Consider the following 113,423-nt stretch of genomic DNA (forward strand, 5'->3'; position numbering starts at 1 on the left):
CCGCCCGACACCGACCCCCCGCACCCGCTCCCCACAACCACCACGTACCCACCCAACGCCCACCGCACCGCCCCGCTACCCCCCGCACCGCCCCCACCGCCCCCGCGCTGTCAGACCAGCCGCATACCCTTGGGCGGGCGTGAGGGCACGAGCGGGCCGGGGACAAGCGGACCGGTGACGAACACACCCGTGACGAACACACCCGTGACGACACACCCGTGACGACACACCCGTGACGAACGGACCGGGGACAAGCCAGCCAACCGCAAGCGGGCCAAGTGCGCCAAGCGGGCCGCGCGGATCACCGCATCCCCGAGCCACCCCGCACGCACCCGCGCAGGCGACCACCCGAGGGCAACACCCGGCACGACACCCACCCGGCCACCGCCCGCCCCATCACGCCGGCAGCATCCACGAAGGCCCTGACGGCTCCCCACGGGTGATTCACGTAGCGGGTGGCGGGCAGAGCCGCCAGCACTCCGCCGAGCCCGTACCGGGCCTGGGCGACCGCCCAGCGGGCGTCCTGCCCGGCCATGTCCCGGGGGCGGAGTTGGGGCGGGGGCGCCGCCAGTACACGGACCGTACGCGGCTCAGATCCAGCCGGCGGCTCGAGGTGGACAGCGTGCCGGCCAGGCCGTGACTGCCGAACTCGGCGTTCACGGTCACGTGCCCGGGAAAGTCGCCCGGGTCCAGGCGAGCCACCGGCACGTGCCGCCGGTTCAACTCCGCGATCACCTCGTCGGCGCTGGCGTCGTCGAGGCGGGTGACGACCACCACCGCCGCACCGCCGCAGGGCGCGGGCGGCATCAGTCGGTGTCTCCTTCCTGGTCGCTGCCCTGGTCCGAGTTGCCGTCGAGGCTCGTCAGGGTGGACGTCTCCCTGGACGTCTCCGAGCGCCTGTGCCGGTCCGTCGCCGGAACCGGCGTACCGTCCGCGTCGATCCACCGGCCGGTCTGCGTGTCCGGATCCAGCACGACCGCGACCGCGGGCAGCACGGCGGCGGCCGGGTACGGGCGCATGCGGGTCAGGCCCCACGGGCGGATATCGGTCTCACCAGGCATCACGGGCTTCTCCTCAGCGGCGAAGGCGGCAAGAACAGGGCTGTACGTCTCCCTCATGGTTACGGGTGGTGACTGGTACCGTCCATCCCGCCGTCGCATACCATCCGGCGCGTACGCGCGTCTGACCTGGCGAACCACCCCTTCCCCGGGCCAGATTCGGGGGTATGACCGCACTCTCCACGCCGCACCCGGCACCCCCGCCCGTCACCGTACGTATGTTCAGCCAGCGCTTCAGCTCCACCCCGCTCGGGGCGCGGCTGGCGCGGCATCTCACGATCGTGCAGCTCCACTCCTGGGGTGTTCCGCAGACCGCCACCGTCTGGGACGCCGCCGCCATCGTCGCCGAGTTGGCGGCGAACGCCGTGACCCACGGCCGTGTGCCCGGGCGGGACTTCGAGCTGCGGCTCTCGCTCCTCGGGCAGGTCGTCCGGATCGAGGTCTCCGACGCCCTGGGGCAGCGGCGGCCGCCGGGGCCGGAGCAGGTGGGCGCGATGCCCGTACCGGAGGGGGAATCCGGGCGCGGGCTGCTGCTCGTCGAGGAACTGGCCGACCGGTGGGAGGTGCTGGACCGGGTGCCGGTCGGCAAGACGGTCCGCGCCGAACTCGACCTGCCCGGCTAGCGGCTGCGGCTTTTTCCGGACAGATCCTGCTTCTTCTCCTCCCTTCTGCTGGGAAGAAGGCGACAATGCACCAAGGCCGGGAGGGGGTGCCGCGGCATGGTTGCGGAGCGTGGTTTCCGCCGGGATCCGATCGGCTTCGTCGAAAGGGCTGCCCGAGCCCACGGGGCTCCCTTCCGATTACCCGGCGGGGCGTTGTGCGTCGCCGATCCCGAGACCGCGGTGCAGGTGCTCCGGGACAATGGCCGGCGGTACGAGGAGGTCACCGAGTTTCTGCGGCCCCGCGGTGGGCGGCTTGCCGACCCCGTGACGCAGGTGGCCGTGGGGCGGGCGGCGCGGCGGGTGCTGCGGGCCCGACTAGCCGGCCGCGAGAACCTGTTCGCGCAGGTCGTCGCCGGGTTGGGCGAGGATTCAAGGTGGCCGCACGCGGGTCACGTGATGGTGCACGATGCCCTCGCCGACGTGCTGCTGCACCCGGACAGCAGCCCGCGGCTGCGTCATCTCATGGCACGCTGCGTCCGCCGGCACGACGTTCTGATCCGCTCGTCCAACCCCCTGGCCCGGGTGCCGCAGCACCTGCTGCGCGCGCGGCTGAACCGTGCGGTGGCCGAAGAGGTACGGATACGCCGGCGGGCGGATAGCGCCACCGGTGCACTCCCCGCGGCGCCGAAGGACCTGCTGGAGGCGGTCCGTACGGCGACGCCCGCGGACACCGACGCGCTGGAGATCGCCGGCGCATACGTCCAGTTGTTCCGCACCAGCGTGGCCCCCGTCGCCCATGTCGTCGCGTGGGCGCTGCTGCTCGCCGCCCACGCCGGGGTCGACCTCGCCGCCGTACGCCCGGACCGGGCCGTGCGCGAAGCCCTCCGCCTCTGGCCCGTCGCCTGGCTGCTCACCCGTACCGTACGGCTGCCCCACGAGGTGGCGGGCGCCGCGGTGGCGCCCGGGGAGACCGTCGCGGTCTGCGTGTACCTCCTGCACCGGAACGAGGACGTCTGGCCGGAGGCGAGCCGCTTCCGGCCCGACCGCTGGGCCCATGCCACCGCCCGCGGGGCGTACCTGCCCTTCGGCGCCGGGCCGCGCGCGTGCACGGGCGGCTCGATCGCCCTCGACGTGGCGACCGCCCTGGTGGCCGCCCTCTCCCACGGATCCCGTCTCGTCGTGCACGGCGGCTCGGCCCGGCCCCGGGTGCAGGGGATCATCACCCCGCCCGACTTCCGGCTGGACCGCCGGGCGACCACCGCGTCCTCCGCTCAGGCGGTCGTTTCGAGCGACGACGGGAGGTGAGGAGCATGCGCAAGTTCATCCGGCGTCTTCAGGACGTGACGGCCAAGCAGGCATGGCGCATCTGGTGAGGTGAAAGACCTGGCCGCGCTCCGCAAAGGGGCGCGGCCGGCACAGTCAGGGGCATTTCATGGAGGACGTACGGGTCCGTCTCGCGGCTGCCGCCGACCGGGCCGTCCTGGAAAGACTGTGGCTGATGTGCTGTCACGACATGACGGAGTTCGGCGGCCAACTGCCCGACCCCGACGGGACATTCCAGAGCCGAACGATCCGGACGGCGTTGACCGGCCCCGGCTGGATCGCCTACCTCCTGACGCTGCGCGGGCGTCCGGCCGGACTTGCGCTCGTGGAAGTCCTGTCCGGCCCGACGCACGTGCTGAGCGCGTTCTTCGTGGTGCGCGGGGTACGGAGATCGGGCGTCGGGCTGCGTGCCGTGCGGCAGATCGTGGCCCGCCACCCGGGGCCGTGGGGCGTCGCCTTCCAGGACGGCAACCCCGCCGCGGGCTGCTTCTGGCGCCGTGTCGCCGCCGAGGTCGCCGGCGATGCCTGGGTCGAGGAACGCAGGCCCGTGGCGGATCGGCCGGAGGTGCCGCCCGACGTCTGGATCTCGTTCAACGCCCGTGCGTGACGCTACGGCTGGTGCCGCTTCGGGTCGGTGCGCACGTGGGTACGTACGCCCCGCAGGTCGAAGAGGATCAGCAGCTCGACCGTCCCGCCGTCGGCGCTGCCCAGCCAGTGCGGCACGGAGGCGTCGAACTCGGCGGCCCCGCCGGGCGGCAGCGTCAGGTCGCGCAGGCCGCGAGCGTGCGCAGACGGGGGGCCCACCGCATCGAGCACGTCCGCCGTCGATCCGCCGTCCACGGACGAGCTTGCCACAACCGCAAAAAGCCTCGCGGTCGGCGGGCCGCCCGCCGACACTGAGCGCACACCCGCAGCCCGCTGCCCGCTGCCCGCTGCCCGCTGAGAGGAGCGCCACCATGGCCACCGCATCCCGCCGCAGGGACACCCCGCCGCCCCGTACCGGAGCCACGGAGGCCGAGACGCTGCGCGGCTTCCTCGACTACCTGCGGACGTCGATCGCCGCGAAGGTCGAGTCCGCCCCGGAACCGCAGGTGCGGACGGCGGGAGTCCCGTCGGGTACGAACCTGCTGGGCCTGCTGCACCACCTCACGTACGTCGAGCGCGCGACCTTCCTGGGCGAACGGGTCACCGACTGGCCGTCGACGTTCGAGGCCCCGGCGGCGTCGACCGTGGCGGAGATCGTCGCGGACTACCGCGAGGCGGTGGCGGGCGCGAACCGGGTGCTCGACGACTGCACGGACCTGGGCGCGCAAGTACCGCGGCGGGGCGGGAAGGCGCCGAGCGTACGGTGGGCGCTGACGCACATGATCGAGGAAACGGGCCGCCACGCGGGCCACGCGGACATCCTCCGCGAACACATCGACGGCACCACAGGCCGCTGACCGGCGCACGGGGCGGGTAGGGGCGTGGGGCGCTCGTAGGTGCGCGCTCAGGCGGCTGTGACGTCGATGACGTTGATGATCAAGTGCCGGTTCGACACCACATATGTGATCACGCCGCCGGTGAAGAACGCCGACAACTGCTGTCGCGGTTGCTCTTGGCTCCGCACCCGAAGGGGTTGCCTGCCAGCTTCTCTTCGAGCGCCTGTAACGAGGACTTCTGCCGAGGAGGCAGGCATTCCTTGACCGCTCGCGCGCGCTCGGCGTAGCGGATCGTGTACGTGGCCATCAACGCCGGTCCCGGTCGGGCCGACACTCGTTCTCGGCGCTCCATGCCCGGCCGTCCTCGTCGTAGAAGACGAGGTCGGCGTCGTCACCGGCGTCGAGACGGCGCACCATGTCCTCGACCTCGTCGAGGTGGCCGGGCGTGGCGCAGGCGATCGCGGCCGGGTGCCACTTGTCGAGTACGGCCGCCAGGGCGTCCGCGCTGAAGTCGGCGGCCGCGGCCATCCACTCCTGCTGGAAGGACTCAAGCCACTCCGGCTTGCGTTCCAGGGCGTGGAGTATGGCCTCCGGGGTCCTCGGGCAGACGGTTTCGGTAGCGCTCATGTCCATCCCTCCAAGTCTGCCGTGGCGGCCTGTGCGACGACGGAAAATGTAGCGGAACCGGACCAGGCGCCTAGACGTACCGGACAGCGGCGACCCGTCCGGGGGAGGTCGTCACCGCAGGTGGTGGCGGACCCAGATGTTGGGTTCCACGTAGACCGCCCAGTTGTGGGCCGGTTCGCAGCGGACCGGAGTGAGGGCGCCCGGGACCGTTGTCCAGCCCTCCTTGTCGAAGGGGAGGCCCGTCCACTCCCGCCACTGCGGGAGCGGGGCGGCGATGACCATCGAGGCCGGGGCCACCGGGTCGGGGGCGGCCAGGGTGGCGCCTGCGCGGATGTGGACGCGGAGCCAGGGGTCGTGCGGGAGGCCGTCGTCGCGTACGCGGGTGGCGTACGCGGATATCGGGGTGTGCGGTTCGTGGTGCTTCGCGCTGGGGCGTACGGGAGCGACGACCTCCGCGAAGCCGCGGTCCGCGGCGGCGGTGCGCATCGCGCCGAGCATGACCGCCGACAGCCCGCCGCCCTGCCGGCCCGCGTCGACGGCCACCTCGATGGCGCTGACGGTGTCGGGCTCCACCCCGTCCCGCCGGTCCTGGAACGCCCAGACCAGCACCTCGTCCCAGCCCCGCCCCGGCAGCGCCCCGTCCCGGCCCGGGCCACGCAGCGCGAACGGTACGGCGAACGCGCGGGCGACCACCGCGCCGGACTCGTCGGTGGCGACGTGGACGTGCTCGGGGAAGACCTCGGCGATCCGCTCGTGGAGGGCGTTGGCGACGTGGTCGTGGGTCATGAACTCCGGCCAGGAATCCGCCATCTCCCAGAGCCGGGCGCGGAGTTCCGGGCGTTCGGCGAGGCTGGTGACGCGGATCGGCTCCATCCGGCGGAGTGTAGCGAGACCCGGGTGGGGTCCGCCGAGGTTAAACGGGGCGTGGCGGGTGGGGCCGAAGTCGGGGGGCAGGGAGCGGACGGGCGGCGTGGCGGTGCGATGAATCCCGCGTGCGGTCCACTGCGATGCGCACACGCATACGCAGGGTGATAGTTCGACACGGAGTGGCATCGCGTATGGGAGTATGGGTCCATGGGTATGGTGAGCCATATGAAGACCACCGTCGACATCTCCGACGCGCTGCTGACCGAGGCGCGCCGGACAGCCCGGCGTAATGGGACCACGCTCAAGGCCCTCATCGAGCAGGGCCTGCGCGCCGTCCTGGAGGAAGAGGCCGACCGCGCCGCCTTCACGCTGCGGGACGCCAGCGTGACCGGCGACGGGCTCCAGCGGGACGTGCGCGGGGCGAGCTGGGACGAGATCCGTGACCTCGCCTACGGGGACCGGGCGTGATCGCACTCGACACCAACGTGCTCGTCTACGCCCACCGCGCGGACAGCCCGTTCCACGACGCCGCCGCGGTGGCAGTGCGCGCGCTCGCCGAGGGGTCGGTCCCGTGGGCGCTGCCGTGGCCGTGTCTGCACGAGTTCTTCTCCGTCGCCACCCACCCGCGCATCTACCAGCCGCCGAGCACCACCGAGCAGGCGCTGACCCAGATCGACGCCTGGCTGGAGTCCCCCACCGCCGTCCTCCTCGCCGAGGGCACCGGGTACTGGCCCGTGCTCCGCGAGGCGCTGGAGCAGGGCAAGGTCGCCGGGCCGATGGTGCACGACGGGCGCGTCGCCGCGCTGTGCCGCGTGCACGGTGTACGGGAACTGTGGTCCGCCGACCGTGACTTCAGCCGGTTTCCCGGTATCCGGGTGCGCAATCCTCTCCAGGGGTGACGCCCGCCCCGCTCCCGTCCCTACGAATCCAGGATCGTCGTCAGCAGTTCGCCCACCCACGCCAGCAGTTCGCGGCCCTTCAGCGGCTGGGCGCCCATCTGCTTCGGCTTCGGGCGGTCCACCAGGATCTGGTTCAGCGCCGGCTTCACCACCGCGCCCGGGTACAGCCGCTTCAGCCGTAGTTCCTGCGACTCCCGCAGCGACACCGGGCTGAAGCGGATACGGGTGCCCTGCAAGGTGATGTCCGCGACGCCGCAGGAGCGGGCCAGCATGCGCAGGCCCGCGACCAGCAGCAGGTTCTCGACCGGCTCCGGGAGGGGGCCGTAGCGGTCGGTGAGTTCCTCGCGGACCGCGCGGATGTCGTCCTCCGACGTCACCGAGGCGATCGCGCGGTACGCCGCCAGGCGCAGCCGTTCGCCCGGGGCGTAGTCGTGCGGGACGTGGGCGTCGACCGGCAGTTCGATCTTCACCTCCGGCGGCGGCGCCTCCTCCGTGCCGCCCTCCAGCGTCGCGCGGTAGTCGGCGACGGCCTCGCCGACCATCCGGACGTACAGGTCGAAGCCGACGCCCGCGATGTGGCCCGACTGCTCGCCGCCCAGCAGGTTGCCCGCGCCGCGGATCTCCAGGTCCTTCATCGCGACGTACATGCCGGCGCCCATCTCCGTGTGCTGCGCGATGGTGGCGAGGCGTTCGTGCGCCGTCTCCGTCAGCGGCTTCTCCGGCGGGTACAGGAAGTACGCGTAGCCCCGCTCCCGGCCGCGGCCGACGCGGCCCCGCAACTGGTGGAGCTGCGAGAGGCCGAAGGTGTCGCCGCGTTCGACGATGAGGGTGTTGGCGTTGGAGATGTCGATGCCGTTCTCCACGATCGTCGTGGAGACCAGCACGTCGAACTTCTTCTCCCAGAAGTCGACCACCACCTGCTCCAGCGCCGACTCCGACATCTGCCCGTGCGCCGTGGCGACCCGCGCCTCCGGCACGGCCTGCCGCAGCCGGGCGGCGGCGCGGTCGATGGACTCCACCCGGTTGTGGATGTAGAAGACCTGGCCCTCACGGAGCAGTTCGCGGCGGATGGCGGCGCCGATCTGCTTCTCCTCGTACGGGCCGACGAAGGTCAGCACCGGGTGCCGCTCCTCCGGCGGGGTGGTGATCGTCGACATCTCGCGGATGCCGGTGACCGCCATCTCCAGCGTGCGCGGGATGGGGGTGGCGGACATCGTCAGCACGTCGACGTTGGCGCGCAGCTTCTTCAACTGCTCCTTGTGCTCCACGCCGAAGCGCTGCTCCTCGTCGACGATGACCAGGCCCAGGTCCTTGAACCGGGTGTCGGAGGAGAAGAGCCGGTGCGTGCCGATGACGATGTCCACCGAGCCCTCGCGCAGCCCGTCGAGCACGGCTCTGGCCTCGGTGTCCGTCTGGAACCGCGACAGCGCGCGCACCACCACGGGGAACTGCGCGTACCGCTCGGAGAACGTGCCCATGTGCTGCTGCACCAGGAGCGTCGTCGGTACGAGGACGGCGACCTGCTTGCCGTCCTGCACCGCCTTGAACGCCGCCCGCACCGCGATCTCCGTCTTGCCGTACCCCACGTCGCCGCAGACGAGGCGGTCCATGGGGATCGGCTTCTCCATGTCCTCCTTCACCTCGGTGATGGTGGACAACTGATCGGGCGTCTCCACGTACGGGAACGCGTCCTCCAGCTCGCGCTGCCACGGGGTGTCCCCCGCGAAGGCGTGGCCGGGGGCGGCCATGCGCGCCGAGTAGAGCTTGATGAGGTCGGCGGCGATCTCCTTGACGGCCTTCTTCGCCCGGGACTTGGTCTTGGCCCAGTCGGAGCCGCCCAGCCGGTGCAGCGTGGGGGCCTCGCCGCCGACGTACTTGGTGACCTGGTCGAGCTGGTCGGTGGGGATGTAGAGCCGGTCGCCGGGCTGGCCGCGCTTGGCGGGGGCGTACTCCACCAGCAGGTACTCGCGGGTGGCGCCCTGGACCGTACGCTGCACCATCTCCAGGTAGCGCCCCACGCCGTGCTGCTCGTGCACGATGTAGTCGCCTGCCTGGAGGGTCAGCGGGTCGATCTGCTTGCGGCGCCGCGCGGGCATCCGCGCGCCCTCGCGGCCGGCGGCCTTCTGCCCGGACAGGTCGGTCTCGGTGAGCACCGCGAGGCGCAGGCCGGGGGCGACGAAGCCGTGGTCCAGCTCGCCGCAGGAGACGTGCACGACGGACGGGGCGAGCGCGTCGGGGGCGAGGTCCGCGTCGAGGCGGGCGGCGATGCCCTCGCCGCCGAGGACCTCGGTGGTGCGCTGCGCGGGGCCGTGGCCCTCGGTGAGGTAGACCACGCGCCAGCCGTCGGCGAGCCAGCCCTTGGTGTCGGCGAGGGCGCGGGCGGTGTCGCCCCGGTAGACCTCGGGGGCGTGCAGGCCCAGCTCCAATGTGTCGTCCTCCAGCTCCGCGTCGGCGGAGAAGGGGCTGACCGACCACCACATCATGCCCAGCTCGCGCGCGTGCTCGCGGACGTCGGCGATGCCCCACAGCGAGGCGCGGCCCAGCAGCTCCAGGTCGATCGGCGCCTCGCCGCCCCCAGCGGAGGCGGCCCAGGACGCCTGGAGGAACTCCTGCGAGGTGGCGACCAGGTCCGCGGCGCGGGTCCGCACCCGCTCCGGGTCGCAGGACACCGCCATGCTGCCGGCGGGCAGCACGTCGAGCAGCAGCTCCATGTCGTCCACGAGGACCGGGGCCAGGGACTCCATGCCCTCCACCGCGATGCCCTCGGCGATCTTCCCCAGCATCTCGCCGAGCTGCGGGTGCCGTACGGCGAGGTCCGCGGCCCGGGCCCGGACGGAGCCCGTCAGCAGCAGCTCGCGGCAGGGCGGCGCCCACAGGCCGTGCTCGGCGACCTCCAGGGAGCGCTGGTCGGCGACCTTGAAGTAGCGGATCTCCTCGATGTCGTCGCCCCAGAACTCCACCCGCAGGGGATGCTCCTCGGTGGGCGGGAACACGTCGAGGATCCCGCCGCGCACCGCGAACTCGCCGCGCTTCTCGACCAGCTCCACCCGGCTGTACGCGGCCGCCCCCAGCGCCTGCACCGTCTCCTCCAGGTCGGCGGACCGGCCGCTGCGCAGCGCCACCGGCTTGAGGTCGCCGAGGCCCTTGACCTGCGGCTGGAGCACGGAGCGTACGGGCGCGACGACGACGGAGACAGGGCCCGCCGCCGCGTCGTCGGGGTCCGGGTGGGCGAGCCGGCGGAGCACGGCGAGGCGGCGGCCGACGGTGTCGGAGCGGGGCGAAAGCCGCTCGTGCGGCAGGGTCTCCCACGCCGGGTACTCCACCACGGCGTCCTCGCGGCCGGGCGGCATCAGCGAGCGCAGGGCGGCGGCCAGGTCCTCGGCCTCGCGGCCGGTGGCGGTGACGGCGAGCACCGGGCGGCGGGTACGCGCGGCGAGCGCCGCGAGGGCGAAGGGGCGGGCGGCGGGCGGGCCGACGAGGTCGACCTGCGGCCGCGCGCCGCCCTCCGCGGCGGTCACCGCCTCGGCGAGCGCGGGGTCGCGGACGACGGCGTCGAGCAGGCCGTACAGGCTCATGGGGCATCCGCTCCGGGGGCTGGGTGCTGGCTGTGTGGGCAGGCGGCTGGCGCCGCGGGCAACGCGAACAGCCCGAGGCGGCGGACGCCCCGGGGGTCTCCAGCGTACGACGCCCCACCGACACCCCGCGCCCCGAGCGGCCGGACCGCCCCTGCGGCGGCGGCCGGCCGGCGCCGCGCCACCCGGCGCCCCCGCGCCCGCCCCGGCCCCGAACCCCCGTACTCCCCGCACCGCTGCCCACCGCCCCGCGCCCTCAGCCCGAAGCCGCAGGTGCCGCCGCGGAACCCCGACCTCCGGCCCGTACCGCCCCGCGCACCCCTAAGGGCACGCCCCTGCCGGAAAGCAGGGGCGGGCTCCTCCGTCCGGCCGACAAGACCGCCCGCGCGGCTGTCTAGCCTGGTCAGGCGGGTCGACGGCGGAGACGGCGGGCCGGGCGGGGGGTCCTTCCCCAGGAGCGGGGTGGGGATATCCCCACACCCGATACGGCGCCAGGCACCAGGGATTTCCCGGCCGCCGCTCACGAGACTCGTACAGACGACGAAGCAGCACCGCGGCAGCGGTGCGAACAGGTTCCGCAGGGCGGTTCCGCAGACGAAGGAGACACGACTGTGACTACGGCTGTAGCGGCGCGCACGGCCGTCGCCGCACGAGCGCGACAGGTGACCAAGGCGTACGGCTCGGGGGAGACGCGGGTCCTCGCTCTCGACAATGTCGATGTGGACATCGCCCGGGGCCAGTTCACCGCCATCATGGGGCCCTCGGGGTCCGGCAAGTCGACCCTCATGCACTGCCTCGCCGGCCTCGACACGGTCACGGCGGGCCGCATCTGGATCGACGAGACCGAGATCACCGGGCTGAAGGACAAGAAGCTGACCCAACTGCGGCGCGACCGCGTGGGCTTCATCTTCCAGGCGTTCAACCTCCTGCCCACCCTCAACGCACTGGAGAACATCACGCTGCCCATGGACATCGCGGGCCGCAAGCCCGACCGCGAGTGGCTGGAGCGCGTGGTGGGCACCGTGGGCCTGGCCGACCGGCTCAAGCACCGCCCGAGCCAGCTCTCCGGCGGCCAGCAGCAGCGCGTGGCGGTGGCGCGGGCCCTCGCCTCCCGGCCGGAGATCATCTTCGGCGACGAGCCGACGGGCAACCTCGACTCCCGCGCCGGCGCCGAGGTCCTCGGCTTCCTGCGCCGCTCGGTGGACGAGCTGGGCCAGACCATCGTGATGGTCACCCACGACCCGGTCGCCGCCGGCTACGCCGACCGCGTCCTGTACCTCGCCGACGGCCGCATCGTCGACGAGATGTGGAACCCCACCTCCGAGCAGGTCCTCGACCGGATGCGCCTCTTCTCCGGGGGAAACCCCCGGACCCCCGCCTTCGACACGCAGCAGGGCTCGGTGGCCTGAGATGACCGTCTTCAAGACCTCCATGCGCAACTTCTTCTCCCATAAGGGACGCATGGCGCTCTCCGCCGTCGCCGTCGTGCTGTCGGTGGCGTTCGTGTGCGGCACGCTCGTCTTCTCCGACACCATGACCACCACCTTCGACCGGCTCTTCAAGGCGTCCGCCTCCGACGTCCGCGTCAGCCCCAAGGCCGCCGACAACGACGACGGCGAGTGGGGCCGCAAGCCGCAGCCGACGATGCCGGCCGCGGACCTGAAGCGGGTCGAGAAGGTCGACGGCGTCAAGGCCGCGGACGGCGAGGTGGCCAACGACGCCATCACCGTCGCGGACGCCGACAACGACAACCTCGGCTCCACCACCGGCGCCCCCACGATCGGCACCAACTGGGACCGGCTGGAGCTGGAGACCGCCGAGATCACCTCGGGCCACGAGCCGCGCGGGCCGAACGAGGTCGTCATCGACGCCGACGCGGCCGACAAGCACGGCGTGGAGATCGGCGACGAGATCCGTACGATCGCCGCCCCCGGCTCGTTCACCTCCGAGGTCGTCGGCATCGCCACCTTCAAGATCACCAACCCGGGCGCGACGATCGTCTACTTCGACACCGCGACCGCGCAGGAGAAGCTCCTCGGCAAGCCCGGCGTCTTCTCCTCGGTGAACCTCACCGCCGAGGCCGGCGTCTCGAACGAAGAGCTGCGGGCCGAGGTCCGCAAGGCCGTGGCCGACTCCGCCGAGCCCCTCAAGGTGCAGACGAAGGACGAGGTCGTCGAGGAGAACAAGAACGACCTCGGCAGCTTCATGGACGTCATGAAGTACGCCATGCTCGGCTTCGCCGGCATCGCCGTCCTCGTCGGCATCTTCCTCATCGTCAACACCTTCTCGATGCTCGTCGCCCAGCGCACCCGCGAGCTGGGGCTGCTGCGGGCCATCGGGTCCAGCCGCCGCCAGGTCAACCGCTCGGTGCTCGTCGAGGCGCTGCTCCTCGGCGTGATCGGCTCGGTCCTCGGCGTCGGCGCGGGCATCGGCATCGCCGTGGGGCTGATGAAGCTCATGGGCGCGGTCGGCATGGAGCTGAACACCGCGGACCTGACGATCAACGCCACCACGCCGGTCGTCGGCATCGTCCTCGGCGTCGTCGTCACCGTGCTCGCCGCGTGGCTGCCGGCCCGCCGGGCGGGCAAGGTCTCGCCGATGGCCGCGCTGCGCGAGGCCGGCACCCCGGGCGACCGCAAGGCGGGTGCCGTACGGACCGCGCTGGGCGTGCTGCTCACCGCGGGCGGCGGCGGGCTGCTCTTCCTCACCACCCGCGTCGAGGAGGCCGCCGACGGCGCCATGTACCTCGCGGGCGGCGTGCTGCTGTCCCTGCTGGGCTTCATCGTCTTCGCGCCGGTGCTGGCCGGTCTGCTGGTACGGGCCCTCGCGGCCGGCGTGCTGCGGATCTTCGGCCCGGTGGGCCGCATGGCCGAGCGGAACGCGCTGCGCAACCCGCGGCGCACCGGGGCGACCGCCTCGGCGCTGATGATCGGCCTGTCCCTGGTCGCCTGCCTGTCGGTGGTCGGGTCCTCCATGGTCGCCTCGGCGACGGAGGAGCTGGACAAGTCGGTGGGCGCGGACTTCATCATCCAGGCCGACATGGGCCAGCCGATCGTCCCGGAGGCGGCCAAGGTCCTCGACGGCGCCCCGCACATGGAGCACGTCACGCACTACAAGGCGCTCGACGCGGACCTGACACTGCCGGACGGCGAGACGGTCGAGGAGTACAGCCTGACGGCCGCCTCCGCGACGTACGCGCAGGACCTCAGGACCGAGACCGTGCGCGGCGACCTGGCCGACGCCTACAAGAAGGACAGCATGTCCCTCGGCGAGGACTTCGCCAAGGACCACGGGCTGAAGCTCGGCGACACCCTCACCGTCGACTTCGCCGACGGCGGCACCGCCGAGCTGACGCTGCGCGCCGTCACCTCCTCCGAGACCACGCTCGACTCGGGTGCGGCGTACCTGAACCTGACCACGGCGCGGGACTACATCAAGGCGGGCGACCTGCCGTTCGACGACATCATGTTCGGCAAGGCGAAGGAGGGCCAGGAGGAGGCCGCGTACGCCTCGCTGAAGGAGCTGATGGACCCGTACCCGCAGTACCAGGTGCGCGACCAGACCGACTTCAAGCAGACCCTCAAGGACCAGGTGGGCCAGATGCTCAACCTCGTCAACGGGCTGCTGGCGCTGGCGATCATCGTGGCGGTCCTCGGGGTCGTCAACACCCTGGCCCTGTCGGTGGTCGAGCGGACCCGGGAGATCGGGCTGGTGCGCGCGATCGGGCTGTCGCGCAGGCAACTGCGCCGGATGATCCGGCTGGAGTCGGTGGTGATCGCCCTCTTCGGCGCACTGCTCGGGCTCGGGCTCGGGCTGGCGTGGGGCACGGCGGCGCAGCAACTGCTGGCGCTGGAGGGCCTGAAGGTGCTCGACATCCCCTGGCCGACGATCGGGGTGGTGTTCGCGGGCTCGGCGGTCGTCGGGTTGTTCGCGGCGCTGGTCCCGGCGTTCCGGGCGGGCCGGATGAACGTGCTGAACGCCATCGCGACCGAGTAGCGGCGGTACGCGGTGGTGGGGCCCGGCGAGCCTTGGTGGGCGTTCGCCGGGCCCCGAGCCCGTTCCCGGTACGGGCGGTATCCGGGACGGGCCCTCTTCCGGAGCCGCCGCGGGCGGCTCTCGGACGGGCCGGCGGCCCCACGGGGGTGGGACGCCGGCCCTGCTTCTGTCGCCGGCCTCTGCTGCGGGCCTCTGCTGCGGGTCCGGCGGTTACGGGGTCGATCGGCGCGTCCTCGTAGTCGTCCTCCTCGTACGAGGCGCCCGCGACGCTGGCGCCGGGACCGGCGCCCTGGAGCCGCTTCGTCTCGTACGAGGCCCCCGCCTCGGCGAACTCGTCGGGCGCCTGGCCCTCCGCGCACCCCTCGACGTCCGCGCCGAAGACCGTGGCCCCCGGGTCGCCGCCGTCCGCGGTGGTGCCGATCAGGTCCGGCGGGTACGAGCCGCCCAGGTCGCTGCCGTCCGCGTTCTCGACGGTGAACTCGACGCAGAACGGGGTGATGTCCGCGTCGCCGTTCTCCCCGAGCGCGGCGCCGAAGGCCGCCTTGTCCACGTCCGACACCCCGGTGACGGTGATCCCGATGTGGCCGGTGGCGCCCGCCCTGTCGTAGGGGACGACGGCCTGCTCGCCGATCTTCAGCCTCGTGCCCGGCGGCGTCACCTCGACCTCCTTCGGCGCGGCGGCCGGGCTCTCCTCCTCGGCGGCCGCCGGGTCCGGCGCGGCCTCCTGGGACGACTCGGACTCCAGGTCCGCGGAGGAGGAGTCGGAGTCGTCGTCCGAGCAGCCCGTGAGGGCGAGCGCGGCGGCGCTGGCGAGCGCGAGCACGGTCATGCGGGTTCGGTTCACTGGGGGTTGCCTTTCGAAAATGCGCGGTGGCGCGCGCGGTCTCCCGTGCTGGTCGTGCATGAGAGGCATGCAAGAAAGGACACGAGCGGTCACCGCACGCGCAGATTCGTGTCCCGACCCACGGTGGCAGGTGGGCACGGGTAGGTCATTGACGCTCTGGTGCACGCCTACCTGGCCCACCAGTTGGAGTCGAAGACGGCAGCGGCGTTGGACCCGGAGCACCGGCAGCACGCCCTGCTGGTACGCGTGGTGGACTACATGCGCCACCGGCTCGCGGACCCGGAGCTGACCCCGCAGCAAGTGGCGGACGTCCACCACATCTCCGTCAGCTACCTGCACCGGATCTTCCGCGCGCACACCGGAGGGCGCGAGACGGTCGCCGGCTGGATCCGCCGTCAGCGCCTCGACCACGCCCGCCGCGACCTGGCCGACCCCGTCCTCGCGGCGGTACCGGTCCACCGGATCGCGGCCCGCTGGGGCTACACCCACGCGGCGGCGTTCACGCGCAACTTCCGGGCGGCGTACGGGGTGACGCCCCGGGAGTTCCGGCAAGGCGACCCGGCGGCCTCCGCCGACGGCGTCTCCTGACCCGGCGGGGGCGGCTCGTAGACTCGTGGCGTGGCATTCACGAGCGGTCCGCACTGCTTCCTCTGAGCGGAAGGCACTGAGGGCGACGCCGGCCGGCGTCGCCCTCCTCGGCGTGCCTGCCGCGTGACCCGCGCCCCTTCGCCGCCCGCCTCCGGGCAGTGCGTGACGCGCGCGCAGCAGGCACGGTCCCCGTCCGCCCCCGTCCCAGGAGCGCCCCGTGCCCGTACCGCTTCCCCCTGCCCTCGCCCTCTCGCTCGACGTGCTGCGCTGCCCCACGTGCCGCCGCACCCGCCGCCTGCACCCCGGAGGCGGCTCCCTGCGCTGCCCGGCCGGCCACACCTTCGACCTCGCCCGCCACGGCTACGTCAGCCTGCTCACCGGCGCCCGCGCCACCAGCGGCGACGACGCGGACATGGTGCGCGCCCGGAGCCGGTTCCTGGCCGCCGGCGCGTACGAACCGCTGCGGGCGGCCGCCGCCCGGCTGGCCGCCGCGGCGGTCTCCCGGCCAGGGGCCACGGTCGTGGACGCGGGCTGCGGTACGGGCCACTACCTCGCCGGCGTGCTCGACCGGCTGCCCGGCGCCCGCGGCATCGGCCTCGACACCTCCGTACGCGCGCTGCGCGCCGCCGCCCGCGCCCACGACCGGGCCGCCGCGGTGGCCGCCGACCTCTTCCGCCCCCTGCCGCTGGCCGACGGCGCGGCCGATGTCGTCCTGAACGTCTTCGCTCCGCGCAACCCGGCCGGGTTCCACCGCGTGCTGCGGCCGGGCGGCCGGCTGGTCGTGCTCCGCCCCACCGGGCGCCACCTGGCCGAACTGCGCGCCCGGCGGCCCGCGATGGTCACCGTCGACCCGGCGAAGGAGGAGCGGCTGCACCGCGCGCTCGACCCCTTCTTCGAGGCCGCCGCCACCGAGCGGATCGACTACCCCGCCCGCCTGACCGCGGCGGAGGCCCTGGACCTGGTCGCGATGACGCCGAGCGCGCGCCACCCGGCCCGTACGGAGGAATCTCCGCCGGGCCGGGTCACCGTCTCGGTGCTGGCCACCGCGTACCGGCGGCGGTGAACGGGGCCCGCGGCCGGTCAGGGGTGATCGAGGGCGCCGGGGCGGTAGCCGGCTCTGATGTGGACCCGTTCGCGGGCTGGCCGCAACAGCCGGATGCCCAGCTCCGTGAGCTGACGCTCGAAGGCGCGGCCGAATAGTGCTCATCGCCGATCAGCGTCTGCCCGCGCCCTGATGCACGATGCCGCCGAGACAGCAGGCCCTGCCCCCGACCGGCTCTCCTTCACCCGCAGCACCCGCCTCATGCGCCGCCAGGTCACCGCGCAGGCGGCGTATTCCCCCTGAGCACCTGGCCGCCGCGCTCCCCGACGGGCTCCGCGAGATCACCGTGCGCCTGCTACCCACCCGCCGCAGGCGCTCCAACCCACGCGTCGTCAAACGCAAGATGTCCAGCTTCCGCGTCAAACGCACGAGCATCACACCGGGCCGCAGCTCGCCCGACCCGGCCGACGCCGTGACCGTCGCACCGCACCGGCGCACCGCCCCGGTCAACCCGCCAACCGAGGCCCGACGAAGCTGGGATCCTTAGGTCACTGGTTTTTCCACTGGCCTCGCATTTTGGTCGCGGCCGGTTCGGAATCAAGCGGAGAACCCGGAAGACGAGGGCCCGAGCCGGCCGGCAAGCGCCGCAAGCGCCTCCGCGCCCACCAGATCTCCCGGCAGCAGCGGCACGTCGAGCAGCGGTACGTCCGGGAGCTGCCGCCGCAGCCGGACGAGGTGCTCGTCCTCCGTCCTCCGGCGCCGGGCGAGCAGCTCATCGGCGTCCGAGGGGGAACGGCGGTTGGCGACGAGTGCGGCCACGTCGATGCCGAGGCCGGTGAGCTTCTGGTACACCTCGATGGTCTCGGCGATCGGGAGCAGCTCGGCGGTCAGCACGACCACGAATCCGGTCTGCTCCGAGTCCGTCACCACTTCGCGCAGCCGGGAGAATCGGTTGCGTCGGCGTACGAGGATCCGGCGCAGCTCGGCATCGCGGTCGGTCTCCGCGCCGCCGCCGAGACCGCGCACTGCGGCACCGAACCGTTCGGACCGGTCACGGTTGGCGAGCAGGGTCTCCGTCCAGGAGGTGAGTTGCTCGGGCAGCGCAAGCAGCCGCAGCGTGTGGCCGGACGGGGCGGTGTCGAAGACGACCAGGTCGTACGCCTCCTCCCCGAGCTCCACCGCCTCGGCGATCCGCTCCAGTACCGCCGACTCGTGGGTGCCGGGCGCCTGCCGGGCCAGCTCCAGGTGCCGGCGGGCCGATGCATGGATCCGCTCGGGGAGCAGCCGCCGCATTGTCTCGGCGACCGCGGACAGGTGCTGCTCGACCGTGCGCTCCGGATCGATCTCCAGCCCGTCGACGTGGCCCGCTGTACCGGCCCTCACCCGGTGGGCGAGGTCCCCGCGGGAGGCGAGGCGTACGGGCTCGTCGCCCACGGGGCGTTCCCAGAGGTGGCCGAGGTTGTGAGCGGGGTCGGTGGAAACCAGCAGCACGCGGGCGCCCGCCCGGGCACGGCCGAGGGCGAGCGCCGCGGCGACGGACGTCTTGCCGACCCCGCCCTTGCCGCCGACGAAGACGACCCTGCGCGAGGAGAGGAGGTCTAGCAGCATCCGACGTGCCCCAATGGCGAGCGGTCCATGCCCATCCGGCGGTGCCAGGCGTGGAAGTCCTCGTAGAGTGCGGGCACCAGCTCGGCGGTGTAGTACGCAGCCGGGTCGGGCACGCCCAGTGCCTCCGCGAGGACGACCATCCGGAAGAGGTCGTCCTCCTCGCGCCGGGCACGGGCGAAGGTACGCCGGTAGGGGCCGGCGTAGAACTCCTCCAGCCCGGCCCGGAGCGAGGCCCAGCGGGATGTCACTTCTTCAGCTCGGCTTTCTCCCTGACATCGGCGTCAGGGGCCTCCGGCGGCTCCTGGGCCGCCCGCCGCATCGCAACGACCGCCTCGAAGGCGACCCACACGGCGGCGACGATGACGACGACGTCGATGACCAGCAGCAGCCAGTCCCGGGCATCGTAGAGGTCGCCGAGCTGTACGAGCGCTGCCCAGAACGACATCACGAACACGGCCGCGAGCGGCACCAGCGCAGGTGCCGGGTTGCGCCGCTTGCGGATCAGCATGACCGCGACGATGGAGAGGGTCAGTGAGGCCAGAAGCTGGTTGCTGGTGCCGAACAGCGGCCAGATACGGAGGCCGCCGGCGCCCTCGGCGCCCTGGCTGAAGGTCAGTCCCATACCGGCGCCGAGCGCGATGAGGGTGCCGACGCCGTTGGTGATCCTCACCTTGACGACCTCGCCGGCCTCCTGGACGACGAAGCGCAGCAGGCGTACGCCGGTGTCCATGGTGGTGGCGGCGAACAGGATCGCCATGGTGGCCAGGACAGTCGAGCTCAGCGAGGCCGGCAGGCCCAGGCCGCTGTTGACGATCTCGCTACCGCCCGCGACGAACGCCCCGACGCCGCCCTCGCCGAAGGCGCTGTAGACGGCCTCCCAGTCGGCCAGGGTGCGGAAGCCCGCGACGGCGGTGATGATCGCGCCGAGCGCGAGCATTCCCTCACCGACCGCGCCGAAGTAGCCGACGAAGCGGGCGTCGGTCTCCTTGTCGAGCTGTTTCGAGCTGGTGCCCGAGGAGACCATGCCGTGGAAGCCGGAGATCGCGCCGCACGCGATGGTGACGAAGAGCAGCGGCACGAGGTCCGGGGTGCCCGCGGGAACGGCGTCGTTGACGGCCGGGGCAACGATCGACGGGGCACTCAGCAGTACCGAGGCGAACAGGATGCCGAGCCCGACGAAGAGCTGGACACCGTTGATGTAGTCACGCGGCTGGAGAAGCACCCACACGGGCAACAGGGAGGCTATGCCGGCGTAGACGAAGAGGGCGACGATCCAGAAGGTCGCCGGGGACATGCCCAGGATCGGATCGGGCAGCTCCACCGGGACGGCGTCACCGAGGAGGATCAGGGCGTAGAGCGCCGCGACGCCGATCACGGTGACCAGGCCGAGGCTCATCCTGTAGCGGTAGACCGCTTGGCCGACCAGCAGCGCCACCGCGACCGCGCCCCAGGTGGGGATCACTGCCGACGGGGTGGATATCAGCAGGTTCTTGATGACCACCGCGAAGGCAGCGATCACCATGAGGAGCAGCAGGAAGATCACGACGAGGAAGAGGTTCGCGCCCCGGCGGCCGATGTAGCGGCCGGAGAGCGCGCCCATCGAGCGGCCCTTGTTGCGCGCCGAGGCCCACAGGGCACCCAGGTCGTGCATGCCCGCGAAGAAGACCGTGCCGAGCGTGACCCACAGGAACGCGGGCAGCCAGCCCCAGATCACGGCGACCGCCGGGCCGACGATCGGCGCTGCGCCCGCGACCGAGGTGAAGTGGTGACCCCACAGCACGAACTTGTTGGTCGGGACGTAGTCCACGCCGTCCCGCAGGTCGTGCGCGGGCGTCTGGAAGGACGCGTCAAGCTTGAAGATCCGGTTGCCCAGGAATTTCGAGTAAAGGACATATCCGCCCGCGAACATCGCAAGGCCGATCAACAGCAGCGGAAGTGCATTCATACGAGATGCCCTCTGGATTCTGGGAGATGGAGCCGCTGCCCCGCACGGAATGTGCACCTGGCAGTCAGACAACGGGGACGGTGGGGCATGGCCCTCCTCGCCCGAGGGAGGCCGGTGACCGGAACGCGAATTCGGGTACCTGCCCCCTTTTCCGCGCAATGTGGCGGTGCGCCCGGACGCGGTGTGCTGCGCCCGGGCGCCGGCCGTGCCGCGGCGGCGGAGTCCTCCTGCCACGGCAACACGCACCTGAAGCCGTCGGCCGACGTCTGGCTCGGCGCGAGTCCGCACTCGCTGTCTGCCACTGGCGCTCACCTCCCGCACGGATGCCGCGAGGCAGCCGGCCCCGCGGTCTGCTCAAGAGTTGCCGCGGGCCCCGATTCGGTTGACAGGAGATTTCCTGGAGTTTTCGGGCAGCGGTCCGTGACGCGTCATCGCCCAGCAGACGCGAGGCGAAAGGAGGTGTGCGGTGCCCGTAGTCGCGGACCAGACGCCGGTGCGGTACGTGGCTCTCGCAGACCTGCTCCGCCCTGCACCGATACGACTGCGGGACGAAACCGGCTTCTGCGGGTTGCGTGCGACGATCGACCGCCTTCGGGTGTCCCCGCCGTTCCGAGCCGCGTTCCCGAGCGGACGCCCGGCTCCCAGGGACTTCTCGGTTGTGGTCGCACTCCGCCTCGGCCATGCCAGGGCCCGTCAGGCGCCGCATACGATGCCCGCACCGCCACCCGCCGGCCGTCGACCGGTACATCAGCGACCGGCCGGCCGCCGTCCGCCTGCCCGCCGACCGGGCTCAGACGCAGCCGCAGTTCCAGTGAGGGGGATCGGTCCGGTCGGCGGGCTGCGCATTACCGGTGGACACCCCGTCATCGAAGATCACCCCGGGCCTTGAGGGTGCTTGGTTGAGCACCCACAGCCCGATCAGGGTGGCAAGGGTGAAGACCACGGCGATCAGTACCGCAAGGACGAGACGGCGCCGCCGTTCTCTGCGCTGCCAGTCGCCGTGCGCCACGCGATAGGCACCGGGCGTGGGCCGTACGCCCTCGGCGAAGGCTTCGAGTGCATCCCGGAGCTGCTCCTCGGTACCAGGGGAGGAGTTGCTCATCGCCGGGCCTCCAATGCCTGAGTGAGGGCGGCTATGCCGCGGGCGGTGTGTGTCTTGACCGAACCGGACGAGATGCCCATGGTCTGCGCTATCTCCCCCTCTTTGAGGCCGAGCCAGTGGCGCAGAACCAGCGCCTCGCGCTGCCGTGCGGGAAGCTGCTGCAACGCGGAGACCAGCGCCCGCTGGTCATCGTGGAGGAGCGCCGAGGTCTCCGCGGACGCCACCGAGCCGACCGGCACTTCGACGTGCCTGCGCGCTGCCTGCAGATGTCGGATCCGCATCCGGGTCAGATTGCAGACGACCGAGCGAAGGTACGCCTCAGCAGAATCAGTGGCGCGTATTTTACGCCATTTACGGTATATCTGGTAGTAAGCCTCGGCCACGATGCTCTCCGGGTCGTCGGCGCCGAGCAGCGCGGCCAGGCGGAGCATCGGCGTGTAATGCAGGTCGAACAATCGCGCGATAGCGGCCTCGCGGTCGAGGTCCGCGGAGGCGGTCAGGGGCTGAGCCCCGTCTGCGGGGTTCCGGTCCGTACGGTCCGCGGGGGCGCCCGCCCCGGCGTGCGTGGGAGGTACAGAGGGCCGCGACTGCGCTGGGACGGGGCGGGCGCCAGGTCTGGTCCGTTTCATGAGCTGCTCGCTCCCCCTTCGGGGCGATGCCTGATGATCAGGCGGGACGGTAGCGCTGTGGTGTCAGTACCACGGGGTGTGCCGATACGGTCCAGGGCCGCGGTGACGGTCACGGCGACCGCGAGGTTGAGAACGAGGGCAGCGAGGCCGGCGTAGACCTCCAGCTCGTGTCCGCCCACGTCGAACGGGACGACGGGGGAGAAGCCCTCGTGCACGACCAGGTACGTACCGGCGGACATCCCTGCGGCCCAGCCCGCCAGCAGGGCACGGTGGTGCAGCCAGCGGGTGAACAGCCCGATGGCGACGGCGGGGAGGATCTGCAGGATCCAGACCCCGCCCAGTAGCTGGAGATTGATCGCGTCCTGGTCGCGTAGCCCGAACACGAAGGCGACTGCGCCCACCTTGGCGGTCAGCGACACCACTCGGGCGATCCGCACCTGGCGCTTGGGCGTGGCGGTCGGATGGAAGTACTCGACGTAGACGTTACGGACGAAGGAGGTCGCCGCCGCGATCGACATCACCGCCGCCGGTACCAGCGCTCCCACGGTGATCGCTCCGAAGACCAGTCCGGCCAGGGCGGCGGGCATGAGGTCATCCACCAGCAGGCCGACAGCGCTCTCGGCGGCACCCCGTGGGGCGTCGACACCCGCGGCGAGCGCCGCGATGCCGAGCATCCCGAACAGGCCGAGCACCCCGGTCCAGGCGGGTAGCGCGATGGACACCCGGCGCAGGGTGTCCGGCCCGGAGGCGGCGAAGATCGCGGTGAGTACATGCGGGTACATCAGCAGTGCCAGCGCCGAGCCCAGCGCCAGAGTGGCGTACGCTGCGTGCTGATCGGCGGCGAGAGCCAAGGAGGCGTCGGCGGCCCCGCGTGCGGCCAGCTCCCGTGCCGCGGTCTCGAACACGGCACCCGGCCCGCCCAGCCGGGACAGCACCAGCGCCACGGCGGCGAAGACCGAACAGAAGATCGCCACACCTTTCATCGCTGAGATCACGGTCGGGGCCCGCAGCCCGTGGTGGTAGGTCGCCACGGCCAGCCCCGCGAACAGCGCGACCATCAGCAGATCCCCGGCCGCTCCGCGTGGATACAGCCCGCCGGCTGTCAGCACCGCACGAATGCCCAGAAGCTGGAGCGCCAGGTACGGCATGGTCGCCAGGATCCCGGTGAGGGCGACCACCAGGGCCAGCGGGGGCGAGCCGTAGCGCCCACGGACGAAGTCGGCCACGGTCACGTAGCCGTGGCGCCGGGCCACCGACCACAGCCGGGGGAGCAGCAGGAAGGCCAGCGGCCAGACGATCACCGTGTAGGGCAGTGCGAAGAACCCGTACGCACCCTGGCCGTACACCAGGCCCGGTACGGCGGCGAAGGTGTACGCGGTGAACACCGTGCCGCCCAGTAGCAGCCAGGTCCACACCGGACCCAGGCTGCGGTCGGCCAGGGCCCACCCCTCCAGCGAGGGCAGAGTGTCGTACCGCTGGAACCTCCGCGCGGCCAGGGCCAGGAGCGACGTGCCGCCGATGACCGACGCGAAGGCGATGAGCATGGCACCCTCGGTCATCGATCACCGTCCAGGCGGGTGTGCGTAGTCTTGTTGCTTTCGAGTTGCGCGACCATGCCTATCGGAGGACAGGAAGCCCGTGGAAAACTTCTGGAAGTCTCCCCTCAACCTCATGGTATGGACAAGCATCTTTTCTACAGGCTGACGGGCGACCGGCTCGCGGTCCCACCACCGGCGGACGCAGCGATCGACAGGAGGGCGCCGTGACACGGGACGGACACCGGCGCGCTCCCGGGAGCGGGAGGAACGTGCTCCGGCTGACCGTGGCCGGCGCGTGTCTGCTGGCACCGGCTGTCGCCCTGCTCTGGCTCCCCTGGTACACACGTGAAGGGCCGGAACTGATGGGGGTCCCGTTCTTCTACTGGTACCAGTTCGCCTGGGTGCCGGCCACCAGCGTTCTGCTGCTCGTCGCCTATCTGCTGCTGCGCCGCGGGGACCCCCGGCGCTCGCGGCCCCCCGTCGGCTGAGCCGTCGCCGTGAAACCGCCCTCCCGGACGCCTGCCGGTCGACCGAACCCGGCCTGCTGGCCGGACGGAGCGGGCAGACGCTGATCGGCGACAAGCACTACTTCGGCGCCGCCTTCGAGCGTCAGCTCACGGAGCTGCGCTTCCGGCTGTTGCGGCCGGCCCGCAAGGCGAACCCGGGCGGGCCGGAGCCTCGCTGTTCAAGCCGTTACGGCAGGTCATCGAATCGGTCAACGAGTCAAGGGCCGGCTCGACCTCGAACGTCATCGCGGCTGCACCCCCGGCGGCGTCATCGTCCGCGTCCTGCAGCGCATCCTCGCACTGACCGCAGCGAGCTGGCACAACGACCACACCGGTCAACCGATCGTGCGCGCGCTGACCGCCTACGACCACTGAACCCCTCGGAATCGGTCATCTAGTCGTCCCCGTGGGGCGAGGGGCCCGGGACCGTGCCGGTGGCCGGGTCGGAGTCCGGGGCGCGGCCCGTCATCGCCGTGAGGGTGGCGCGTACGTGTTCCATGTGCGCCGCCAGTTCCTCACGGCGGCCCTCCGCCTCGCGGAGCGCGCGCTGCGTGTCGCGTTCGATCTGCTCCGCCTGCGCCACCGCCTCCGCCACCAGCTCCGCACCCTGCGCCTCCGCCTCGTCGCGGCAGCGGGCCGCGTACGCCTCGGCCTCGGCGTGCGCCGCCTGCTGCTCGGCGAGGTGCGCCTCCGCGGCCCGGGTACGGGTGGCGAGGTCGGCGTCGATGGCCTGCCGCCGCTCGCGTACCTCCTCGTCCAGCCGCCGCGCCGCCGCCGTGCGTTCGAGGCTGGCCTCGTCGAGCATCGCCGCCGTGCGGTGCTTCATCTCCGCCAGCGCCGCCGCCGCCTCGCCCGCGGTGTCCTCGACCGCGGCGTGCGCGGAGGCCAGCAGGTCGGCCGCCTCCTGCTCGGCCCCGCCGAGCGCGCTGCGCAGCCGGGCCTCGGCCTCCTCGCGCAGGGCGTTGGCGGCGCGGCGGGTGTCGGCGGTGGTCTCCTCGACGTACCGGCGCGTCTCGGCCTCCGCGCGCTGCAGTTGCTCCGCCGCCGTGCCGCGCAGCTCCGCGGCCTGCTCCTGGGCGAGGTACAGGATCTCCTGGGCGCGGGGGCCCAGTTCCGCGTAGGTCTGCTCCTTGACCTGCGCCAGCTCGCCGGTGAGGCGTTCCAGCTCCTGGCTCAGCTCGCGCTCCAGGACGGTGAGGCGGGCGGCCCGCTCCCAGGCGGAGTCGCGCTCCTCGCCCACGCGGGTCACCGCGGCGTCCACTTGGTCGGGGTGGTAGCCGCGCCCACCGCGTACGGTGTCGAAGCCCCGAGCCGACGTCTTCACGGCGCCCATGTGATCGAGCTCCTCTCGTCCCCGGTCGACTGTCGGCGCTCATCCTTCAGGACTCTCGCTAATCGGTCATAACCTGACACCCACTCCTTTCAGGTGGTCATCGGTCGAAGAACATACGAAACGGCCCCACCGGCGGGGCCGGTGAGGCCGTTCCGTACTGCCCGCGCAGGGTTACAACAGGCCGTCCCAGAGCTGTTCGAGCACGACCGACCACCAGTGGTCGGGGCCCTGGAGGGCCGCCGGGTCGATCGCCACGAGCTGCGACTGGAAGTCGACCGTCCAGCGCCCCGCCTGGTCCGGCGTGAGCCCGAAGCGCATCCGCCACATGTGGCCGAGCATCGCCAGGCAGCGCACGAACTCCGGCAGCCCCGTGTTCACGAACTGCGGCGGCGCGCTGCCCCCGCCGGGCGCCGCCTCCAGCGGCACGGCGACGATGTGCGCGGTGCCGTACTGGACGCACATCTGGCGGCCGAAGTCGTTGCCCATCACGAGGTACGAACCGGCGTCGGACGCCGCCTGCACACCCCGCTCCGCCGCCAGCTCCGCCAGCGTCGGCACCGGCCGGCCCGGCTGCGCCTGGCCCCAGAAGAACGGGCCGAAGTCCATCGGCAGCCCGGCCCACACGAGCGTCTGCGCCACGATGTCCGGCACGCCCTGCCGGGCCACGGCCCGCTGGTCGTACCGGAACACGCCCTGCGGCCCGAACGCCTGGTACAGCTCGTGCCCCAGCCCCTCGGGCGGCAGCGGCGGCAGCACGGGGATCTGCCCGGGCGGCGGCAGCGGCACGCGCTGCGGCCGCGGCCGGGCCGGACCGTCGGCGACCTGGTGCAGCTCACCCTGGTGCTCGATGAGCTGCTGCATGCCCTGCTGCCGGGAGGCGTGGTCGCGGCCGTAGGAGGCGGTGTGGCTCAGCCGCACCTGCGGCCAGGTCTCGCGGATCATGCGGGAGCAGTAGCCGCCGGGCAGGTCGCAGGGCTCCAGCTCGGTGTGCAGCTCCAGGACCTGCTGCGGCGGTACGCCCATGCCGCGCAGCTCGTGCAGGATCTGCCACTCGGGGTGGGCGGTGCCGGGGGCGGAGCGGCGCATGACCTGCTGCTCGGAGCCGTCCTGGGCGCGGTAGCGCAGGACGGCGAGGTAGCCGGGGCCGACGGTGGGGACGCCGGGGGGCGGATAGCCGTAGCCCGCGGGCTGCGGGGCGCCGGGGGGCGGCATGCCGGGCGCGCCGGGTACGGGTCCTGCGGGGGCGGCTCCGGGGGCTCCCGGGGGGAAGGGGGCGGGACCGGCGGCGGGGGGCGCGCCGGGGGCGCCCGGAGCGCCGGGCGCGAAGGGGGCGCCGCCGGGGGGCGGAGCGGGCTGGCCGGGCGCGGGGGGCGGGGGTGTGCTGGGTGCCCCCGGGGCGCCAGGGGCTCCGGGCGCTCCAGGTGCTCCGGGTGCCGGTGGGGCGGCGGGCGCGCCCGGGACGCCCGGTGCGCCGGGGGGTGAGGGCGGGCCCGGGGGTGCGCCGCCCGCGGAGGCACCCGGGTCGACCTGCGACACGAGCTGGGTCGGGATGTACGCGTTGCCGGCGCCCGGGGCGCCCGGGGCGGACGGCGGGGGCGGCGCCGAGGAACCGGAGCCGCGGCCGGCGCCGGGCGTGCCGGGGGCGCCGGGCGGCGGCGGTACGCCCTGACCGCCGGGGGCCCGCTTGCCCTTGAGCGGCGGCGGGATGGGGGTGGCCTTGCTGGTGGCCTGCTCGGCGATGTCGGCGGCCCCGCCGCCGGGGCCGGCGGGCGGGGCGGAGGGGGTCTGGGGGGCGGGCGGGGTGCTGGGCGCGCCCGGGACGCCGGGGGCCCCGGGTGCGGAGGGGGCGCCCGGTGCGCTCGGGGCACCGGGGGCCGCGGGGGCGCCGGGCGGAGTGCCCGGGGCGCCGGGGGTGTTCGGGGCTCCCGGCGGGGCGGGGGTGCCCGTGGATCCAGAGGCTCCCACGGCGTTCGGGGCGCCCGGCGGTGCCGGGGCGGGGGCGCCCGGGGGCGGGGTGCCCGGCGCACCGGGGTAGTTGCCGGAGCCGGGGGCGGGTGGGGCGCCGGGGGCCGGAGGAGGCGTGGCGCCGGGGGCCGCGGTCCCGCCGGGCGGCGCCGGGGCGCCGGGGTAGCTGCCGGAGCCGGGGGCGGGCGGAGCGCCCGCGCCCGAATGCGGGCCCGGCGCGCCGGGGTAGCTGCCGCCACCGGGCGGGGGCGGGTACGGGCCGCTCGGCGGCGGGGTGTCGGGAAGCGAAGCGGAGAGGACCGTCTCCGGCAGCGGCACGGAGGCCGCGTCGTCGTCGCCGCGGGAGTTGGTGTCGTTCCACGGGGTCGGCGCCGCCGCCGCGGGCGCCGTCGGGTCCACCCGCGGGCCCACCGACCCGGAGGAGGCCCCCGACGCACCGGCGCCCCCGGCCGCGTACGGCGAAGCGGGACCGGAACCCCCGGCCCCGTACGGCGCACCCGAACTCCCCTGCGCCGCAGGCGCACCCGGGCCCGAAGCCGGCGCCGGGACGGGCGACGGGGAAGACGCGGATGACGCGGCGGCCGGGGGCACCGGAGAAGGCGCAGGAGCAGGCGCAGCCGCGTGCCGGCCGCCCGACCTGCCGGACCCGGCGGACCCGGACGACCCCGAAGACCCCGAGTCGCGCCGCGGAATGCCGATCTGGTCCGCCGCCTCCTGCAGCCACTCCGGCGGCGTCAGCAGGAACGACGTCGCCCCCAAATCCACGCGCTCCCCCGGCTGCGCGCCCCGCGGCGCCGCCGCCTCCTCGCCGCCGTACTCCTCCTCGAAGCGCCGGATCACCTCGCCGACCGGCAGCGCGGGCCACAGCGTCGTGTCGCCCGAGTCGCGCGCGATGACCATGCGCGCCCCCGAGCCCTCCGGCATCCCCTCGCCCGCCGGGATCTCGGCCCAGGCCACGAAGCCCAGATCGAACTCCCGCACCTTGACCTCGCGGCGCCGCTGCTGCGGCACCCCGCCGTTGATCCACGAGTCGGCGCGCTCCTGCGCCTGTGCGAAGGTGACCATTACCTCTTCACCCCTCCACCGGCACGGCGCGCGCGAAGCCGCCGTCCACCATCAGATTCGCCACGGTCTCCAACTCCGGCGGGCCGCCCACCAGCCGGTCGAGGAAGGCGTCGAAGTCCTCCCCGCAGAACAGCAGCAGCCGTTCCACCCGCTCCGCGACCGACCAGCCCGAGTCGCCCTGGTCGCGGGCGTCGTCGTACGGGCAGAACCACACGCTGCCGCGCCTGCGGCCCTTCGTCTTCAGCGCCAGCACCCCGCCCTGCAGGAACGCGATGCCCAGATAGTCCTTCGTCAGATGGTCGCGCAGGCACTTGTTCACGTAGACCACGTCGTTGACCGCCGCCTCGTCGCGCACGGTGAAGAACGGCTGGTCCACCAGCAGCCCCAGCTCCGGATCGAGCGCCGCGCCGACCGGCGCGCAGCCGCCCGCCGCCTTGAGGAAGTCGCGGTACGCGCCCGGCAGCCCGTAGCCGAGATCCTCCTCGACACCCATCACCTGGTCCTCGGTGACCGCCGCGCCGTCACGCGGAAGGGTGAAATGCACCGGCCGCGTCTCCTGCAGCGGGCGCGTGCCGCGCTTGTCCTGGTCGACGGCCGCCGTCGCCAGCCCGCCGTGGTGCCGCAGCAGCGCCTTCACATCGGCGGGCACCAGCTCCATCCGGCGGGTGCCCGCCACGTGGTGCCAGGTCCAGCCGTGCGGCGTCGCCACCGACGGCAGCGTCGACCACAGCTCGTGGCCCTGCGCGTGCAGCGCCGCGTTCGCCGACACGTAGTCCGTCAGCCGCAGCTCGTCGATGCCGAAGCCCTCGGGGGGCTCGGCGATCTCCGCCGCCGCGCGCGCGTACGGGGAGAAGTCCGGGTAACCGTCGGCGTCCACACGCACGCCGCGGGGGTGTCTGGCGGCCCGGACCGGGTCCGGGAAGTTCACGACCTGCCCGGCGTATGCCGCGTTCGGCGGTGCGACGGTCGTTCCTCGCCGACCTGACGTCATCGCGTGTGCCCCCTGCCGTTGGTCTCCGTCAAACACAGCCTATGGGGTGCCGCGGCCGGCGGTCTTGCCCTGGTCAGAGAGCGCCCCGGCAAGCGGCGTGATCTGCTCCGCAATGACGGACTTGCCCAGCACGGGACCGGGCCACGGGGTGTGCACACGCCGGTACGGAAGGCACCTCGGGTGTCGTGTCGCACGTATGTGGCAAGCTGGACGGCGCGAGACAGCGGAGTTTCACGGGGGAGGCTCTTACCGCTATGCACGCATGCTCAGACACAGCAGATCCGCTCACCGGCGGCGATCCATACGGCGGTATGGGACGCCCGTTCGGCCTGACGGACACTCCGTACGGATACATGGAAACGGACATGGGGACGGGGACGGGCCCGGCGGCCGACCCCCGCACAGACTGGCGCGACACGGCGCCCGGCGACGGTGTGCCACGCCTCACCAGCCGGCGGGACGGCGTCCTGCCGGCCGTCGGCGCCGCCCTCTCCGTCCGCGGCCAGACCCTCACCTGCACGGCGGGCCGCGCCGACCAGGGCCCCCTGCTCCACCCACTGGTGCAGGACTTCCTCGACACGCTCAGCAGCGGCCGCCGCGAGCGGTTCACCGGGCGCTGCCCCGAAGCCGTGCTGCTCTCGCGGCACCTGACGGCCGTCGAGGCGGGCCGCAGCAAGCGCGCCGCGCGCAAGCCGCTGTCGGCGGGAGAGGCGCGCCGGGCACTGAAGCAGGCGAAGATCACCGCCCGCCACATCCGCGAGGACGGCGACCCGCTGCACGGGCGGTACGCGCCGCCCTGCCGCTCCTGCACCGCCCTCCTCACCCACTTCGGCGTGCGCACCGTGGGCGATGCGCACGCCGAGGACTGAGCCGTGGTCCCCTCGGACCCGCGCGACCTGGCCGCGCACCACACGCGCTTCCCGGTCGAGGTCGACAGCGCGCTGCGCGCGGCCGGCTGGGAGCCGGGCCGGTGGGACATACGGCAGGCGGAGACCTGGGCCGACACGCTGCGGGCCCATGTGTCGTCCGGCGGCCACGTGCACGCGGTCTTCCCGGCGGCGGTCGAGGCGTGGGCGGAGTTCGGCGGCCTGCGGGTCGTCGGCGAGGGCCCCGGCCGCCAGTTGGGCCCGGCGGACCTGCACGTGGACCCGATGCACGGGCTGCACCTCACGCGCACCCTCGCGGACCTGGGCCGCGCCCTCCGGACGGAGCTGTGCCCGCTGGGCGCGGAGCTGGCCCCGGACGGGAGCACGGCACAGGCGGTGCTGGCGGTCGACGCCGAGGGCAGGGGGTACGCCCTGGATCACGCCGGGGACTGGTTCCTGGGCAGGTCCGTGGACGAGGCGCTGGTGACTCTGGTGACCGGCCTCGAACCGCAGCGCCTGACGCCGGAGCCGGACTGACGGGCGGTCCGTACGGGCGAGGCTTCCGCAGGTGAACGCCCCGGGTGCTACGTCCCGCTGGGCAGCACGGCCGAGACGCGGAAGCCGCCCGCGTCCGTCGCGGCCGACACGAAGCCGCCGCCCAGGCCCGTCACGCGCTCGCGCATGCCCACCAGGCCGTTGCCGCCGCTGGGCAGCCCGGCGCTCTGCGAGGCGGCGTCGGACGGGCCGTTGACCACGAGCACGGCCACCTCGGCGACGCGATGCGCGAGCAGCACCCGGGTCTTGGCACCGGGGGCGTGCTTGTGGACGTTGGTGAGCGCTTCCTGCACGACCCGGTAGACGGTCTGCTCCACCTCGGCGGCGTACGGGCCGGGGTCGCCCTCCTCGGCGAAGTCCACGGCCATCCCGGCGGCGCGGGACTCGCCGATGAGCGCTTCCAGATCGTCCAGGCGTGGCCCGGGACCACCGGCGTCGGCGTCTGCGGCGCCCCGCGGGCGCTGCCCGGCACGGGCAGCCGCCGCCCCGGCCGCGGCCGGGCCGCCGCGCGCAGGGCGGCCGGCATCGGTGGCCACGGCGGCGGGGGCACCGCCGGCCGCGGAGGAGGCGGCCTCCGGACCGCCCCCGGCAACCCCGGCCCCGTCGGCCCCGGCACCGGCACCGGCACCGGCCACCGCGACCCCGGCGCCGGCCGCCTCCGCGGCCGTACCGCCCGACGCGGCAGCGCCGGAGGCCGCACCACCCGGCGCCGCGGCGCCGACGACGGCCTCGCCACCGCCCGGCGCCCCGCTCCCCGGCGACGACACCGACCCCGCCGGCATCCGCAGCACGCCCAGCATCTCCCGCAGCTCCGTCAGCGCCTGCCGCCCCATGTCCCCGACCAGCGCCGCGTTCCGCGCCGCCTTCTCCGGATCGTTGAGCACCACCCGCTCCAGCGCCGCCGCGTGCACCACCATCAGGCTCACCCGGTGCGCCACCACGTCGTGCATGTCCCGCGCGATCCGCGTCCGCTCCTCGCGCCGCGCCCACACCGCACGCTCCTCCGCCCGCTCCGCGAGCAGCGACAACTCCCGCTCCAGACCGTCGGCCCGCTCCCGCAGGCTCTCCACGAGCCGCCGCCGCGCGCCGACGTACAGCCCGAACAGCAGCGGCGGCAGCGTCACGCCGACCGACATCAGCAGCGCGACGAGCGCGGCCAGCACGAAGGGCGAGTCGCGGTCATGCTCCTCGAAGGTCTGGTACATCTGCACGAACGTGACAATGATCACGGCGGAGACGGACATCCCGGCCAGGGCCGCGGTGATGCGCCGGGGGATGTCGGAGGCGGCGAGGGTGTAGAGGCCGACGACGGCCAGCAGGAAGCCCATCTCCGCGGGCGTGACGGCCATGCCCACCAGCACCGGGACGATCGGCCACCGCCGCCGCAGCACCAGCGTGCTGCCCGCGACGAGCCCCAGCACGATCCCGAACCCCAGGGGCAGCCCGGCGTCCCGCGCGAACGGCACCCCCTGCGCCACGCACTCCGCGGCCGACGCCGCCGCCAGCACCACGTCCAGCACCATCGACCGGCGCCGCGCCCACCACCAGACCGGCCTCCGCCCCCCGGAGACCTCGCTCACGGCTTCCCCCGACGCGGTCATACCAACCAGCGTAAGGGCCGAACACACGGTGCCGGGCTTCGGGTGCAACAGCACGCAACGGATTCGAACGCACACGAAACCACCAGGTAGGCCCCGAACTGGTGAATCGACCGAATATTCGCATCCGCAGCCCGGACCCCGGGCGAGGCTGGTTGCCATGACCGAGGAACGACACCGCCTCGACGGCGACGAGGCCACCAGCCCACATGATGACCCCATCGCCTTCGATCGGCTGCGAACACGGGCAACCGCGCTCCGGAGAGAAGGGCTGGATCCCTGGCACATCCGGGTTGTGCTCGGCGTCGATGACGATGACTATCTCGAGCGGCTGCTGGCGCCGGAGCCACCGCCAGACTGGGCGAAGCGGCCGAAAGCCAACGACACCGTCAGGCTGGAGGCACGCAGACTCCGGCGGCAAGGACTCACCTACGAGGAGATCCGCGCTGAGCTCGACGTCTCCAAGAGCTCGCTCTCGGACTGGCTGCGGGACCTGCCACGCCCTGCGCCCAGGTGGAACCCGGCCCTGGCCCGCAAGGGGCACGTGGCGCAAATGCGGCGTATGGCCGAGGCACGGGCCTCCCTCCATGTCAGGTTGAGCGATGAAAGGCACCAGCTCACACGCGAGGCGAAGGGGCAGATCACCACTGTGAGCGATGCCGAGCTGTTCTTCATCGGCGTCGCCTTGTACTGGGCGGAAGGCCAGAAGGACAAGGAGTACGCACGCCGAGAGTGCATCTCGTTCGTCAACAGCGACCCACAGATGATCCGGGTCTTCTTGCGCTGGCTCGACCTGCTCGGTGTCTCCGCAGACCGGCTGCGTTGCAGTGTGCACATCCAGGCGCAGGCGGACGTCGAGGAGGCCACCCGGTTCTGGTCGGAGCTGACGGGCGTCCCGCGTCATCGGTTCTGGAAACCCGGCCTGAGCAAGGCGCCCGTCGGGTCGCCCCGGCTGCTTCGGGCGGTACCGTACGCGGGCTGCCTGAGGATCTACGTCACGAACAGTGCTCGGCTGTACCGCCAAGTGGAAGGGTGGTGGCGTGGCATCGGCGCCTGGGCAGAGGCTCCCGGCAGCGAGGCGGCTCCGGTAGGGTCTGACTCGCAGTGATCCCCCGTGGTGTAACCCGGCAGCACACCAGATTTTGGATCTGGCAGGACAAGGTTCGAATCCTTGCGGGGGAGCCGTCCCCAGAGCCCCGGCAACCGCCGGGGCCCGTTTGCGTTACCCCCGCGTACCCCCTCGGTATCCTGCCCGTACCCCCGATTCCGCCTGCGTAAGGACCTCACGTGACCGCGAACCGCCCCGCAGCCGTCGTCGTACTCGCCGCGGGCGAAGGCACCCGAATGAAGTCCGCGACCCCCAAGGTCCTGCACCGCATCTGTGGTCGCTCGCTTGTCGGGCACGTCGTCGCCGCCGCCGGAGAGCTGGACCCCGAGCATCTGGTCGTCGTCGTCGGGCATGGCCGGGAGGCCGTCACCGCGCATCTCGGGGAGATCGCGCCGCAGGCGCGGGCCGTGGTGCAGCGGGAGCAGAACGGGACCGGGCACGCCGTGCGGATCGCGCTGGAGGAACTGGCCGGGAGCGGCGTGGCGCTGGACGGGACCGTCGTGGTCGTGTGCGGTGATACGCCCCTGCTCGCCGGCGAGACGCTGGACCGGCTCGCCTCGGCGCACGGCGCCGACGGGAACGCCGTGACGGTGCTGACCGCCGAGGTGCCGGACGCGACCGGGTACGGGCGGATCGTGCGGGAGGACGCGACCGGGGCCGTGACCGGGATCGTGGAGCACAAGGACGCCTCCGCCGCGCAGCGGGAGATCCGGGAGATCAACTCCGGGGTGTTCGCGTTCGACGCGAAGCTGCTGGCGTCCGCGCTGACGCAGGTGCGGCGGGACAACAGCCAGGGCGAGGAGTATCTGACCGACGTGCTGGGGATCCTGCGCTCCGCGGGGCACCGGGTGGGTGCGTCGCCGGCCGCCGACCACCGGGAGATCCTGGGCATCAACAACCGGGTGCAGTTGGCCGAGGCGTGCCGGCTGCTCAACGACAGCCTGCTGCGGGACGCGATGCTGGCCGGGGTGACGGTGGTGGATCCGGCGTCGACGTGGTTCGACGTGGCGGTGACGTATGAGCCGGACGCGGTGGTGCATCCGCAGACGCAGCTCCTGGGGGCGACGCACCTGGGTGCCGGTGCCGAGGTGGGGCCGGGGTCGACGCTGACGGACACGGTGGTCGGCGCGGGTGCGCGGGTGCTCAACACCGTGGCGGACGGGGCGGAGATCGGGCCGGGGGCGAACGTGGGTCCGTACACGTATCTGCGGGCGGGGACGCGGCTGGGTGCGGGGGCGAAGGCGGGGACGTACGTGGAGATGAAGAACGCGGACGTGGGCGCGGGGACGAAGGTGCCGCATCTGTCGTACGTGGGGGACGCGACGATCGGCGAGTACACGAACATCGGTGCCGCGAGCGTGTTCGTCAACTATGACGGGGTGGCGAAGCACCACACGACGATCGGGAGTCACTGCCGTACGGGCGCGGACAACATGCTTGTTGCGCCCGTCACAATCGGGGACGGGGCGTACACCGCCGCGGGGTCGGTGATCACGAAGGACGTGCCGCCGGGTTCGCTGGCCGTGGCGCGGGGTCAGCAGCGCAACATCGAGGGCTGGGTGGCCCGTAAGCGCCCCGGGAGCGCGGCGGCGCGGGCGGCCGAGGCGGCCCGCCGGGAGGGTGCGGCGGAGGACGAGGGCGCCGGTCAGGCGGGGTGACGGCGTGGGAAGCCGGGGCGTACTGGGCGTACGGTGAGTAGGACATCCGACCGGCCGCCCGCCCGGCCGCCTGCCCGACACCGAGGAGAACGTGCTGTGACCGGGATCAAGACGACCGGCCAGAAGAAGCTGATGCTTTTCACCGGCCGTGGCTACCCCGAGCTTGCCGAGGAGGTCGCGCACCAGCTCGGTGTGGGCCTCGTACCGACGAAGGCGTTCGACTTCGCCAACGGCGAGATCTACGTCCGTTTCCAGGAGTCGGCGCGGGGGGCCGACTGTTTCGTGATGCAGAGTCACACGACGCCCATCAACCAGTGGATCATGGAACAGATGATCATGGTGGACGCGCTGAAACGTGCCTCCGCGCGCAGCGTCACCGCGATCGTCCCGTTCTACGGCTACGCCCGCCAGGACAAGAAGCACCGCGGCCGGGAGCCGATCTCGGCGCGGCTCATCGCCGACCTGCTGAAGACGGCGGGTGCGGACCGGATCCTCACGGTGGACCTGCACACGGACCAGATCCAGGGCTTCTTCGACGGCCCGGTGGACCACCTGTTCGCGCTGCCGGTGCTGGCGGACTACGTGGCGTCGAAGACGGACCGCTCGAAGCTGACGGTGGTCTCGCCGGACGCGGGGCGCGTGCGGGTGGCGGACCGGTGGGGCGACCGGCTGGGGGCGCCGCTGGCGATCGTGCACAAGCGCCGGGACCCGGACGTGGCGAACCAGGTGACGGTGCACGAGGTCGTGGGGCACGTGGCCGGCCGGGTGTGCGTGCTGGTCGACGACATGGTGGACACGGGGGGCACGATCTGCGCGGCGGCGGACGCGCTCTTCGCGAACGGCGCGGAGGACGTGATCGTGGCGGCGACGCACGGCGTGTTGTCGGGTCCCGCGGGTGACCGGCTGAAGGGGTCGAAGGTGAGCGAGTTCATCTTCACGAACACGCTGCCGACGGCGAGCGAGTTGGACCTGGACAAGATCACGGTGCTGTCGATGGCGCCGGTGATCGCGCGCGCGGTGCGCGAGGTGTTCGAGGACGGCTCCGTGACCAGCCTCTTCGACGAGCACGCGTAGCCGTAGCGCGGAAGATCGACTTGGGGCGGCCGCTCGCCGCCGGGTAGACTCCCGGAGTTGCTCGGCGAGGGAGGCCGCCCCGGTCCGTCCGGTACCGGTTCGGTGCTCCGTTATCGACGCGCTCTTCGTAGCAGGCCGATCGCGGCCGGGTGACCGTCCCGACAGCCTCACCTACTGCGAGGAGTGCGACCATGGCCGAGTACAAGATCACCGCGGAGCCGCGGACCGAGACCGGCAAGGGCGCCGCCCGTCGGCTGCGCCGCGAGGACAAGGTTCCCGGCGTCGTCTACGGCCACGGCGCGGACCCGCGGCACGTGGCGCTGCCGAGCTACGACCTGCTGATGGCGCTGAAGACCTCGAACGTGCTCATCAGCCTCGACCTCGACGGCAAGTCCGAGCTGGTCATCCCGAAGGACGTGCAGCGCGACGTGCTGCGCACCGGGGTGCTCAAGCACGTGGACCTGCTGGTCGTGAAGCGCGGCGAGAAGGTCACCGTCGAGGTGCCGATCCAGGTCGAGGGCGACCTGGCTCCGGGCCAGAACCTGCTGGAGCACACGCTGCACGCGCTGCCGGTCGAGGCCGAGGCGACGAACATCCCGGAGTCCGTGACGGTGAGCGTCGAGGGCCTGGAGGCGGGTGCCACGGTGGCGGCGAAGGACGTCAAGCTGCCGGCCGGGGTGACGCTCGCCGTCGACGGCGAGGACCCGGTGCTGCACGTGGTCGCGCCGCAGGCGGAGGAGTCGGCGGCCGAGGGCGAGGGGGCCGAGGGCGAGGCCGCGGCCGACGAGGGCAAGTCGGAGGACTGAGCACCGCGGGGGGCGGGTCGTACGGGCCCGCCCCCGTCTCCGTAGGCGCAGGCACGCACACGTACCCCGGGAGGGCCGGCAGATGTCGGACGCAGCGCAGCCGTGGCTCGTCGTGGGCCTGGGCAATCCGGGCCCGGGGTACGCGGGCAACCGGCACAACGTCGGGTTCATGGTCGCCGACCTGCTGGCGGAGCGCGTCGGCGGCCGGTTCAAGGCGCACAAGGCGCGGGCGCAGGTCGTGGAGGCGCGCCTGGGTCTGCCGGGTCCCGCGGGCCGGCGGATCGTGCTGGCCAAGCCGATGACGTACATGAACCTGTCCGGCGGCCCGGTCTCGGCGCTCGCCGGCTTCTACAAGGTCCCGCTGGAGCGGATGGTCGTCGTCCACGACGAGCTGGACCTGGACTACGGCACGCTGCGGCTGAAGCTCGGCGGCGGCGACAACGGCCACAACGGGCTGAAGTCGCTGTCGAAGTCGCTGGGCCGGGAGTATCTGCGGGTGCGGTTCGGCGTGGGCCGGCCGCCGGGGCGGATGGAGGTGGCGGACTACGTGCTGAAGGACTTCTCCGCCGCCGAGCGCAAGGAGCTCGACTACTTCGTGGACCGTACGGCGGACGCCGTGGAGGCACTCGTCACCGAGGGCTTGGAGCGCGCCCAGAACACGTACAACGGCTGATCCCCCGACCTGTCACCAGACTGTGACAAAGGGCTTTCCCAGCACATCTCCTGAAACGGGATGAAGGGCGCACGACGCGCTTGACCGGCGCCCCGCCGGCGGCGGAAGCTGAGCCGCCCCCCAACTTCCCTCTGCACACCTTTCACTCACGAAGTTGGGTACCGCATGCGAACCATTGCTTCGGTCGGCGCGGTCGCCGCTGCCGCTGCCGCCTCCCTGCTGTTCGCCGCCGCGCCGGCGCCGGCGGCCAACGGCGACAACGGGACCGTGAAGATCCACGACGCCGCCACCGGCGAGGAGCTTCGCAAGAACGAGCCGAAGGTCTGCGAGTTCTATCTCGACGCCTTCGGCTTCGACGCCGGGCAGCAGGTCACGTGGGAGATCGTCGGCTGGAAGCCGACCGGGGACAACAAGACCGTCGCGGACGAGGGCGAGATCGTCCTCGACGGCGAGGGGCACGGCAGGACCGAGGACATGACCCTCCCCGACGGCCACTACAAGCTCTTCTGGAACTGGGAGGGTGAGAACGGGGCCGCGAAGCACAAGGTCTTCTGGACGGAGTGCGAGGACTCCGAGTCGCCGGACCCGGACACCCCGTCCGACACCCCGTCGGACGACTCCTCCCAGGCGGCGGAGGAGCCGGGCAGGCCCGGGAAGCCGGGCGAGGACGGCGAGCAGGGCGCGGACGCCACGCCCAGTGCGTCCAACGCGCCGGGCGCGCAGGGCGGGGGCGACGACGAGTCGGGCGGCCTGGCCGCCACCGGCGCGTCGGTGACGGGCATCTCGATCGCCTCGGCGATCCTCCTGGGCGCGGGCGGTTACCTGGTGCTCCGCCGCCGGGGCATGGGCCGCCAGCACTGAGCAGGTCCCGCCGGACGACCGCACGCGGCTCTCACCCCCGCGGGGTGGGGGCCGCGTGCGGTTGCGGGCGCCGCGCGCTCGGTGAGCACGTCGTCCGTCCGCCCGCGGGCCGGACCGGCCGCGGTCAGCCCGTGTTGCGGAGGCCCGCCGCCACGCCGTTCACCGTCAGCAGCAGCGCCCGGCCCAGCAGCGGGTCGGGGGCCTCGCCGCGTTCGGCCGCCTCGCGCTGCCGGCCGAGGAGCGTGACCTGGAGGTACGAGATCGGGTCGAGGTAGGCGTCGCGGATGCGGAACGTCTGCTGGAGCACCGGGTTGGCCTCCAGCAGCTCCGACTCGCCGGTGATGCGCAGCACCTCGCTGACCGTCAGCTCGTGCTCGGCCTCGATGACCGCGAAGATGTGCTTCAGCTCGTCGGGCACGAGGGTGTCGACGTAGTGCCGGGCGATCCGCAGGTCGGTCTTGGCGAGCGTCATCTCGACGTTGGCGAGGAAGTTGCGGAAGAAGTGCCAGTGCTCGTACGCCTCGTCCACCACCGCGTCGAGCCCCGCCTCCCGGGCGGCACGCAGCCCGGAGCCGACGCCGAACCAGCCGGGGACGATCTGCCGGGACTGCGTCCAGCCGAAGACCCACGGGATGGCGCGCAGCCCGTCGAGGCCCGCGCCGGTGTCGGGACGGCGGGAGGGCCGGGAGCCGAGGTGCAGCTCGGCGAGCTGGTCGACGGGCGTGGAGGCGAAGAAGTACGCGGGCAGGTCGGGGTCGTCGACGAGCCGCCGGTACGCGGCGTGCGCGGCGTCGGAGACGACGTCCATCGCGGCGTCCCAGCGGGTCAGCGCCTCGACGGACTGCCGCGGCGCGGTGTGCAGGGCGGACGCCTGGAGGGTGGCGGCGACGGTCAGCTCCAGGTTCTCCCGGGCCAGGGACGGCACGAGGTACTTGTCGGAGATGACCTCGCCCTGCTCGGTGACCTTGATCTCGCCTTCGAGGGTCCCCCACGGCTGGGCGAGGATCGCGTCGTGGGTGGGGCCGCCGCCGCGGCCGACGGTGCCGCCGCGGCCGTGGAAGAGCCGCAGCCGTACGCCGTGCCGGTGGGCGACGTCGCGCAGCCGGCGCTGGGCGCGGTGGATCTCCCACTGGGAGGTGGTGATGCCGCCGAACTTGGAGGAGTCGGAGTACCCGAGCATGACCTCCTGGACGTCCCCGCGCAGGGAGACCAGGCGCCGATAGGAGGGGTCGGAGAGCATCGCGTCGAGGAGGTCGTCGGCGATCTTCAGCTCGTCGGTGGTCTCCAGCAGCGGCACGATGCCGATCTTCGCCCAGCCGGCGTGCAGGTCCAGCAGCCCGGCCTCGCGGGCGAGGACGGCGGCGGCGAACACGTCGTCGGCGCCCTGGCACATGGAGATGATGTACGACTCGATGACCTCGGGCCCGAAGGCGTCGATGGCCTTCCTGACGGTCTCGAAGACGCCGAGGGTCTTGGTGCCGGCCTCGTCGAGCGGCGCGGGGGTGGGCGCCAGCGGGCGGCGGGAGCGCAGCTCCTTGGCGAGGAGGCCGCGGCGGTAGTCGCGCGGCATGTCCAGGTAGCGCCAGGACTCCTCGCCGAGCCGGTCGAAGAGCTGGCCGAGCGCGTGGTGGTGGGCGTCGGCGTGCTCGCGTACGTCCATGGTGGCGAGCTGGAGGCCGAAGGCGGCGATGGTGCGGATGGTGCGCTCCAGCCGGCCGTCGGCGACGAGCGAGCCGCGGTGCGCGCGCAGCGAGGTCTGGACGAGGGTGAGTTCGTCGATGAGCTGCGCGGTGCCGAGGTAGTCGCGGCCGGGCACGTGGGCGCTGCCCTCGGCGAGCCGGCGGCGGGTGTTGAGGAGCTTCTGCCGGATGCAGGTGGCCTTGAGCCGGTAGGGCTCCTCGGCGTTGAGCCGCTTGTAGCGGGGGCTGATCTCGGGGAGCACCTCCAGGTCGCGCTGGACCGATTCGAGGAGTTCCTCGGTGGCGCCGCCGTTGCGGATGGAGTTGGAGAGGGCGGATCGCAGCTCGTCCACGTGGCCGATGGCCTCGGTGATGCCGTGCTCGTGCTGGAGGAGGAGCACGTCCCAGGTGACCTGGGGGGTCACGTTGGGGTTGCCGTCGCGGTCGCCGCCGATCCAGGTGCCGAAGGTGAGCGGGCGGGTGCCGGGCGGCAGGACGGCGGACTGGTCGACGCCGACGCGCTCCAGTTCCGCGGCGAGGTCTTCGAGCACGTCGCCGACGGCGCCGCGGTTCAGCTCGTCCAGGTAGTAGATGGCGTTCCTGGCCTCGTCCGCGGGTTCGGGCCGGACGACGCGCAGCTCGTCGGTCTGCCAGATGAGGTCGATGTCCTCGGCGAGGCGGCGGTCGCAGCGGCGGCGGTCGGCGGTGGACGCGCCCTCGTCGGCCTCCAGGAGGCGGGCCACGTCGCGCAGCTTGGTGAGGACGGAGCGGCGCGCGGCCTCGGTGGGGTGGGCGGTGAAGACGGGGCGTACGCCGAGGCTGGCGATGGTCTCGCGCAGGTGCGCGGGGTCGGCGTCCTTCAGCATGTCGGCGGTACGGGCCAGGCTGCCGCCCTCCGCGGCGCGGCGGGCGCGGAACTCGCGGCCGCGGTGCACCTGCTCGGTGACGTTGGCGAGGTGGAAGTAGGTGGAGAAGGCGCGCACGAGCCGGGCGGCGGTCTCCAGGTCGACGGTGCGCAGCAGCTCCGCGGCGGCGTCGCCGTCGGTGCGCGTCAGGGCGCGTACGCGTTCGACGAGGTCCAGCAGTTCCGGCCCGTCCTGGCGGACGAGCGTCTCGCCGAGCAGGTCGCCGAGGCGCCGGATGTCGGCGCGCAGCTCGGCGTTGCCGGCGGCCGCGGCGTCCGGGTCCGGGCCTGCGGCTCCGGCGGGGCGGGGCGCGTGGGTGTCGGCACTGGTCACTGGTGCGGCTCCTTGGCGTGCGGCGCTGGTGTTTCCGCCCGTGCGCGGCGGCGCGCGGCGGGCCGGGGTGCGGACCGCGCTGTCCGACGCCCCCACAGTAGTCGTCCCTGCGCGCTGCCCGGGTGGGCGAAGCCCGCGGGGTTGCGGCATGGGAACCGGCGTCTGCGGGCACTCAAGAGGTGTTCCTTCCACACGGGCGCGTATGTACGCCCGTTGGGACCGTGCCTCTTTCAGCCCGGAACTGAGGCATGCCATACTTACGCCAACGTAGGTTACGGGACCGTAGCCTCGCTGGTCCATGTTCCCCCAGCCTCCGAGGATGCCCATGCCGTCCACGTCCGAAGTGATCGACGAGCAGCCCCGCTCGGCCACGGTCACCGCTGAGTCCGCGACGCTCGGCGGTGAGAACAAGAGATCGGTCGAGCAGATCACGCTGCTCGCCTTCATCGTGCTGCCCTTCGTCGCGCTGGTCGCGGCCATCCCGCTGGCCTGGGGCTGGGGGGTGAGCTGGCTCGACCTCGGACTGATGACGTTCATGTACTTCCTCGGCCTGCACGGGGTGACGGTCGGGTTCCACCGGTACTTCACGCACGGCTCGTTCAAGGCGAAGAAGCCGCTGCGGGTGGCGCTGGCGATCGCCGGTTCCATGGCGGTGGAGGGCCCGGTCGTGCGCTGGGTCGCGGACCACCGCAGGCACCACAAGTTCTCCGACGCCGAGGGCGACCCGCACTCCCCCTGGCGCTTCGGCGAGACGGTGCCGGCGCTGATGAAGGGCCTGTGGTGGGCCCACATCGGCTGGCTCTTCGACGAGGAGCAGACGCCGCAGAACAAGTACGCGCCCGACCTCATCAAGGACTCGGCGATCCGCCGGGTGTCGCGTCAGTTCGTGCTGTGGACGGCCGTCTCACTGCTGTTCCCGCCGCTGGTCGGCGGGCTGGTCACCTGGTCGTGGCAGGGCGCGCTCTCCGCGTTCTTCTGGGCCTCGCTGGTCCGGGTCGCGCTGCTGCACCACGTCACCTGGTCGATCAACTCGATCTGCCACGCGGTCGGCAAGCGCCCGTTCAAGTCCCGGGACCGCTCGGGCAACGTGTGGTGGCTGGCGATCCTGTCCGGCGGCGAGTCGTGGCACAACCTGCACCACGCGGACCCGACCTCCGCCCGGCACGGCGTGATGAAGGGCCAGATCGACTCCAGCGCGCGGATCATCCGCTGGTTCGAGAAGCTCGGCTGGGCGTACGACGTGCGCTGGCCGAGCGAGTCCCGTATCGACTCGAAGCGCAACAAGGACGGCGACGCCCGCAAGAGCGCGGGCAAGGGCGCGGCCGCCGCGTCGGCCCGGCGTGAGGAGGCCGCCGCCGACGCGGCATGATGGAGCCGTGGCTACCGGCGGTAAGAGCAGCACGGGCAACAGCGGCGACGGCGGCGAAGGGAAGCCGCCGCGCCGTACCCGGCGGCGGATGACGGGCAAGGAGCGCCGCGAGCAGCTCGTCGACGTGGGTCGCATGCTCTTCGCGGCGCGCGGCTTCGAGGCGACGTCGGTGGAGGAGATCGCCGCGAAGGCGGGCGTGTCCAAGCCGGTCGTGTACGAGCACTTCGGGGGCAAGGAGGGGCTCTACGCGGTCGTCGTCGACCGGGAGACGCGGCAGCTCCTCGACATGGTGGCGGGCGCGCTGACCGCGGGGCATCCGCGGGAGCTGCTGGAGCAGGCGGCGTTCGCGCTGCTGGACTACATCGACGAGTACACCGACGGCTTCCGCATCATGGTCCGGGACTCCCCGGTGGCGCAGTCGCACGGCTCGTTCGCCTCGCTGATCAGCGACATCGCCACCCAGGTGGAGGACATCCTGGGGCTGGAGTTCAAGTCCCGCGGCTTCGATCCGAAGCTGGCGCCGCTCTACGCGCAGGCGCTGGTGGGGATGGTGGCGCTCACCGGGCAGTGGTGGCTGGACGTGCGCAAGCCGAAGAAGGCTGAGGTCGCGGCGCATCTGGTGAACCTCGCCTGGCACGGCCTGGGCGACCTGGAGGCGAAGCCGCGGCTCATAGGTCACCGCCGCGCGTAGCACGCCGCGCGCGATGGGCCGGTGGTGCGCAGATGGCCCCCGGTGCGCAGGGCTGCGCGGCGCGATGGACCCCGGGTGCGCGGGGCCGGCGGTGCTTCCGTGCGATGGCGGCGCGGTCCGGTGCCGTTCCGGGCGCCCGGTACGCCGCCGGTCCCGTGGCCCCGGGGGCGAGCCCGCTCCGGTGCCGGCGGAGCCGTCACGCGGCCTGGAACTCCAGCCGGTTGCCGAACGGGTCGGCGGTGTGGAAGCGCCGTACGCCCGGGATCTCGTCGCCGGCCCAGGTCACGTCGTGGCCGCGGACGGCCAGCCGGCGGGCCAGCGCGTCGAGGTCGGTGACGACGAGCGCGGGGTGCGCCTTGCGGGCGGGGCGGAAGTCCTGCTCGACGCCGAGGTGGAGCGTCACGGGTCCCGACGTGAACCAGCAGCCGCCGCGGGCGGCGAGCGCCGCCGGCTTGGGCACCTCGGTCATGCCGAGGATGTCGCCGTAGAAGATGCGCAGGATTTCCTCGCTGCCGGCGGGGACGGCGAGCTGGACGTGGTCGAGTCCGGTGATCATGGCGTGACTCCCAGCGCGAAGATGCGGCGGAACGGGAACGGGGTGCCGTGCGGGCCCGGCGGATAGGCGGTGCGCAGCAGGGCCGCGTAGGCGGTGACGAAGGCGTCGGCGTCGTCGCCGAGGGCGTCGAGGACGGGCCGCAGCCCGGTGCCCTTCACCCAGTCCAGCACCGGGTCGGGGCCGTGCAGGAGGTGGGTGTACGTGGTCTCCCAGGCGTCGCCGGCGCAGCCGAGGTCGCAGAGCAGCTCCAGGTACGCGACGGGCTGGAGCACCGGCTGGTCGCGCAGCACCCCGCGCAGCCGCTCGCGCCAGCGCGGGTCGCGGGTGAGCTGCCGCATCAGCGCGTGGCTGGGGGCGTCGTAGTTGCCGGGGACCTGGAAGGCGAAGGTGCCGCCGGGGGCAAGCCCGGCGAGCCAGCGGGGGAAGTGCTCCCAGTGGTCCGGCACCCACTGCAGCACGGCGTTGCCGAGGATCAGGTCGTACGCGCCGGGCTCCGGCGTCCAGTCGGTGAGGTCGGCGTGGGCGAAGTCGATCCGGCCGCCGCCGGAGGTGGGGCCGGCGTGGGCGGCGGCGGTGCGGAGCATGGCGGCGGAGCTGTCGTACCCCGTGACGTGGGCGGCGGGCCAGCGGGCGGCCAGCAGCGCGGTGCCGTTGCCCGTGCCGCAGCCGATGTCGGCGATCCGCGGCGGGCGTCCCGGCAGCTCGCCGACGCGGGCGAGGAGGTCCGCGAGGGGGCGGGTGCGGGGCCCCTCGTGGCGCAGGTACTGCTGCGGGTCCCAGGAGGGTGAGGTCATGCCTCCAGCGTTCCGCCGATGTATCTCGATGTCAAGAGACTTCATGTCGACAGACCGACTACACTGATCGCATGCGGGACGAGGTGGACCGGCTGGTCGCGGCGTGGCGCAGGGAGCGCCCCGACCTCGACGTGGAGCCGCTGGAGGTGCTGAGCCGGGTGAGCCGGCTGGCCCGCCACCTGGACCGCGCGCGGCGGCTGGCGTTCGCGGAACACGGCCTGGAGGGCTGGGAGTTCGACGTGCTGACCGCGCTGCGCCGGGCCGGCGAGCCGTACCAGCTCTCCCCCGGGCAGCTCCTCACCCAGACCCTGGTCACCTCCGGGACGATGACGAACCGGATCGACCGGCTGGCGAAGAAGGACCTCGTCGAGCGGCTGCCGGACCCCAGCGACCGGCGCGGCGTGCTCGTACGGCTCACGGCGGAGGGTCGCGAACGCGCGGACGCGGCGCTGGCGGCGCTGCTGAAGCAGGAGCGGGCGATCCTCGCGGAGCTGGCGCCGGAGCGGCGCAGGGAGCTGGCGGACCTGCTGCGGCAACTGACGGCCCCGTTCGACAACGTGCCGTGAGGGCCCGGAGCACCCCTCCCGCCGTACGGACGCCCCCGCCTGCGGGTCCGGAAAGGCTAGGCCCTTTCTGGCAGATCCCGCCTGCGGCTGGGGGCACCGCCCACGTGCGCGCAGCGCGCTGTGGGGGAGCCTGGCACGCACGCCCGCTGCGTCGTCGGATCGACCGAAGAGGCCCACTACGCGGTCGGCCCTCCGCCTTGCGATCGCACGCACCAGACACCTGGGGGTACCGCCCACGCGCGCTTGCGCACTGTGGGGGAACCCGCCCATGGGCGGACGGCGCTATGTGCCAGAGAGGGCCTAGCCGCCCACTCTGGCCGGTTCGCCCAGGTCCACCGGGCCCACGCCCGCGCGGCGGGCCAGGGCCACCGCGGCCAGCGTCGAGTGCACGCCCAGCTTGCCGAGGACGTTCTGCATGTGCGTACGGACCGTGTGCGGTGACAGGTACAGCCTCTCCGCGACCGCCTTGCGGCCCAGGCCCGCGACCATGCAGCGCAGCACCTCGTGCTCCCGCGGGGTCAGCGACTCGACGAGCTGCTCGCTCTCCGTACGGTGCTCCCGGGCCGCCGTCAGCTCCCGCAGCACACCCGTGAGCAGCGCGGGCGGCAGATGCGTCTCGCCGCGCAGCACGCCCCTGATCACCGCCAGCAGCCGGGAGAGCGAGCTGTCCTTGGCGACCCAGCCGAACGCCCCCGCCTGGAGCGCCGCCGCCGCCCGCGCCGGGTCGTCGCGGGCCGCGAGGACCACCGTGCGCGTCTGCGGGTGCGCCGAGCGGACGCGTGCGGTGAGCGATATGCCGCCGGGACCGCCCGCCGCCGAGCCGTTCCCCGCGACCGCCTGCGCGGGCACCGGGGCGCCCGCGGGCGTCTCGCGGTCGAGGTCGGCGTCGACCAGGAACACGTCGAACCTGCGGCCCTCCGCCGCGGCCCGCTCCAGCGAGCGCAGGGCGGCCTGACCGCTGCCGGCCGGCAGCACGTCGACGTCGGGCTCCGCTGCCAGCGCGGCGGCCAGCGACTCGGCGAACACGCGGTGGGCATCGGCCACCAGGACCCGGATCCGAACCACGGACACCCCCATGTCGCGGACTACCAGAACTCGCGGAATGCGGAATACGGCGCTCGGAGCATGGAGCGCCCGCCTGAGCTGCGGCCGCCGCCGCGTCCCATAGCTACCCCACCCCGTGCGCCGTACCCACGGTCTCGCCCCCTGAACGGCACCGGCCCCCACCGGTGCTGCCCCACAGCGTAGGGCGCGGGCCCCACAAGGGAAGCCCAACGACCGACTTTCCGTGGCGAGTTCGCCACGCGGAGTAGAAACCGGCCGGATACGGCCCCGTTGCGGATGGATTCCGGAGTTCCGGCGGGCCCGGGAGCGGTAAGGCTGTACCTTGCCGGGGCAGTAGACCCCCGGGGGAGGGCGAGATGGCCGTTCGGCTGATCGTGGTCGACGAGCACCGCCTGCTCGCCGAGGCTCTCGCGTCCGCACTGAAGCTGCGCGGGCACCGGGTGCTGGCCGCGGCCGCGCCCGCGGCGGGCGCCGCGGAGCTGGTGGTGAGCAGAGGACCTGAGGTGTGCCTGCTGGGCACGGCGACCCCGGCCGCACCCGGGGCGTTCGACCCTGTGCTGCGCATCAAGCGGGAGCGCCCGCAGATAGCGGTGGTGGTGCTCGGCCCGGTGCCGAACCCGCGCGGCATAGCGGCGGCGTTCGCCGCGGGTGCCTCCGGGTACGTACGGCATGACGAGCGCATCGAGGGTGTGGAGCGTGCGCTGGTCAAGGCGCGTGCGGGGGAGGCGGCGGTGGCTCCTCAGCTCCTGCAGAGCGCGTTCACGGAGCTGCTGAATCCGGCGGCGGAGCCGGACGACGAGGGGGCCCGGCTGCTTCAGTTGCTGACCCCGCGCGAGGTCGAGGTGCTGGTGCGGGTGGCGGAGGGGGAGGACACGCGGCTGATCGCCCAGGGGATGCGCATAGCCGCGAGCACGGCCCGTACGCACGTGCAGCGCGTGCTGATGAAGCTCGGGGTGGGTTCACGGCTTGAAGCGGCGGCGCTGGCGGCCCGTACGGGGCTCCTCGACCGCGCCGCCGCCCGGCCCGCGGTGGACGGCGAGGCCGGGGCGTAGCGGCTTCTCGGCACCCGCAGGCGCGGCGGCTTTCGGACATTCGTGTACGGGCAGGGGCCGGGGCGTACGGATCGGCGGACGCACGGATCAGCGGGCGTCCGGACGGTCCTGGCCGCCGTCCCCGTCGATGGCCTCCGCCAGCTCCTCCCCCGACGGCGGCCGCACCGGGCGCAGGAGGTGCCAGACGAGGAAGAACAGCCCGAGCGCCAGCATCCCCAGCCCGGTCCACAGGTTGATGCGTACGTCCTCCGCCTTGGCGATCTCCGCGTCGGAGTCGAAGGCGCCGGTGATCGCGAGGATCAGCCCGTACGCGACGAAGAGACCGCCGATCAGCCGGCGTACGTCGAACAGCCTGCTGGCCGTCGCCGACTTGCGCTCCAGCTCCTCGATCTGCTGCGCCAGCTCCCCGGTGTCCGGGACGCGGTGGCCGCGGCCGTCCGGGTCGTCCGGGCGCTCGTGGGTGTCGCTCATGGTGCGCTCCTAGAAGGAGAAGGGGATGTAGCAGAGGGCGGCCAGGACGAGCGCGCCCCAGCCCAGCAGCGCCGGTTTGCGGTACCACGCGTCGTCGCCGGCCGCGGCGGGCTCGGACATGCCCGGGGAGCGGGTCCCGTAGACGAGGCCGGCGAGCTGCTCGGGGGACTTGGGCCGGGTGAACGGCGTGACGACGAGCATCGCGACCGCGCCGGCGACGAAGCCGACGATCGCGGAGACGAAGTTGGCGCCCTGGTCGCTGGGGATGCTGATGACGCCCTGCTTGTAGATCCAGAAGTAGTTGAGCACCGCGGCGACCGTGCCGACGAGCAGCCCCCAGAAGCCGGCCTTGGCGGAGGTGCGCTTCCAGAACATGCCGATGATGAAGACCACGAACATCGGCACGTTGAAGAAGGAGAACAGCGTCTGCAGGTAGGCCATGATGTTGCTGAACCTGGACGCGATGAACGCCGTGCCGACGCTCACCGCGACGCCGATCACGGTGATGATCCGCCCGAAGCGCAGGTAGTACGCGTCCGTCCGGCCGCGCTTGACGTACGGCTCCCAGATGTCGGTGGTGAACACCGTGTTGAACGACGAGACGTTGGCCGCCATGCCCGCCATGAACGCCGCCAGCAGCCCGGTGATGGCCAGGCCCAGCACGCCGTTGGGCAGCAGTTGCTCCATGAGGTACGGGATCGAGTCGTTGTACGTCAGGTCCGAGCCGGACGTGCCGATCCTGGGCACCAGGGCCGCGGCGGCGAGGCCGGGGATCATCACCAGGAAGACGATGAAGATCTTCGGGTACGCGCCGATGAGCGGCGTGCGCTGGGCGGCGGAGAGGTTCTTGGCGGCGAGCGCGCGCTGCACCTCGGCGAAGTTGGTCGTCCAGTAGCCGAAGCTGAGGAGGAAGCCGAGGCCGAGGACGATCGTCAGCCAGTTGGCGCCCAGCGGGTTGGCGTGGCCGATGGCGGTGCCGCCCCAGGCGGTGGTGAAGTCGCTGCCGCGGGAGGCGGTGAGGGTGTCCTTGAGGCCGTCCCAGCCGCCGACGCGCTTGAGCGCGAGGAGCGTCAGCGGCAGCAGCGCGGCGATGATGACGAAGAACTGCAGCACCTCGTTGTAGACCGCGGACGACAGCCCGCCGAGGGTGATGTACGCGAGCACGACGGCGGCGGAGACGACGATGGCGACCCACTCCGGCCAGCCGAGCAGCGCCTCGACGACGATGGACATGGCGTAGAGGTTGACGCCGGCGATGAGCACGGCGGCGACGGAGAAGAGCACCGAGCTGAGCAGGTGTGCGCTGCGGTCGTAGCGGTGCAGCAGGAACTCCGGCACGGAGCGGACCTTCGAGCCGTAGTAGAAGGGCATCATCACCAGGCCCAGGAAGACCATCGCCGGGATGGCGCCGATCCAGTAGAAGTGCGTGGTGTAGACGCCGTACTGGGCGCTGTTGGCGGCCATGCCGAGGATCTCGGTGGCGCCGAGGTTGGCGGAGATGAACGCCAGGCCGGTGATCCAGGCGGGCATGGAGCGGCCGGAGAGGAAGAAGTCGAGGCTGGTCCTGATGGATCGCCGGGCCAGGAAGCCGATGCCGAGGACGACGGCGAAGTACATGGCCATGATCACGTAGTCGAGGGCGTTGGTGTCGAGCCGCAGCTCTGTCGCTAGTGGGTGCATGCTTCAGGTCCGCTTCCCTGCGTGGTGCGTTCAGAAGGCGAAGCCAGACGGATGGCGTTGGATTCCGAAAGCTTCTGTTGGGACTGTTTGCTTATCTGTTGGATCTTGCACCCAGAATGTCTGATAAAGAATAAATTGGGGTAAGCGACGCTCCGGCGTTGACTCGCCTGTTGGCTTGTGGTTCATTGTGTTCGATTGTGTTGGGGACCGGACCATGACGAGCGGCGGGCAGGGCAGGCCAGGGCCGAGGAAGAGGCTCCAGTGAAGAAGACGCACACGCGGCTCGCGGACGGGCGCGAGCTGATCTACTTCGACGCGCGTGACGACGCCGTCCGGGACGCGGCCGACCGCCGCCCCCTGGAGCCGACGCGCACCGCGTCGGAGGCGCGCTTCGACCCCCTGCGCGGGGAGTGGGTGGTGATCGCCTCCCACCGTCAGGGCCGTACGTACCGGCCGCCCGCCGACGAGTGCCCGCTGTGCCCCTCCCGAAACGGGCGGCTGAGCGAGATCCCCGCCGACGACTACGAGGTCGCCGTCTTCGAGAACCGCTTCCCGTCGCTGACCGGCGGTCCCGGCCCCGAGACCGGCGAACCGCCGTTCGTGAGCGCCCCGGGCGCGGGGCGCTGCGAGGTCGTCTGCTTCACCTCCGACCACGACGCCTCGTTCGCCGGCCTCTCCCCCGGGCAGGCCGCGCTGGTGCTGGACGCCTGGACCGACCGCTCCGTGGAACTGGGCGAACTCCCCGGCGTCGAGCAGGTCTTCTGCTTCGAGAACCGCGGCGAGGAGATCGGCGTCACCCTCGGCCACCCGCACGGGCAGATCTACGCGTACCCGTATGTCACGCCGCGCACCGCGCAGATGATGCACTGCGCCGACCTGCACCGGGCGCGGACGGGCGAGAACCTCTTCGACACCGTCGTCGCCGCCGAGACGGCGGCGGGGGTGCGGGTGGTGCTGGAGGGGGCGCACTGGGTGGCGTTCGTGCCGTACGCGGCGCACTGGCCGTACGAGGTCCACCTCTACCCGCGCCGGCGGGTGCCCGACCTCCCGGCGCTGGGCGACGCGGCGCGCGCGGAGTTCCCGGAGGTCTACCTCGAACTCCTGCGCCGATTCGACCGGATCTTCGGCCCCGGCGAGCCCCCGACGCCGTACATCTCGGCGTGGCACCAGGCACCGGTGCGGGCGCCGGGGCGGGATGACTACGCTCTGCACCTTGAGCTGTTCACGATCCGGCGAAGCCCGGGCAAACTGAAGTACCTTGCAGGCTCGGAGTCCGCGATGGACGCCTTTGTCACCGATGTGCCGCCCGAGCAGGCGGCAGAGCGACTGCGAGAGGTAGCAAGCGCGTGATGTCTGCCGACAGCGACCGGACGTGCGGCGGCCGGGCCCGGGGCCCCGTCCCCCGCCCGAACGCCACGGCCGCGTCACCAGGCCCCGGCACCCCGTCCCGCTACGGGTCGCGGTGCGCGGTCTCCGCGCTCCCGTACCTTGCAGGCTCGGAGTCCGCGATGGACGCCTTTGTCACCGATGTGCCGCCCGAGCAGGCGGCAGAGCGACTGCGAGAGGTAGCTGGCAAGTGAGTCATGACGTGACCGGGGGCGCCGGGGGCGGCGGGCGGAAGTATCTGGTGACCGGTGGGGCGGGGTACGTGGGGAGCGTCGTCGCGGCGCACCTGCTCGCCGCCGGGCACGGGGTGACCGTGGTCGACGACCTGTCGACCGGGTTCCGCGACGGGGTGCCGGAGGGCGCCGAGTTCGTCGAGGACCGGATCCAGCACGCCGCGAAGTGGCTGGACTCCTCGTACGACGGCGTGCTGCACTTCGCCGCCTCCTCGCAGGTAGGCGAGTCCGTCGCGCACCCCGAGAAGTACTGGCGCAACAACGTCGGCGGCACCCTGGAGCTGCTCGCCGCCATGCGCGACGCGGGCGTGCGGCGGCTGGTGTTCTCCTCCACCGCCGCCACCTACGGCGAGCCGGAGTCCGTGCCGATCACCGAGGACGCCGTCACCGCGCCGACGAACCCGTACGGGGCCTCCAAGCTCGCCGTCGACCACATGATCGGCGCGGAGTGCCACGCCCACGGGCTGGCCGCCGCGTCGCTGCGCTATTTCAACGTCGCCGGCGCCTATCTGCCCGCGCAGGGCGGCGGCGGCCCGTACGGCGAGCGGCACGACCCCGAGTCGCACCTCATCCCGCTGGTCCTCCAAGTCGCCCTGGGGCGGCGTGAGTCGATCTCCGTCTTCGGTGACGACTACCCCACCCCCGACGGCACCTGCATCCGCGACTACATCCACGTCGCGGACCTCGCCGAGGCGCATCTGCTGGCGCTCGACGCGGTGCGCCCCGGGGAGCACCGCATCTGCAACCTCGGCAACGGCGCGGGGTTCTCCGTGCGCGAGGTCATCGAGACGGTCCGCCAGGTGACCGGGCACCCCGTGCCCGAGGTGGTCGCGCCGCGCCGGGCCGGGGACCCGGCGGTGCTGGTGGCGTCGGCGCAGGCGGCGAAGGAGCAGTTGGGCTGGCGGCCGTCGCGTACGGAGCTGGCGGGGATCGTGTCGGACGCCTGGGACTTCGCACGGCGGGGTGCGGGCGCGGGGGAAGGCGGAGGGGACGCATGACGGCCGGGGAGACGACGGCGGGGGGCCGCAACGCGACGGGCCGCGAGGCCGCGGAGACGGAGCCGGCCGCACCGGACGCGGCCGGACCGGACGCGGCGGAGGCGGGCGCAGTGGAGACGGGCGCAGTGGAGACGGGCGCGGCGGAGACGGCGGCCGCGGCGTTCGCGGAGCTGTACGGGGAGCGGCCCGCCGGGGTGTGGGCCGCGCCCGGGCGCGTCAACCTCATCGGTGAACACACCGACTACAACGACGGCTTCGTCATGCCGCTCGCCCTCCCCCACACCACCCTCGCCGCCGCCCGCCGCCGCGACGACGGCGTGCTGCGGCTCCACTCGGGCGACGGCGAATCCCGCCTCACCGAGCTGGCCGTCGACCGCATCGCCCCTCCCCCGCACCTCGCGGAACCCGGGCGGGCGGTGCCCCCTGCAGTCGGCGGCGACCGCGGCGGCTGGGCCGCCTACCCGGCGGGCGTGGTGTGGGCGCTGCGCCGCACCGTCGACGCCTTCGCGGACTTCGCCGGCGCCGACATCCACTACGAGAGCACGGTCCCCACGGGCGCCGGGCTCTCCTCGTCGGCGGCCCTGGAGGTCTCCACCGCGCTGGCGCTCAGCGACCTGTACGGCCTGGGCCTCGACCCCGTACAGCTGGCGAAGGTCTCCCAGCACGCCGAGAACGACTTCGTCGGCGTACCCAGCGGGATCATGGACCAGATGGCCTCCGCCTGCTGCACCGCGGGCCACCTGCTCCACCTTGACACGCGCGACCTCACGCAGCGCGCCGTGCCCTTCGACCTGGCCGCCGGGGGGCTCACGCTGCTCGTCGTCGACACGCAGGTCAAACACGCCCTGGGCGACGGCGAGTACGCCGAGCGGCGGGCCGGCTGCGAGGCGGCGGCGCGGGCGCTGGGCGTACCGGCGCTGCGCGACGTGCCGTACGCGGAGCTGGACGCCGCGCTGGCCCGGCTGACGGACCCGGCGGTGCGCCCGCTCGTCCGGCACGTGGTCACCGAGGACCGGCGCGTCGAGGAGTGCATCACGCTGCTCGACGCCGGCCGCACCCGCGACATCGGGCCCGTCCTGCTCGCCGGACACGCCTCGCTGCGCGACGACTTCCGCGTCTCCTGCCGCGAACTCGACGTGGTCGTCGAGTCGTCGGTCGCCGCGGGCGCGCTCGGCGCGCGCATGACCGGCGGCGGCTTCGGCGGCTCGGCGATCGTGCTGGCCGAGACGGACGCGGCGGACACGGTCGGCAAGGCCGTCGAATCGGCCTTCGCCGCGGCGGACTTCCGCCCGCCCCGGATCTTCACCGCCGTCCCGGGCGCGGGCGCCCGCCGGCTGGTCTGAGGCCGCTCAGGCGCCCCCGCCCGGGGGCGCCTGGCAGCCGGCAGTCACTGCTTCTTGCTGCCGAACGCGAGGGCGAAGTACTCCACGTCGTCGCGGTCGCTGATGATGTCCTGCGCCAGATAGAACCGGCCGTGCTCGAATATGTACGGCACGCTGTCGCTGTAGGTGAGCGTCGCCTCGGCCTCGGCCGTGTCGTTCGGCAGCTCCAGCCAGGTCTCCTCCTTGGCGGAGCGCGGGTCTATCGCGACGATCTCGCCGCCCGAGTCGTACGTCCCCTTCCGGTACGCGATGATCTTGCCGCTGTCCATCCGCAGCGGCACCATGGTCCGCTTCTCACCGGCGTCGTACTTCTTCGTCGGCTTGCCCGTGTCGAGGTCGAAGGCGACGATCTCGTTCGTGTCGCCGTAGTCGCTCTTGCCCTGATGCTCGCGCGACGGCAGATACATCGTGTCTCCGTCCACCGCCACCGTCGTACACGACTCGGCGCCGTCGGAGTAGTCGCAACCCGGCTTGTAGCGCGGGCCCGCCGTCTCCGTACCCAGCGAGATCTTCGAGCGCAGCTCGCCCTCGTCGAGGGCGAAGATGTCGGTCTCGGTGGTCTTGCCCGCCCCGATCGTGATCACCGGCGGCTCGACGCTGAGCACCTGGACGCTCTGCACCCCGTCCGGCACGTCGTACGACCAGTAGATGCCGCCGGTGGCCGGGTCGACCTTCTGGACCTTCATGTCCTCGTTGAGCGAGCCGCAGAAGACGAGGCCGAGCAGGTTGGTCCCGTCGCTGGCGTAGTCGTGGTCCTTGCACTCGGTGGTGGGCTTGGTCTGCCACACCGGGTCACCGCCGGCGAGGGGGAACGCCGCGGAGCCGGAGAGGCCGGAGGCGATGACCGTGCCGTCGGCGATGGTCACGTACTCGAACTTCAGGCTCTCGTCGGCGGTCGCCACGTGCTGCTTCCACAGCTCCTCGCCGCTGTTGACGTCGAAGACCACGACCTCGGAGCACGGCGCGTAGGTGTCGTCCGGGTCGGAGACCTTCCCGTCCTGCACCAGCATGGCGGCCTTGCCGTCGTCGGTGACCGCCCGCGAGGCGCCGCAGACCAGGCCGTCGGTCGGCAGCTCCCAGACTTCCTTGCCGGTCGTGGTGTCGTACCCCTTCACGGCGTTCAGCTCGCCCTTGGCGTAGATCTTCTCGGTCGCCCACTGGCCCTCGGCGGGCCAGGTCGCGCCCTCCTCCGCCTGCGGGTACGGGACGCCGAACAGCAACTCGCCGTCCGCGCTGGCGGGCTTGCTGTCGCTGACGGCCTTCTTGGCACCGCCGCCGCCCCCGCCCCCGCCGGCCTGCGTGCCGCCGTCGTCGCGGGTGAGGAAGAAGCCCGTACCACTCGCGACCACGAGGATCGCCACCACCGCGGCGATGACCGCCCAGACGGGGACGAGCTTCTGCGCGTCCTGCTTGGCGGGCATGCCCGGGACCTGCGCCTGCGGGTAACCGCCGGAGTGCTGCGGGGCTGGCTGCGCGAAGCTGTAGTGCTCCTGCGGGGGCGCGGCCGGGGCCTGCGGCGGCGGCGGTGGCTGGACCTGCGAGGGCTGGGGCTGCGCCGGCGGATAGCCGTACTGCGGCTGCTGCGCGGGCTGTTGCGGCTCCTGCGGCGCGCCGAAGCCGCCGCCGGGCGCGGGCGGCGGCGGGGCCTGCGGATATCCGTAACCGGGCTGCTGCGGGTCCTCGGCCGGCGGGGGCCCGAAGCCACCGGACGGCGGCTGGCCCGGCGGCGGTGGCGGCTGCGACATTTCCCTGTCCCCCCGGATGGCTGTGCGTACGAGCTGCGGTCGCGTGGCTCATTTCTACCACCCGCGGGTGACAGCCGCCGCCGGCCGCGTACGAAGGGCGCGACCGGCCGTGGGCCGCGGGTTCAGCCGGCCTCCGCCGCCTCCGCCAGTTCCAGCCAGCGCAGCTCCAGTTCCTCGCGTTCGGCGGTCAGCTCGCGCAGTTGCGCGTCCAGCTCCGCCACCCGCGCGAAGTCCGTCGCGTGCTCGGCGATCGCGGCGTGCAGGTCGCCCTCCTTGCCGCCGATCCGGTCCAGCTGCCGCTCGATGCGCTGGAGCTCCTTCTTCGCCGCCCGCGCGTCGGCCGCGGACAGCCCGGCCGCCGGCCGCGCCTGCGGCTGCGGCTGTGCTCCCGCGGCGGCCTGGGCCTGCGGCTGCCGGTCCTGCTGCGTCTCGCGGATACGGGCCCGGCGGCGCAGGTACTCCTCGATCCCGCCCGGCAGCATCCGCAGCGTGCCGTCGCCCAGCAGCGCGTGCACCGTGTCCGTCGTCCGCTCGATGAAGTACCGGTCGTGGCTGATGACCACGAGCGTCCCCGGCCAGCCGTCCAGCAGGTCTTCGAGCTGGGTGAGGGTCTCGATGTCCAGGTCGTTGGTCGGCTCGTCGAGGAAGAGCACGTTCGGCTCGTCCATCAGCAGCCGCAGCAACTGCAGCCGCCGCCGCTCGCCGCCGGACAGGTCGCCCACCGGCGTCCACTGCTTCTCCCGCCCGAAGCCGAACTGCTCGCACAACTGCGAGGCGGTCATCTCCCGCCCCCTGCCGAGGTCCACCCGCTGCCGTACCCGCTCGACCGACTCCAGCAGCCGCCAGTCCGGGTCCAGTTCGGTGACCTCCTGCGAGAGGTACGCGAGCCGCACGGTCCTCCCCGCGACGATCCGCCCGGCGGCCGGCTGCGTCTCGCCGCCGGAGCGGGCCGCGTCCGCGAGCGTACGCAGCAGGGACGTCTTGCCCGCACCGTTGACGCCGAGGAGCCCGACGCGGTCGCCGGGACCGAGCTGCCAGGTCAGCCCCGTGAGGAGCACCCTGCCTTCGGGGCCGCCCCCGGCCCGTACGGTGACGTCCTCCAGGTCGAAGACCGTCTTGCCGAGGCGGGAGTTGGCGAACTTCATCAGCTCCGCGGAGTCCCGGGGCGGCGGCACGTCGGCGATGAGCGCGTTGGCGGCCTCGATCCGGAAGCGGGGCTTGCTGGTACGGGCCGGGGCGCCGCGGCGCAGCCAGGCCAGCTCCTTGCGCACGAGGTTCTGCCGCTTGGCCTCCTCGGTGGCGGCGATCCGTTCGCGCTCGGCGCGGGCGAAGACGTAGTCGGAGTAGCCGCCGTCGTACTCGTGGACCGCGCCGCGCTGGACGTCCCACATGCGGGTGCAGACCTGGTCGAGGAACCAGCGGTCGTGGGTGACGACGACGAGCGCGGCGCGGCGGGTGCGCAGGTGCTCGGCGAGCCAGGCGATGCCCTCGACGTCGAGGTGGTTGGTCGGCTCGTCCAGCACGATGAGGCCGGGGGTGCCGATGAGCAGCTTGGCCAGCGCGATGCGGCGGCGTTCGCCGCCGGAGAGCGGGCCGATGACGGTGTCGAGGCCCTGCTCGAAGCCGGGCAGGTCGAGGCCGCCGAAGAGTCCGGTGAGCACGTCGCGGACGCGGGCGTCGCCGGCCCACTCGTGGTCGGCCATGTCGCCGACCACCTCGTGCCGGACGGTGGCGGCCGGGTCGAGGGTGTCGTCCTGGGTGAGGACGCCGAGGCTGAGGCCGCCGGTGTGGGTGACGCGGCCGGCGTCGGGCTCTTCGAGCTTGGCGAGGAGGCGGACGAGGGTGGTCTTGCCGTCGCCGTTGCGGCCGACGACGCCGATGCGGTCGCCTTCGGCGACGCCGAGGGAGATGCCGTCGAGGAGGGTGCGGGTGCCGTAGACCTTGTCGACGGCTTCCAGGTTGACCAGGTTGGCGGCGGCCATGGCGGTGCGGTGCTCCTCGGGGGGTCGGGACGGGTTCCTCGGCGGGCGGCTTCCCAGCGTAGTTCGCGCACCGCCGGAAGCCGCCCGCGGCCTTTCCCGCCGCCCCGCCCGTTGCCGGACCCGGGGGCGCCCTTCAGTCCACCACCACGGCGCCCGGGGCCGGGGCCTGGGCGACGCGGGCCTTGCGGCAGGTGCCCGACGCCTCCAGCGCCGCCGCGACCTCCACGGCCGCCGTTTCGTCCGCCGCCAGGAACGCGCACGTCGGGCCCGAGCCCGAGACGAGGGCCGCCAGGGCGCCCGCCGCGGTGCCGGCCTCCAGGGTCTCCGCCAGGGAGGGGCGCAGGGAGAGGGCGGCGGGCTGGAGGTCGTTGCCGCCCGCGATCGCGGTCAGCGCCGCGGCGAGGTCCGCCGGGTCGCCGGAACCCAGCGCGTCCAGCACCGCGGGGGACGGGTCCGGATCCGGTACGGAGCGGCCCGCGGCCAGGCGGTCGAACTCCCCGTAGACCTCCGGCGTCGACAGCCCGCCGTCGGCCACCGCGAAGACCCAGTACAGCGGGCCCTTCGCGGACAGCGTCGTCAGCCGCTCGCCCCGGCCGCGCCCCAGCGCCGCGCCGCCGACCAGGCTGAACGGCACGTCGCTGCCGAGTTCCGCGCAGATCCGCAGCAGCTCGTCGGTGCCGGTCCGGGTCCCCCACAGCGCGTCGCAGGCCAGCAGCGCGCCCGCGCCGTCCGCGCTGCCGCCGGCCATGCCGCCGGCGACGGGGATGTCCTTCGCGATGTGCAGGTGGACGTTCGGCTCCCGGCCGTGCCGGGCGGCGAGCAACTGCGCGGCGCGGGCCGCGAGGTTCGAGGTGTCGGTGGGCACGGCGGCGGCGTCGGGGCCCGTGACCGTGACGCGCAGGGCGTCGGCCTCGGTGGCGGTGACCTCGTCGTAGAGGCCCACGGCGAGGAAGACGTTCGCGAGGTCGTGGAAGCCGTCGGCGCGCGGCGGGCCGACGGCGAGCTGCACGTTGACCTTCGCGGGTACGCGGACGGTGACGCTCCGCGCGGCGGCGGCGGGGGCGGGACCGGGGGCGGGCGTGGTCGATCCGGATGTCACGGCGTGCTGCTCCTCGTGGTGGCGGTCCGGTGCTGCCGGGACTCCGCGATCCGCGCGAAGTCCTCGATGGTCAGCGACTCGCCGCGGGCCTGCGGCGAGACGCCCGCGGCGCGCAGCGCGGCCTCGGCGGCGGGGGCGGATCCTGCCCAGCCGGTGAGCGCCGCGCGCAGCGTCTTGCGGCGCTGGGCGAACGCGGCGTCGACGGCCGCGAAGACCTCGGTCCGCGTCGCGTGGGTCGCGGGCGGCTCGCGGCGGATCAGCGAGACGAGCCCGGAGTCGACGTTCGGCGCGGGCCAGAACACGGTGCGGCCGATAGCGCCGGCCCGCTTGACGTCCGCGTACCAGGCGGCCTTGAGCGACGGCACACCGTAGACCTTCGACCCGGGGGCGGCGGCGAGCCGGTCGGCGACCTCGGCCTGCACCATGACCAGCGTGCGCTCGATGCCGGGGAAGGTGGCCAGCATGTGCAGCAGCACGGGCACCGCGACGTTGTACGGGAGGTTCGCCACCAGCGCCGTCGGCGGCGGGCCGGGCAGCTCGGTAACGCGCAGCGCGTCGGCGTGCAGGAGCGCGAAGTGCTCCGCGCGGCGCGGCAGCCGGGCCCGTACGGTCGCGGTGAGGGCGGCGGCGAGCACGTCGTCGATCTCGACGGCCGTGACATGGGCCGCCGCCTGCAGCAGGGCGAGGGTGAGCGAGCCGAGGCCGGGGCCGATCTCGACCACCACGTCGTCCGGTCGCACGCCGGCCGCGCGCACGATGCGGCGGACGGTGTTGGGGTCGATGACGAAGTTCTGGCCGCGCTGCTTGGTGGGGCGTACGCCGAGGGCCGCCGCCAGCTCGCGGACGTCCGCGGGGCCGAGCAGCGGGTCCGGCTCGCCGGTGGTGGCGCTCACCGCTCCAGGTTATTCCCTGCGTCTTGGCGGGCTCCTGGCGAGGCGCCGGCGGCGGACTGCGGGCCGTCGGCCGGGGCGTAGCCGAACGCGCGCGCGGTGTTCGCCGCGATCGCCGCCGCCAGCTCGTCGGGGTCGTCGCCGCGCTCCGCGGCCATGGCACGCAGCGTGAGGGGGATCAGATACGGCGCGTTGGGGCGGCCCCGGTACGGCATCGGCGTCAGGAACGGCGCGTCCGTCTCGACGAGCAGCAGCTCCGCGGGCGCGACGGCGACCGCCTCGCGCAACTGCCCCGCGTTCTTGAAGGTCACGTTTCCGGCGAAGGACATGAAGTAACCGTTTTCCGCGCAGGTTTCGGCCATCGCCGTGTCCCCGGAATAGCAGTGGAATACCACCCGCTCCGGCGCCCCCTCTTCCCCGAGAATGCGCAGCACGTCGTCGTGCGCATCCCTGTCGTGAATGACGAGGGCTTTTTGCCGGCGTTTTGCCATCTCGATATGGCGGCGGAAGGAGTGCTGCTGTGCGGCGACACCTTCCGGGCCTGTCCTGTAATAGTCGAGGCCGGTCTCGCCGACGCCGACGACCTGCGGCAGCGCGGCGAGCGCGTCGATCTCGCCGAGGGCCGCCTCCAGTCCCGCGCCCAGCCGCGGGGCCTCGTTGGGGTGGAGGGCGACGGTCGCCCACACCGCCTCGTGCGCCGCGGCGGTCTCCGCGGACCAGCGGGACCGCTCCACGTCGCAGCCCACCTGGATGAGCGTGGTGACGCCGACCGCGGCGGCCGCGGCCACCGCCTCGGCGACCGTGCCGTCCTGCATGTCGAGATGCGTGTGCGAGTCCGCCGCGGGGTGGCCGAGCGGCTCGGACGGCGGCGCGGACTTCGCGTCCGCGCCGCCTGGGGTGTGCTGAGCCATGCCGGGGACTCTACTGGCCCGGTACGACAACGCCGTGCGGGGCGGTGACCGCCGGGGCCCGGCGGAGTACCCGCGGGGTCAGGTGCGGCGCGAGCGCTGCCGCACCGACTCGACGGACCGGACCTGGCCGGCGCGCATGATGCGGACGACGTGCTCGCCGCAGTTCAGGCACGTGGGCCGGGTCAGCGGCGAGGGCACCCGCTCTCCGTCGGTGTGGTACGTGACGAAGGGCCTGCCCTTCGAATCGACGTGGTGGTGTATCTCGTAGCTCTGCTCCCACCCGTGCCCGCACATCATGCAGGCGAAGGCATATGACTCGATCACTGGCTCGGGTTCGGACATTGGCTGCTCCTCTTGTCCATGTGAGGGACAAGTCGCCTGAACGCATCCCCTATTCCAGTGGACACCCATTCGGCGCGGCACGCAGCCGTCCATACCATCAATTGAAGCAGTTTTGATCCGGCTACTCTGAGTTGTTTGCCGAGTTTTTCGCGGCCACCACCGCATCGAACACGTCGCGTTTGGGTACCCCGGCGTCGCGGGCGACCGCCGCGATGGCGTCCTTGCGCCCCTCCCCCGCCTCCTCACGGACGGTGACCCGCCGGGCCAGCTCCGTGGCGCCGGGCCGCTCGCGGTCCACGGGCGCCCCCTCCACGACCACCGTGACCTCGCCGCGCACGCCCTCGGCCGCCCAGTCCGCCAGCTCCCCCAGCGGGCCGCGCCTGACCTCCTCGTACGTCTTGGTCAGCTCCCGGCACACGGCGGCCCTGCGGTCCTCGCCGAAGACGCCCGCCATGGCGGCGAGGCTGTCCCCGAGCCGGTGGGGGGCCTCGAAGTACACCAGGGTGCGCCGCTCGGCCGCCGCCTCCCGCAGCCGCGAGAGCCGCTCCCCCGGCTTGCGCGGCAGGAAGCCCTCGAAGCAGAACCGGTCCACCGGCAGCGCGGAGACCGCCAGCGCCGCGAGCACCGCGGAAGGGCCCGGCGCGGCGGTGACGGTGATGCCGCGCCGCACTGCGGCGTCGACGAGACGGTAGCCGGGGTCGGAGACGGAGGGCATGCCGGCGTCGGTGACGAGCAGGACGCGCGCGCCGCCGGCGAGCTCCTCGACGAGGTCGGGCGTACGGGCGCTCTCGTTGCCCTCGAAGTACGACACGACGCGGGCCGTCGGCTGCACCCCGAGCGCCTGCGTCAGGCGGCGCAGCCGCCGGGTGTCCTCCGCGGCGATGATGTCGGCGGCGGCCAGCTCGGTCGCCAGCCGCGGCGGGGCGTCCGCTGGGTCGCCGATGGGCGTGCCTGCCAGTACGAGGAGTCCACTCACGTCCCCATCCTGTCGGATGGCGCCGACAGGCCGCGACGACGGGTCCCGCCGCAGGTCCGCGGCGGCCGTAGGGGCGGCTCCCGGCCGGGTCGGATCAGTCCGGCCGTGCCCGGGACGCGCGCGCCTAGGATGGGCCCCCGTGAGCAGTGACACCGTGACGCAGCCCGCACAGAGCCGGTCCGCGCCCGCCCCCGGGTGGCAGCGGCGGCTCCGCGCGTTCGGGTACGTGCCGCGGCGCGAGTCCGGCGTCACGGAGCGGCTGGTGCCGCCGTACCGGCGGTCCGGGGCACGGCTGCTCCAGGTGATGGGCGTGCCCGCGGTGACGGCGATGCGGGTGGCGCGGCTGGGCGCGTGGGGCGGGCCGCTGCTCGTGGCGCTCTTCGCCGGCGTGCTGCGGTTCGTGAACCTGAGCAGCCCGCGCGCGGTGATATTCGACGAGACGTACTACGCCAAGGACGCCTGGTCGCTGCTCCAGCTCGGCTACGAGGGGAGCTGGCCCAAGGACGCCAACGACAAGCTCCTCGACGACCCCCAGGTCATCCCGCTCAGCGAGGATCCCGGCTACGTCGTCCACCCGCCCGTCGGGAAGTGGATGATCGCGCTCGGCGAGTGGGCGTTCGGCCTGGACCCCTTCGGCTGGCGCTTCGTCACCGCCCTGCTGGGCACGCTGTCGGTGCTCATGCTGTGCCGCATCGGCCGCCGGCTGTTCCGTTCCACGCTGCTCGGCTGCCTGGCGGGGCTGCTGATGGCGGTCGACGGCCTGCACTTCGTGATGAGCCGCACCGCGCTGCTCGACCTGGTGCTGATGTTCTGGGTGCTGGCCGCGTTCGGCTGCCTGCTCATCGACCGGGACCGCGCACGGGAACGGCTGGCCGCCGCGCTGCCCCGGGGGCGGCCGGACGACGCGGTGGCCTCCGGGCTGCGGCTGGGTGCGCGGCCGTGGCGGCTCGCCGCCGGGGTCTGCATGGGGCTCGCGCTGGGCACCAAGTGGAACGCGCTGTTCATCCTCGCCGCGTTCGGGCTGCTGACGGTGCTGTGGGACGCGGGCGCCCGCCGTACCGCCGGATCCCGCCGCCCGTACGCGCGCGCGCTGCGCCTCGACGTGGTGCCGGCGTTCGTCTCCACGGTGCCGGTGGCGGCGGCCGTGTACGTCGCCTCCTGGACCGGCTGGTTCGCCTCCGGCAACGGCTACTTCCGCGGCTGGGCCGAGGACCGCGACACGGCGTTCCCCTTCATCCCCGATGCCGTGCGCAGCCTGTGGCACTACCACGCGGTGGTCTACAGGTTCCACGTCAACCTCGACTCCGGCCACACCTACGACTCCAACCCGTGGAGCTGGCCCGTGGTCGGCCGGCCCGTGTCGTACTTCTGGGACGACCCGCGCCCGGGCTACGACGGCTGCCCCGCCGACGCGACGGAGAACTGCGCCCGCGAGGTCCTGGCCCTGGGCACCCCGCTGCTGTGGTGGCTGGGCGTCGCCGCCGTCGTCTACGCGCTCTACCGCTGGGGCCTGCGCCGCGACTGGCGCGCCGGCGCGATCCTCTGCGGGGTGGCGGCCGGCTGGGTGCCGTGGCTCTTCTACCAGGAGCGCACGATCTTCCTCTTCTACGCCGTCGTCTTCCTCCCGTACCTCTGTCTGGCGGTGACGATGATGCTCGGCGCGATGGCCCGCGCGGGCACCGCCGCCCTCGCGGGCACGGGCACGTCCGCGACCGGCCCCGGCCCGGCCCAGCCCACCGAATGGCGCAGAGCCGCGGGCGTGGTCGCGGCGGGGGTGCTCGTCCTCCTGGTGCTCTGGAACTTCATCTACTTCTGGCCGATCTACACCGGAGACACCCTCACGCGCGACGCCTGGGAGGCGCGCATGTGGCTGGGGAGTTGGGTCTGAGCGCGGGCGCGACGGGTGGGCGTCCCTGCGGCAGGTGGCTTAATGTGCTGACGCAGGGTCGAAATGGTCTCGGGGCGCGCAGAGGGAGCACGGCAGATGGCGGGCAGCCACCGGCGCAGACGCGTCGGATCAGGTGCGTCGGCGCGAGCGACGCGCACCCGGATCGCAGTAGTCGTCGGAGTCGGTGCCGCGGTTGTCGGTGCGGCCGGGTTCGGCGCGTACAGCCTCTTGGAGGACGACAAGGCCGAGAGCGGCGGCAACGCGCTGTCGGCGCCGGCCTCATCCGATCCGGTGAAGACCGGGCCGCCGGGTCCCCGGGAGACCGCCAGGGCGGCGGGTGAGTTCCTGGCCGCCTGGGCGGGCGGCGACACGGAGACCGCGGCCGGGATGACGGACGACAGGAAGGCGGCGCTTCGCGGACTCGACGCGTACCGCGAGGACGCGGGCGTCGAGAAGGTGAAGCTGACCCCCGGCAGGCCGCAGGGCACGGAGGTGCCGTTCAGCGTCGACGCCCGGGTGACCTTCGGGGACAACGTCAAGCCCTGGGCGTACAACTCGGCACTCGAGGTCGTACGGGACGAGAAGACCGGCGAGCCCGAGGTCGCTTGGGACCCGTCCCTCATACATCCCAAACTCACCGAAGGCGAGCGGCTGCGCACCGGTTCGACCGAGGCCCCGCCGATCAGGGCGCTGGACCGCACCGGCGCCAGGCTCGATCCCGAGGAGTACCCCTCGCTCGCGCCCGTCCTCGCGGATCTGCGCGAACGTTACGGCGCGAAGGCGGGCGGCAAGGCGGGCGTCAAGGTCTGGACCGAGCCGGCCGACGCGCCCAGGGGCGACAAGAAGAAGGACGAGAAGGACGACGACAAGGCGGGCACGCCCGAGACCCTTCTGGTGCTCTCCAAGGCCAAGCCCGGCACGCTGCAGACGACGCTCGACGCGGCCGTGCAGGAGACCGCGGAGGAGGCCGTCGCCAAGCAGGGCGGCGCGGCGCTGGTGGCGCTGCAGCCCAGCACCGGCCAGATCCTCGCGGTCGCCAACCAGGTCCCCGACGGCCACAACACGGCGCTCCAGGGCACGCTGCCGCCCGGCTCGACGATGAAGGTCGTCACGGCCTCGATGCTCATGGACAAGGGCCTGGCCGCGCCCGACAGGCCGCACCCCTGCCCGCGGTACAAGGCGTACGGGGGCTGGGAGTTCGAGAACGTCGGCGACAACTCGTTCACCATCCAGGGCGGCACGTTCACGCAGTCCTTCACCGCCTCCTGCAACACCGCGTTCATCTCCATGGCGGAGAAGCTGGAGAACGACGACCTGACGAAGCAGGCCAGGGACGTCTTCGGCATCGGGCTCAACTGGCAGACGGGCGTGACCACGTTCGACGGCTCCGTGCCGGTGCAGTCCGGCGTGGAGATGGCGCTGTCGCTGATCGGCCAGGGCGGCGTCCGGATGAACCCGCTGACGATGGCGTCGGTCTCCGCGACCGCGAAGTCCGGCGTCTTCAAGCAGCCGCACCTGGTGCCGCAGGGCTTCGACGGGCGGCAGTTCGCGACGGCGCCGAAGAGCATGAAGGCGTCGACGGCGCAGTCGCTGCGGGAACTGATGGAGGAGACGGCGAGGACCGGTACCGCGGCGGGGGCCATGAGCGGGCTGACCGGGCAGGTGGGCGCGAAGACCGGGTCCGCGGAGATGGGCGGCCAGGAGGAGACGGACGCCTGGTTCACCGCGTACCGCGGGGACCTGGCGGCGGCGGCCACGGTGCCGAACATCGGGCACGGCGGCGAGTTCGCGGGCCCGCTGGTGCGGGACGTGCTGGCGGCGCACGGCGGCTGAGACATGACTTCACCGGGACCCGGCGCGGGACGCCGGGTCCCGGCGTGCGGAATGTGCTCGCGTGGCCCGTACACCGGGCGTTAACGTCACCTCCATGACGACAGCCGACACCGCACACCCGCTCTTCGCCGCCGCCCTCGCCGACCTCGGCCTGAGCGTCCCGGTACGCCGCTTTCCGGACGCCACCCGCACCGCGGCGCAGGCGGCGGAGGCCATCGGCTGCGAGCTGAGCCAGATCGTCAAGTCCCTGATCTTCGCGGCGGACGGCGTGCCGGTGCTGGTCCTGATGGACGGCGCCTCGCGGGTGGACACCGAGCGCGTACGGGCCGAGCTGGGCGCCGCGGGCGTGCGCCGGGCGGACGCGGCGGTGGTGCGCGAGGCCACGGGGTACGCCATCGGCGGCGTGCCGCCCTTCGGGCACGTGACGCGGATGACGGTGCTCGCCGACCGCGGGCTCCTCGACCACGGCGAGGTCTGGGCCGCCGCGGGCGACCCGCACACCGTCTTCCCCATGGCTCCCAAGGACCTCGTCGCGCACGCGGGCGCGCGGGTCGCCGACGTGTCCGAGGTGCGCGAGCCGGGGGTGTGACCCCCCTCATAGCCGCGGCGGTCCTCGCGGCCGCCGTGATGCACGCCTCGTGGAACGCCATCGCCCACGGCTTCAAGGACCAGTTGGTCGTCTTCGCGCTGATCGGCGTGGGCGACGTGCTGATCGCGGGCACCGCGGTGATCTTCGTCCCGGTCCCGGACGCCGGCGCCTGGCCGTGGCTGCTGGCGTCGGTCGCGATCCACCTCGTGTACATGACGCTGCTCATGCAGTCGTTCCGGCTGGGGGACTTCGGGCAGGTCTACCCGATAGCGCGCGGCACGGCCCCGCTGGTCGTCGCGGCGGTGGCGCATCTGTTCCTGGGCGAGCGGCTGGGGCTGTGGCAGACGGCGGGCGTCGCGGTGGCGTGCGCGGGTCTGAGCGGCATCGCCCTGTGGGGGCTGCGCGGGAAGGACACCCGCCCGCACTGGCCGGCCCTGGCGGCGGCGTTCGCGACGGGCCTGTCCATCGCGGCGTACACGATCGTCGACGGCGTCGGCGTGCGGGCTTCCGGCAGCGCGATGGGCTACACGGCGTGGCTGGTCCTGCTGATGGGCCCGTGGATCCCGCTGGCGGCGCTGGTGCTGCGCGGCACCAGGATGGTGCGCGAGCTGGCGCCGGTGGCGGCGCGCGGGCTGCTGGGCGGGGCGATCTCCATCACGGCGTACGGGCTGGTTCTCTGGGCGCAGACGCGCGCCCCGCTGGCGCCGATAGCGGCGCTGCGGGAGTCGAGCATCGTGGTGGGAGCGGCGATCGGGGCGGTGTTCCTCAAGGAGCGGTTCGGCGGACCGCGGATCGTGGCGGCGTGCCTGATGGTGGCGGGGATCGCGCTGGTGCTGCTCCCGGCGTAGCCGGAGTGTCCCGGGGGTGTGACGAGTACGCAACAGGGGTTATCCACAGGGGTTTTTTCCGCGGGCGTTCGCCTCCAGGATGGAATCTCCGCAACACCGGCAACGGGGGATGATCATGGCAGTGCTCGAAGAAGGGACCAAACCGCAGTCCGGGCAGGCGTCGGACCGGCATGCGCCGCGGCGCCACCTGGGCGCGTACCTGACGGCGGCGGTGCTCCTCACGGCCCTGGGCCGCTTGATCATCGTCTGGATCTCCTACGACTTCGACTATGTGAACACCGGGTTCGGGGACTTCCTCAAGGCGCTGTACGACCCGCGCGTCATTCTGGAACCCGAGCTGTTCGGCCCGTATGTGTGGGCGTTCACGGTGGCGTTGATGGTGACGGGGCTGGTCGCGGCGCTGAACCGGCGGGCGGGGCGGGGGGCCGCGCTGCTGTGCGGGTTCGTGATGTTCGCGACCGCCACGCGCGAGTTGATCGGTCTGGCGTCGAGCGACCGGTTCCGCCAGTGGTACATCGGGGGCAATGACCTGGAGGTCGCGATCATCGCGAGCTGGTCGATGGTCCTGCTCTTCTCGGTGACCGTCGTCGTGCTGATGCTCCGGGCGGCCGACCGCCCGGCCGCGGGCCGGGCGGGGGTGTCTGCGCAGGGGTCCCAGCTCTATGTGATCGCCGGGGGCCTGATGGTCGTCCTCGGTCTGGCGCTCGTCGGCTGGATCGTGCGCATGCTGACCCGGGAAGGAGTCGACAAGGGCTCGTACTTCAAGGGGCTGGTGGACGCCGGCGAGAATCCCTACCCGGTGCTCGCCGGCTCCGGGGACTTCTGGGCTGCGGTGTTCCCGGTGGCGCTGCTGGTGCTGGGCGTGCTGGCGCTCATACGGCGGCCGGTGGTGCGGGGCGCATCGATCACTCTTCTCGGCGTGCTGCTCTACCTGTACGTGCGCCAGATGATCGGCATGACGATCACCGACTACCCGGACGACGTGGCGGACGGGAACCGGATCCCCTTCCCCGGCTGGGACGAGTACACCAAGGACACCGAAGGCTGGCTCAACCTCGCCACCTACGTCGGCGGCGCGCTGATAGCCGTCGTGGTGATCGCGATGATGCTGCGCGCGCCGGAGGCGGCGGCCGTGGCGGACGCGCCGCCGGCGGGAGGTGGTGACGAACCGCCGCAGCCGGTGGGTCAGCCCGCGCCGCAGGCGCCGCCGCAGCCGCGGGCCCGGTCGCCGTACGACGCGATGCCGCAGGCGCCGACGATAGCCGCGCCACCGCCCCCGGCGGCGCCGCCGCAGGCGCCACCGCCGCCTGCCGCTCCGCCGCCCGCGGGCTGACCGAACGGAGGGCCGACGGGACCGGGGCCGGCCGGGCGGGGGCGGGTCAGACCGGGCGTACGGTGTCGCCGAGGCGTACGGTGCCGGGGGTCAGGACGTCGGCGCCGATGCCGATGCACATCCCGCGGTCCGCGGTCAGCGTCTTCAGCACGCGGCGGTCCTCCGGCAGGTCGCGCTGCGCCATCGTGGTCATCACGCAGCGCTTCATGCGCTTGACGACCCGCAGCCGCACCTCGTCGCCCACGGCGATCTCCCGGCCCACCCAGTCCTCCTCGATCCAGGGTTCCCCGGTGTCCAGAAGGATGTTCTTGCGGAAGCGGCGGGCGTCGGCGGGTTCGGTGTCGCCGAGGATCCGGCCGAGCGCGTGCAGGGAGGCGGTGCCGATGAGCGTCACGCCGCAGTCGTCGTAGTGCGAGACGGCGTCCTCGCGGGCCAGCCGGACGTCCGCGCCGAGCAGTTCGGCGAGGTGGGCGTCGTCGCGCAGCACGGACCCTTCGGGGGTGACGACGTGCGGGCGGGCGGTGGCGGCGTCGTGGGCGGCGGCGTAGGAGGCGGAGAAGTGGAGCAGGCCCTCGGTGCGGCGGAAGCGGCGCGAGTTCTTGCCGCTGCCGAGCTTGCCGTCGCCGTAGGTGACGGCCCAGAGGCGGTCGCCGATCGTGCCGCGCTCGTCGATGACGAGTTCCGGCAGCCGTTCGCCGAGCATCGACTTGACCGGGAAGCGCCGGAGCATGGCGACGGTGGGGTCGGACGGTCCCGGGGAGGGCGGTGGAGCCGGTATGGCGGGCGGAAGTTCGGGCATGCTTCGGACCCTATGCCCGGCCGGGGTCGAAGCCGAAGGGTATTTCCAGGCGGTGCGCGGCCATCAGCTCTTCGTCGAGGAGGAGTTCCTTCGTCGCGCCGTCCGCGACGATCAGACCACCGCCGAGGACGACGGAGCGGGGGCACAGCTCCAGGGCGTAGGGGAGGTCGTGGGTGACCATGAGCACGGTGACATCGAGGGAGCGGACGATGTCGGCCAGTTCGCGGCGGGCGGCGGGGTCGAGATTGGAGGACGGCTCGTCCAGTACGAGCACCTCCGGCTCCATGGCCAGCACGGTCGCGACGGCGACCCGTCTGCGCTGGCCGAAGGAGAGGTGGTGCGGCGGCCGGTCCGCGTGGTCGGCCATGCCGACCTGCTCAAGCGCGCGCCGTACGCACGCCTCCAGCTCCGGGCCGCGCATGCCTCCGGCCGCCGGCCCGAAGGCGACGTCATCGCGGACGGTGGGCATGAACAACTGGTCGTCGGGATCCTGGAAGACGATGCCCACGCGGCGCCGGACCTCGGCGAAGTTGCGTTTCTCCACGGGCAGTCCCGCGACGCGGACGGTGCCGGCGCCGCCGCCGAGGATGCCGTTGAGGTGGAGGACGAGGGTGGTCTTTCCGGCGCCGTTCGGCCCGAGGACGGCGACACGCTCACCGCGTTCGACGGTGAGGTCCACGCCGAAGAGGGCCTGGTGGCCGTCGGGGTACGCGTAGGCGAGGCCGGTGACTTCCAGCGAAGGGGGCAGCAGTGTCATAGGAGAATCCATCCCAGCAGGCACACGGCGAGGGCGGCGAGGGGGAGCGCGGCGGCATACGACCACTGGCCCCGGGTGGCACGGACCTCGTCGACGACGGGCATGGTGCCGGCGTAGCCGCGGCTGACCATGGCGAGGTGGACGCGCTCGCCGCGCTCGTAGGAGCGGATGAACAGGGCCCCGGCGGTGCGGGCGAGCACGCCCCAGTGGCGTGGACCCCGGGCGGTGAAGCCACGGGCCTCGCGGGCGATGCGCATCCTGCGCATGTCGTCGGTGATCAGGTCGCCGTAGCGGACCATGAACGACGCGATCTGCACCAGCAGAGGCGGCATGCGCAGCCGTTGCAGCCCGAGGAGCAGTGCGCGCAGTTCGGTGGTGGCCGCGAGCAGCACGGAGGTGGCGACGCCGAGGGTCCCCTTGACGAGGACGTTCCAGGCGCCCCAGAGGCCGGACTCGCTGAGGGAGAGTCCGAGGACTTCCGTGTGCGGGCCTTCGGCGACGAAAGGGAGGAGGACGGCGAAGGCGACGAAGGGCACCTCGACGACGAGCCGCCTGAGCACGAAGCCCGCGGGCACGTGCGCGGCGGCGGCGACGCCGGTGAGCAGCAGGGCGTACGCGCCGAATGCCCAGACGGCTTCGCGGGGCGTGGCGACGGTGATCAGGACGAAGGAGAAGGCGGCGACGACCTTCACGTGCGCGGGCAGCCGGTGCACGGGTGAGTCCCCGTGCCGGTACAGCTTGTGCGCATGCCCCGCCCCCACCGGTCAGCCCTCCGGTCGAGTGAAGGGCCGGCCGGGCGCCCCGCCGTCGTCCGGGACGGTGCCCGGCTGCGGGTGGCCGGACAGACCGGCCTCCGGACGGGCGGAGGCGGTTGTTCCGGCGGCGGGGGATCCGGCGTCCGCACCGCCGGCGGGCACAGCCGCCGACGCCGTATCCGCGGGTCCCTCGCCCCCGCTCGCCTCCGCCCCTGCGGTTTCGCCGCGGGTGGTGCCGAAATCCGTGCCCCCGGCGGAGCCGCCCCTGCGACGGCGTACCACGACGAACACCCCGCTGCCGGCCGCCAGGGTCAGCGTGACGCCGATCACACCCGCCAGACCGCCGGAAAGCCGTGTGGGGGAGACGTCCTCGACGCCGTAGTCGGCGAGCGGGGAGTCGGACAGCGCGTGCTCCTTCTCCTCCTCGGCGATCCCCTTGTCGCCCGCCACCTTCTCCAGGCCGTCGGGGTCGGAGGAGGCGTAGAAGCTGACGATCCCGGCGAGGACGAGAGACGCGGCCAGGCCGGCGGCCCAGACCCGCCGGGGGCTGCGGTGTACCGGCTCCGCGGCACCGGGCTCCCGAACCGGGCCCGCGGACTCCGGGACGGTACCGGCGGGCTTCGGGGGCGGGGCCGCTGCCCCGTCACCCGGCCTCGCCACGTCGGCCGTGCGCAGCTCCAGCCGGCGCCGCGGCCCCTGCGCGCCGTGGATCAGGTCCGGACGGACCGCCGCCACCGAGGCGACCGTCGCCGTGGTGATGGCCGCCTCGCCGAGGCCGATGAGGAGGTGGACGCCGACCATCGCCGTGGCGACCTTCGCCAGCGATACGTCCGCGGTGCCACCCAGCGCGTACAGCCCTGTGAACGCCAGCGCGGAGGCCGGCACCGACAGCGCCGCCGCCACGAACGTCGCCACCCCGAGCCCGCTCCGCCCCCGCGGCAGCACTCCGAGCAGTGCCCGGAAGACGGCGTATGACACGGCCACCGTCACCACGCCCATCAACGTGATGTTCACGCCCAGTGCCGTCAGCCCGCCGTCCGCGAAGAGCAGCCCCTGCATCAGCAGGACCACGGATATGCACAGCACCGCCGTCCAGGGCCCCACGAGTACCGCCGCAAGAGCGCCGCCGAGCAGGTGTCCGCTCGTGCCCGCCGCGACGGGGAAGTTGAGCATCTGCACGGCGAAGACGAACGCCGCGACGAGCCCTGCCAGCGGCGCCGTCCGCTCGGCCAGTTCGGACCGCGCGCCGCGCAGGCTGACGGCCACCGCACCCGCGGCGACCGCGCCGGCGGCGACCGAGACGGGCGCGTCGATGAATCCGTCGGGCACGTGCATGGTGGCGTCCCTCCGTCGACCGATATCCGGCTCGCCCATATGTATCGGCAGAGCGGCACGCGGTCATACAAATCAATTGCAAAGAAATTGCAACAGCGTTCGACTGGCGAGAGACCCGCCCTCCGCCGGCAGCCCGACTTGCCGTGTCCCCGTACACACCGAAACATGGAGTTTGTGACAGCCGGTTCCGACAGCACCGCCGCGCCCGGCCCCGGCCTGCCCTACCTGCGCTTTCCCCACCTCCACGGCGACCTCCTCTGCTTCGCCGCCGAGGACGACCTGTGGCTCGCCCCGCTGCCCGCCCCCGGCGCCAAGCCCGAGCGGGGCTGGCGGCTGACCGTCGACCGCACCCGCGTCGGGCACCCGCGGTTCTCGCCGGACGGGCGGTCCATCGCGTTCACCAGTTGGCACAGCCTCGACGCCGAGATCCACGTCGTGTCCGCGGAGGGCGGCGTCGCCCGGCGGCTCACCTACTGGGGCAGCCCGGACACCCGGGTGTGCGGCTGGACGCCGCCGGGCAGCGGCGAGGACGGCGAGGCGCAGATCCTCGCGGTGTCCTCGCAGGGCCAGCCGCTGTCGTACCAGACCTGGTCCTATCTGGTGCCGACCGACGGCTCCCCCGGGCGCCGGCTGCCCTGGGGCCCGGTCGACGACATCGCCGTCGCGGAGCAGGCGGGACACCGCAAGACCCTGCTGCTCACCGGCCGCCCGCCGCACGAGCCCGCCGCCTGGAAGCGCTACCGCGGCGGCGCCACCGGCCGCATCTACCTGCACGGCCGGCGGCTGCTCGCCGACCTCGGCGGGCACGTGGAGTGCGTGATGTTCGTCGGCCCGCCGCCGGCCGCGCGGATCGCCTTCCTCTCCGACCACGAGGGCGTGGGCAATCTCTATTCCTGCCTCCCCGACGGCACCGACCTGCGCCGGCACAGCGACCACGCCGAGTTCTACGCCAGGAACGCCGCCACCGACGGCTACCGGGTGATCTACCAGTGCGCCGGCGAACTGTGGCTCGCCGAGGACTTCGGCCCCGCCGGCCAGCCGCGCCGCCTCGACGTGCGGCTGGGCAGCCCGCGGGCCGGGCGGCGGCCGTACCAGGTGGCCGCGCAGAACAACGTCCAGGGGCTGACCGTCGACACCACGGGCCGGGCCAGCGCCGTCGCGGTGCGCGGCGCGCTGTACTGGCTGACCCACCGCGACGGCCCGGCACGCACGATCACCGAGACCCCCGGCGTACGCATCAGGCTGCCGGAGATGCTGGGCGACACCAACCGCGTCGCGTACGTCACGGACGCCGCCGGCGAGGATGCCATCGAGATCGCCGACCTGCCCCGCACCGGCGCCGTGGGCGAGCCGCTGCGGCTGGCGGCGGGGAAGCTGGGCCGGGTGCTGGCGCTGGTGCCGTCGCCGGACGGGCGGCACATCGCGCTCGCCTCGCACGACGGCCGCCTGCTGCTCGTCCGGGTGCCGGAGCGGGTGCACGTGGACGAGCGGATGTCGGCGGAGGTGGCGGAGGAGTTCGCCGAGGCGGTACGGGCGGCGGAGGAGCTGTCCCCGGCGGAGGCCGCGGGCGACTGCCAGCTCACCGAGCTGATCCGGTCGGTCAACGGGCCCGTACGCGACCTGGCGTTCTCACCGGACTCCAAGTGGATCGCCTGGGCGCACCCGGGCATCGGCCGCTCGCTGCGGCAGATCAAGATCGCCCGGGTCGCGGACCGGACGATCGTGGACGTCACGGACGGCAGGTTCGAGGACGAGGAGCCGGTGTTCACGCGCGACGGGCGCTATCTGGCGTTCCTGTCCTGGCGCGGCTTCGACCCGGTGTACGACGTGCACACCGGCGACCTGTCGTTCCCGCTGGGCTCACGCCCGTACCTCGTACCGCTGCATCCCGCGACGCCCTCGCCGTTCGCGCTCTCCGCCGAGGGCCGGCCAGCGGCCGGCGGGATGGACCCGGTCGGCCCGCCGGCGGCGGAGGCGGGCGCGAACACCGCGGTGCTGGTGGAGCCGGAAGGGCTGGAGAGCCGGGTGACGCCGATCCCGGTGCCGGCGTCGAAGTACTCCTCCCTCGTGCCGGTCGCGGGCGGCGGGCTGGTCTGGCTGCGCTGGCCGATCTCCGGGGCGCTCGGCGAGACGTTCGCCAACCCGGCGGACACCTCGGGCCGGCCGACGCTGGAGCACTTCGACATCTCCACCGCCCGGCTCACCGAACTGACGTCGCTGGTGACGGAGATCGCCGTGAGCGGCGACGGCAGCCGGCTGGTCGTCAACGACGGCGGCTCGCTGCGCGCGATCCCGGCGAACGGCCTGGCGGACGCGGACACCACGGTCTACATCGATATGCGGCGCGTGCTGCACACCGCGGACCCGGTGGCCGAGTGGCACCAGGCGTACGACGAGGCCGGCCGGGTCATCCGGGCGTACTTCTGGGAGCCGCGCATGTGCGGCGTCGACTGGGACGCGGTGCTGGCGCAGTACCGGCCGCTGCTGGACCGGGTGGCCTCCCCCGACGAGTTCGCCGACCTGCTGCGCGAGGTGCTGGGCGAGCTGGGCACGTCGCACGCGTACGTCACGCCCGCACGCCGCAACGAGGGCCCGCCGCACTACCAGCGGCCCATCGGCTTCCTCGGCGTGAACTTCGTCCGCACCCGCGACGGCCGCGGCTGGGCGCTGGCCCGCATCCTGCCCGGCGACTCCTCGGACACCCGCGCCCGCTCCCCGCTGGCCGGCACCGGCATCCCGGACGGCTCGGTGCTCACGCACGTCGACGGCCGCGCGGTCGACCCGGTCACGGGCCCGTACCCGCTGCTGGAGGGGGCGGGGGGCACGTCGGTAGAGCTGACGTTCGCGATCGAGGGCGGCGGTGGGAGGCTGCGCCGGGTGGCGGTGGTGCCGCTGGTCGACGACCGGCCGCTGCGCTACCAGGACTGGGTGGCGGCGCGCCGCGCGGTGGTGCACGAGCTGAGCGGCGGGCGCTGCGGCTACCTGCACATCCCGGACATGATCGGCAGCGGCTGGGCGCAGTTCAACAGGGACGTGCGGATGGAGATGAACCGCGAGGCGCTGATCGTGGACGTACGGGGCAACGCGGGCGGGCACATCAGCGAGCTGGTGCTGGAGAAGCTGACCCGCACGATCATGGGCTGGGACCTCACGCGCAACGCGCAGCCGGTCTCCTACACCTCGACGGCACCCCGCGGGCCCATGGTGGCGCTGGCCGACGAGGCCACGTCGTCGGACGGCGACATGATCACGGCGGCGTTCAAGCTGCTCGGCCTCGGCCCGGTGGTGGGGCTGCGGACGTGGGGCGGCGTGGTCGGGATGACGGGCCGGCACCGGCTGGGCGAGGGCACGGTGATCACGGTGCCGATGAACGCGGCCTGGTTCGACGAGTACGGCTGGGGCGTGGAGAACGCGGGCGTACCGCCCGACGTGGTCGCCGAACGCACGCCGCTGGACTGGGCGGAGGGCCGGACCTCGGAGCTGAACGTCGCGGTGGCCACCGCGCTCGACCTGCTGCGCGAGCACCCGGCGGCGGTGCCGCCCGACTACACCGACGTGCCGGACCGCAGCCGGCCGCCGCTGCCGCCGCGCACGCGGCGGTCGTAGAACACCCGGGAGGCGTAACGGTACTTGGTCCCGGAATGCGGCATTCGGCCGTTCATGTCAGCCTGAGGGAGGCCCGACCCCCCTCTCACTAGGAGTGACCAGAATGGGCGCATTCGACAAGGCGAAGGACATGGCCAGCGAAGCGGCCGAGAAGGCCAAGCAGGCCGCGCAGAAGGCACAGCAGAGCCGCGAGCAGAAGCAGGAGTCCGGCCAGGACCCTTCGCAGCGCGCCAAGGAGGGCGCGGAGCAGGGCCGCGACCGCATGAAGGGCGACCGCGACGAGCGCGACGACAAGCGGGAGCAGCGCTGATACGGCGTCGTTGAGCCACGCCCGAGGGGCGCACCGCATGCCGGGGGCGCCCCTTCGCCGTTGTCCCGCGCCGGGCGCGTACGAGCGCGCGGGGTCCGCCTTCAGCGCGTACGGGCGTACGGCGTACGGGCGTTCACCCCCGCCACCGTACGCGCCGGGCCCCCGCCCCGCGCTACCGCTCCGGCGCCTCCCGCAGCGCCCGCGTGCGCTCGTCCGCCGCGCCGCCCGCGCCGACGAGTCCGCCGCGCGCCCCCCGCGTCGCCGCGAGCCGGGGCGCGAGCTTGCCCATCTCCCGCCGCCCCAGCGGCCCGGTGACGAGCGACGGCAGCGCGCCGCGCACCGACTGCATGCCGCGTAGCCACCACTGCCCGTAGACGTGCGGCGAGCGCCGCTCGATGCCCGCGACCAGACGCTCGACGGCGGGCGCCAGCGGATAGGTCTTGTTGGACGGCCACGGCAGCCGCGCGCGCATGTCGCGCAGCACCTCGTCCTCGTCCGCGCCGCGCACCATGTCGGTGTCGGTCCAGCTCAGATAGGCGACGCCGACGTCCACGCCCTGGTGCCCGACCTCGCCGCGCAGGCAGTGCGCGAACGCCTCCACGCCCGACTTCGACGCGCAGTACGCCGCCATCATCGGCGCGGGCGTCACGGCGGCGAGCGAGGCGATCTGGAGGTGGTAGCCGCGGGCGCGCACCAGCGCGGGCAGGAAGGCACGGGCGGTGGCGACGCTGCCCAGCAGGTTGACCTCGATGACGCGGTCGAAGGAGCGGGCGTCGGAGTCGAGGAACGGGCCGCCGGTGGCGACGCCCGCGTTGGCGACGACGACGTCGACACTGCCGAAGTGCTCCTCGACCTCGGCGGCGGCGCCGGCCATCGCGTCGTGATCGGTGACGTCCGCGTACCAGTGGGCGGCCTCGCCGGGGAGCGAGTCGGCGACCTTCTTCAGCTCGCCGGGCTCCAGCCCGACCAGCGCCAGCCGCGCCCCGCGCGCCGCGAGCCTGCGCGCGAGCAGCGCGCCGACGCCCCGGGCGGCGCCGGTGACCACGACAGTCCTGCCCTCGAGTCCGTGCCGCCGGCTCATGCGCCCGCCTCCTCCTTCTCGACGGCCGCCGCGGCGGCCGGACCGGCAGTCTTCCCGTCGGCCGCGTCGCCGGCCGTTCCGGAAACCGCGTCGCCGGCCGCCACAGCGCCCCCTTCAGCCTGCGCCTCCTCCGGCGCTCCCGCCAGGTGGTCGCGTACGAGCCCGCGCAGCACCTCCGCGACCGCGTACGGCGCCTCGACCGGCGTCATGTGCCCCAGGCCGGGCAGCTCGGTGAACCCCGCGCGCTCTGGCAGCAGCTCGTCGATCTTCCGCGCCAGCTTCACCGGCGTGAGCCGGTCGGCACCGCCGTGCACCACCGCGGCCGGCACCGGCATCCGCGCCACCTCCGCGTCCAGGTCGAGCTCCGCCAGCACCCGCCCCCATGCGCCGCGCGCCCTGCGCGGGGTGGCGAAGACGATCCGTACGCTCGCCTCGATCTGCGCCGGGGTCGCGCCGCGGCCCAGGATCGCCGGGGCTAGCACCTTCTTCGACAGCGGCGTCACCGGCCCCATCGGCAGCCGCGAGACCAGCAGCGCGCGCTGGATCGCGGAGCGCAGCGCGCGGGCCCGCAGCGGTATCACCCGCGACTCGGGCACCAGCCCCGAGCTGCCCGTGCTGCACAGCAGCACGGCGGCGGCCCGCTCCCGGAGGTACGGGCGGCCCGCGGCGGCCATCAGCGTCATGCCGCCCATCGAGTGGCCGCCGATCACGGCCTTCTCGCCGGGGACCAGCGCCGCGTCCAGCACGGCGCCGAGGTCGTCGGCGAGAGTGGCGGTGTGGTACGAGCCGTAGCCGCCGGCGGGGCTGCGGCCGTGGCCGCGCTGGTCGTACACGACGACGCGGTACTCGGGCGCGAGCTGCCGGACGACCGGCGCCCAGAAGGCGGTCGAGCAGCACCAGCCGTGCGCGAGGACGACGGCGAGCGCGTCCTCGGGGCCGTGCTCCTCGACGTACAGCCGGGTGCCGTCCGCGGAGACGGCGGTCAGCTCGCGCCGCGGTACGGGCGGGGCGTACGGACCGGTGGTGACGTGCATGAGCCGGGTCATCGGACGGCCTCCTCGCCATGCCGCGCCGCACCGGACTGCCGGGCGCCGGGCACCCCTCCCCCGGTGCGCAGCACCTCGTACTCCTCCGGATGCACCCTCCTCGTCACCCTCCGGAACTCGGTCGTCGTGCCCGGCCACACCGTCGTGTTGCGCCCGTTGGCGTCGAGGTACCAGCTGTCGCAGCCGCCGGTGTTCCATACGGTGCGCTTCATCCGTTCCTGCACCCGCGCGTTCCACTGCTTCACGGCGGACGGGCGCGCGTCGAGCGCGACGCGGCCGCCGGGCTTGCCGAGGCGGCCGAGTTGGCGGACGAAGTCGGCCATGTAGGTGAGCTGCGCCTCGATGATGAGGATCATCGAGCTGTTGCCGAGGCCGGTGTTGGGGCCGATGATCGTCAGCAGGTTCGGGAACCCGGCCGCGCTGGCGCCGCGCAGCGCCTCCATACCGCCGCTCCACGCCTCCGCGAGGGTGGTGCCGTCACGCCCCTTGATGCGGTCGGCGATGGGCATGTCGGTGACGTGGAAGCCGGTGCCGAAGATGATCGCGTCGGCCTCGGTCCCGGTGCCGTCGGCGGCCACGAGGGTCGAGCCGCGTACCTCCTTCAGACCGGAGGCCACGACGTCGACGTTGGGCTGGGCGAGCGCCGGATAGTAGTCGTTGGACAGCAGGATCCGCTTGCAGCCGATGCGGTAGCCGGGGGTGAGCTTGCGGCGCAGTTCGGGGTCCTTGATGGCCCGGCCCAGGTTCCGCTTGGCCAGCCCCTCCACGAATCCCAGCTCATGGGGGTGTTTGGTGAAAGCCCCCACCTGGAGCTCGCGGATGCCCCACAGGATGCCGCGGCGCAGCTTCGCGGTCGCGGGTACGCGCGCGTGCAGCCACCGCTCGGGGCCGCTGATGGCGCGGTCCACCCGCGGCAGCACCCACGGCGGGGTGCGCTGGAAGACGGTGAGCCGGGAGACCTCCGGCTGGATGGACGGCACGATCTGGATGGCGGAGGCGCCGGTGCCGACCACGGCGACGCGCTTGCCGCCCAGCGGCACGTCGTGGTCCCAGCGCGCGGAGTGGAAGACCTTGCCGGGGAACGTGTCGAGGCCGGGGATGTCCGGGACCTTCGGGTCGGAGAGCGGGCCGGTCGCGGAGACCACGACGTCGGCGGCGAGTTCGCCGCGCGCCGTGTCGATCTCCCAGCGCAGCTCGTCGTCGTCCCAGCGGATGGCGCGTACCTCGTGGTCGAAGCGGATGTGCTGCCGTATGCCGAAGACGTCGGCGACCTGCTCCAGGTAGTCGCGGATGTGCCGCTGCCCCGAGAAGGTGCGCGGCCACTCGGCGTTGGGCGCGAAGGAGAACGAGTAGAGGTGGGAGGGGACGTCGCAGGCGCAGCCCGGGTAGCTGTTGTCCCGCCAGGTGCCGCCGAGCGTGCTCGCGCGCTCCAGCACGACGAAGTCCGTGATCCCCTCCCGGCGCAGCCGTACGGCGGCGCCCAGGCCGCCGAAGCCGGAGCCGATCACCGCCACCCTGACGTGTTCACGCGTCATCGCCGTCGTCCTCCCAGCCGTGGAGTCGATTGCGCCAGCATTCACTGGCACGATGAGAGCGTAGGCCCAGTCCTTACCGATGGGTAGGGGGCCGGCGAGATCGACTTCCGCCCTGCGGCGGGGTGTCGGCGGCAGGTCCTACCCTGGTGGTCGGGGCGTACGGCACGGACCTGCGGGGACGGAAGAAGACCGGTCGAAGACCGGCGGAGGGGACGGACGGTGGGACGCGAATACCGGACGGAGGAGCTGGCCGAGCGCGCCGGCATCACCGTCCGCACCCTGCGCTTCTACCGCGAGCGCAAGCTCCTCCAGCCACCGCGCCGCGAGGGCCGTATCGCCTGGTACGGGGAGGGTCACCTGTCCCGGCTGCGGACGATCGCCGCGCTGCTGGACCGCGGGCACACCCTCGGCGGCATCGCCGAGTTGATCTCCGCCTTCGAGAGCGGCCGGGACGTGCGGGGCGCGGCCGAGCTGCTCGGCCTGGAGGAGACGCTGACCAGGCCGTGGTCGGAGGAGACCCCGGTGCGCATCACGCCGGAGGAGCTGGCCGACCGGTTCGCGGGCGAGGTGTCGCCGGAGAACCTGGCGACGTCCATCGACATGGGGTATGTCGCCGTGGAGGGCGAGGAGTTCATCCACGTCAGCAGGCGGCTGCTGGACGCCTCGTCGAAGCTGGTGGCCAGGGGCGTGCCGCTGGCCGCCGTGCTCGCCGCCGCCCGCGAGGTGCGCGCCCACGCCGACGACCTGGCCGAGCTGTTCACCGCGCTCATACGGGCGCACGTGCTGGCCGACGTGATGGAGACGCCGGCGGGCGAGCTGACGGGTGAGCAGGTGGAGCGGCTGACGGACGCGCTGGAGCAGTTGCGGCCGGTGTCGATGGATGTGCTGGAGGCGGAGGTGGCCATGGCGATGGACCGGCGGGTGCGCAAGGAGTTCGAGGAGTGGAAGCGCACGCGCGCCGGGTCCACCGCCGAGGAGCCGGAGGGCTGACCGGCCGGTCCGGCACCGGCGTTCGGGGGCCCCGGCACTCGGCCGCGGGCGGCACGTCGCCGGAGGCCAGGTCCGGAGCCGTGGCGCCGCCGCGGCGCGACCGGGCCCGGTCACGGGGCCCGGCGGGCGTTCACCGGGGTTCCGGCAGCCACCAACGGGCCTTGTAGATCCCGCTGTCGGGCAGCTTGAACGCGCCCTCCGGGTTGTGGGCCGACACCGTCGTCGTCCACCACGTCTTGCCGAGGCCCGGCTCCGGGACGGTCGTGGCGACCCGGCCGCTGCCCGGCACGTCGCTGACCGCCTTCACGCTGCGCCTGCTGATCTGCGCGGCGCCGGCGAAGTCCTGGCTGAACTCACGCCGGGCGATGTCGTACTGGTACACCCCGTAGTTGGTGGTCAGCCACAGCCGGCCGGGGCGGCTCGCGACGAGGCTGAGGTCGTGCCCGCCGGCCCGCACGCCGTCGGGGTGCGGCAGCGCGGCGCTGTCGACACGGGTGAGCGTGGGCGCGGCGGGGGTGCCGCCGACCCTGAGGGCGATCAGCTCGTCGTAGCCTATGGCCCACAGCAGGCCGTTCCTGGTGTCCCACTGCAGCCCGTGCGCGTCGTCGAAGCGGTATTCGAAGTACGTGGCGGTCGCCGGGCCCTGCGAGGCGGCGTAGAGGCGGATGGTGTCGCCCGTGCTGCCGGCGACGGCCACGTTGCCGTCGGGGAGCAGCTCGACGCTGTGCGGGTTGACCGAGTCCGTACCGCCGGCGAGGGCACCGGCCCAGTAGCGCCGTCCCGTGGGCACCTCGACGACGGCGGCGAAGCCGAACGAGGCGCTGGTGAGCAGGTACGTACGGCCCTTGTGACGGCGGGCCTTGGCCTCGTCGACGTACGTCCAGCTCGCCTGCGGGACCAGGTCCGCGTACCGCTCGTCGCCCTCCGGCGAGAACGCCCAGCGCACGGCGTCCGGCGAGTCCCACGGCAGCCGGGAGTCGAGGATGAGGACGCGGCGGGACTTCTGGTCGGTGACGGCGACGGGCGGGGTGGGCCTGCTGCCGGCCGCGTGCGCGGCGGCGGCGGGGAGCGTGGCCGCCGCGCCCGCGCCGAGCGCGGTGAGCAGGGCCGTACGACGTGTGGGTCTGCCGGTCATGGGCACTCCTGATCGGTTTGCTCTGATCAACATCATCCGCACAGTGCCACGCGAAACGACGGGAAGTAAGCCCTTGCGGTGGCCGGTTGGTGAATTCTGCGCATCTGTCCCACCCGGTGACCGTTGTCAGTGGCCGCCCGTACGATGGCGCACGTGACCAGAGAAACGGTGGCGGACCCCGCCGCAGAAGAGCCGGTGGAGAAGCGCCTGGAGTCCCACCGCATCGAGCTGACCGGGTACTGCTATCGCATGCTCGGCTCCGCCTTCGAGGCCGAGGACGCGGTCCAGGAGACGATGGTGCGCGCCTGGAAGGGCTTCGAGCGCTTCGAGGGCCGCGCGTCGATGCGCTCGTGGTTGTACCGCATCGCCACCAATGTCTGTTTCGACATGCACGGCAGTCCCCAGCGCCGCGCCCGCCCGATGGACCTGTCGTCCCCCGGCGCCGCCACCACGCCCCCGGAGGCCGCCCTCGGCGCGGCCCTTCCGGAGACCACGTGGCTGGAGCCGATGCCGGACACGAAGGTGCTCCCCGCGGGGGGCGACCCCGCCGAGGTCGCGGCCCAGCGCGACTCCGTGCGCCTCGCCTTCGTCGCCGCGCTCCAGCACCTGCCGCCCCGCCAGCGCGTGGTGCTGATCCTGCGGGACGTGTTCGCCTGGAAGGCGAGCGAGGTCGCGGAGCTGCTGGAGACCTCCGTGGCGTCGGTGAACAGCGCGCTGCAGCGCGCCCGCGCCACGCTGGCCGCCGAGGCCCCCGCCGACAGCGAGCCCGCCAAGCCGCTGGACGCGGACCAGCAGCGCTTCCTCGAGCGGTACGTGGACGCCTTCGAGCGGTACGACCTGGATGCGCTCACGGCGCTCATGCGCGAGGACGTCATCCTCTCCATGCCCCCGCTCCCGCTCTGGCTGCAGGGCCCGGAGGACATCCGCACCTGGTTCCTCGGCACCGGCTCGGTCTGCCGCGGCTCCCGCCTCATCCCCTGCTCGGCGAACGGCATGCCGGCCTTCGCGCAGTACCACCCGGATCCCGAGAGCGGCGGTCACCGCGGCTGGGCGATCCAGGTCCTGGAGATCGAGGACGGCAAGGTCACCCATTTGAACAGCTTCCTGGGCGTGGAGCGGCTCTTCCCGCTCTTCGGCCTGCCGCTGGTACTGAAGGACTGAGCGCGGCCGGACCTGCGAGGCCCGGCAGGGGGGTCTTCCCCACCGCCGGCCGGCCACCGCGCCCGGCTCCCGCCGCGGCCCGGTTCGCCACGGCCGGTGTGCTCCGGCGCGTCCCCCGCGGAAGCCGCGCGCCCCGGCCCGATGCGCCGCAGACCTGTGCAGTGCGGCACGTCCGCCACGGCCTGATCCGCCCCGGCTCATCCGTTGCGGCCCGTTCCGCCACGGCGCGCCGCGTCGGCCCCCGTCCGCTATGGCCCGTCCGGCGAGGACTCCGCGCGGGTCTGCAGCAGCGTGCGCTCCTGCGCGTTGCGTGTCAGCTCCGCCGCCCGCGCGAACTCCTCCCGCGCCTCCTCCACCCGCCCCAGCCGCCGCAGCAGGTCGCCGCGCACGCTCGGCAGCAGGTGGTAGTCCTTCAGCGCCGGCTCGTCCGCGAGCCCGTCGACGATCCGCAGCGCGTCCTCCGGCCCGTACGCCATGGACACCGCCACCGCCCGGTTCAGCTCCACCACCGGCGACGGCGCCACCCGCGCCAGCGCCTCGTACAGCCGGACGACCTGCCCCCAGTCCGTGGACTCCGCCCGCGGCGCCCGCGCGTGGCAGGCGGCGATCGCCGCCTGGAGCGCGTACGGGCCGGGTCCCGGCGCCCCCGCCGCGACCAGCGACTGCGCCCGCGCCAGCGCCGCGAACCCGCGCCGGATCAGCAGGTGGTCCCACCGCCCGCGGTTCTGCTCCAGCAGCAGCACCGGCTCGCCGTCGGGCCCGGTGCGCGCCGCCGCGCGCGACGCCTGGATCTCCAGCAGCGCCGCGAGACCGTGCACCTCGGGGTCTTTCGGCATCAGCCCCGCCAGCACGCGCGCCAGCCGCAGCGCGTCCTCGCAGAGCCCCGGGCGCATCCAGTCGTCGCCCGCGGTCGCCGAGTAGCCCTCGTTGAAGATCAGGTAGATGACCTCCAGCACCGACTCCAGCCGCTCCGCCCGCTCCGGCCCCTGCGGCTGCTCGAACGGCACCTCCGCCTTCGCCAGCGTCCGCTTCGCCCGTACGATGCGCTGCGCCACCGTCGGCTCCGTGACCAGGAACGCCCGCGCGATCTCCTCCGTCGTGAGCCCGCCCAGCAGCCGCAGCGTGAGCGCCACCCGCGCGGGCGTGGAGAGCACCGGGTGGCAGGCCGTGAAGACCAGCCGCAGCAGGTCGTCCCCGATGTCGTCGTCGAGGACCGCGGCGAGCTGCGCCTCGCCCTCCGGGCGGCGGCTCTCCAGGTCGTGGCCGATCTCCGCCAGCTTGCGCGCGTAGCGCTCCTTGCGGCGTACGAGGTCGATGGCCCGCCGCCTGGCCGTGGCCATGAGCCACGCGCCGGGGTTGTCGGGCACGCCCGACTCGGGCCACTGCTCCAGCGCCGCGACCAGCGCGTCCTGCGCCAGTTCCTCCGCGACGCCGATGTCGCGCACGATACGGGCCACGCCCGCGATGATCCGCGCGGACTCGATCCGCCAGACCGCCGCCACGGCGCGGTCGGCGGCCCCCCGCGCGGCGGCGGGCGGGCCTGGTGTGTCCTCCCGCCGGGCGCGGGCGTCCTGCGAAGCCGTCACAGCCCCACATCAGAACAGCCCGCCCCGGCCGAAGGCAACTCACAACGGCCCTGACCTGGGCCGTCATGTGCGGCTACGGCTCCATGATCTCCCGCAGCTCAACGGTGATGGTCCACTCCTCGCCGTGCGCCTTCAGGAACCGGTTGGCCCACTCCATCGCCTCTTCCTTCGACTTGACCTGGGCGATGAGATAGCCGCCGACGAGTTCCTTGGACTCGGTGAAAGGACCGTCGACCACGGAGATCTTCCCGTGGTCGGAGACGACCCGTACGGCCTCCTCGTTGGGCTTCAGCCCGGCGGTGTCGAGCAGCACGCCGGACTTGGTCATCTCCTCCAGCAGCTTGCCCATCTCGTCCATGACCTCCTGGCTGGGCATCCCGTCGGCGGGGCTGTTCTCCAGGTCGGGCTCGATCAGCATCATGTAGCGCATCGCGCGTCTCCTCGTTCTCGTCACGGGCGGCCCGGTGCCGTCCTTCTGCCCATGCGTCGAACGGCACCCTGCCGGATCGACACCCCGCCGGAAGTTTTTTCCACGCCCTCAGCGCGCCACGAACTCGACCCGGAACATCCGGGGCCAGTACTTGCCGGTGAGCAGGAACTCGTCGCCGCCGGGGACCGCGGCGATCCCGTTGAGCTCGCGCGCCCCGGCCCGCAGCTCGGCGGGCCCGAGCAGCCCCGCGGCGTCGATGTCGGCGGTGACGGCGCCGGTGTCCGGGTCGATACGGACCAGGGTGTCGGTCTGGTAGACGTTCGCGTAGACGCTGCCGTCAGGGGTGCACTCCAGCTCGTTGAGCTGGTCGACGGGGGCGCCGGCGCGGGTGACGTCCACGTGTCCCGTGGGCTCGAACGTCTCCGGGTCGCGGAACGTGAGCCGGGCGCTGCCGTCGCTCATGACGAGCCGGCCGCCGGTGCCGCCGTCCGTACGGTCCAGGCACAGGCCCCAGCCCTCGCCCTCGTAGCGCACGCGGCGCAGCTCCTTGAGGGTGTCGGCCTCGCGCTCGAAGGCGATGCCGTTCTGCCAGGTGAGCTGCCAGAGCCGGGGGCCGACGAGGGTCAGGCCCTCCCCGAAGAACGGGGCGGGCAGATCGCGGCGGACAGTGGGGGCGCCGCCGACGGGGCCGCGGCGTACGGAGGAGCTGCCCTCCAGTCCCGTGCTCTCGTAGAGGACGTCCCCGCGCAGCTCCAGGCCCTGCGTGAACGCCTCGGCGTCATGCGGCAGGCGCTCCAGCACCCGTACCCGCAGCTCCTGTACGTCCCCGTCCGTGGGTGCCGGGCTCCGGCCGTTCCCTCCCCCACCGGCTACGCCCTCACTGGCGGGGGTACCCCCATTGGCCGCCGCCTCGGGGTCCCCGGTCGAGCACGCGGCCAGCGCCACGGCGAGGAGGGCGGAGGCGGTCACGGCGAAGCGGCGCATGCGGCCACCATGGCACAGCCGCCGCACACCACGGGGGCGGGGCGGCTTCGCCATGTCGTCGGCGGAGCGGCGGCAGAGGGGGTCGCTGGAGGGGCGGGGGGTGCGGGAGCGAGGGCGGTGGGCGCTACGGGGGCGGGGCGCCCCGGGCACCGCCGTGCCGGTCGCCGTGGTCAGGCGGGGGCCCGGTGCGCCGGGCCCCCGCCTGGGCCCGGTGCGCCGGATAAGCGGGAGCAACCGGCGTGGTGCGGCGCCAGGGCGGCGCCGCCGGACGCGGCGGCACCCGCGAGGATGAGCGCCGCCACCGCGGGAGACGGGCCCGCGGAGGCGGCGTTCTCCGGCGCCGGGACCCGGGGTGCGGGGGTCTCGGGCGCCGGGGCGTGGGGGGGCGTGGCCTCGGAGGTACGGGGCTCGCCGCCCCGCGTCGCGGCGTGCGCGGCACCGGGGTGACCCGTACCGGCACGGCCGGGCCCGGCGTGCGCCGCGTCCGCTTGGCCACGGCCGGATTCAGGCACACCTGCCCTGGACACATCCGTCCCGGGCCGGTCGGACCCGCCCGCCTCCGGCCCGGCCTCGGCGGCCGGGGCGGTCTCGTAGAGCGCCGCCGCCGCTGCGGCGCCCGCGTGGTACGCGGGGGTGGGCGCGGGTACGGAGCCGGGAGCGGGCCCGGACCCGGCCGGCTCGGGCGGTGCGACCGGTTCGGGCGGCGCGGCGGGAGCCGGCACCCTGCCGGTGACCGGCGCCGCGGCCTCGTCCGCCGGCTCCGTGGCGGGCGCGCCGGCCGGCTCCGCCGGCGGCGTACGGTGCGCCTGGACCGTCAGCTCTATGAGCCCCGCCGCCGCGACCGCGCCGGCCCCGATGGCGAGCAGGGCGCCCAGCGCCCCGTACCGCACCGTCTCGCCCAGCGCCGTGACGCCGACCGCCGCCGCTACCACGGGATTGACCACCGTCAGCGTCGCCAGCGGCGCCGACAGCCCCGCGCCGCGGTACGCCGCCTGCGACAGCAGCAGCCCGGCCGGGGCGAGGATCCCGATCATGCCGATGGCCAGCGGGTCGGTGAAGTCCGCGGTGACGTCCTTGGTGAACACCGACGCCATGCCGAACGCCGCGCCCGAGGCCACCGCCAGCGTCACGCTGCGGGCCGCCACGTGCCGGATCCGCGCGCCCGCCAGCGTCAGCACGGCCAGCACCGCCACCGTCGCCGCGGCCAGCGCCAGCGCCGTCGTCCCGCCCAGCTCCCGCGACTCCACGGGGTCGACCAGCATCAGGAGCACCACGAGCCCCACGGTCGACAGCAGCGCGCCGCGCCAGGCGGCCCGCCCCGCGCGGCGGCTGAAGAAGATCGCCGCCATCGGCAGCGCGAAGACGATGGTCAGGGCGCCCAGCGGCTGCACCAGGCTCAGCGGCCCGTAGGCGAGCGCCACCACGTGCAGCAGCGCGCCCGAGGCGTTGAGCACGACGGAGGCCCACCAGCTCCCGCGGTGCAGCGGCGCGAACGCCCCGCCCGCACCGTCGGCGTCGGTGGTGGTGGCCGCGACACGCTCCTGGACGAGTGCGGCGCCGGCGTACGCCACCGCTGACACCAGCGAAAGCAGCACCGACAGCATGAGTGGGCTCATATAGCAACGATCGCGCGATCGATGACGAAAGTCGTCATCCTGGCGGATGCTCTGGGTCGTACTGCCGGAGCAGTACGACCGCCGTGGGAACCCCTCCCGGGTCGCATTCCACGCCCGCCAACGGTCCGGCCCGGCAATCGACTACCGGCCGGTAGGCAGGTGCCGGCGCGTGGCGGCGCGGAGCCGGCTCACGGCCAGGCGTAGAAGCCCTGCCCCGTCTTGCGCCCCAGCTCGCCCCGCGCGACCTTCGCCCGCAGCAGCTCAGGCGGCGCGAACCGCTCCCCCAGCGTCCCGCACAGGTGCTCGGCGATGGCCAGCCTGACGTCCAGCCCGACCAGGTCCGTCAGCCGCAGCGGGCCCATCGGGTGCTTGTAGCCCAGCTCCATCGCGGTGTCGATGTCCGCGGGGGCCGCCACGCCCTCCTCGGCCATGCGGATCGCCTCCAGGCCCAGGGCCACCCCGAGCCTGCTGCTGGCGAAGCCCGGCGAGTCCCTTACGACCACCGCCGTCTTGCCCAGCGTCCGCGTCCAGCCGCGCGCCGCCGCCAGCGCCGCGGCACCGGTCTCCGGCGCGGTGACCAGTTCCACCAGCTCCGAGGCGGGGACGGGGTTGAAGAAGTGCATGCCGAGGAACCGCGCGGGCCGGCCGAGGGCGGCGGCCAGCTCGGCGACGGACAGCGAGCTGGTGTTCGTCGCCAGCACGGCGTCCGGGCCCACCGCCCGCTCGGCGGCGGCGAGCACCCGCGCCTTCAGCCCCGCGTCCTCGGGCACCGCCTCCACCACCAGTTCGAGACCCGCTTCCGCCGGCAGCTCCGCGACGGAGCCCACGGCCCGTATCCGCGCGCACACCTCGTCCGGATCCACCCCCGCGGCCAGCCGGCCCCGCTCCGCGGCCCGCCGCAGCGAGCCGGCGACCCGCGCCACCGCGGCCGCCGCCGCGTCCGCGCCGCTCTCCACGATCACGACGCGCGATCCGGCGGTCGCGAACGACTGGGCGATCCCCGCGCCCATCCGGCCGCCGCCGACGACCGCCATGGCGCGGGGCGCCTGGGCGCCGGGCCCGTCGGGCGCTGTGCTGTGCTCTGTCATGTCGTACGTCCTGTCGTACCTCTTGACTGGGATCCGGCCGCTCCGCAAGCTAACCGAATGATCGGTCGGGCCACAAGGGGAGTCAGGTGGTGCAGCACATGACCTCGCCGCACGACGGCACGACGGTGTTCGCGGCCGACGCCGCGGCCCGCCGCCACGGCATCGAACTGCTGGAGGCCGCGCCGGGCGCCGCGGTGCTGCGGATGGCGGTCACGGCGGAGATGGCCAACGGCCACGGCATCGCCCACGGCGGCTATGTCTTCCTTCTCGCCGACACCGCGTTCGCCTGCGCGTGCAACAGCCGCGGGGTCGCCGTCGCGGCGGGCGCGGACATCACGTACGCGGCGCCCGCGCACGTCGGGGACGTGCTGGTGGCGCGGGCGGAGGAGCGGGTGCGCTTCGGCCGGAACGGGGTCTACGACGTGCGGGTGCTGCGCGGCGCCGAGGTGATCGCGGAGTTCCGCGGCCGGAGCCGTATCGTCCGCGACCCGTCGACGGGCGCGCGGGGCCCGTACGGAGCAGGCGGCAACGGGGTGAACGGCGAGCACGACGGGACAGGACCGGAGGGACGCGCGTGAGCGAGACGACGACCGGCACCCCCGCCCCGCTGCTCGACGACGGCGAGCGCATGACCCCCGGCGAGCTGGCGGCGTACCAACTCGACCGCCTCCGCGCCACGCTCCGCCACGCGTACGACAACGTCCCCCTCTACCGCCGCAAGTTCGACGCCGCAGGCGTCACCCCCGACGACTGCCGCACGCTCGCCGATCTCGCGCGCTTCCCCTTCACCACCAAGGACGACCTCCGCGAGGGCTACCCCTTCGGGATGTTCGCCGTCCCCGTCTCGGACGTCCGCCGGCTGCACGCCTCCAGCGGCACCACCGGCCTGCCCACCGTCGTCGGCTACACGGCGGCCGACCTCGACACCTGGTCGGGACTCGTCGCCCGCTCCATCCGCGCCGCGGGCGGCAGGCCCGGGCACCGGGTGCATGTCGCGTACGGCTACGGGCTCTTCACCGGCGGCCTCGGCGCCCACTACGGCGCGGAACGCCTCGGCTGCACCGTCATCCCCGCCTCCGGCGGGATGACCGCGCGGCAGGTGCAGCTCATCCGGGACTTCGCGCCCGAGGTCATCATGGTCACGCCCTCCTACATGCTGACGATCATCGACGAGTTCGAGCGCCAGGGCCTCGACCCGCGCGCCGGCTCGCTGCGCGTCGGCATCTTCGGTGCCGAGCCGTGGACGGAGGAGATGCGGCACGAGATCGAGGAGCGGGCCGGTCTCGACGCGGTGGACATCTACGGGCTCTCGGAAGTGATCGGGCCCGGCGTCGCGCAGGAGTGCGTGGAGACCAAGGACGGGCTGCACGTGTGGGAGGACCACTTCCTGCCGGAGATCGTGGACCCGGTGACGGACGAGGTGCGGGCGGCGGGCGAGGGCGGCGAGCTGGTGTTCACGTCGCTCACGAAGGAGGCCATGCCGGTCGTCCGCTACCGCACCCGCGACCTCAGCCGGCTGCTGCCGGGCACGGCGCGGCCGGCGTTCCGGCGGATGGAGAAGGTCACCGGACGCTGCGACGACATGATCATCCTGCGCGGCGTCAACGTCTTCCCGAGCCAGATCGAGGAGATCGTGCTCCGCACCCCCGGGGTGGCACCGCACTTCCAGTTGCGGCTGACCCGCCACGGCCGTCTCGACCGGATGACGATACGGGCCGAGGCCCGGCCGGGGGCGCCGGCGGAGCAGTGGACGGCGGCGGGCGAGGCGATCGCGCGGCGGGTGCGGGAGGGCGTGGGGGTCGGCGTGGAGGTGGAGGTCGTGGCGCCGGAGACGCTGGAGCGGTCGGTGGGCAAGATCCGCAGGGTGGTGGACGAACGGGAGGGCTAGGCGGTACGGGCAGGGCTCCCCGGCGCGGCCCGCGCCGCGGCTCCGGTGCGGCCTGTGCCGCGGCTCAGCGGGCCGCGACGCCCTCCGCCTGCTCGCCGTCCCGCGCCGCGCGCAGCGGCTTGGCGAAGCAGCGGCTGTCCGGCTCGCAGCGGTAGTAGCCGAACTTCTCCGTCGGCTCGTACCCCTCCGACCGGTACAGCGCTATGGCCTCCGGCTGCTTGCTGCCCGTCTCCAGCACCATCCGCGTCCGCCCCGCGGCCCGCGCGCTCTCCTCCAGCGCCGCGAGTATCCGCCGCGCAAGACCGCGCCCCCGGGCCTCGGGGACCACGTACATCCGCTTCAGCTCGGCGTCACCGGGCCGGTGCCCCTCGGGGGTCCCGTCCATGGCCCGCCAGCCGCCCGTGGCGAGGGGGGTGCCGTCGGCGTCGTACGCCAGCAGGTAGAGCCCGCGCGGGGGCGTGAAGTGCAGCGGGTCCATCACCGTGTGATCCCCTTCGCCGTACCGCTCGGCGTACTCGAGCTGGACCCGGTCGTTGAGCATGACCGCGTCGGGGTGGTCGTAGGGCACGGGGACGATCTCCATGACGGCAATGGTACGAAGCCGCCGCCGGGTGCTGAACCGGGCATCACGGTGCAGGTGACCGGACCCGGAGACCGCGAGGGGGGCCAGCGGCCATACTTTGGGACCGTGGAGGAGAACAAAGGTCTGAAGGTCACGCCCGTCAACGCCGCAGCGATGGACCCGGCCGCTCTGCCCGGCCTCGTACCGTCGCCGCCGGACGAGAAGGAGAAGGAGCAGGACGAAGCAGAAACGACCGACGAGAAGACGGAATCCGAGGACTCCGCGGCCGCCGCGGACACCGAGGACGCCGCGGACGACGACAGCGACGAGGACGAGGCGGACAAGGCCGGGTCCGCCGGCAAGGACGCCGAAGGCGACGCCGTCGACGCCGACGACGCCGACGAGGACAAGGCGACCGCGTCCGGGGACTCCGAGGCCGGCGCCTCCGACGACCCGGGCTCCGACGGCGACGGGCCCGTGTTCGAGGCCGCCGACCGCCGCGGCTCGGTGACCATCGACAGCACCGGTGTCCGCTTCCAGCTCGACGACACCGAGGCCGAGTTCACCTGGCCGGAGATCGGCGCGGTCGAGTACAAGACCTCCCGGTTCGGCCGCCGCCTCGTCCTCAGCGTCCACGACGACCGGGGCATCTGCCCCGCCGAGGTGGAGGCACCGGACAAGGCGACGCTGAAGACGTGGGCGGCCGACCTGGAGTCCGCTCTCGACGCCTACTTCGAGGAGACGTCGCCGTAGACGACCCCCCGTCCGTTGGTCGACACGTACACGCGGCCGAAGACCCGCGGGTCCCCGGTGATGGCGGCACCGGTCCGGCCCCACTGATGGGCGTCGTCGTTGATGCGCTCCCAGGTGGCGCCGGCGTCGGTGGAGCGGAAGATCCCGCGAACGCCGCCGATCCTGGCGCTCGTGTAGAGCGCCTGGTACGTCGCGCCCGGCGCGGCCTTGCCGAAGCCGATCGTGTCGGCCTCGTCGACGCCGGATACGCGGGCAAAGGTCGCGCCGGCGTCGGTGGAGCGCCACAGGCCGTGGCCGCTGGGAGCGCCGACGTAGAGCACGTCGTTGTCGTGCGGGTCGACGGCGAGGCGCTCGCCCATGCCGCGTCCCGGCATGTTGCCGCCGAGCTTGAAGGGCAGCGGGGACTTCTGCCAGGTGGCTCCGCGGTCGGCGGAGCGGTAGACGGCGCCGTTGCCGGGGTCCCAGTCGTTGGTGTAGGTGCCGGCGGCGGCGTAGACCCTGTCGGGCTCGACGGGATCGGAGGCGATGCTGGCGACGCCCGTGTGGCCCCAGTCGTCCCAGCCGACGGAGTCGAGGAGGGGGGTCCACGTCTTGTCGGACTCCCGCCAGCGGTAGGCGCCGCCGATATCGGTGCGGGCGTAGGCGAGGCCGGGCTCGGAACGGTTGAAGACGATGCCGGGGACGAAACCGCCGCCGTCGATACGGGCGTTACGCCAGTCGTAGGGCACGGCGGTGGTCTTCCCGCTGCTCCGGCCCGCTGCGGCGCTCTGAGCACTTTCGGCGAACGGCTCGGCCGTCGCGGGCCCGGAGACGAGCAGGCCGGCGGCGAGTAGGACCGGTCCGGCGAGTCGGAGTCTGCTGATCCTGCGCACGTTGGGGGGCCTCTCCACGGGGTGGCTGCGGCGCCGCGTGGGAGCGCTCCCAGAATGCGGCGCCGCGTGGGGAGGGGTCAAGGTGCGTACGGAATCGAACTCATTCGACACGTGCGCTACGCCCTCTGCCGGCCCCCGGCCCGTCGCAGGGCCGCCACGCCCCGCCCACGAGCGCCACCGCGCTGAAGCTCCCGTCCGCCACCCGCCGCACGGTCTCCTCCCACTCCCGGAGCACGCGCCGCCGCCCACCGGGGCTGGCGGTCCACGCATCGCGCGTCACGACCGGCCCGCCGTACGCGGGATCCCAGGTCAGCGTGGAGAAGGGGCCGATGCCGGGCACCTGGGTGGCCAGCATGTGCACGGTGCGCCGGTGGTACCACTTGCTGACGGTGGTGACGGACAGCCCGGAGTCCAGCGCCTCGTGCACGTACGGCAGCGAGAACGCGACGTTCTCCCAGGTGTTCGCCGACCTGTCCTCACACCGGATCACCTCCTCCGGCACCCCGCGGGCCACCAGCAGCCGGCGGAACTCCCGGGCCTCGACGACGCCGTCGTGCCGGTTCACTCCCCCGGTGAGGATGACCAGGGGCGCCAGCCCGCGGTGGTGGCGCTCGGCGACGATCTCCACGGGCGGGCCGGACTGGTGGGTGCCGAAGACGAGATGCGCGGTGGCCCGCCCGGCGGGCGGCGGTGCGGAGACGTCCACGTACGCGGTGATCTCGGCGATCTCCCGTGCGCTCAGCCGGCGTTCGGTCATGCATGCTCCTCGGAGAAGGCCCTCAGAGGGGGACGGCCACCGCGTTGAAGGTGGTGTCCGGTTCCTGGGGGGAGGTGAAGCGGGCGTTGACCAGATAGAGGCGGTTGCCGTGGCGGGCCGCCGTGATGGGGACGTCGAAGCGGGGGTCCGTGATCGTGTGGTGCAGCGTGGCGGTGCGCATCGCGCGGGCGAGGCGGAAGACCGCGACCTGATTGTCGCAGTTGCGGACCACGTACAGCGTGTGGCCGACGCGGGCCAGGCCGTCGCCGTTGAGGACGTCCGCCGCGCCGCGCAGCGCGATCTCCGTGGCGTGGCCGGTCCGCACGTCGACGTGGTACAGGCGGCCGGGGATGCTGCTGACGACGATGACACCGCGGCCGTCGGGGTGTCGACGATGCCGTTGGCGTTGTAGACGTGGGGGGTCTGGACCCAGTCGCCGGTGAGCGGGAGGGCGCGGACCTGGCCCCGGCGGCCGCGGGGGACGGCGTAGAGAACCGCCTCGTTGGAGTCGGTGAACCAGGCGTCCCTGCCGAGGAGGACGGTGTCGTTGATGAAGTGGCCGGCCGGGGGCGTCAGCCGGTGGGTCGCGACCAGGGCGCCGGTGCGGGAGTCGATGACGCTCGCCGTGCCGCCGGCGCCGTCCGCCACGTACAGCAGGTCGTCGCGGTCCAGCTTCAGGCCGATGGACGCCCTGCCGAGGGCGCCGGCGCGGAGGACCTTGAGCGCGCCGGTGCGCAGGTCGGCGCGGAGAACGCCGCCGTGGGCACGGGAGCCCATGTAGGCGTACGGACGGCTGCCGATGGTGATGCCCTCGGGGAGCCAGCCGTCGGGCAGCGGGAACTCGGTGGGCCAGTCGCCGTCGGTGGGCCTGGTGGTGCCATGAGGGCTGGTCGTACCGTTCGGCCTGGTGGTGCCCGACGGCCTCTTCGCGCCGTACGCCGCACCCGCGCCGGCGACCGTCGCGGCCGTGAACGTCGCGCCGGCGGCGCAGCCGAGGAGCAGGCAGCGGGAGAGTCCGGGGTGGTCCGGAGTTATGGTCGCGGGCCTTCCGCGGCGTGGGACGGCAGGGGTGTGCGCACCTCGGTAACTCTGCGACCTTCCGGCACAACGGATTGTGCACGTCCCGGAGTTCCCCCGCACACCCCGTCGCGCCTGCCTGAGAAGATGGCCCCATGCCGCCCCCCGGAGCACCGCCCCAGCGCAGCGCCATCGGCGTACGCGACGTGGCCGCGCTGGCGCGGGTGTCGCCCACGACGGTGTCCAACGTGCTGTCGGGCAACCGCCCCGTCAGCGCGGCCACCCGCGAGCGGGTGCACTGGGCGATCGACCAACTCGGCTACCGCCCCAACCTCTCCGCCCGCAACCTGCGGCTGCGCCGCGCCGGCCTGATCGCCGTCGCCGTACCGGAGATCGACATCCCGTACTTCGCCGAGCTGACCCGGCACGTCGTCCAGGCCGCCCGCGAGAGCGGCTACACCGTGCTCATTGACCAGACCGAGGGCCGCCTGGAAGCCGAGCGCTTCGTCCTGAGCGGCATGAACCCCGGCACGGTCGACGGCGTGCTCTTCAGCCCCCTCGGCATCGAGCGGCACGAGTTCGACAACCGGCGCGGCAGCACCCCGCTGGTGCTCCTGGGCGAGCGCATCACCGGGACCGGCGTCGACCACGTGGCGATCGACAACGTCGCCGCGGCAGCTGACGCCACCGCGTACCTCCTCGGCCGCAGCCGCCGCCGCGTCGCCGCGCTCGGCCACCAGGAGCCGCGCGGCGGCGGTACGGCGCCCCGCCGGACGGAGGGCTACCGCCGGGCGCTCCAGGCCGCGGGCGTGCCGTACGACCCGTCGCTCGTCGTCCATACGCCCTCGTACCACCGCCGCGACGGCGCCCTGGCCATGGCCGCAGCCCTGGACCGCGACACCCGCCCCGACGCGGTGTTCTGCTACACCGACCTCCTCGCGCTCGGCGCCATCCACACGCTGCACGAGCGCGGGCTGCGGGTGCCGGAGGACGTGGCGGTCATCGGGATCGACGACATCGACGACGGCCGGTACAGCAACCCGACGCTGACGACGATCGCGCCGGACAAGGCGGAGATCGCGCGGACGGCGCTGGGGCTGCTGCTGGACCGGATCGCGGACGGGGGGCGGGCGGCGCGGCAGGTGGTGGCGGCGCACAGGCTGGAGGTCAGGCGGAGCACGTGAACCGGGGGCGTACGCGCGGACGCGCACACCCCGGCACGGATCTACTCCCCCTCGAACGCCGCCGGCCGCAGCTGCGCCTCCCGTACGCGCCGCACGTCCAGCTTCTCCGACCGGTCGAACCGGTAGATGCCGTTCTGCTCCTGGAAGACGTCCGTCAACTGCGTGTAGCAGTAGCCGAACATGTCGGGGTCACCGAGCAGCACCCCCGTCAGCCCGGCGAACCGCTCGTGGAACGCCTCCTCGTCGCGCGGCCGCTGCCCGTACCCCCACGACACCAGCCGGTCCTCCCCCGCGGACGCGGCGTCCTCGGGGTTCCACCAGATGCCGCCGAACTCGCTGCAGAAGTAGGGCTGTCCGCCGTACGGCAGCGACCAGGTCTGCCCGGCCGCCTCGTCCTGCGGGTTGACGAAGGGGGTGCCCGCGCGCAGCCCGGCCATCAGCTCGCCGAACGCCTGGGGGTCCTGCTCGTAGCAGTGCGAATCGTAGACGTCGGTCTCCGGTACACGGTGGGCGTAACCGGAGGCGTCGAGCACGGGCCGGGAGGTGTCGGCGGCCTTGGTGGCGAGGAACATGGCGCGGGTGACGTCGTCGAGGACGCTCTGCCGGTCGGTGAGCACCTGCCGGGTCTCGTTGAGCGGGCACCAGCCGATGAGGGCGGGGTGGGAGTAGTCGCGTTCGACGGCCTCCAGCCACTGGGCGACGAAGCCGGCGGTGGGCTGCTGGTTGTCGGGCCCGACCGGGCCTCCGGTGCTGGCGCCCCAGTCGCCGAACTCGCCCCAGACCAGGTAGCCGAGGCGGTCGGCGTGGTGGAGGAAGCGCTCCTCGAAGACCTTCTGGTGCAGGCGGGCGCCGTTGAAGCCGGCGGCGAGGGAGAGTTCGATGTCGCGGACGAGGGCGGCGTCGTCGGGGGCGGTCATGAGGCCGTCGGGGTAGTAGCCCTGGTCGAGCACGAGCCGCTGGAAGACGGGCTTGCCGTTGATCAGGATCCGCTTGCCGTCGACGGTCACGGCGCGCAGCCCGGCGGTGCAGACGGCACGGTCGATCACGGTGCCGTCGGGACCGGTCAGTTCCAGTGCCAGCTCGTACAGATGCGGATCCTCGGGGGACCAGGGGCGGCGGCGTTCGTCGGGTACGGGCAGGACGAGACGCGGCGCGAGGTCGAAGTCCGCGGCGACGGCGGCCTCGGTGACGACGCCGTGCCCGTCGCGCAGCTCGGCGCGGACGCGGTGGCCGGTGCGGCTGCCGGCGAGGGGGACCTCGACGTGGAAGCAGCCGGCGGCCAGGTCGGGGGTGATGCGGGGGCGCCGGAAGTGCGTGTCCGCGACGGGCTCCAGCCAGACGGTCTGCCAGATGCCGGTGGTACGGGTATAGAAGCAGGCGTGGTTGTCGTACGCGGTCGACTGCTTCCCCCGCGCCTGCGGCCCCTGAGCCGCGTCCCGCGCCCGCACCACGACGACGGCTTCCTCCCCGGCCCGTACGGCACCGCCGAGATCGGCGCTGAACGGCGTGAACCCCCCGCTGTGCCGGGCGACTTCCCGCCCGTTGACCCACACGGTGGCGTCGTGGTCGACGGCCCCGAAGTGCAACAGCACCCGCCGACCGGCCCACGCCTCCGGTATCCGCACGGTGCGGCGGTACCAGACGGCGTGGTGGAAGTCGGTGTCCCCGATCCCGGACAGCTCCGACTCGGGACAGAACGGAACCACGATGCGCTCGGGCAGCTCGCTGTGGGCAAGCCCGCGCTCGAACCCGCTGTCACCGGGATCGCGGGCGAACTGCCAGATGCCGTTGAGGTTGAGCCAGTCCGCCCGGACGAAACCGGGCCGGGGGTACTCGGGCCGTGGAGTCCCCGCGAGGGCCGAGGGAGCGTGCGAATCGGGCATGGCGAAGGGTCTCCTGGGGGAGGACGTCAGATCGGACGGGATGCGGTCCCTGCCATCACAGCACCAAGATGCAACGTTGTAAACCACACCCGAACCGGGCAGCCACTCCGGGCTGCGTAACGTTAAAATCACGGGGAATCCACCGGTTCGGCGACAGCAGCCCTCGCGCCGAGGAGTACGCGCTGCCCGTGGAGGACTTGACCTTCACCGGCAGACCGCCGGCAGCGACTGCCCGAGTGCGGGACACCGGGTTCTTCCCGACGGCGAGGGCCTCCGGCCGCCCGGGTGGGGCGGAGCGGCCGCCGGTACATCGTCGAGAGACCATCGACGAGCAGTTCTCCCTCTTCGAGCGCAGCTCATCCCCATCCCGACGCCCCCGGCCTCCACCGTCAGGCATCCCCCTCTTGGTCGACAACCCTCATACCAGGGCTTCACCGTTCCGTCGGCCCAAAGGGGCTGCCCAAGCTGGGGCTTGGAAAAACGTCCAGGGTCAACCCTTCAACTGGAGCTCCGTTGCACACGTCGCCCCCCTGCCAACCCATCACCCTGTGACGACCAGCACCTTCACATGATCAGCAGGACTGAGTACCACCTCGGGGCCGCGACCTCAAGGCAGTTCACACACCGGCCGGAACGCATCCTGGACCAAAACGGAAACGGGCAATGCAGGAGGCGGCATGGCACCGAATCGCCAAACGCGTCCAAACCGGAACACACCAGACTCCTGACACAAGATCAAGTCCGCTGAGTTATTGCCCTCTTGAAACATGTCATCCGCTGTCGCATCATCAAGCTAGCCACTCGTAACCGCCTCGCCACCCCCCGTTACCCCACGATCCCGTGCGATCTCCGGCCCACGCCGTTACGAATCGGAGCTGACATGTCGGTACTGCATCTCGACGCCGCTCTAAGGCGGTTGAGTCAACCGGAAGGCGCCTCCCCCGATGAGTTGCGTGCCGACCTGGACGCCGTCGTGCACCATCTGAGATCCGCGCACGCCAACGGAATCCGAGCTGCGCAAGCGTCGTCGTTCGACATTCTCTCCGAGAATGTGAAAGTTCTCATTCTTCAGCAGTTCTTTCATCACTCGCAGGCCGGAAGTCACCAGACGGACTACGACCGGGAGATGGTCGTCCAGCTGCTGTCGGACTGGTTCAGCATCAAGATCGACGAGTCACCCTTCGCTGAGGAGAACGCAGCGAACAGCACGACCAGGATGCACCCAGGACGGAGCGGGGCGGAACCCGTCACGCTCACATTCGGCGACACCGAGATCTGTCTGATCATGAGCGATGAGGTGTGCAGTGCCGCGCATGAGCTGGTCAGGTCCGTTACCCACGATGCTGTGCTGACCACCGACGCGACCTCACCCCCTTGCGAACTGGCGGAGTTTGTCCCGCTGTGGCTGAAGGACCGCAGCCGTGAAGCGCGAGACCTCTATATCGACAACGCGGCCGGCTCGGGCCCCGACCACCCGATCGCGCGCTACTTCACATCCATAGAGACAGCGCTTGCCACTGCTGGGGTCCGCCTCTTGGAGGGCTCTACCGAGATGGCAATCATAGCGAACGGCGACGGGCTAAGATATCACCGCGACAGACTGGTCAATCAGTACGCGCGCCTGGAAAACGCACCGGAAACACGCGGCACGTACGAGGTGATTCAATACCTCACTCTGATCGACTGGGATATGCAGCCGGAGTGCATGTCCGGCACGGCCCTGGATCATCCCAACGGGGATCGATACTTGTTCGCGCTGTGGCCGGGGGAGGTCGTGGGACTGTTTTTCAGCGAGCCCGCACAGTTCCCTGGCCCCATGATGATGCCGTACCATTGCGCACTGCCCGTTTTCGACCGCAGCGCGGCACGCACGACGGGCACAGCCAAGGGAAAGCGATTCAGTGCCTTGGTGCGGGGTATCGCAAAAACCGACCAGGTGCGAGCGCTACGTGAGGGCGCACAGCGCATCGCGGTCAACGAGGTACGCGAGGAACATGAGGGTGTACGGCGATATGCCAATGGTGTGAGCGTCAGGACACCGGAGTCATTGCCCGAGACCGCCCTGGTTCCTGTGGCTGCGCCGGATCGCGTCTCGGAAGGGCTGTCCTTGGTCGAGTTGGACGCCGAGGCAAACCGCGAGCTGGCGTCCCGCGCATGCGTTGGCGATACCGGCGGAGTGCGGCTGTTCCGTCTGGAGAAGCATGGCGAGGGCTTTTCCGATCTCGCCACGGCCATGCGGGAGTTCGTGGGGCCTGATACTGAGATCTCGGTCATCAACCGTTCACACCGAGGCGGGCAGAGCGAAACCTGCTACCCCGTGGCGTTCGACGCGACCCAGCAGGGATTGCCCTGGATTCAGCTCTGCCGCGCGCAGCCGGGAACAGTATTCACAGTTCCCCCTGCCGCACGTGACGCGCTTCGGATGCCGCCCACCGACGACATCCTCCACCGGCCGGCGCTGCTCGACTCCTTCCACTCTCTCAGTTCGGCTCGGCCAAGATTGGCACTGGTGGTCGATGTCTTCGTGAAACCATGACGACACAAGGAGAATTCATGGACGAGGCAAGGTTCGCTGAGAAGACCACTTCCCACCTGCGCCAGCTCGCTGAAACAAGCGACGCGATCAAGACCATGTATTTCTTCGACCCAGAGACTGAGGACATACCGGCGGACACCAACCGTGACCTGCTCAACGAGAAGGTCAACACACCGATCTTTGGTACGGTGCGCAAGTTCGACGGGCGACTACTCGTGCTGCTCTCCTACACCTGCGCAGCCAACTGCCGCTACTGCGAACGACAGGACCGCGTGGGAGTGGGGCTCGACCGGGTCGGCCGGCTCGGGACTCCGCAGATCGACCGCATCGTGAAGTACATCGCGCAAGACCCCACCTTGTACGAGATTATCGCCAGCGGCGGCGATCCGCTGGTGAACCCTAAGGGTTTGGAGTACCTTTTCGAGTCGCTGCAAGCCGTTGAGCATGTGAAGGTGCTTCGCATCCATACTCGCTTCCCGTTGCAGACACCGCGACAGGTCAATATGGACCTGATGCGACGGCTGGCCGTGATGAAGCCAACGGTCTACCTGAGCCTCCACATCGACCACCCGGACGAACTGACCCCGGAGACGGTGGAGTTGATCAGGGAATTCCGAAGCGCCGGATTCATCCTGATCTCCCAGAGTGTGTTCCTCAAGGGTGTCAACGACAGCGCCGACACCCTCGCCGATATGTTTACACGCCTCTTCCAGCTGGGCGTGCGACCGTACTACATCTATCACTGCCAGCGCATCCTCACGACCGAGCGGTTCGAGATGGAATTGGCGGACGAGATCGCCATCATGTCAGAATTACGCGAACGGTTGAGTGGACTCGCCTTCCCACAGCACGTCCTGGATCTTCCCTCGGCACGCGGAAAGGTTCTCGTCCCCTCCAACCACTGGAGGTTCGACCCGACATTTACACGCGACTTCGACGGCACCGAGCTCAGCACGATCAGCTGGTCACCCCGAGAGCCGGAATGAGGTGGGCTTATGGTCGTGCTGCTTCACCACGTCCCCGACCCGGAGGTGCGTACCTGGGGAGATCTGACACCACAGGTACTGGCGAATTTCGAGACGGTCGACAGCATCGCAGCAATGGTGGATCATATCCGCCCATACATTCCCGGACTCACCGCGGTCAATGTGGCAGACGACGACTGGCGGTTACGCACATTCGGTCACCGGGTATTCAACTACACGTACGCATTCGGAATGCTGGCCGACAGCGCGCTGCCGACCGTGGCCCTCGAAGGTGCCGGTGCGGACTATTTCGGCGCCCGCCCTCAAGGGCTGTATTGCAGTGCTAACAAGCCATACTGCAGCGATCTCATGGCAGCGCTCGGCTTCCGCTGTCCGAAGCAACGCATAGTGGCCGGCCGGATGGACGCAGCACAGGCCGAGAAGGTGAGTCGGGAGTTTGCCGGCAGCGAGCAGCTCGTAGTGAAGCCAGCATGCGAGGACTCCAGCGTTGGGCTCAGCCTGATCAACAACGCTCCCACCGAGATCCGTACGGCGGTCAATGGTCTGCACGAGATGCTGCAGGGTGTGGTGCTGCTTCAGGATTACGTCGAAGGACAGGACGTTACCGTACCGGTCATCGGGCGGAGCCAAGCCCGCTGCCTGCCTGCCCTCACATTGTCGCACGAGACACCGCTCTCCGGACCATTTGTCTTTGACGCGCAGGCTAAGGCGACCAAGGAGAAAGTGCACTATGAACCGGTGGCCGACTGGCCCCGAGCTCTGCGTGAGCACCTGTACGCCATGGCGACCACTGCCTTCGGCGCCGTCGGTCTGCGTGACTATGCACGACTGGACTGCCGGGTCACCCCGGCCGGCGAGTGCCTGTTTCTGGAAGTGAACGCCAATCCTCAGCTCGGCCTCAGCAAAGCGTCTTTTGCGGTATCGGCGCAAGCAGCGGGAATGACTCTGGGCAAGGTGGTTCAGATGATCGTCGACGACGAACCGCTGCCGTTCGGCGACTCCCCGCTCCAGGTCGGGCTCTGATGCCGGCCCACGATGTGGAAAGCGGAAAGCACCAGTATGCATCGGCCTGTGACGCAGAGCGTGGACGGCGGACAGCGCATTGCCATGTGGTCAGGGCCCCGGTCCCTGTCGACGGCCATGCTGAGGTCCTGGGAGAACCGGCGAGACACCACGGTCAGCGACGAGCCCTTCTACGGCTACTATCTGAGGACTACCGGGGCTGACCGTCCCGGACGTGAGCATTCACTGGCCACCATGCCGACCGAATGGCGGACAGTCGTGCGGGATCTGGAAGGTCCGATCCCGAATGATCGCGCTATCTGGTTCCAGAAGCACCACGCATTGCATATTCTCCCAGATGTTTCCAGGGAGTGGATTCCGATGGCTGCAAACTTCTTCCTGATCCGGAATCCACGCCACGTGGTTGCCTCGTACGCACGCATCCGGCCGATCTTCACAGCCGGGGACCTCGGCTATGACGCCATGGTAGATATCTTCCGCTGGATCGGAGATCGCACAGACCAGGAGCCCCTCGTAGTCGACGCCTCCGATGTGCTGGCCGACCCGGAAGGCCAACTCAGGGCACTGTGCCGTGCGCTGGGCGTCGACTTCCAGATGTCGATGCTCTCCTGGCCGGCAGGACGGCGAACCACCGACCCGGAGCCCGGCGACCCCTGGTACGCACATGTCCAGCGCACAACGGGTTTTGGGCGCCCCACAGAAGCGCCTCGGGCACTCCCAGACCAGTACCTGGAGATCGTGAAGGCATGTGAACGCTCGTACCGCTTCCTACACGAAAGGCGCCTGCGGCTGACCTGAAGCGCGCGGGGCTGTCGTGATCGGCATCGATCGCCTGCGTTGCATCGACTGCGAATCAAGGAGGAATCCATGAACTCTCCATCACCGACTCGTGAATTCTTGGAGAGGGCCTGGCTTGCGGCCCTGGATATGCCTCCCACCGATTTTCTCCCGGAAGACGCCAAGTTTTATGATCAAGGCGGCACCTCGCTACGTGTCATCATGCTCCACACTCTCCTCGAAGAAGGTCTGGACGTATCCGTGGATATCGTCGAGCTCTTTGATTCTTTGGCTACTCTTCGATTCGGTGACTGGGCCAAGCAGGTAATGGAATCAACTTCCCAAGTCACGGGATCGAAATCCGGGGTCTCCTTGCCCACGCCGTCGGCGGGACGCGTCGGTGCGGGCGACGAGCTCGCTGTGGCGCTTCCATCGGGAAGTCACGTCGCTGGCGTCCCGGACAGGTCGGGTCTCGTCTCCATCGGCGACCGAATTGCGGTTCTGGCCCGTGAGTTCCCCGACCGCACCGCGCTCATCGAAGTGCGGCCCGACGGCACGGAGATTGTGCTCACCTGGTCCGAAGCACTTGACCGCATCAACGCTGCCGCCCGAGCGCTGGAGAAGCGCGGTGTGGGAGAGGAGAGCACGGTCATCGTCGGTCTGCCCAATGGCATCGACCACGTCGTGACGACCCTGGCCACATGGATGCTCGGGGCTCGCGTCATTCCGGTGAACCCAGCCCTACCCGAGCGTGAGTATACGGAGCTCATCGGCAAGGTACCCGGAGCATTCGCCGTTGGCACACGTCCTTCAGAAATCCAGGTCACCGAGTTGGACGGTGAGGACCGGTCCTACGTTCCGGCCCGAGGCGTACCTCGTTCAGCGGCACTCACAGGCGGCAGTACCGGCACTTCACGGATCGTATGCCGTCGGCACCCGTGGCTCTACGATCCGGAGCAGAGCACACCTGCTGGGTATGAGCTACCGGGATTCCGTTTCGGCCAGGTGCAGCTCGTCGCACTGCCTATGTACCATGGCGGGTTCCTTGAGCTGCACAACGGCCTTGCCATGGGACACACGGTCGTCATCATGGTGAGTTTCGCCCCCACTCTGCTCCTGCGGCTGGTCGAACGGCATCGGGTGAATTTCTTCCTGCTGGTGCCGACACAGATGCGCGCCGTCGCCGCTGTCCACGACGTTCCGCGCTACGACTTGAGCAGTGTGGAAGCCATGTACCACCAGTCGGCCAAGTGCCCCGAAGCGGTGAAACGACGCTGGCTGGAGATCCTGCCCCCTGAGCGGGTGTACGAGGATTATGGGTCTGTCGAGAATGTCGGCTACCTGCGGATCAGAGGTGACGAATGGCTTGAGCACCCTGGGAGCGTGGGACGACCAGGAAACGGCGTGGAGGTACGGGTAGTCGGTGACGACGGGCAAGACGTTCCGCCGGGCACCGTCGGGGCGATCTATCTGAAGTCGCCCGGTGCGGTCCAGCCCACCTACCTCGGAGGCGGCCCCGATCTGCCGGAGAACGACGGATTCCTGACCGTCGGCGACCTGGGCTACCTGGACGAGGAAGGGTATCTGCACCTCGTCGATAGGCGGTCCAACGTGATCAACGTCGGTGGCCTCAATATCCATCCGAGCGAGATCGAGGACGTTCTGCTGGAGCTGGACTCGGTCGCCGATGCAGCCGTAACGGGACGTCGGCACGCGATCCTCGGAGAGCGTGTGCACGCACTGGTGGTCCGTGGCTCCTCCGGGCTCACTGAGGAGCAGCTCATGGCGCACTGCCGGGCGCGCCTGGCGTTGTCGAAGGTTCCGCATGCCTACGAGTTCGTCGACCAGCTTCCGCGCGACAGTTCGGGCAAGCTCCGTCGGCATGAACTGTAGGCGGCGCCCGTGCCAGCAGTCGAGAAGACTTTCCCACTCAACACGGCGCAGTTGCGGAACTTGCGAAACTGGTTGCCGCGCGAGCGTGCGGAGAAGGTTATCCCCCTTGTCATTGTGCCGGCCGGCCCTCTGGACCCTCACCACGTTCAACAGGCTCTGGAGCAACTGGTACTGAGGCACGAAGCGTTGCGGTCTCGGATCCTTCTCGACGTGGAGGCAGACGGACGCTGGGTACAGCAGGTACTCGCGCACGAGGACGTCACGGGTTCGCTGGCCGTGTTCGTCCCGGTGACCACCGGAGCTGAGGTCCGTCAACACGCGCGGTCGGCGCCTCTACCTGTGGAGCCGACGCAGGAGGCCGTCCGTGCGATGATCTGCATCCGCGACGGTGTCGTGTGTCTGCTGAAGATCTCGCTTTCCCACGTATTCACAGATGCGATCGGCGCTCGCGCCGTCGAGAACGACCTCAGAGCGCTCCTCGCCACAGATGGTGTCGTGCTGCCTCCGGCGCCGCAGGCCAGCTCGTTCGCCCGTGGGCCGGCGGATCCGACGGTGCGGGCCAACACCGAGCGGTGGCAGGCTCTGCTCGCGAGGGCCCCACGCACCTGCACCTTCGCTCCCGCAAGCCGGGAGAGCCACGAGCGAGTGGAGCACGCCGTCCTGCCTCTGCCGGCGGCGAGCACCCGGGGGCTCGCCGCCTTCTGCGAAGGCTCGGGAAGGCCCGCGTCGCTGGTGTGGACGGCGATTGGCAGTGCGCTCGTGCAGATACTCACCGGTCAGTGCGACCAAGTGTTCCGCTCCACATATGGCAACCGTACGCGTCCGGACAGTCTCGCGGCTGTCGCTCAACTTGCGCAGGCGACGTACGTTCCGCTCCAGGGAAGTGCCTGCGACAGCTTCCGGAACCGTCTCGACATGATCGCCCGTGCGGTCCTCCCGACCTATCGCCTGGGCGAGTACGACGCGAACGCGCTGCTCGACTGGTTGAACGCCCCCGAGAATGCCCGCGGTACCGTCTTCCAGCCCGCGTTCGAGATGAACTACGTTCCGCCGATGCCTGGCGACGCCGCTGAGCGGGGCGATCCGGTGTCAGCCGAGACGTACCAGTCGTGGATGCGCATTGATCCGCTCGCGGGCAAGGCCGACCTGGCTCTGTCGATCACTCATGAACCGGACCCCGTTCTGCTGCTCAGCGCCCGTCGGCCGCTTGCCCTGCACCGGGGTGCAGAACAGCTCGCCCAGGACTGCCTGCAACTCCTGCGGGCACTGATCACCTCGCCCGACTCACGGATCGCCCTGTCCGGTGTCTCCCGGCTGCACACCCTGGCCGGACTCACGCCGCACCACAGCGGCGCCATGATCGATCTGGAGGCAATCGAGCGAATGGTGCTGTCTGTGCCCGGTGTCCGCTCCTGCCGACTCTCCATTCGCAGATGCGGTGAAGCATGTTCCGTGCATGCACACGTGCATGGCCGGAACTTCGGCGGACCGGAGAATCTGCTCAGCCTGCTCCGGAGCCGCCAACGCTGGCATTCCGGGTGCGTGGTACCCGACTCCATTGACCTGGCGCGCTGATATCCGTCAATCATCACCATCGCAGATATACGGCCGAAGCATCATCGCGGGCCTTTCGTCGTGGAAAGCGTATGCCTTGGGGATCAGCGTCCTCAGCCGAGCGCACCTGCCTGACGAGTTCGGAAGTCCCCCGGGTCCTCAGCAGCGCCAGCAGATCTTCCCAGCCGCCGAACCCGAAGAGGTCACGCCAACGCGCCATCCCGTCGGTCAATGCCGCGGCCGAGCGGAGTTCTCCCCGTGGCCGGCTGCCACAGAGCGTGTAGTCGGCGACAGCCGGATCGCCGGAGACCGTGTGGAATCCGCTGGGCGTATTGCGGAAACCGTCCACCAGGTCGCTGTAGGCGCGAACAGCCCGCTCCCGTTCCACAGAACCGACCGGCCACGCTTCGTACTCGGCACGGAGCCGGCTCACCTCGGGCCGGCTCAGCACCCTGTCCAAGCTCGACTCCAGCACCGCCTCGACGGCACCGTCCGCATTCTCGAACAGCAACGTCGCGTCCGAAATCACCAGGTAATCGACCCGGTTGGCATCCCAGCGCAGCGCGACCATGGTTGCCTCCGGCGCTCCTGGCGCGGTGGGCGCACAGCCATCAGCGTGTGCTGCCGCCGTCCTCGTGACGGCCTGCGCCAGGCAGTCGGCGAGGGATCCTTCGCGCTGGCTCTCAGCTGCCCGCGCCATTTCATCGGCAATCCTTGCCGCGAACCAGGCCACCCCGTGCCGGCAGACGGAAGGCCCTGCCGGTGTGACGCCGTCGACGACCACGGCGATGCCGTCATTCCCGGCCGACATGCATACCCGGGTGTGGTCTTCGTTGCGACGGCCGCTCTCCGCTGGTTCACTAAGAGTGTCGACAATCATTCCTGATTCCTGATTCCTGATTCCTGGGACATCTCCATCCTCACATTGGTGCACGCTCTTTGGACAGGGGGTCTCGAGGAAGCCGATTGATCGGGCGGGTCAACAACAGGACGGCACACACGACAACGCCCATGCAAGCCGATACCAGCAGCACGTGACGTGGTCCGAGCCATTCACCGGCGGGGCCTGCTGCCGCTCTGCCGGCCGGCGCCATCATCAAAGAGCCGGCCACATCGAACGCATGCACCCTGCTCAACACCTCCACAGGGACGTGAGTCTGCACTGTGGTGTGGAACATCACCAGCCAGAAAGCTCCGCCCGCACCCGCGCAGGCGTATCCCGCCGCCACCCAGCTCACGGGAAGCCCCAGCGCCACCGTCAGCGGGGCCAGCACCACGCCACCGTATGCAACCGCGCCTGTGCGCAGCGGAAACGTTGGCCTGAAGCGCGCCGCGGCCAACCCGCCCACCACGCTCCCGAGGCCGAAGACCGACATCACCATACCGAACGACGTCTTGCCATGGTCCTCGACGATCGTGCTGTACCCGAGTGTCTGATTGGGGCCGAGCACGGTCAGCGCTCCCAGCATGAACGTTGCCACCACCGCGGTCAGCCATGTCCTGCCCCTGAACTCCCGCCACCCCTCTCCGAGTTCTCGTCGCAGGGAATGCCGGCCGTCGCTGGTCGGAGCGGCGGACGGGCTCAGGCCCCGCATCAGCATCAGACACAGGCCACTGACGCCGTAGGTGAAAGCGTCCACGGCCAGCACGGCCGGCGGCGAGGCGACCGCGAGAAGTACGCCGGCAAGAGCCGGGCCGAGCACGGCCATCGTCGACTCCGCGGTCTCCTGGGCGGCGTTAGCCTTCTGCACCTGGCTGGTCAGCCTCGGCACGATGCCGGCCACGCCCGGCTGGAACGTGGCCGACCCGAGTCCCACCAGTGCGAGCAGTGCCAAGATCTGCCCCAGTCCCGGAGTTCCCAGGAACAGCAGAGCGGCGAGCGCGCCTTGCAGCACCAGCCGAGCTACGTCGGAACAGACCATCATGATCCGCGGACTGAACCTGTCGTTCAGAGCCCCGCCGACAACGACGAAGACGACGAAAGGCGCGATATGTGCGGCTAGCGCATAACCCACGCCGCTCATGCCGTACCCGGCGTCGAGCATCGCGACCGTTATCGCCATCGGTAGCATCACGTCCCCGAGCAGGGACGTCGCGCGAGCCACAAAGAAGAGGCTGAAGTTGCGGTTCCACAGCTGCGGCGGCGCGATCACCGGGGCTGCGCGCACCACCGTCGGGGCGACTTCTCCGCCGTCCGCCTCCATCACCACTCCCGTCCCGACAATGGCAAGATCAAGTTCTCCGTTCCGATCGACGCCCTGCGTGAAGACCGACAACCGGCGAGGCCGCAGGAGTGTGACCCCCCACCTGCGGTCCCTGCGGCATGCCCGCATCTCCAACGCGACCCCGTCCCACCACGACGCCGCGCGCTCCCCGGAGCCCGAAGAGCCGACATCCGGACTCACCACCGCCCAAACGACGAGATCCCGGCGAGACAGTGACTGTCTCGCCGGGATCTCGTGAACCGTTCCCGGGTGAACCCGTGAACGACCCTGAAGTGGACCTGTGGGGATTTGAACCCCAGACCCCCTCGATGCGAACGAGGTGCGCTACCGGACTGCGCTACAGGCCCTCACAACGGAAGGAACTTTAGCATCCCCGGTCTGTGGCCAGGAAATCGGTTCCCGTCGTGGGCGAAAGCGTGCGCTACTCGTTCGCTGCGCGGCGGCGGGGTGGGTCGGCGTACTGGTCGAAGAGCGGGGTTCGGTTGGTGGGGCGGCGGGGTGGGGGGGCCGCTTCGGAGGTGGGGTCGGCCGGTGCGGGCTCCGGGTGGGGCTGCTGGGGTTCCGCCGTGCTGGAGCGGGCCGAGCTCCACGTGTCCGGGGCGTCGAAGTCCAGACCCCGGGTGGCGCGGGGGGCCACCGGAGCCGTGACGTAGGTCGGCAGCGGCACCGGTACGGGCTCCCAGCCGGCGTCCGCCGGGCGGTCCCGCTCGCGCTGCTGGTCGACCCACTCCGCGTGGTCGGTCTGCTCCACCAGCGCCCTGCGGTCCGCCTCGTACGCCGCCGCCGGGGCGTCGAACGGGGCTGTCGCGGACGGGTCGTCCTCGGGGCCGGCCTCCGCGTCCCGGTGGTCCCCGTCACCGCTGCCGGGCGCGTTCTCCTGCGGCCGGCGCGGCGCCGCTTCGCGGTCCTCACGCAGCCGGCGGGCCGCCGCCTCGCCGCGGGCCTGGTCCGCGGTGAACGTGCGGCGGCGGCGCTCCTGGGTGCGTACGCGGACCACGTACGCCGTGAGCAGCACCACCGGGAGCACGACCGCCCACAGGAAGCGCGGGCCGCCCACCGAGGCCGCCACCGCGCCCGCCGTCAGCGCCACGAACAGCAGCGTCAGCGTGCGCCTCCGGCGCGCGAGCACCCGCGCGCGCGCCCGGCGCTCGGGAGTGGGCAGGGACTGCGAGTTGCGTACGGACGGCGCGGGGGGGTTCCCCTCAGGGGCGCGGGGGTCCGCGGTCGCGCCTGCCTGTGCGTCCGCACGCCCCGCCGGAGCCCCCTCCGGCTCCTCCGCCGCCCGCGCCGTCACGCCCTGGCGCGCCACCGGCGCCGCCGGGGTCTCCTTGCGGCTACGGCGCGGGGCTACGGCGCGGGGGTCGGTCACGGGCACGGCAGCGGCCCGGACGTCCACCACGCCGCCTGCGGCGGGTGCGGCATCCGGGCTCTCGTCGTCGCCCCCGGCGTCCTCCCCGGAACCGGAAACGGGTCCCGGGGCCAAGCCCGAGTCCGCGTCCGCACCGGAGTCGGCGCCGTCCCGGTCCTGGCTACGGTCCGCCCCACCCCGTCCGGTCAGCAGCCGGATGGCGGTGCTGAAGCGTTCCGTCGGACGGGCTTCGTTCAGCTCGTCCTGCCTACGGAGCCACATCGGCACCAAGTAGGCGGCCCAGGCCCCGACGATCATTGCGTAGATGAGGCCGCTGCTGCTCACGCCTTACACGGTAGAGGCCGCGGCGACAGCGCATGGGCCAATTGGCTCGGTGTGTCGCACCATCTGGCTGATATCTCGGCCTTTTCTTCTGACTTTTTACGCCCGCACTATCGAATATTTGTTTCATTTCTCCGAGTGGCGCAGCCCTCGCCACCGGTTGACGAGCCCCTCCGGGACTTCCTCCGCGGTCAGCACGAACACCAGGTGGTCGCGCCAGGCCCCGTCGATGTGCAGGTAGCGCGGGCGCACGCCTTCCTCGCGAAAGCCCAGCTTTTCCACCACGCGACGGCTCGGCATGTTCTCGGGCCGGATGCAGACCTCGATTCGGTGCAGCCCCACCGTCCGGAAACAGTGGTCCACGGCGAGGGCCACCGACGTCGGCATCACGCCGCGGCCCGCGTAATCGCGGTCGATCCAGTAACCGACGTGTCCGGAGCGCATCGAGCCCCATGTGATACCCGCCACGGTCAACTGCCCGCACAGCGTGCCCTCGTATTCGATGACGAAGGGGAGCATCCTTCCGGCGCTCGCCTCGCTGCGCAGATGCCGGACCATCTGCCGGAACGTGGGGCGGCGGGTGTGCGGGGTGCCGGAGGGCGGGGGCGGGAGGGTGGCCTCCCAGGGGCGCAGCCAGTCGCGGTTGCGCTGGTTGATCTCCCGCCAGGCGCGCTGGTCGCGCACGCGGATGGGGCGGAGGGTCACGGGTCCCTCCGCCAGCACCGCGGGCCAGGACGCGCTCAGTGGGCACCGCCGGGGTGTCTGTGACGGCCGTCGTCGGCGCGCGGGGCGTCCTCCGCACGCGGGCCGTCGTCGCCACGCGGGCCGTCCTCCGCGCGCGCGTGGTCGCCCCCGTGCACCTGGTCGACCGCGTGCGGCAGCAGCCGCGCGAGCACCGCGAGCCCGTCGCGTACGCCCCCGGACGAGCCCGGGAGGTTCACGATGACCGTACGGTCCGCCACCCCGGCGAGCCCGCGGGAGAGCGCGGCGGTGGGCACCTTCGCGTACCCGTACGCCCTGATCGCCTCGGGTACGCCCGGCAGTTGGCGGTCGAGCACCCGGGCGGTCATCTCCGGGGTGCGGTCGGTCGGCGAGACACCGGTGCCGCCGGTGGTGAGGACCACGTCGTAGCCGGCGGCGACCGCCTCGCGCAGCGCCGCCTCCACCGGCTCGCCGTCCGGCACCACCAGCGGGCCGTCCGCGGCGAAGCCCATCTCCGTCAAGCCCGCGACGAGCAGCGGGCCGCCCGTGTCCGCGTACACCCCCGCGGCCGCGCGGTTGGACACCGTGACCGCCAGGGCCCTCACGACCGGCTCCAGTCGCCGGACTTGCCGCCGGTCTTTTTCTCCACCCGTACGTCCGTGATGACCGCCGCCTTGTCGACGGCCTTGACCATGTCGACCACGGTGAGCGCCGCCACCGACACCGCGGTCAGCGCCTCCATCTCGACGCCCGTACGGTCCGTGGTGCGCACGGTCGCCGCGATCTCCACGGCGTCGTCCGCGACGGCGAGGTCGACGGTGACGCCGGAGAGGGCCAGCGGGTGACAGAGGGGGATCAGCTCCGGGGTGCGTTTGGCGCCCATGATGCCGGCGAGGCGGGCGGTGGCCAGGGCGTCGCCCTTGGGCAGCGTCTCGCCTGGCGCGGTGCCGCGGAGCAGGTCGACGACGCGCGGCGAGACGAGGACGCGTCCGGAGGCGCGGGCGGTCCGTGCCGTGACGTCCTTGGCGGAGACGTCGACCATGCGGGCGGCGCCCGTGTCGTCGAGGTGGGTCAGGCGGCTTGGCTGGCTCATGGCGTCAGGAGCTCCTGGGGTGAATTCGCGCGGAGCCACGTTACCTCCACGGCCCGCGGTCCGGCTCCGCGCGTTTCCCGGCCCCCGCCGCTCAGTCGAGGAGTACGACGTCCACGGGCGCTCCCGGCGTCACCTCCGTGGTCTCCTCCGGTACGACGACGAGCGCGTTGGCGCGGGCCAGCGCCGCGATGAGGTGGGACCCGGAGCCGCCGACGGGGGTGACCGCCCCGGGGCCACCGGGGCCCGGGACACCGGAGTCCGTGCCGGCCGGGTCCGTGCCGCCGTCCGCCGGCTCGTGCTCGTACCAGCCGCGGAGGAACTGCCGGCGGCCCGCGGGCGAGGTCAGCGTCTCGGTGCCGGCCAGCCGGGCCCGTACCACCGGGCGCTGCACCGGCTCCACGCCCATCAGCCTGCGGATCACCGGGCGGACGAACATCTCGAAGGAGATGTACGCGCTCACCGGGTTCCCGGGGAGCGCGAAGAGCGGGGTGCGGTCGGCGCCGATGCGGCCGAAGCCCTGCGGCTTGCCCGGCTGCATCGCCAGCCGCCGGAACTCCACTCCGCCGCCCGCCTCGCCGTCCAGCTCGGCCAGCGCCTCCTTCACCACGTCGTACGCCCCGACGCTGACACCGCCGCTCGTGACCAGCGCGTCCGCGCGGATGAGCTGGTCCTCCACGGTGGCGCGCAGCGTCTCGGCGTCGTCGGCGACAGCGCCCACGCGGTAGGCGATGGCGCCCGCGTCGCGGGCGGCGGCGGTCAGCGCGTAGCTGTTGGAGTCGTGGATACGTCCCGGGGCGAGCTGCTCGCCCGGGGGCACCAACTCGCTGCCGGTGGACAGCACGACGACCCGCGGGCGCGGGCGGACCCGCACCGTGCCGCGGCCGATGGCGGCGAGCAGCCCGATCTGCGCCGGGCCGAGCACGGTGCCGGCGCGCAGCACCAGGTCGCCGGCGAGGACGTCGCTGCCGCGGGTGCGCACGTACCGGCCGGTGCGGGCGGGCTCGTAGATCCGCACCGCGCCGCCGGCGCCCGCGGGCGACTCGCTGTGCGGGCGCATGGCGTCGACCCGGCCGCGGCCCGTGCCGCCGTCGGTCCACTCCACCGGGACGACGGCCTGGGTGCCGGGCGGCAGCGGCGCGCCGGTCATGATGCGGGCGGCCTCGCCGGCGCCGACGTGCGGGAGTTCGGCGCCGCCGCCCGCCGGTACGTCCCCGACGACGCGCAGGACGGCGGGGAACTCGTCGCTCGCGCCCTCGACGTCGACGGTGCGGACCGCGTACCCGTCCATGGAGCTGTTGTCGAACGGGGGCAGGGCGACGGCCGCGGTGACGTCCTCGACGAGGACGCAGCCCTGGGCATCGAGCAACTGCATCTCCAGCGGCTCCAGCGGGCGGATCTGCCGCAGTATGTCGTCGATGTGCTCGTCGACGGACCACACCCCGGCGGGCCCGCGCCCCGGCCGGTCCTCCCCGGCCGCGTCACCGGTCGCCCGTGGAGC

General features: G+C 72.4%; 96 protein-coding genes, 2 tRNA genes and 6 pseudogenes (1 of these 104 running past the window's edge). 48 read left to right on the forward strand and 56 right to left on the reverse strand.

From position 1 onward, the window contains the following. Positions 1–444 precede the first annotated feature (444 nt). Together FB457_RS21235 and tgmA are read right to left on the reverse strand one after the other, a co-directional pair. Positions 445–807: an MvdC/MvdD family ATP grasp protein gene (locus FB457_RS21235; protein WP_052770304.1), complete on the reverse strand. Its 363-nt coding sequence runs from the start codon at positions 805–807 to the stop codon at positions 445–447. Then, on the reverse strand, positions 807–1,061 hold the full coding sequence (gene tgmA / locus FB457_RS21240) for a putative ATP-grasp-modified RiPP (protein ID WP_145782846.1): 255 nt from the start codon (positions 1,059–1,061) through the stop codon (positions 807–809). Before tgmA ends, FB457_RS21235 begins: the two co-directional genes overlap by 1 nt. Positions 1,062–1,225: 164 nt before the next feature. Here tgmA and FB457_RS21245 point away from each other — a divergent pair, with 164 nt between their 5' ends. The 3 genes from FB457_RS21245 (at position 1,226) to FB457_RS21255 (ending at position 3,590) form a co-directional block, all read left to right on the forward strand. Continuing rightward, on the forward strand, positions 1,226–1,681 hold the full coding sequence (locus tag FB457_RS21245; protein WP_047016143.1) for an ATP-binding protein: 456 nt from the start codon (positions 1,226–1,228) through the stop codon (positions 1,679–1,681). A 192-nt stretch (positions 1,682–1,873) separates the two neighbouring features. Next, on the forward strand, positions 1,874–2,965 hold the full coding sequence (locus FB457_RS21250; protein WP_052770306.1) for a cytochrome P450: 1,092 nt from the start codon (positions 1,874–1,876) through the stop codon (positions 2,963–2,965). Positions 2,966–3,092: 127 nt separating this feature from the next. Further along, the gene (locus tag FB457_RS21255; RefSeq protein ID WP_047016145.1) at positions 3,093–3,590 is read left to right on the forward strand and encodes a GNAT family N-acetyltransferase; all 498 of its coding nucleotides are present in this window, start codon (positions 3,093–3,095) and stop codon (positions 3,588–3,590) included. Between the two features lie 2 nt (positions 3,591–3,592). On the opposite strand, the pseudogene FB457_RS21260 reads toward FB457_RS21255, so the two are convergent. After that, positions 3,593–3,760, reverse strand: a pseudogene (locus FB457_RS21260) (XRE family transcriptional regulator); the annotation flags it as partial. Between the two features lie 179 nt (positions 3,761–3,939). Here FB457_RS21260 and FB457_RS21265 point away from each other — a divergent pair. Continuing rightward, positions 3,940–4,425 (forward strand): DinB family protein, encoded by a 486-nt coding sequence (locus FB457_RS21265; protein ID WP_145782847.1) that lies wholly within the window; start codon positions 3,940–3,942, stop codon positions 4,423–4,425. 285 nt (positions 4,426–4,710) lie between these two features. On the opposite strand, the gene FB457_RS21275 is transcribed toward FB457_RS21265, so the two are convergent. Both FB457_RS21275 and FB457_RS21280 read right to left on the reverse strand, forming a co-directional pair. Then, positions 4,711–5,031, reverse strand: a complete 321-nt coding sequence (locus tag FB457_RS21275) for a DUF6247 family protein (RefSeq protein ID WP_145782848.1) — start codon at positions 5,029–5,031, stop codon at positions 4,711–4,713. 111 nt (positions 5,032–5,142) lie between these two features. Further along, positions 5,143–5,904: an N-acetyltransferase gene (locus tag FB457_RS21280; protein WP_145782849.1), complete on the reverse strand. Its 762-nt coding sequence runs from the start codon at positions 5,902–5,904 to the stop codon at positions 5,143–5,145. A 219-nt stretch (positions 5,905–6,123) separates the two neighbouring features. On the opposite strand from FB457_RS21280, the gene FB457_RS21285 reads away from it, so the two are divergent. After that, a complete protein-coding gene (locus FB457_RS21285) occupies positions 6,124–6,366 on the forward strand; it encodes a type II toxin-antitoxin system VapB family antitoxin (RefSeq protein WP_253911231.1) in 243 nt (80 codons plus the stop codon). Next, entirely contained in the window at positions 6,363–6,797 is a 435-nt protein-coding gene (locus FB457_RS21290; protein ID WP_047016150.1) for a TA system VapC family ribonuclease toxin, read from the forward strand. The genes FB457_RS21285 and FB457_RS21290 overlap by 4 nt, the downstream gene beginning before the upstream one ends. Before the next feature lie 20 nt (positions 6,798–6,817). Here FB457_RS21290 and mfd read toward each other — a convergent pair whose 3' ends face one another. After that, a complete protein-coding gene (gene mfd / locus FB457_RS21295) occupies positions 6,818–10,372 on the reverse strand; it encodes a transcription-repair coupling factor (RefSeq protein WP_145782968.1) in 3,555 nt (1,184 codons plus the stop codon). A 608-nt stretch (positions 10,373–10,980) separates the two neighbouring features. Here mfd and FB457_RS21305 point away from each other — a divergent pair. From FB457_RS21305 to FB457_RS21325, 5 genes are all read left to right on the forward strand, one after another. Beyond that, positions 10,981–11,778, forward strand: coding sequence for an ABC transporter ATP-binding protein (locus FB457_RS21305; protein ID WP_047016152.1), 798 nt, complete (start codon positions 10,981–10,983; stop codon positions 11,776–11,778). Position 11,779: 1 nt separating this feature from the next. Next, on the forward strand, positions 11,780–14,365 hold the full coding sequence (locus FB457_RS21310; RefSeq protein WP_145782851.1) for an FtsX-like permease family protein: 2,586 nt from the start codon (positions 11,780–11,782) through the stop codon (positions 14,363–14,365). Between the two features lie 413 nt (positions 14,366–14,778). Beyond that, positions 14,779–14,973: a hypothetical protein gene (locus tag FB457_RS35325; protein WP_173534845.1), complete on the forward strand. Its 195-nt coding sequence runs from the start codon at positions 14,779–14,781 to the stop codon at positions 14,971–14,973. A gap of 395 nt (positions 14,974–15,368) precedes the next feature. After that, on the forward strand, positions 15,369–15,797 hold the full coding sequence (locus FB457_RS21320) for a helix-turn-helix transcriptional regulator (RefSeq protein WP_253911232.1): 429 nt from the start codon (positions 15,369–15,371) through the stop codon (positions 15,795–15,797). A 217-nt stretch (positions 15,798–16,014) separates the two neighbouring features. Beyond that, positions 16,015–16,860, forward strand: a complete 846-nt coding sequence (locus FB457_RS21325) for a methyltransferase domain-containing protein (protein ID WP_047016155.1) — start codon at positions 16,015–16,017, stop codon at positions 16,858–16,860. Positions 16,861–16,898: 38 nt separating this feature from the next. Here FB457_RS21325 and FB457_RS36300 read toward each other — a convergent pair. The 7 genes and pseudogenes from FB457_RS36300 to FB457_RS21365 all read right to left on the reverse strand — a co-directional run. Continuing rightward, a pseudogene (locus FB457_RS36300) lies at positions 16,899–17,035 on the reverse strand (IS982 family transposase); the annotation flags it as partial. A 401-nt stretch (positions 17,036–17,436) separates the two neighbouring features. Continuing rightward, complete coding sequence (locus tag FB457_RS21340; RefSeq protein WP_145782853.1) at positions 17,437–18,447, reverse strand: TRC40/GET3/ArsA family transport-energizing ATPase; 1,011 nt, start codon at positions 18,445–18,447, stop codon at positions 17,437–17,439. Then, a complete protein-coding gene (locus tag FB457_RS21345) occupies positions 18,438–18,695 on the reverse strand; it encodes a cory-CC-star protein (RefSeq protein ID WP_047016158.1) in 258 nt (85 codons plus the stop codon). Before FB457_RS21345 ends, FB457_RS21340 begins: the two co-directional genes overlap by 10 nt. Continuing rightward, the gene (locus FB457_RS21350) at positions 18,692–20,392 is read right to left on the reverse strand and encodes a carbon starvation CstA family protein (RefSeq protein ID WP_145782854.1); all 1,701 of its coding nucleotides are present in this window, start codon (positions 20,390–20,392) and stop codon (positions 18,692–18,694) included. The genes FB457_RS21345 and FB457_RS21350 overlap by 4 nt, the downstream gene beginning before the upstream one ends. A gap of 790 nt (positions 20,393–21,182) precedes the next feature. Continuing rightward, positions 21,183–21,494 (reverse strand): hypothetical protein, encoded by a 312-nt coding sequence (locus FB457_RS21355; RefSeq protein ID WP_047016160.1) that lies wholly within the window; start codon positions 21,492–21,494, stop codon positions 21,183–21,185. Further along, entirely contained in the window at positions 21,491–22,123 is a 633-nt protein-coding gene (locus tag FB457_RS21360) for a sigma-70 family RNA polymerase sigma factor (protein WP_145782856.1), read from the reverse strand. Before FB457_RS21360 ends, FB457_RS21355 begins: the two co-directional genes overlap by 4 nt. Beyond that, on the reverse strand, positions 22,120–23,682 hold the full coding sequence (locus FB457_RS21365) for a sodium:solute symporter family protein (RefSeq protein WP_047016162.1): 1,563 nt from the start codon (positions 23,680–23,682) through the stop codon (positions 22,120–22,122). The genes FB457_RS21360 and FB457_RS21365 overlap by 4 nt, the downstream gene beginning before the upstream one ends. Positions 23,683–23,930: 248 nt before the next feature. On the opposite strand from FB457_RS21365, the gene FB457_RS21370 reads away from it, so the two are divergent. Next, the gene (locus tag FB457_RS21370; RefSeq protein WP_145782857.1) at positions 23,931–24,149 is read left to right on the forward strand and encodes a DUF3311 domain-containing protein; all 219 of its coding nucleotides are present in this window, start codon (positions 23,931–23,933) and stop codon (positions 24,147–24,149) included. Positions 24,150–24,190: 41 nt separating this feature from the next. Next, positions 24,191–24,542, forward strand: a pseudogene (locus FB457_RS36305) (IS982 family transposase); the annotation flags it as partial. Between the two features lie 19 nt (positions 24,543–24,561). Here the strand turns inward: FB457_RS36305 and FB457_RS21380 are convergent. The 3 genes from FB457_RS21380 to FB457_RS21390 form a co-directional block, all read right to left on the reverse strand. After that, a complete protein-coding gene (locus tag FB457_RS21380) occupies positions 24,562–25,500 on the reverse strand; it encodes a hypothetical protein (RefSeq protein ID WP_486589092.1) in 939 nt (312 codons plus the stop codon). A gap of 171 nt (positions 25,501–25,671) precedes the next feature. Beyond that, positions 25,672–28,530, reverse strand: a complete 2,859-nt coding sequence (locus FB457_RS21385; RefSeq protein WP_145782859.1) for an SUKH-4 family immunity protein — start codon at positions 28,528–28,530, stop codon at positions 25,672–25,674. Positions 28,531–28,537: 7 nt separating this feature from the next. Then, positions 28,538–29,521: an SMI1/KNR4 family protein gene (locus FB457_RS21390; RefSeq protein WP_107086110.1), complete on the reverse strand. Its 984-nt coding sequence runs from the start codon at positions 29,519–29,521 to the stop codon at positions 28,538–28,540. A gap of 365 nt (positions 29,522–29,886) precedes the next feature. Between FB457_RS21390 and FB457_RS21395 the strand changes: the two genes are divergently transcribed. Together FB457_RS21395 and FB457_RS21400 are read left to right on the forward strand one after the other, a co-directional pair. Beyond that, a complete protein-coding gene (locus FB457_RS21395) occupies positions 29,887–30,390 on the forward strand; it encodes a YwqJ-related putative deaminase (protein WP_047016166.1) in 504 nt (167 codons plus the stop codon). A gap of 3 nt (positions 30,391–30,393) precedes the next feature. Continuing rightward, a complete protein-coding gene (locus FB457_RS21400) occupies positions 30,394–30,924 on the forward strand; it encodes an SUKH-3 domain-containing protein (RefSeq protein WP_047016167.1) in 531 nt (176 codons plus the stop codon). A gap of 47 nt (positions 30,925–30,971) precedes the next feature. Here FB457_RS21400 and FB457_RS21405 read toward each other — a convergent pair whose 3' ends face one another. Next, a complete protein-coding gene (locus FB457_RS21405; protein WP_145782861.1) occupies positions 30,972–32,543 on the reverse strand; it encodes a sensor histidine kinase in 1,572 nt (523 codons plus the stop codon). Between the two features lie 157 nt (positions 32,544–32,700). Here FB457_RS21405 and FB457_RS21410 point away from each other — a divergent pair, with 157 nt between their 5' ends. The 7 genes from FB457_RS21410 (at position 32,701) to FB457_RS21440 (ending at position 38,720) form a co-directional block, all read left to right on the forward strand. After that, the gene (locus FB457_RS21410; RefSeq protein ID WP_486589093.1) at positions 32,701–33,648 is read left to right on the forward strand and encodes a COG3415 family protein; all 948 of its coding nucleotides are present in this window, start codon (positions 32,701–32,703) and stop codon (positions 33,646–33,648) included. Further along, a tRNA-Gln gene (locus FB457_RS21415) sits at positions 33,649–33,722 on the forward strand. It begins immediately after the preceding gene. Positions 33,723–33,827: 105 nt separating this feature from the next. Further along, positions 33,828–35,306 carry a bifunctional UDP-N-acetylglucosamine diphosphorylase/glucosamine-1-phosphate N-acetyltransferase GlmU gene (gene glmU, locus FB457_RS21420; protein WP_047016170.1) on the forward strand — a complete coding sequence of 493 codons (1,479 nt, stop codon included), beginning with the start codon at positions 33,828–33,830 and terminating at the stop codon, positions 35,304–35,306. A 96-nt stretch (positions 35,307–35,402) separates the two neighbouring features. After that, positions 35,403–36,380, forward strand: a complete 978-nt coding sequence (locus FB457_RS21425) for a ribose-phosphate diphosphokinase (protein WP_047016171.1) — start codon at positions 35,403–35,405, stop codon at positions 36,378–36,380. Positions 36,381–36,571: 191 nt separating this feature from the next. Continuing rightward, positions 36,572–37,186, forward strand: a complete 615-nt coding sequence (locus FB457_RS21430; RefSeq protein ID WP_047016172.1) for a 50S ribosomal protein L25/general stress protein Ctc — start codon at positions 36,572–36,574, stop codon at positions 37,184–37,186. Positions 37,187–37,268: 82 nt separating this feature from the next. Then, positions 37,269–37,859: an aminoacyl-tRNA hydrolase gene (gene pth, locus FB457_RS21435; protein WP_047016173.1), complete on the forward strand. Its 591-nt coding sequence runs from the start codon at positions 37,269–37,271 to the stop codon at positions 37,857–37,859. A 165-nt stretch (positions 37,860–38,024) separates the two neighbouring features. After that, positions 38,025–38,720: a hypothetical protein gene (locus tag FB457_RS21440; RefSeq protein WP_047016174.1), complete on the forward strand. Its 696-nt coding sequence runs from the start codon at positions 38,025–38,027 to the stop codon at positions 38,718–38,720. Positions 38,721–38,844: 124 nt separating this feature from the next. Here the strand turns inward: FB457_RS21440 and ppc are convergent, their stop codons facing one another. Beyond that, positions 38,845–41,637: a phosphoenolpyruvate carboxylase gene (ppc, locus tag FB457_RS21445; protein ID WP_047016175.1), complete on the reverse strand. Its 2,793-nt coding sequence runs from the start codon at positions 41,635–41,637 to the stop codon at positions 38,845–38,847. A 325-nt stretch (positions 41,638–41,962) separates the two neighbouring features. On the opposite strand from ppc, the gene FB457_RS21450 reads away from it, so the two are divergent. After that, positions 41,963–43,006 carry an acyl-CoA desaturase gene (locus FB457_RS21450; RefSeq protein WP_047016176.1) on the forward strand — a complete coding sequence of 348 codons (1,044 nt, stop codon included), beginning with the start codon at positions 41,963–41,965 and terminating at the stop codon, positions 43,004–43,006. A gap of 88 nt (positions 43,007–43,094) precedes the next feature. Next, a complete protein-coding gene (locus FB457_RS21455; RefSeq protein WP_253911602.1) occupies positions 43,095–43,697 on the forward strand; it encodes a TetR/AcrR family transcriptional regulator in 603 nt (200 codons plus the stop codon). A gap of 196 nt (positions 43,698–43,893) precedes the next feature. Here the strand turns inward: FB457_RS21455 and FB457_RS21460 are convergent, their stop codons facing one another. Then, positions 43,894–44,253, reverse strand: coding sequence for a VOC family protein (locus FB457_RS21460; RefSeq protein ID WP_047016178.1), 360 nt, complete (start codon positions 44,251–44,253; stop codon positions 43,894–43,896). After that, entirely contained in the window at positions 44,250–45,047 is a 798-nt protein-coding gene (locus FB457_RS21465) for a trans-aconitate 2-methyltransferase (protein ID WP_047016179.1), read from the reverse strand. Before FB457_RS21465 ends, FB457_RS21460 begins: the two co-directional genes overlap by 4 nt. Before the next feature lie 71 nt (positions 45,048–45,118). On the opposite strand from FB457_RS21465, the gene FB457_RS21470 reads away from it, so the two are divergent. Continuing rightward, on the forward strand, positions 45,119–45,613 hold the full coding sequence (locus tag FB457_RS21470) for a MarR family winged helix-turn-helix transcriptional regulator (protein ID WP_047016180.1): 495 nt from the start codon (positions 45,119–45,121) through the stop codon (positions 45,611–45,613). 300 nt (positions 45,614–45,913) lie between these two features. On the opposite strand, the gene FB457_RS21475 is transcribed toward FB457_RS21470, so the two are convergent. Then, positions 45,914–46,678 (reverse strand): response regulator transcription factor, encoded by a 765-nt coding sequence (locus tag FB457_RS21475; protein WP_216725709.1) that lies wholly within the window; start codon positions 46,676–46,678, stop codon positions 45,914–45,916. A gap of 356 nt (positions 46,679–47,034) precedes the next feature. Here FB457_RS21475 and FB457_RS21480 point away from each other — a divergent pair, with 356 nt between their 5' ends. After that, the gene (locus FB457_RS21480) at positions 47,035–47,730 is read left to right on the forward strand and encodes a response regulator transcription factor (protein WP_047016182.1); all 696 of its coding nucleotides are present in this window, start codon (positions 47,035–47,037) and stop codon (positions 47,728–47,730) included. A gap of 87 nt (positions 47,731–47,817) precedes the next feature. Here FB457_RS21480 and FB457_RS21485 read toward each other — a convergent pair whose 3' ends face one another. Together FB457_RS21485 and FB457_RS21490 are read right to left on the reverse strand one after the other, a co-directional pair. Beyond that, complete coding sequence (locus FB457_RS21485) at positions 47,818–48,201, reverse strand: hypothetical protein (protein ID WP_047016183.1); 384 nt, start codon at positions 48,199–48,201, stop codon at positions 47,818–47,820. A gap of 9 nt (positions 48,202–48,210) precedes the next feature. Further along, positions 48,211–49,881 carry a sodium:solute symporter family protein gene (locus tag FB457_RS21490; RefSeq protein WP_047016184.1) on the reverse strand — a complete coding sequence of 557 codons (1,671 nt, stop codon included), beginning with the start codon at positions 49,879–49,881 and terminating at the stop codon, positions 48,211–48,213. 261 nt (positions 49,882–50,142) lie between these two features. On the opposite strand from FB457_RS21490, the gene galT reads away from it, so the two are divergent. The 3 genes from galT (at position 50,143) to galK (ending at position 53,841) form a co-directional block, all read left to right on the forward strand. Further along, entirely contained in the window at positions 50,143–51,231 is a 1,089-nt protein-coding gene (gene galT, locus FB457_RS21495; RefSeq protein ID WP_145782862.1) for a galactose-1-phosphate uridylyltransferase, read from the forward strand. Positions 51,232–51,457: 226 nt separating this feature from the next. After that, the gene (galE, locus tag FB457_RS21505; RefSeq protein WP_253911236.1) at positions 51,458–52,498 is read left to right on the forward strand and encodes a UDP-glucose 4-epimerase GalE; all 1,041 of its coding nucleotides are present in this window, start codon (positions 51,458–51,460) and stop codon (positions 52,496–52,498) included. Further along, on the forward strand, positions 52,495–53,841 hold the full coding sequence (gene galK, locus FB457_RS21510) for a galactokinase (protein WP_486589094.1): 1,347 nt from the start codon (positions 52,495–52,497) through the stop codon (positions 53,839–53,841). Before galE ends, galK begins: the two co-directional genes overlap by 4 nt. 44 nt (positions 53,842–53,885) lie before the next feature. Here galK and FB457_RS21515 read toward each other — a convergent pair whose 3' ends face one another. The 7 genes from FB457_RS21515 to rsmI form a co-directional block, all read right to left on the reverse strand. Continuing rightward, entirely contained in the window at positions 53,886–55,625 is a 1,740-nt protein-coding gene (locus FB457_RS21515; RefSeq protein WP_047016187.1) for an outer membrane protein assembly factor BamB family protein, read from the reverse strand. Between the two features lie 122 nt (positions 55,626–55,747). Continuing rightward, entirely contained in the window at positions 55,748–57,607 is a 1,860-nt protein-coding gene (locus tag FB457_RS21520) for an ABC-F family ATP-binding cassette domain-containing protein (RefSeq protein WP_145782865.1), read from the reverse strand. 133 nt (positions 57,608–57,740) lie between these two features. Next, positions 57,741–58,706: a 4-(cytidine 5'-diphospho)-2-C-methyl-D-erythritol kinase gene (locus tag FB457_RS21525; RefSeq protein WP_145782867.1), complete on the reverse strand. Its 966-nt coding sequence runs from the start codon at positions 58,704–58,706 to the stop codon at positions 57,741–57,743. Then, positions 58,703–59,599 (reverse strand): 16S rRNA (adenine(1518)-N(6)/adenine(1519)-N(6))-dimethyltransferase RsmA, encoded by an 897-nt coding sequence (gene rsmA / locus FB457_RS21530; protein WP_047016190.1) that lies wholly within the window; start codon positions 59,597–59,599, stop codon positions 58,703–58,705. The genes FB457_RS21525 and rsmA overlap by 4 nt, the downstream gene beginning before the upstream one ends. After that, complete coding sequence (locus tag FB457_RS21535) at positions 59,596–60,507, reverse strand: TatD family hydrolase (RefSeq protein WP_145782869.1); 912 nt, start codon at positions 60,505–60,507, stop codon at positions 59,596–59,598. Before FB457_RS21535 ends, rsmA begins: the two co-directional genes overlap by 4 nt. A gap of 78 nt (positions 60,508–60,585) precedes the next feature. Further along, positions 60,586–60,849, reverse strand: a complete 264-nt coding sequence (locus tag FB457_RS21540) for a hypothetical protein (RefSeq protein ID WP_047016192.1) — start codon at positions 60,847–60,849, stop codon at positions 60,586–60,588. 121 nt (positions 60,850–60,970) lie between these two features. Continuing rightward, positions 60,971–61,825 (reverse strand): 16S rRNA (cytidine(1402)-2'-O)-methyltransferase, encoded by an 855-nt coding sequence (gene rsmI, locus FB457_RS21545; protein ID WP_047016193.1) that lies wholly within the window; start codon positions 61,823–61,825, stop codon positions 60,971–60,973. 139 nt (positions 61,826–61,964) lie between these two features. Between rsmI and FB457_RS21550 the strand changes: the two genes are divergently transcribed. The 5 genes from FB457_RS21550 to FB457_RS21570 all read left to right on the forward strand — a co-directional run bounded on the left by FB457_RS21550 (position 61,965) and on the right by FB457_RS21570 (position 68,316). Further along, positions 61,965–63,713, forward strand: a complete 1,749-nt coding sequence (locus FB457_RS21550; protein WP_047016194.1) for a dolichyl-phosphate-mannose--protein mannosyltransferase — start codon at positions 61,965–61,967, stop codon at positions 63,711–63,713. 96 nt (positions 63,714–63,809) lie between these two features. Next, positions 63,810–65,546 carry a penicillin-binding transpeptidase domain-containing protein gene (locus FB457_RS21555; RefSeq protein WP_145782871.1) on the forward strand — a complete coding sequence of 579 codons (1,737 nt, stop codon included), beginning with the start codon at positions 63,810–63,812 and terminating at the stop codon, positions 65,544–65,546. 94 nt (positions 65,547–65,640) lie between these two features. After that, a complete protein-coding gene (locus FB457_RS21560) occupies positions 65,641–66,135 on the forward strand; it encodes a YbaK/EbsC family protein (RefSeq protein ID WP_047016196.1) in 495 nt (164 codons plus the stop codon). Then, on the forward strand, positions 66,132–66,983 hold the full coding sequence (locus tag FB457_RS21565; RefSeq protein WP_047016197.1) for an EamA family transporter: 852 nt from the start codon (positions 66,132–66,134) through the stop codon (positions 66,981–66,983). Before FB457_RS21560 ends, FB457_RS21565 begins: the two co-directional genes overlap by 4 nt. 115 nt (positions 66,984–67,098) lie before the next feature. Continuing rightward, complete coding sequence (locus FB457_RS21570) at positions 67,099–68,316, forward strand: hypothetical protein (protein WP_253911677.1); 1,218 nt, start codon at positions 67,099–67,101, stop codon at positions 68,314–68,316. Between the two features lie 46 nt (positions 68,317–68,362). Here the strand turns inward: FB457_RS21570 and FB457_RS21575 are convergent, their stop codons facing one another. The 4 genes and pseudogenes from FB457_RS21575 to FB457_RS21590 form a co-directional block, all read right to left on the reverse strand. Further along, positions 68,363–69,115: an MOSC domain-containing protein gene (locus FB457_RS21575; RefSeq protein WP_047016199.1), complete on the reverse strand. Its 753-nt coding sequence runs from the start codon at positions 69,113–69,115 to the stop codon at positions 68,363–68,365. A gap of 10 nt (positions 69,116–69,125) precedes the next feature. After that, positions 69,126–69,872 carry an energy-coupling factor ABC transporter ATP-binding protein gene (locus tag FB457_RS21580; RefSeq protein ID WP_078898251.1) on the reverse strand — a complete coding sequence of 249 codons (747 nt, stop codon included), beginning with the start codon at positions 69,870–69,872 and terminating at the stop codon, positions 69,126–69,128. Beyond that, positions 69,869–70,633 (reverse strand): cobalt ECF transporter T component CbiQ, encoded by a 765-nt coding sequence (cbiQ, locus tag FB457_RS21585; protein WP_145782873.1) that lies wholly within the window; start codon positions 70,631–70,633, stop codon positions 69,869–69,871. Before cbiQ ends, FB457_RS21580 begins: the two co-directional genes overlap by 4 nt. Before the next feature lie 222 nt (positions 70,634–70,855). After that, positions 70,856–71,962, reverse strand: a pseudogene (locus tag FB457_RS21590) (energy-coupling factor ABC transporter permease); the annotation flags it as partial. A 165-nt stretch (positions 71,963–72,127) separates the two neighbouring features. Here FB457_RS21590 and FB457_RS21595 point away from each other — a divergent pair. Continuing rightward, the gene (locus FB457_RS21595) at positions 72,128–75,568 is read left to right on the forward strand and encodes a S41 family peptidase (RefSeq protein WP_347615427.1); all 3,441 of its coding nucleotides are present in this window, start codon (positions 72,128–72,130) and stop codon (positions 75,566–75,568) included. Between the two features lie 103 nt (positions 75,569–75,671). Beyond that, positions 75,672–75,878 carry a hypothetical protein gene (locus FB457_RS21600; protein ID WP_047016202.1) on the forward strand — a complete coding sequence of 69 codons (207 nt, stop codon included), beginning with the start codon at positions 75,672–75,674 and terminating at the stop codon, positions 75,876–75,878. Between the two features lie 172 nt (positions 75,879–76,050). On the opposite strand, the gene FB457_RS21605 is transcribed toward FB457_RS21600, so the two are convergent. From FB457_RS21605 to FB457_RS21615, 3 genes are read right to left on the reverse strand one after another with little or no spacing between them, the layout of a single operon-like run. Next, complete coding sequence (locus tag FB457_RS21605; RefSeq protein ID WP_047016203.1) at positions 76,051–76,959, reverse strand: SDR family oxidoreductase; 909 nt, start codon at positions 76,957–76,959, stop codon at positions 76,051–76,053. Next, positions 76,956–78,005, reverse strand: a complete 1,050-nt coding sequence (locus FB457_RS21610) for an alpha/beta fold hydrolase (protein ID WP_145782875.1) — start codon at positions 78,003–78,005, stop codon at positions 76,956–76,958. Before FB457_RS21610 ends, FB457_RS21605 begins: the two co-directional genes overlap by 4 nt. Then, the gene (locus FB457_RS21615; RefSeq protein WP_047016205.1) at positions 78,002–79,540 is read right to left on the reverse strand and encodes a flavin-containing monooxygenase; all 1,539 of its coding nucleotides are present in this window, start codon (positions 79,538–79,540) and stop codon (positions 78,002–78,004) included. Before FB457_RS21615 ends, FB457_RS21610 begins: the two co-directional genes overlap by 4 nt. Before the next feature lie 219 nt (positions 79,541–79,759). On the opposite strand from FB457_RS21615, the gene FB457_RS21620 reads away from it, so the two are divergent. Beyond that, positions 79,760–80,530: a MerR family transcriptional regulator gene (locus tag FB457_RS21620; RefSeq protein WP_145782877.1), complete on the forward strand. Its 771-nt coding sequence runs from the start codon at positions 79,760–79,762 to the stop codon at positions 80,528–80,530. A gap of 130 nt (positions 80,531–80,660) precedes the next feature. Here the strand turns inward: FB457_RS21620 and FB457_RS21625 are convergent, their stop codons facing one another. Then, positions 80,661–81,665, reverse strand: coding sequence for a DUF6528 family protein (locus FB457_RS21625; protein ID WP_047016207.1), 1,005 nt, complete (start codon positions 81,663–81,665; stop codon positions 80,661–80,663). 144 nt (positions 81,666–81,809) lie between these two features. Here FB457_RS21625 and FB457_RS21630 point away from each other — a divergent pair, with 144 nt between their 5' ends. Beyond that, positions 81,810–82,826 (forward strand): sigma-70 family RNA polymerase sigma factor, encoded by a 1,017-nt coding sequence (locus FB457_RS21630; protein ID WP_078898647.1) that lies wholly within the window; start codon positions 81,810–81,812, stop codon positions 82,824–82,826. Between the two features lie 248 nt (positions 82,827–83,074). Here the strand turns inward: FB457_RS21630 and FB457_RS21635 are convergent, their stop codons facing one another. The 5 genes from FB457_RS21635 to FB457_RS21655 all read right to left on the reverse strand — a co-directional run bounded on the left by FB457_RS21635 (position 83,075) and on the right by FB457_RS21655 (position 88,530). Beyond that, positions 83,075–84,412 (reverse strand): RNA polymerase sigma factor, encoded by a 1,338-nt coding sequence (locus FB457_RS21635; RefSeq protein ID WP_047016208.1) that lies wholly within the window; start codon positions 84,410–84,412, stop codon positions 83,075–83,077. A gap of 73 nt (positions 84,413–84,485) precedes the next feature. Further along, positions 84,486–84,842, reverse strand: a complete 357-nt coding sequence (locus FB457_RS21640) for a YciI family protein (protein WP_047016209.1) — start codon at positions 84,840–84,842, stop codon at positions 84,486–84,488. Positions 84,843–84,950: 108 nt separating this feature from the next. Further along, on the reverse strand, positions 84,951–85,826 hold the full coding sequence (locus tag FB457_RS21645; RefSeq protein ID WP_186462029.1) for a glutaminyl-peptide cyclotransferase: 876 nt from the start codon (positions 85,824–85,826) through the stop codon (positions 84,951–84,953). Positions 85,827–85,996: 170 nt separating this feature from the next. Continuing rightward, the gene (locus tag FB457_RS21650) at positions 85,997–87,442 is read right to left on the reverse strand and encodes a DMT family transporter (protein WP_253911239.1); all 1,446 of its coding nucleotides are present in this window, start codon (positions 87,440–87,442) and stop codon (positions 85,997–85,999) included. A gap of 188 nt (positions 87,443–87,630) precedes the next feature. Then, positions 87,631–88,530, reverse strand: a complete 900-nt coding sequence (locus tag FB457_RS21655; RefSeq protein WP_047016210.1) for a 3-hydroxyacyl-CoA dehydrogenase family protein — start codon at positions 88,528–88,530, stop codon at positions 87,631–87,633. Positions 88,531–88,616: 86 nt separating this feature from the next. On the opposite strand from FB457_RS21655, the gene paaI reads away from it, so the two are divergent. Further along, positions 88,617–89,108 carry a hydroxyphenylacetyl-CoA thioesterase PaaI gene (gene paaI, locus FB457_RS21660; RefSeq protein WP_486589095.1) on the forward strand — a complete coding sequence of 164 codons (492 nt, stop codon included), beginning with the start codon at positions 88,617–88,619 and terminating at the stop codon, positions 89,106–89,108. A gap of 50 nt (positions 89,109–89,158) precedes the next feature. Further along, positions 89,159–90,418 carry a phenylacetate--CoA ligase PaaK gene (gene paaK, locus FB457_RS21665; RefSeq protein ID WP_047019981.1) on the forward strand — a complete coding sequence of 420 codons (1,260 nt, stop codon included), beginning with the start codon at positions 89,159–89,161 and terminating at the stop codon, positions 90,416–90,418. 64 nt (positions 90,419–90,482) lie between these two features. Here the strand turns inward: paaK and FB457_RS21670 are convergent, their stop codons facing one another. Then, the gene (locus tag FB457_RS21670) at positions 90,483–91,001 is read right to left on the reverse strand and encodes a GNAT family N-acetyltransferase (RefSeq protein ID WP_047016212.1); all 519 of its coding nucleotides are present in this window, start codon (positions 90,999–91,001) and stop codon (positions 90,483–90,485) included. A gap of 105 nt (positions 91,002–91,106) precedes the next feature. On the opposite strand from FB457_RS21670, the gene FB457_RS21675 reads away from it, so the two are divergent. After that, on the forward strand, positions 91,107–91,733 hold the full coding sequence (locus tag FB457_RS21675; protein WP_145782879.1) for a hypothetical protein: 627 nt from the start codon (positions 91,107–91,109) through the stop codon (positions 91,731–91,733). Between the two features lie 253 nt (positions 91,734–91,986). Here FB457_RS21675 and FB457_RS21680 read toward each other — a convergent pair. From FB457_RS21680 to FB457_RS21690, 3 genes and pseudogenes are all read right to left on the reverse strand, one after another. Beyond that, a pseudogene (locus FB457_RS21680) lies at positions 91,987–92,596 on the reverse strand (xyloglucanase); the annotation flags it as partial. A gap of 109 nt (positions 92,597–92,705) precedes the next feature. Next, positions 92,706–93,362: a YdcF family protein gene (locus FB457_RS21685; RefSeq protein WP_145782881.1), complete on the reverse strand. Its 657-nt coding sequence runs from the start codon at positions 93,360–93,362 to the stop codon at positions 92,706–92,708. Between the two features lie 22 nt (positions 93,363–93,384). Further along, a pseudogene (locus tag FB457_RS21690) lies at positions 93,385–94,397 on the reverse strand (SMP-30/gluconolactonase/LRE family protein). Between the two features lie 137 nt (positions 94,398–94,534). Between FB457_RS21690 and FB457_RS21695 the strand changes: the two are divergent. Continuing rightward, positions 94,535–95,563 (forward strand): LacI family DNA-binding transcriptional regulator, encoded by a 1,029-nt coding sequence (locus FB457_RS21695; RefSeq protein WP_145782883.1) that lies wholly within the window; start codon positions 94,535–94,537, stop codon positions 95,561–95,563. A gap of 41 nt (positions 95,564–95,604) precedes the next feature. On the opposite strand, the gene FB457_RS21700 is transcribed toward FB457_RS21695, so the two are convergent. Continuing rightward, the gene (locus tag FB457_RS21700) at positions 95,605–97,446 is read right to left on the reverse strand and encodes a sugar-binding domain-containing protein (RefSeq protein ID WP_145782886.1); all 1,842 of its coding nucleotides are present in this window, start codon (positions 97,444–97,446) and stop codon (positions 95,605–95,607) included. Positions 97,447–98,326: 880 nt separating this feature from the next. Between FB457_RS21700 and FB457_RS21705 the strand changes: the two genes are divergently transcribed. The 6 genes from FB457_RS21705 (at position 98,327) to FB457_RS21730 (ending at position 106,236) form a co-directional block, all read left to right on the forward strand. Beyond that, positions 98,327–99,982, forward strand: coding sequence for a hypothetical protein (locus FB457_RS21705; protein WP_145782888.1), 1,656 nt, complete (start codon positions 98,327–98,329; stop codon positions 99,980–99,982). A 17-nt stretch (positions 99,983–99,999) separates the two neighbouring features. Further along, positions 100,000–100,968, forward strand: a complete 969-nt coding sequence (locus FB457_RS21710) for a KamA family radical SAM protein (RefSeq protein WP_216725710.1) — start codon at positions 100,000–100,002, stop codon at positions 100,966–100,968. Between the two features lie 9 nt (positions 100,969–100,977). Then, positions 100,978–101,991 (forward strand): D-alanine--D-alanine ligase family protein, encoded by a 1,014-nt coding sequence (locus tag FB457_RS21715; RefSeq protein WP_047016219.1) that lies wholly within the window; start codon positions 100,978–100,980, stop codon positions 101,989–101,991. Positions 101,992–102,039: 48 nt separating this feature from the next. Further along, the gene (locus FB457_RS21720) at positions 102,040–102,789 is read left to right on the forward strand and encodes a sulfotransferase-like domain-containing protein (RefSeq protein WP_052770310.1); all 750 of its coding nucleotides are present in this window, start codon (positions 102,040–102,042) and stop codon (positions 102,787–102,789) included. Between the two features lie 69 nt (positions 102,790–102,858). After that, a complete protein-coding gene (locus FB457_RS21725) occupies positions 102,859–104,661 on the forward strand; it encodes an AMP-binding protein (protein ID WP_145782890.1) in 1,803 nt (600 codons plus the stop codon). Between the two features lie 9 nt (positions 104,662–104,670). Next, positions 104,671–106,236, forward strand: a complete 1,566-nt coding sequence (locus FB457_RS21730) for a condensation domain-containing protein (RefSeq protein ID WP_145782892.1) — start codon at positions 104,671–104,673, stop codon at positions 106,234–106,236. Positions 106,237–106,249: 13 nt separating this feature from the next. On the opposite strand, the gene FB457_RS21735 is transcribed toward FB457_RS21730, so the two are convergent. The 8 genes from FB457_RS21735 to glp form a co-directional block, all read right to left on the reverse strand. Next, positions 106,250–107,095 carry a protein phosphatase 2C domain-containing protein gene (locus FB457_RS21735; RefSeq protein WP_145782894.1) on the reverse strand — a complete coding sequence of 282 codons (846 nt, stop codon included), beginning with the start codon at positions 107,093–107,095 and terminating at the stop codon, positions 106,250–106,252. Between the two features lie 40 nt (positions 107,096–107,135). Beyond that, positions 107,136–108,491 carry an MFS transporter gene (locus FB457_RS21740; protein ID WP_253911240.1) on the reverse strand — a complete coding sequence of 452 codons (1,356 nt, stop codon included), beginning with the start codon at positions 108,489–108,491 and terminating at the stop codon, positions 107,136–107,138. 222 nt (positions 108,492–108,713) lie between these two features. Beyond that, a tRNA-Ala gene (locus FB457_RS21745) sits at positions 108,714–108,787 on the reverse strand. Between the two features lie 74 nt (positions 108,788–108,861). Further along, entirely contained in the window at positions 108,862–110,133 is a 1,272-nt protein-coding gene (locus tag FB457_RS21750; protein WP_486589096.1) for a DNA polymerase III subunit gamma/tau domain-containing protein, read from the reverse strand. A 123-nt stretch (positions 110,134–110,256) separates the two neighbouring features. After that, complete coding sequence (locus tag FB457_RS21755) at positions 110,257–110,835, reverse strand: GNAT family N-acetyltransferase (protein ID WP_047016224.1); 579 nt, start codon at positions 110,833–110,835, stop codon at positions 110,257–110,259. Between the two features lie 35 nt (positions 110,836–110,870). Further along, positions 110,871–111,437 carry a MogA/MoaB family molybdenum cofactor biosynthesis protein gene (locus FB457_RS21760; RefSeq protein WP_047016225.1) on the reverse strand — a complete coding sequence of 189 codons (567 nt, stop codon included), beginning with the start codon at positions 111,435–111,437 and terminating at the stop codon, positions 110,871–110,873. Beyond that, complete coding sequence (gene moaC / locus FB457_RS21765; protein ID WP_145782896.1) at positions 111,434–111,925, reverse strand: cyclic pyranopterin monophosphate synthase MoaC; 492 nt, start codon at positions 111,923–111,925, stop codon at positions 111,434–111,436. Before moaC ends, FB457_RS21760 begins: the two co-directional genes overlap by 4 nt. A gap of 91 nt (positions 111,926–112,016) precedes the next feature. Continuing rightward, positions 112,017–113,423: the 3' portion of a molybdotransferase-like divisome protein Glp gene (glp, locus tag FB457_RS21770; protein ID WP_145782898.1), read on the reverse strand. The gene runs 72 nt beyond the window's last position; only the last 1,407 of its 1,479 coding nucleotides appear in the window; its start codon lies beyond the right edge, outside the window — the gene reads right to left on this strand; the stop codon is at positions 112,017–112,019.

The organism is Streptomyces sp. CNZ287, from assembly GCF_007827615.1.

Excerpts from the sequence above, each read along its gene's own strand:
- mfd (WP_145782968.1), bottom strand. The coding sequence starts at position 10,372 with ATGAGCCTGTACGGCCTGCTCGACGCCGTCGTCCGCGACCCCGCGCTC.
- FB457_RS21385 (WP_145782859.1), bottom strand. The coding sequence starts at position 28,530 with ATGGTCACCTTCGCACAGGCGCAGGAGCGCGCCGACTCGTGGATCAAC.
- FB457_RS21610 (WP_145782875.1), bottom strand. The coding sequence starts at position 78,005 with ATGACCCGGCTCATGCACGTCACCACCGGTCCGTACGCCCCGCCCGTA.
- FB457_RS21440 (WP_047016174.1), top strand. The coding sequence starts at position 38,025 with ATGCGAACCATTGCTTCGGTCGGCGCGGTCGCCGCTGCCGCTGCCGCC.
- FB457_RS21695 (WP_145782883.1), top strand. The coding sequence starts at position 94,535 with ATGCCGCCCCCCGGAGCACCGCCCCAGCGCAGCGCCATCGGCGTACGC.
- FB457_RS21455 (WP_253911602.1), top strand. The coding sequence starts at position 43,095 with ATGACGGGCAAGGAGCGCCGCGAGCAGCTCGTCGACGTGGGTCGCATG.
- FB457_RS21640 (WP_047016209.1), bottom strand. The coding sequence starts at position 84,842 with ATGCGCTACATGATGCTGATCGAGCCCGACCTGGAGAACAGCCCCGCC.
- FB457_RS21540 (WP_047016192.1), bottom strand. The coding sequence starts at position 60,849 with ATGTCCGAACCCGAGCCAGTGATCGAGTCATATGCCTTCGCCTGCATG.
- FB457_RS21280 (WP_145782849.1), bottom strand. The coding sequence starts at position 5,904 with ATGGAGCCGATCCGCGTCACCAGCCTCGCCGAACGCCCGGAACTCCGC.
- FB457_RS21405 (WP_145782861.1), bottom strand. The coding sequence starts at position 32,543 with ATGACCGCGTCGGGGGAAGCCGTGAGCGAGGTCTCCGGGGGGCGGAGG.
- FB457_RS21735 (WP_145782894.1), bottom strand. The coding sequence starts at position 107,095 with ATGATTGTCGACACTCTTAGTGAACCAGCGGAGAGCGGCCGTCGCAAC.
- FB457_RS21515 (WP_047016187.1), bottom strand. The coding sequence starts at position 55,625 with ATGTCGCAGCCGCCACCGCCGCCGGGCCAGCCGCCGTCCGGTGGCTTC.
- pth (WP_047016173.1), top strand. The coding sequence starts at position 37,269 with ATGTCGGACGCAGCGCAGCCGTGGCTCGTCGTGGGCCTGGGCAATCCG.
- galK (WP_486589094.1), top strand. The coding sequence starts at position 52,495 with ATGACGGCCGGGGAGACGACGGCGGGGGGCCGCAACGCGACGGGCCGC.
- FB457_RS21700 (WP_145782886.1), bottom strand. The coding sequence starts at position 97,446 with ATGCCCGATTCGCACGCTCCCTCGGCCCTCGCGGGGACTCCACGGCCC.
- FB457_RS21285 (WP_253911231.1), top strand. The coding sequence starts at position 6,124 with ATGAAGACCACCGTCGACATCTCCGACGCGCTGCTGACCGAGGCGCGC.
- FB457_RS21430 (WP_047016172.1), top strand. The coding sequence starts at position 36,572 with ATGGCCGAGTACAAGATCACCGCGGAGCCGCGGACCGAGACCGGCAAG.
- moaC (WP_145782896.1), bottom strand. The coding sequence starts at position 111,925 with ATGAGCCAGCCAAGCCGCCTGACCCACCTCGACGACACGGGCGCCGCC.
- FB457_RS21560 (WP_047016196.1), top strand. The coding sequence starts at position 65,641 with ATGACGACAGCCGACACCGCACACCCGCTCTTCGCCGCCGCCCTCGCC.
- paaK (WP_047019981.1), top strand. The coding sequence starts at position 89,159 with ATGACCCCCGGCGAGCTGGCGGCGTACCAACTCGACCGCCTCCGCGCC.
- FB457_RS21465 (WP_047016179.1), bottom strand. The coding sequence starts at position 45,047 with ATGACCTCACCCTCCTGGGACCCGCAGCAGTACCTGCGCCACGAGGGG.
- FB457_RS21450 (WP_047016176.1), top strand. The coding sequence starts at position 41,963 with ATGCCGTCCACGTCCGAAGTGATCGACGAGCAGCCCCGCTCGGCCACG.
- FB457_RS21605 (WP_047016203.1), bottom strand. The coding sequence starts at position 76,959 with ATGAGCCGGCGGCACGGACTCGAGGGCAGGACTGTCGTGGTCACCGGC.
- FB457_RS21685 (WP_145782881.1), bottom strand. The coding sequence starts at position 93,362 with ATGACCGAACGCCGGCTGAGCGCACGGGAGATCGCCGAGATCACCGCG.
- FB457_RS21630 (WP_078898647.1), top strand. The coding sequence starts at position 81,810 with ATGGCGCACGTGACCAGAGAAACGGTGGCGGACCCCGCCGCAGAAGAG.
- FB457_RS21390 (WP_107086110.1), bottom strand. The coding sequence starts at position 29,521 with ATGACGTCAGGTCGGCGAGGAACGACCGTCGCACCGCCGAACGCGGCA.
- FB457_RS21490 (WP_047016184.1), bottom strand. The coding sequence starts at position 49,881 with ATGCACCCACTAGCGACAGAGCTGCGGCTCGACACCAACGCCCTCGAC.
- FB457_RS21670 (WP_047016212.1), bottom strand. The coding sequence starts at position 91,001 with ATGGAGATCGTCCCCGTGCCCTACGACCACCCCGACGCGGTCATGCTC.
- FB457_RS21705 (WP_145782888.1), top strand. The coding sequence starts at position 98,327 with ATGTCGGTACTGCATCTCGACGCCGCTCTAAGGCGGTTGAGTCAACCG.
- FB457_RS21615 (WP_047016205.1), bottom strand. The coding sequence starts at position 79,540 with ATGACGCGTGAACACGTCAGGGTGGCGGTGATCGGCTCCGGCTTCGGC.
- FB457_RS21460 (WP_047016178.1), bottom strand. The coding sequence starts at position 44,253 with ATGATCACCGGACTCGACCACGTCCAGCTCGCCGTCCCCGCCGGCAGC.
- FB457_RS21580 (WP_078898251.1), bottom strand. The coding sequence starts at position 69,872 with ATGACACTGCTGCCCCCTTCGCTGGAAGTCACCGGCCTCGCCTACGCG.
- FB457_RS21575 (WP_047016199.1), bottom strand. The coding sequence starts at position 69,115 with ATGCCCGAACTTCCGCCCGCCATACCGGCTCCACCGCCCTCCCCGGGA.
- FB457_RS21360 (WP_145782856.1), bottom strand. The coding sequence starts at position 22,123 with ATGAAACGGACCAGACCTGGCGCCCGCCCCGTCCCAGCGCAGTCGCGG.
- FB457_RS21410 (WP_486589093.1), top strand. The coding sequence starts at position 32,701 with ATGACCGAGGAACGACACCGCCTCGACGGCGACGAGGCCACCAGCCCA.
- FB457_RS21395 (WP_047016166.1), top strand. The coding sequence starts at position 29,887 with ATGGGGACGGGGACGGGCCCGGCGGCCGACCCCCGCACAGACTGGCGC.
- FB457_RS21725 (WP_145782890.1), top strand. The coding sequence starts at position 102,859 with ATGAACTCTCCATCACCGACTCGTGAATTCTTGGAGAGGGCCTGGCTT.
- FB457_RS21655 (WP_047016210.1), bottom strand. The coding sequence starts at position 88,530 with ATGACAGAGCACAGCACAGCGCCCGACGGGCCCGGCGCCCAGGCGCCC.
- FB457_RS21470 (WP_047016180.1), top strand. The coding sequence starts at position 45,119 with ATGCGGGACGAGGTGGACCGGCTGGTCGCGGCGTGGCGCAGGGAGCGC.
- FB457_RS21255 (WP_047016145.1), top strand. The coding sequence starts at position 3,093 with ATGGAGGACGTACGGGTCCGTCTCGCGGCTGCCGCCGACCGGGCCGTC.
- FB457_RS21380 (WP_486589092.1), bottom strand. The coding sequence starts at position 25,500 with ATGGGCGCCGTGAAGACGTCGGCTCGGGGCTTCGACACCGTACGCGGT.
- FB457_RS21645 (WP_186462029.1), bottom strand. The coding sequence starts at position 85,826 with ATGCGCCGCTTCGCCGTGACCGCCTCCGCCCTCCTCGCCGTGGCGCTG.
- FB457_RS21600 (WP_047016202.1), top strand. The coding sequence starts at position 75,672 with ATGGGCGCATTCGACAAGGCGAAGGACATGGCCAGCGAAGCGGCCGAG.
- FB457_RS21535 (WP_145782869.1), bottom strand. The coding sequence starts at position 60,507 with ATGGCTCAGCACACCCCAGGCGGCGCGGACGCGAAGTCCGCGCCGCCG.
- FB457_RS21265 (WP_145782847.1), top strand. The coding sequence starts at position 3,940 with ATGGCCACCGCATCCCGCCGCAGGGACACCCCGCCGCCCCGTACCGGA.
- FB457_RS21570 (WP_253911677.1), top strand. The coding sequence starts at position 67,099 with ATGGCAGTGCTCGAAGAAGGGACCAAACCGCAGTCCGGGCAGGCGTCG.
- FB457_RS21715 (WP_047016219.1), top strand. The coding sequence starts at position 100,978 with ATGGTCGTGCTGCTTCACCACGTCCCCGACCCGGAGGTGCGTACCTGG.
- tgmA (WP_145782846.1), bottom strand. The coding sequence starts at position 1,061 with ATGCCTGGTGAGACCGATATCCGCCCGTGGGGCCTGACCCGCATGCGC.
- FB457_RS21275 (WP_145782848.1), bottom strand. The coding sequence starts at position 5,031 with ATGAGCGCTACCGAAACCGTCTGCCCGAGGACCCCGGAGGCCATACTC.
- FB457_RS21485 (WP_047016183.1), bottom strand. The coding sequence starts at position 48,201 with ATGAGCGACACCCACGAGCGCCCGGACGACCCGGACGGCCGCGGCCAC.
- FB457_RS21480 (WP_047016182.1), top strand. The coding sequence starts at position 47,035 with ATGGCCGTTCGGCTGATCGTGGTCGACGAGCACCGCCTGCTCGCCGAG.
- FB457_RS21245 (WP_047016143.1), top strand. The coding sequence starts at position 1,226 with ATGACCGCACTCTCCACGCCGCACCCGGCACCCCCGCCCGTCACCGTA.
- FB457_RS21710 (WP_216725710.1), top strand. The coding sequence starts at position 100,000 with ATGGACGAGGCAAGGTTCGCTGAGAAGACCACTTCCCACCTGCGCCAG.
- FB457_RS21650 (WP_253911239.1), bottom strand. The coding sequence starts at position 87,442 with ATGAGCCCACTCATGCTGTCGGTGCTGCTTTCGCTGGTGTCAGCGGTG.
- FB457_RS21340 (WP_145782853.1), bottom strand. The coding sequence starts at position 18,447 with ATGCTGCTAGACCTCCTCTCCTCGCGCAGGGTCGTCTTCGTCGGCGGC.
- FB457_RS21350 (WP_145782854.1), bottom strand. The coding sequence starts at position 20,392 with ATGAATGCACTTCCGCTGCTGTTGATCGGCCTTGCGATGTTCGCGGGC.
- FB457_RS21555 (WP_145782871.1), top strand. The coding sequence starts at position 63,810 with ATGGCGGGCAGCCACCGGCGCAGACGCGTCGGATCAGGTGCGTCGGCG.
- FB457_RS21365 (WP_047016162.1), bottom strand. The coding sequence starts at position 23,682 with ATGACCGAGGGTGCCATGCTCATCGCCTTCGCGTCGGTCATCGGCGGC.
- FB457_RS21310 (WP_145782851.1), top strand. The coding sequence starts at position 11,780 with ATGACCGTCTTCAAGACCTCCATGCGCAACTTCTTCTCCCATAAGGGA.
- FB457_RS21625 (WP_047016207.1), bottom strand. The coding sequence starts at position 81,665 with ATGACCGGCAGACCCACACGTCGTACGGCCCTGCTCACCGCGCTCGGC.
- FB457_RS21235 (WP_052770304.1), bottom strand. The coding sequence starts at position 807 with ATGCCGCCCGCGCCCTGCGGCGGTGCGGCGGTGGTGGTCGTCACCCGC.
- FB457_RS21355 (WP_047016160.1), bottom strand. The coding sequence starts at position 21,494 with ATGAGCAACTCCTCCCCTGGTACCGAGGAGCAGCTCCGGGATGCACTC.
- FB457_RS21595 (WP_347615427.1), top strand. The coding sequence starts at position 72,128 with ATGGAGTTTGTGACAGCCGGTTCCGACAGCACCGCCGCGCCCGGCCCC.
- FB457_RS21520 (WP_145782865.1), bottom strand. The coding sequence starts at position 57,607 with ATGGCCGCCGCCAACCTGGTCAACCTGGAAGCCGTCGACAAGGTCTAC.